This is a genomic window from Erysipelotrichaceae bacterium 66202529 (assembly GCA_017161075.1).
GTDB lineage: Bacteria > Bacillota_I > Bacilli_A > Erysipelotrichales > Erysipelotrichaceae > Clostridium_AQ.
This window is the reverse complement of sequence record CP046174.1, coordinates 4,325,360-4,440,702: the sequence shown is the minus strand read 5'-3', so window position 1 is coordinate 4,440,702 and position 115,343 is coordinate 4,325,360. Positions and strand designations below refer to the sequence as shown.

Sequence of the window (115,343 nt, the reverse complement as noted above, 5' to 3'; positions counted from 1 at the left end):
ATCTTTTTGTTATATGTTGGAAAATGGAAGGTGAAGGCAAGCCAGTAGTGAAAATGATAAATCCAAACTCTACTGAAATTGAAGAACTCATGCAGTTCCGATTAGTTGGGTTTAATTGTCGTAGATATGATAATCATATTCTTTATGCCAGATTGATGGGTTATACGAATGAACAGCTTTATAATTTATCCCAAAAGATCATATCAGGTAGCCGAAATGCTTTCTTTGGTGAAGCGTATAATGTCTCTTACACTGATATTTATGACTTTGCTTCAGCCGGAAATAAGAAGAGTCTTAAAAAACTGGAGATTGAAATGGGAATCCACCATCAAGAGTTGGGATTACCTTGGAACCAACCGGTTGCTGAAAATTTGTGGGAGAAAGTTGCCGATTATTGTACAAACGACGTGATAGCTACGGAAGCTGCATTTAACTATTTATCAGCAGATTGGACAGCTAGGCAGATTCTAGCAGACTTGGCTGGGTTGACAGTAAATGATACTACAAATACCTTAACTACTAAGATTATTTTCGGTAATAATAGAAATCCGCAAAACCAGTTCAATTATCGTGATATGGGTGAGACTAATCTCTCAGATTATGTAGAGTTTGGTTATGATGATTATACAAGATTTAACAAGGATGGCTTTCCCATATTTCCTGGATACAAATATGAATTCGGAAAATCAATATACCGAGGTGAAGAGATAGGAGAAGGTGGCTACGTATATGCCGAACCTGGAATGTATGGCTTGGTTGCTTTATTGGACATAGTTTCAATGCATCCACATAGTGCGATTGCCGAATTATTATTCGGAGAAGAGTTTACTAGAAAATTTAAAGAAATCGTAGATGGTCGTGTAGCTATTAAACATGAGGATTGGGATTCAGTAAATAATATATTAGATGGAAAATTAACACCATATATTCAAAAAGTAATAAATGGGGAAATGACATCAAAGGAATTGGCCAATGCTTTAAAGACAGCCATAAATTCGGTATATGGTTTAACTTCTGCTAAATTCGATAATCCGTTTAGAGATCCACGGAATAAAGATAATATTGTTGCTAAGCGTGGAGCTTTATTTATGGTGAATTTAAAACATGAGGTTCAGAATCGCGGTTTTACAGTAGCACATATTAAAACCGATTCTATAAAGATACCTGATGCAACACCGGAAATCATTCAATTCGTTATGGATTATGGGAAAATGTACGGATATGAATTTGAGCATGAAGCTACGTATGAAAAAATGTGCTTGGTGAACGATGCAGTATATATCGCGAAAGACGCAAGCGATGGGCATTGGACTGCTACTGGAACACAATTTCAGATTCCGTATGTTTTTAAGAATTTGTTCACAAAAGAATCTATAACATTTGACGATATGTGTGAAATAAAGGCCGTGTCAAAAGGGACTTTATGTTTAGATATGAATGAAGGATTTCCAGATGTGTCCAAAGAAGAGAAAGAACTTCTTAAAATACAAAGGGGTCTTCGTGTACACATGCATTATCACGTATATGGGGAATGTAATATGTCTGCAGAACAATATGAAGCTGCTATAGCAGAGCTGAAGTCAATTATTGATACCGGTCATAAATATATATTTGTTGGTAAGGTTGGTCAATTTTGTCCTATTAAACCAGATTGTGGTGGGGGTATTTTGTATCGTGAGAATGAAGGAAAATATTATGCTGCCGCTGGCACAAAAGGATATCGATGGCTAGAATCAGAGATGGTCAAGGAGCTTAATAAAGAAGACGATATAGATAAAAATTATTACGACAATTTAGCAAACGAAGCAATTGAAACAATATCTAAATATGGTGATTTTGAATGGTTCGTATCGGATGATCCATACATCAGTCCTCCATATGACGACAGAGGACGGCCTATATATTTAGATTGCGGTACGATAGCCACTGATTTAAGCGGGTTGAAAACAGATCCGTTACCTAATTTTAAAAACTAAAAGGAGAATATAAAAATGGAATATAGAAATACAGATAGTATTGTTATTGAAAATACACGATTCATATATAGAACTAATTTATCTGGAGATCCACAACGAGATAATTTTGGATCCGATGCAAGAAAGTGTAATATTGTCATTCCAGATTATGATTCAGCAATGAGAATGATAGATGATGGCTTTAATGTTAAAGAAACTAAGCCGAGAGCAGGTGAGGAAGAAGATTTTATTCCGGAGTACTTTGTATCAGTAAGAGCTAACTATGATACAGGCCGTCCACCAATAATTCGACTTGTATCCGGAGATAACCGACCGGTAACGCTTGATGAGGAATCGGTCGCTCTTATTGATAAACTTGCTGATGATAAATGTATTGGTAACGTAAATGTGACACTTAATCCCTACATTAACAAAACCACAGGGCGTAAATCGTTATATATCAAAGTTATGTATGTGGAACAGGATTTTAGTTCTGACCCATTTGCTTCAAGGTATTATGACAATGTAGATTAAATAAAATTTATTAGGTGCCAGCTTAGTATATGCCTGGTTAAATGTCCAGTAAACAAAAGTCCGGAGTGCGCGCCGTAGGACTTTAAGAGGAAACAGCCAAAAGTTATTATAAATAGGAGGAATCGCTATGATATTTTGGAGAAGGAAAAAGAAACCAAAGTCTAAGACTAGAGTTTCAAAACCACCAGTTTCATATCAAAACAAGGTATCAACAGCGCCTATAGAAAAAATATCTAAAACAAAGCATAAAGAAATACAAGAAATAAAGCAAAAGCAGGAACATATCAAGAAGCCTGCAATAAACAAAGAACGGAATTTAAGCGATGATTCGAAAAAAGAGTTTATCAAGGTATTTAATAAGCTAACGACTAGACACAGGGCATGGGATGTGTGGCGAGATTTCATCATCATGTATGCTTGCGCCTTATCGAATGCTGTGGACAAAAGTCATTACGATGAGCGTGAAAAAAGATATTTGAAAATCATAAAGAAATACAATACACAGGAACAAAAATTATTCCCGGAATTAGCTGCACAAATTGTTGTCGCTTTAGAAAAAAATCCCGACCAGGACTTTCTAGGCGATATTTTTATGTCTCTTGACTTGGGAAGTAAAACTAATGGTCAGTATTTTACTCCGTATCACATTAGCGAATTTATGTCAAAAATAGTAATCAATAATGATACTGTCGAATCTGCAATAAAAGAAAAAGGGTATGTAACAATAAACGATTGTTGCTGTGGTGGTGGAGCTATGTTGATTGCTGGAATAAATGAGTTGCGGAAACAAATGGCTGCTAACAACATGAACTATCAAAACCATGTTTTGGTCATAGCTCAGGACATTGACGAAACTGTCGCATTGATGTGCTACATACAACTCACCCTTCTTGGTGTTGCCGGATATGTAAAAGTTGGCGATAGTATATCCGAGCCAATTATTGAAAACGACGATATGAAAAACTATTGGTTCACTATGATGTATTTTACGGATATTTGGGTTACGCGTAGGTTAACACATAGTTTAGGTGAATTTACGAAGGAGGTTAAATCATGAAAGGAAAAGATATTCTTGAAAAAATCTATATAGAAAAAAACGTATGTGAGAAAAGTCTAGGAAAGAATCCTAAATCACTTACTATAACAATTGGTATATATTTATGGGATGAGATTAAATCTTGTTTGGGTTACTATGGCACTATAGTTTTAGTTGACGTTGGATCAAATACATTATATGGTATGAAGATAACGGACGTTCGATTAAATACATTATATGGTATGAAGATGACGATTGATTACGATAATCCATATAATTTAAGTATTGGTTATTGTTTTTAAGGAGGAAAGAAATTATGCCTGAACGAATGACTTTTCCAGAAAAATGGGAAGATTTCATTGAGCAATATCAATTTAAAGATAATGATGAAGCTTATACGAATGGATCTATGTTGATTCCCGTGTTTCGTGTTAAACAAATGATGGAGCATTATTATGATGTACAGGTCAGAAGCAAGCAAATGCTCATAGATAAATGTGAAGATTTTATTGATGAATATTACAAATATAAGTACGGGGGTAATGACTAATGAGTAAAGAGTATGACGATTATTTGAATACGCATAAAGCAAACGTTAAAAAAGGATTTGAATGGATCAAGAATAATCTTCCAGAGATTATCACTGACGATGGTATAACTCATCAAACTTGCTTTTCTCATGATTTTTCCAAAACAGAACCAGATGAATACGAGGCTTATGACAAGTACTTTTATGGTGGTAATCGCTCATATCAAGTTGTTCGTGATTTTAAATTAGCTTGGCTTAAACATATTCATAGAAATCCACATCACTGGCAATATTGGATTTTGAATAATGATGATCCGGACGAAGGAGAACTTGTTCTTGATATACCATACAATTATATTATTGAAATGATTTGCGATTGGTGGTCTTTTAGCTGGGCTGTTGGCAATTTAACAGAAATTTTTAATTGGTATGATGAACGGAAAGAGTACATAAAACTTAGTGATGAAACGCGTACTACTGTCGAAAATATACTTTGTAAAATTGAAAGCAAACTTAAAGAGGTAATGACTAATGAATGAAAATAAATTGAGATTATGTAGAGTAAAAGGAGAGATTGGATATTTTCATACATGGGAGCATTATATGGATGTGATTGGCCAGAGTCCAATGGTTGGCGGACATCCCGGTGGACAAATCAGTTATGCGCATGCGATTGTAGAATTTCCGGAAGGTGTAGTTAAGAGAGTAGACATAAAAGATATACTGTTTATAGATGAAATAAATAGTAAGTTACAAGCAATACGATCATACGATAAGTTAGAGCCTATTCCCAATAGAAGGATGAAGATAGATGAGGACTAAATGGGAGTAGGTTTATATGATTATCAAATTAAGGCTATAAATCAAATGCGTAATGGTTGTATATTATGTGGAGGCGTTGGTACTGGTAAATCACGAACTGCGTTGGGGTATTATTTTAAGGAAAATGGCGGTGGTATTGGAGAAGATTATATTCCAATGAGTAATCCTAAAGACTTGTACATAATCACAACAGCCCATAAGAGAGATACCTTAGAATGGGAAGGTGATTTAGCCCCTTTTCTTCTATCTACTGATAAGGCTAAGAATTATTATGATAATAGCATCATAATAGATAGCTGGAACAACATTAAAAAGTACTCAAATGTAAAGAGTGCTTTTTTCATATTTGATGAACAACGATTAGTAGGTAACGGAGCATGGGTGAAGTCATTTTATAAAATCGCAAAAGTAAATAAATGGATTTTGCTCAGCGCAACACCCGGAGATACGTGGTCAGACTACATTCCCGTATTTGTCGCTAATGGGTTTTATAAAAACAAGACAGAGTTTTCAAGAGAACATATAATTTATAGTCCATATGTAAAATATCAGCAAATTCAAAGATATTTGAATACCGGAAGATTGATCAGATTACGAAACAAAATTTTGGTTGATATGGAGTTCAACAGAAAAACGATTTCGCATCATGAAGATATCTATACGAGTTTTGATATTCAAAAATATAAAGACGCAATAAGGAATAGGTGGAATCCGTTCAAAGACGAGCCAATTCAACAGGCAACTGGGTTATGTTATGTGCTAAGACAAATAGTAAATACTGATGAATCGCGTCAAGTAGCTTTACTCGAACTTATAGAAAAGCATCCAAAAGCTATCATATTTTATAATTTTGATTATGAGCGAGATATTTTATTGAGTCTTTATTATGGAGACAACTGCGAAATAACAGAATGGACAGGTCATGCTCACCAACCAGTTCCGAAAGGAGATAAATGGATATACCTTGTTCAGTATACTGCCGGTAATGAAGGGTGGAATTGCATTACAACTGATACCATCATATTCTATAGTCAGAATTATTCATATAAGGTTTTAAAACAAGCTTGCGGGAGAATAGATCGGTTGAACACACCTTACAAGGACTTGTATTATTATCATATAAAAAGCAGATCAGGTATTGATTTAGCAATAAGTAAGTCCTTGGCAAACAAGAAAAAATTTAATGAAGGGAAGTTTATTAAATGGTGATGAGATTTAAAAAGTGGTGCCAAAAAATTAGAAGGAAATATTTAAAAAATAAATGTTATTACGAAATGGAAAATATGGGAATAGCAGTATTTGGTATGTGTTCTGGTAAAAATGAAACATCATGTCGTGATTGTCCATGCTATGTGGAAATTTGATATTACCTACGCGTAATTAACAGTTTCTATAATGAAAGGAGATGTATTCATGGAAATATTTAAAACATTGATACGAAATGATTGTAAGTTAGGGAGATCAGAACACACAGAAGGATTTATATCGGGATTACAGTTTGCTATATGTAACAGGTATAATGGAAACATTTATACGACACATTTAGTTGACGGAAAAGGTATAGTGCTGACTGTAAAGTGTTTAAAAGAGCAGTATGATCAATTCGTTGATGTCGTCAAACAAAGATATCCAGAAGTATGCATTTTTAATTACAAAGAAGGACGCTCAAGATAATTGGGCTCTTTCTTTTTAATTTGTAAAAAATAAGGAGGACTTAACATATGGAAAAGAAATTTGAATTAACGGATATTGTGATCGAGATATGTGGACTGAAATTATTCAGAATTAAAGCACTTAAACCATTAGAAAACGTAGAAGTTGGGGAGTTAGGTGGGTATATTGAAAAAGAAGAAAATCTATCTCAAGTCGATAATGCCTGGGTATATGATGATGCCTTGGTATACAATAATGCATGCATATGCGGTGATGCTTGGATAAGTGATAATGCCCGTGTATGCGATAATGCCCGTGTATGCGATAAAGCTCATGTATGTGGTGATGCCAATGTATGTGGCGATGCATGTATAAGTGATAACGCATGTGTACGTGGTGGTGCAAAAGTATGCGATAATGCATGGGTATACAATAATGCATGTGTAAGTGACACCGCCTGGGTAAGTGGCGATGCCTTGGTACGTGGCAATTCATGTATAAGTGATAACGCATGTGTATGTGGTGATGCCTGTATACGTGATAATGCATGCATATGTGGTGATGCCTGTATACATGGCAATGTATGTGTAAGTGATAATGCATACGTTAGAACAACGAGCGATATTTTAACAGTATCTAACATAGGACCTCACTACGATGTTATAACGTTTTTTAGGACACATGGAAGATTGATAAATGTTAGATGTGGATGTTTTATAGGCGATATCAACAAGTTTGAGAAGGTTATCGAAGACTTGCATAAAGATACGATTTATGAGAAGCAATATAAAATGGCTATAGGGTTGGCAAAAATAAGTATTACTCGAGAAATAAACATTTAATAAGGAGGACAAATATTATGTCAATGAAAGAATGGGCTGAAAGAGAAGTTGAGATTGCATGTGGAAGAGAACGAGGAAATGCTTCAGAAAATGAATGGAATTATGGATGTGGCTGTTATGAGAGCGCATTGAAAGCATTTAATAGCTTACTAGATGATGGGCATTCTGGTATGAGTATCGGATTTACCAAAAATATTTTAAATCGTCTTATTAATGGCAAGCCACTTAGTCCTATTGAAGATACAGAGGATATGTGGGATTTATGTCAAGATGATGTCGGAGGTGGACATGTTTCCTATCAAAATAAACGGATGAGTTCATTATTCAAATTAGTGTTGGACGATGGTGGTATTGAATATTATGATGCTGATTATTGTTATTGCGTAGATATTAATGATCCTACTATAACATACAGTACTAAATTAGTTAATGACATTATCAAAGGTGTTTTCCCTATTTCGTTTCCTTATTATCCCACAACAGATTCAATCAAGGTTTATTGTGAAAATTTCCTGACCGATAAACAGTGTGGCGGAAGGGATACTGTTGGAATTTTTAATGCAATCAAGCCTGATGGCGAAAAGGTTGTAATTAATAAGTTTTTTAAATTAGATAGTGACGATAACGGATGGGTTGAAATTGATATTAAAGAATACAAAACTAGATACCTTAGAAAGGTTCAGTAAGGAAAATGATTATGAAAAAAATATATACAGGGTTGTTTATAGCATTGAGTTTATGCTTTATAAGTGGATGTAGCAGTGATTCAGAGGTAGTTACCGAAAATGTTAAGAAGGATGCCGAACAATTCAAAGTGTTGAGAAGAATTGTATTTATGAACAACATCACAGGGGAGTACTTATTTCAGGCAGAAGGAAATTGCTCTGTTGAAACAAACAATACTGCTAACCGACTAGAATTAACTTGTAAAACTGGTGAGGATAAATATAAGGTGCATTATTTTGGATTATCGGATAATACAAGTTATATCGTTGAGCAAACAGAATGGCGTGACGCCAACAAGTATAAATATAAAATTATTTTCAAACCAGACAGTATAGTACCGTTTGAGTTCGATAAAGAATAAATAAAACAAAATGAAAGGATGGTAAAAATAATGGCTTATGAGATTATTATTGGGCATGATTGCGATTATTGTTTTGTATGCCGAGAAATAGACGATATTATAAAAAGATTGAATAAACGCAACATAACGACAGTTCGTATTTGTCAATATGAATTCAAAACAAGGCATTGCTCTGTAAAATTTTCACCAAAAATAAACATTCGACGTTGGGCGGAGGTTATAGCTGACTACAGTTTTAATCCGCCTTTTTGTAACAATGATAAACCATCTTCTTGGAGAACTACCAAAATAGAAGAGGCATATAACAGCACCAATTTAATTGCTCTTATCGATGTGATTGAAGAAGCAGAACGAGTGAAAAAGTCAATATGTCATTATCCGCCAATAATTACAAAAGTTATATTCAATGAACCGGCCACAATCGTATTTTGGAGTGATGGTGTTAAGACGGTTGTGAAGGCTCAGGAGGACGATAATTTTGACAAGGAGAAAGGGCTTGCTATGGCAATAGCTAAGAAGTATCTAGGTACAAACTACAGCTGCTCTAATTACTATGACGTATTTAAACAATGGATTCCACAAGAAGACAGTGTTTCCTTTGGCGTCAGTTCTGACGAATTGGGTGAAGCATTGGCGAAAATATCCAGAATGAAATGGGCCACATCAAAAAGGAAGGTAAAACATAATGACAGGAAATGAATATCAGAAATTAGCTATGAGGACCTGTAACTTTGATATTAATAGTGAACGGTCAATTCAAAAAGATAGTGAGAGATTTGATGCTATTCATCATGGTGTATTTGGATTGTGTTCCGAAGCGGGAGAGGTTGCTAGTATTTATCAGAAATCATATCAGGGTCATCCCGTTGAGATAGAACATCTAAAAAAAGAACTTGGTGATTGTATGTGGATGATTGCTGAGATTTGTTCTGCTTATGGCATAGAACTTGATGAAGTTATGGAAACCAATATCGAAAAACTTAAGAAGCGTTATCCTAATGGCTTTGAGCCGAATAGATCACTAAATAGGGATAAAGGAGATATTTGATATGAGCAACACAAATACTGATATACGTAATAAAAAATATACAATAAAAGAGGCCAGTGAAATTTTAAATATTTCCACGTCATCTGTAAACGAACTAAAGCGAAGAATGTTTATCAAATTACCAAATTCTAAAAAGAAATATATACTCAAACATCACGATATATCAAATATGTTCCTTATTGTTTGGAAGATAAAAAGTTTATATGGAGTAGTCACATTATCAACAATAAATAAGTTTTTCAGTATTAATAATGGGAAAATCCATAAACCAACTCAAGAAGAACTCGAAGACCTTTTTAGATATGAAAACATAAAACGGAGAGACTAAAATGAGGTATACTTTTAACAATCTTTTGAAAGAGCTTCATGAGCATAATATCAAATTGCATATGGAAAATGATACATTTAGCCCTGATACAATTGTTGTAACTTTACAATGCGGTCAATGCGGTTTGAGATTTTATTATAATTTAAAGTTATTTGATGAAACAGAAGAATCTATATTATTAGATTTCCTTTTTGTTAAAGTTGAGGAACTGAAAAAGAAAATAGGCGGTGATTAAAAATGGATGAAACACTTATATCTGACGATTTTAGAGAGGTACAGTTTGATCGATACTGCAAGTATTGTAAGTATGTGAAGTTAAAGGAAACATGCGACCCATGCAATGAGTGTTTGGATAATCCGGTTAACGAAAACACCGACAAACCTTTTAACTTTAAAGGACAAGTCAAGTATATGGGATCAGCAGATATGGAGGATAAAAAATGAAAAGTTTAATGTTAACTATTATAGTTATTGTTGGTTATTCTTTAATATCATGGGTTATAACTTGTGGTATTTTATGGCTGATTTGCCTGTGTTTTGGTTTAGAGTTTAGTTTATTGATCGCGACTGGTATTTGGCTGGTCTTAGTATTGCTTGGGGCTATACTGTGAGGAGAAAGAGAAATGATTAAATTAGAAACAGATTGTGAGAAATGTATTCATAAGAAAGTTTGTGGTAATAAGGGAAATCCAGAAGAAGCCATGGTCAGGTTATCTAATGACATTTATGGTACAGATCAAAAGGATGATTCTTCTTGGAAGCAGATGATGAAGTGTAAGAACGTGGATATAGTTTTTTCTTGTCCAGATTTTGATAGGGGACCTGTCTACTTAAATAATGGTTATCGGAGGTAAAGATTATGAAAGATAAAAACCTATTTACAAAATTAATCGATTTATTTAGAAAAGCAAGGATATTTAAATTTGCCGAATTAATTGGCTGTGACCGTGATGGCGATGTTATTACATACAAAGGAACTACTTACTATATTAATATTTTTTACAACAAGTTAGTTCGGGTCACAGGAGAAAGATCATGATTGCTAGGAAATGCGATATTTGCGGTGTACTGTATGAAATTTACGACACTAAAAAGTCTGAGGAAAACTGGAATACTCTTATTCTGTTCATTAGAGGTGAAGAGGATATGCCTCATTATAAGCAAAGAGATAAAGACGTTTGCCCAGATTGTCGGAAAGCCATTAATGATGTTATTGAGGCTAGAAAGGGAAAAAAGTAATGATTAATATTCCGGATAGTCATATTGATCAGTATTATGAAATGTTTGGTACTGATACGTTCAAACAAATTGATATTCTTCAGGAGGAATGTGCTGAATTGATTAAAGCTTTGTCTAAATACAAACGTTCTTTTGGATATAGTTTGGAATATCTTGATTTGGTTAAAGTCAATGAATCATTTAATAATATAGTTGAAGAGATTACACATGTAGCTATATCGTCAGAAATTGTAGCAAAAGTTCTAAACATTACAGAAGAAGATATTAATCAAGAAATTGATAAAAGGGCAGCAGTGTTTAATATTAGAAAGTAAGGAGGTAAAAGTGATGATTGAATTAGATGTTGCAGAATATTGCCATACTTGTGATGCTTTTGAACCTGTAGCAAATGTGAAGAATTTGTATTCTGAAAATTGCAGAGTAACGACCGTCACAAACGTAACATGTAAAAACTCTGAACGGTGTAGAAGTATTGCCAAGTATTTGGTAACGCAAGTAAAGTAATGAGCGATATGGGATAAGGAGACATGAAAAATGGAAAAACTTTTTTTATTTATAGGAATCATAACATGTATATTGGCTATATTAGTGTCTTGTATGATTGTTGTTCAAATCATTATAGATAAAATTAATCAATATCAATACTATAAGAGAATAAAAAACCGATTCAATAATACGCCAACAGCAGCTTGTTATTGCGTGGATTGTGCTAAATGGGATTCTAAAACAGGTATATGCAACGATCCTTGCAATTCTAGAATAATGGCAGATTGTTGGTTTTGTTGTTTTGCCGAGCCACTACCTAAAGAAAAAAATCAAAATACGAGAGTAAAATAAAAATGAGAATAGAAAAAATCACAGATGAAGCAATAATATTCAACAACGGTAACAGAATTACGTACGATCACGAACAGGATTGCTGCGAATCCAACTGGGCTGATTTTAGTAGCTTGGAAGACACACTTGCGATGGAAACTGAATTTAATGAAAATCTAGTGTTTGAGATGGTGGAAGGTTCAGGTGAAGATGAAAAAGGATCCGGATTCAGATTTGGAAATCCTGGCAATATGTTTTTAATTCCTTGCTATTCCGAACAAAACGGATATTACACTACCGATATTCAGATTTATTACGCCAAAGAAGTATTGAGTTTAATATGTGAAGAACGAATATATTAAAAAATCGGATAACTTAAGATTAGTAAAATCATGAAAGGAGAAAAACATGATTAAATTTGATGACCGATCAGAATGTCCTTATCATGACGAAGTCTTTGGATGCTTGGACTGTTATATCGAAAAATGTCCTTACTATGAAGAATTGGAGGAGAAGGACATGATAAATATGAATGATGATATTATCCACAGAGACATATTTGATCCAACACTTAATGAACGAATTAAAGAAGTGGAAAAAGCTCTTGGCTTCAGGTTATTCTTCTGGCAGAAAACTTTTATCAAAACGGGTCAGTTTAGATGCTTCGGAAAAACGACTGCAGAGATTCTTAAAGAGCTTATGGATTTGGATGCGGAACCTTTAGACCTTATAAAAAAACCGTCGAACAGAATGGCAAGTATTTATAGAGATAATCTAAGAGATATTTGGGATAAACTTCACTTAGCCGGTGTTCCTATGAGGACTGTTTTTTGGAATAAGCGTGACAAAGGCAAATACTATAACGACATTGTAATGAAAAAAGAAAAGGAGAAAGCTAATGATCAAATTTGAAAACGTTGAAGTAGTTGGTTGGGAGGCTGCTATTCGTGGAATGCGGAACCCTATGAATTCTTGGGAGAAGAGTGATAGTTTGTTTGGAGAAAGTGATGTTGATGGTTGTTCAATATGCCCATACAACATGAAATGCACTAACGACGACACGAAAGCGGAATGCTTGAACATCGGTTCGAATGATCTCGATCTCATGATGGGACTTCGTAACGCTGGTACAGATCATCGTAAATTCATGAGGATGATTACTGTATATGTAGACATAACAGCTCCGCTCTATTGGTGGAAGGAATTCGATACGTATAAGGTAGGTACGGTAGCCAACTCCTGTTCTACCATGCATAAGATTCAGGCGAAGGAGTTTACTTGGGACGATTTTAGCTGTGAGGATCTATTTGATGAAGAAATTGGACCGGATACGATCCAGTATAATCCAAGTGATTTATGGTTTAGGGGTTCTATGCTCAATGTTATAAATCATTTGAATGCCGCTAGAGAAAGGTATATGGAGACAAAAGACAAAAAATACTGGTGGCAGATGATTCAGCTTCTTCCGACTAGCTATAACCAGAAGCGGACTGTGATGCTGAACTATGAAGTCTTGGCAAATATTTATAACTCTCGTAAGAATCATAAATTGGATGAGTGGAAAGAGCATACAGAAAGTACTTGTAATGTTAAAGATGATGCGCGTGAATGCAAAAATTCAAAAGAATGGCTGCTTTGCGAAGATTGTTCGGTCGGAAAAGGTTTCTGTGATTGGATCAAGACACTGCCTTATTCGGAGTTGATTACTGGTCCTGATCTCAGCTCTACTCCAATTTGTAACGAAATTATAGAAGAAGCGAAAAAGAGAGTTAAAGCGGAGGAGAATTGATATTCATGAATAATAAAGAGGTTCGTATAATTGTAGCTGGTGGTAGAGATTTCAATGATTACGATTTACTGTCCTCAGTTCTTACAGAATATATGGCTTCTTGTGAAGCAGTCATTGTTTCAGGTACTGCTAAAGGGGCTGATAGATTAGGAGAACGCTTCGCATCAGATAGTGGATTTGAAATTCGTCGTTTTCCTGCTGATTGGGATAAACATGGAAAGTCGGCAGGCATAATTCGTAATCGTGAGATGGCTGATTATGCAGGAGAAGCTATCGGGGTACTTTTCGCTTTTTGGGATGGAAAATCAAGAGGCACAAAACATATGATTTCTACTGCTAAGAAACGCGGATTAGAGGTTCATATTATTAAATATTAAGGAGGTAAGTAATGATGTTTGAAGGTTATAACGGAATAGTCGGATATGAGCTGGTTGATGACTCACATCCGATTTTTAATATTTGGAAAGTAACGACTGTTATAGGCGAACAGTATTGTGAATCTTTTTATAAAAACGAAGACCCAAATAAAATGCTTAGGAATAAAAAACGAATTAAGGTGGGAATTGATTTGGCACAAGGAAGTGACGTCACGGTAATATGTTCAAAAGAATATTAATTCATATAACGTGTTGGACATATAGGCGAAAGTTTAATATGAACTCTTGGTTACACAAACTAGGAGTTCTTTTTGGTTGAAAGATTTGTATCTAATGAAAGGATTATAATATATGGTAAATAAAATTATGAAATTAGTATTATCAGCTTTGGTTATGATGGTCACGGTATTTGGTGCAGCTACAGAAGGTATACACGCTGTTTCTGTTGGTTCTGAGAGTGCTGATATAGAAATAGTAAAGTTGCCCAATGCGGATGAATTAGAAGCGCTGAACCAATCAAAAAGCGTGGAGAAGGCTATAGCTGAGCTTCCAGTAGTAAAGACCGTTAAGGAGGTACAGGAAGAAGAGCAAAAAGAAGAGATAAAGGAATTAAGTATAGAAGAACTAATACAAAATTCCTGTGAGAAGTATGGAGTCCCTTATGATTTGACATTAGCTATTGCACGTTTAGAAACTGGTTGGTTTCGATCGTACGCGTATATTTATAGAAATAATCCAGGCGGTTTAAGTGTAAATGAAGTACCGATTACTTTTGATAGTATTGAAGAAGGAGTAGATGCGTTTGTCGGGAACCTTTCTAAGAACTATTTTGCTATTGGTTTAGATACTCCTGAACTAATTGGTCAGAAATATTGTCCGGTTAATCCAGAATGGGCGATGATGGTAAGGGAACTGATGATGTATGAGTGAAATAACAGAGATAGATCTGCTTTCTGAGAATTGTGAATTAAAAAGAAATATTATTGAACTAAAGGAAGAAAACGAAAAGTTGAAAAGGCAGATTTTTGGACTGGAAACAACTATTAGTAATTATAAACAAAAAGATTATGCCCGATACAAAGATATGGGATGGAGTAAGTGAAGGAGAAAAATTTCTAATTTGATTTGGAAATAAGTGGGTATTAACGAAATTTCTGCCCACTTTTCTTTTTGAAAACTGACCAAAAGTGGGTTTGAAAGTGACCACAGCCCATTTTAGTTATTTTGTTTTTGTCCTTCTGCCCACTTTTTCTGGCCATTTGCCCACTTTTAAAAGTGAAAGTGGCCACAACTTGACATGCTAAAAACCCTTTATTTAAAGGGTTTTTTGAGCTTGGTGATACCGTTCTGCCCACTTACCCACTTTTTTTTATTATTTAATGTGATAAAAAATTTAAGGTATATATATAAGTTATGCCAAAAAAAGTGGCCAAGTGGCCACGAGTATATTTTATGCCAATTTTACAAAGCACTTTTTATTTTGGGTACGCGAAAATTACATGCACTGTTATGAGAGGAAGAACAAAAACTGCGCGTTATTGTTCTTTTTGTTTTTGTTTTGGAAGGAGAATTAATCAAGCAATGAATGAACCACGAAAAAATAAACTTGAGCGTGACTTTCAACCTGATTTAATAAAGCAGCTTAAACAGTTGTTTGAGAATTGCATCGTTATGAAATTAGACTCAAGTTATATTCAAGGTATACCAGATCTACTCGTCTTGTTTAAAGATAAATGGGCTATTCTTGAGTGCAAAAGAGGACCTCAAAGTCACCGCCAACCTAACCAGGAATATTATGTGGATCTTCTCAACAGGATGTCATTTTCAAGTTTTATTTATCCGGAAAACAAAGAACATGTTTTGAACGAACTAAAGAAATTTTTTGGGAGGTAAATTGCTGTTATGGATTTTAATCAACATAAAGAACTAGAAGGATTACACGCTTTTCTAGGAGCTAGTAAATATCACTGGATCAATTATAGTGAAGAGAAATTGATTAATACTTATAGAAATCACCTTGCAACATTAAAGGGAACAAGCTTTCATGAGTATGCCGCTCTTGCTATAAAATTAGGACAGCGTCAATCCAAGTCAAAGAAAACATTAAATATGTATATCAATGACGCCATAGGATTTAAAATGATACCGGAACAAGTTTTATATTACTCGCCATATTCTTTTGGTACCGCCGACGCTATAAGTTTTAGAAAAAACTTTTTGCGAATTCATGATTTGAAAACTGGAATAACCCCAGCCCATATGGAGCAGTTGTTAATATACGCTGCTCTTTTTTGTTTGGAGTATGATATCGATCCAGCAAAGATTGAAACAGAATTAAGAATCTACCAGTCAGACGATATTGTAATCCATAATCCAAGTGCCGATGAAATCCTTACGCTAATGGATCGAATTGTGAGATTTGATAAGTTGATAAACGATATACGGAAAGTAGAGGCGTAATTATGACATATCATGATAAACCCTCATTACGTGAATTGGATGATAGTGATGAATTGATGCATTATGGAATGCCTAGAAGATCTGGTCGTTATCCTTGGGGGAGCGGTAAAGAGCCTTATCAGCACAGTGGTGATTTTCTAGCAAGAGTGGAATCTTTGAAAAAAAGCGGTATGACTGAAAAGGAAATAGCTGAAACTATGGGAATTGTTACCAATCATAACGGTAAAGATATTCCATCTACAACAATGCTTAGAACACAGGTTAGCTTGGCTAAAGATGAGCGAAGAGCTTTAGATGTAGCAACAGCGAAAAGTCTGAGAGAAGATGGACTATCCCTAAATCAAATAAAAGAAAAGATGGGATTTAAAAATGATTCATCAGTACGTTCGTTACTTAACGAGAATTCGGAAGCTCGTATGAATCAGGCTAAAAAAACTGCCAATGAACTAAAAAAATTAGTTGACGAAAAAGGGATGATCGATGTAGGGAAGGGCGTAGAAAAAGAGCTTGGCATATCTTCTGAAAAACTAAAGCAAGCGCTATATATTCTAGAATTAGAGGGATACCCAAGTTATGGAGGTCGAGTCGATCAGGTAACAAATCCTGGGAAAAAGACTACATTAAAAGTTCTTTGTCCACCAGGAACTGAACATAAAGCTATTTATGATTATAGTAAAATAAATTCATTAAAAGAGTATGTATCAAGAGATGGTGGCAGTACTATCGAAAAGAAGTTTCATTATCCAGAAAGCATGGATTCAAAGCGATTAAAGATTCGTTATAATGAAGAAGGCGGAATAGAAAAAGACGGATTGATTGAAATTCGGAGAAATGTTCCTGATTTATCTCTAGGTGAATCTCGTTATTCACAGGTCAGAATTCTTGTTGATGGAACTCATTATATAAAAGGAATGGCCGTTTATTCGGATAAAATGCCGGATGGTGTTGATATAGTTTTTAATACCAACAAAAAGAAAGGAACGCCAGTTCACGATGTTCTTAAAAAAATCAAAAATGATCCAGATAATCCTTTTGGTTCTTCCATAAAAGATTCGGAACAAGGTGGACAGTATTGGTATACTGATAAAAATGGTAAGAAGAAGTTAGGATTGATCAATAAGCGAGCTGATGAGGGTGATTGGGGTGAATGGAAAGATAAACTTCCTTCACAGTTCTTGTCAAAACAAACTTGGAAATTAGCAAAACAGCAGTTAGGTTTGGCGGTTCAAGACAAAGTGGATGAATATAATAGCATTTGTTCACTTACTAATCCTACTGTTAAGAAAAAATTGTTAGAGTCATTTTCTGATGATTGTGATTCATCAGCAGTACATCTTTACGCTGCAGCATTACCTAGACAGAAATATCACGTATTAATTCCTATTCCTGAATTAAAGGATAATGAAATTTATGCTCCGAATTATAAAAATGGAGAAGAAATAGCAGCTATTCGATTTCCTCATGGTGGTACTTTTGAAATTCCTTTACTTAAAGTAAATAATAAGCACAAGATTGCTAAAGAACTTTTAGGCAATGCGATAGATGCAGTCGGAATAAATAGCAGAGTTGCTGAAAGATTATCCGGAGCTGATTTTGATGGGGATACTGTAATGACAATTCCGAATAATGGAAATGTTAAAATAAAATCACAACCGCTGTTGACCGGTCTTATAGGCTTCGATCCGAAATTCAAATATGGAACTACTGAAAAGATTGAAAAAGTGTATGATAAAAAAACAGGAAAATACAAAGAAGAAACCTCTTACTATAATGATCATGGTAAAAAAATAAAAATTATGAACAATACCCAAAACGAAATGGGGCGAATATCTAATTTAATAACTGATATGACATTGAAAGGGGCTAAGAGCGAAGAACTAGCTGCAGCTGTTAGACATAGTATGGTTGTCATCGATGCTGAAAAACATAAACTTGATTACAAGAAAAGCTACATTGACAATAATATAGAAGCTTTAAAACGTAAATACCAAGGAGTCATTGATGAAAATGGTAGGTACTCTGCTGGAGCGTCAACCCTTATTTCTCGAGCAAAATCTGAAACCTCTGTACCGAAAAGACAAGGTACTCCTAAAGTTAATATTAAGGGAAAAGATTGGTATGACCCAAGTAAACCAGAAGGTGCTTTATTATATAAGACGGCTGATGATTTATATTACCCTGACCGTAGTGTCGATAAGAAGACTGGCCTTGTGACTCTGCGTACGGCCCATGGTAATGTTACCTATAGGGTAGATGATGAGACGGCACGAAAAAAGTATGAGCCAGTTAAACGTGTTGATGAAAAGACTGGAAAAGTAACCTACACAAATGCTAAAGGTGATATAGAGTATAAGACCAAGATGCGTACGGATAAGAGTACTAAAATGGCTGAAACCCATGATGCCAAATCATTAATATCAGACGCTGATACAGCAATGGAACGTTTATATGCAGATTACGCTAATAAAATGAAGTCATTGGGCAACCAGGCGCGTAAAGAAATGGTTACAACTGGTAAAATTGCGTATTCTAAGTCTGCTAAATTAACTTATCAAAAAGAAGTCGATTCTTTAATGTCTAAATTAAATCAATCATTGAAGAACGCACCTAAAGAAAGACGCGCTCAGACCATTGTTAATTCTGTAATGGATGCAAAAAAGAAAGCGAATCCTGATATGACTAAGGAAGAAATAAAAAAACTAGGTCAACGTGAATTGACTAAAGCTAGAGAATTAGTTGGTGCTAAACGAGAACCAATTAATGTTACTGATAAAGAGTGGGAAGCGATTCAAGCTGGCGCAATAAGTGAAAACAAACTTACCCAAATTTTAAATCATGCAGATATTGATGTTATCAGAGAAAAGGCTACACCTAGAACCACAATGACACTAAGTGCTTATAAAGTAAATCGTATCGCTAGTATGAATGCAAGAGGCTGCACTATAAAGCAGATAGCCGATACACTAGGTATCTCCACATCGACCGTAAACAAATACCTAAAAGGAAAGGAGTAAATAAACATGTCAAGAAAATGTATGCTGACAACAATTGATAATCCTTTTGATCCGATAGAACAATTTACTTCTTGGTTTATGTTTGATAACGAAAAGGGTTATAACTCTTGCTCATATCTTTCACGTATTGCAAGAACTTCAGATGAACTTTCAGATGAAGAAAACAATGAAGAAATTGAAAGGGCAATTGACGAAATCATTAAATACGATTTGAATAATGTCTATAAAAAAATAGTGGTATCGTAATATAGGTCTAACGAGTGATGACATAGGGGAGGGTCTGAAAATATAGCACCCCCTCCTTCATCGCCCGCCTCCTAAAAAATCCCCCGGCGGTATATTTGACAAAATGTTTTTATCCCGCATTTAAAGAGGTTTATGAGATTTATATAGTGATAGCTATCTTAGTCCAATCTCGGTTCTCCTTTCATGTCTTTATAATACACTCAAAAGTCTTGTGAACCTCTTTAAATGTAGGAAAAACATATATAAAACCTAATGGAATCTGGTAGAAAGGAAGTGAAAACATGGCTAAAACTAAATGTGCTGATCCCAAAGTCAAAAAAACAGGCCGCCCGGCATTAACACCAGAAGGCAGAGAAGGTCAAATGGTTGCTTTAGCCGTTAAACTTGCTGAAGAGCAGTTAAGAAATGGAACAGCATCTTCTCAGGTAATAACTCACTTTCTGAAATTAGGTACAGAAAAAGAGAAATTGGAACGTGAAAAGCTCGTGCAAGAAAATGAACTTCTTAAAGCAAAAACAGAATCAGTTAAATCAGCAAAGCGTGTCGAGGAACTATATGAAGACGCACTCAAGGCTATGAAATCATATCGAGGAGATACTTAATGATAAGAAATTATACTGATTTATGTAAATTAAAAACAATGCACGAACGATTCGAATATTTACAGATAGGTGGCAAAGTTGGTGAAGAAACATTTGGTTTTGATCGATGGTTGAATCAAAGGTTTTACAAATTACCAGAATGGTTATCTGTGCGTGATGATGTGATTGTACGTGATCTAGGTTGCGATATGGGTTTATATGGATATGATATTATTGGAAAGATATATGTACATCATATGAATCCATTTAAGAAAGAGGACATATTAAATGACATTCGGAAATTACTTGATCCAGAATTTCTCATATGTACTTCAAAATTAACACACGATGCTATACACTATGGAAATGCTGATTTATTACCTAAAGACCCGGTTATAAGAAAGCCATTTGATACATGTCCTTGGAAATAAATTTGAAGAAAGGATGGTTTTATGTCAGAAACAATAGACGTGAATGAAAGCATATTAACATCAATAAAGAAATTGTTGGGGCCAACAGAAGAATATGATGCCTTTGATCCCGATATAATAATGCATATCAATTCACTTTTTTTAACGTTACAGCAAATAGGTATCGGCCCTAATGAGGGCTTTTTTATTTCGGATAAGACTTCAGTATGGTCCGATTTCGTATCAGATAAGGTTTTGGTTAATGCCGTTAAAATCTATATGTACTTAAAAGTAAAATTGTTGTTTGACCCGCCATTAAGCTCGTCAGCGGTTGATTCAATTAACAGACAAATTAGTGAGTATGAATGGAGGATAAATGAGTATGCAGATAATCTGTCTGCTGGTATAGATATTTAGGAAGGAGTGAAAAAGTGAATAAAAATTATTTAAAGCATTATGGCGTATTAGGTATGCGGTGGGGGGTTCGTCGTCCACATACACTAGCCAGTAAAAGTAAAAAAAATAAAAGATTGAGTTCTCATGAACCAATTCACGATGATTACAGCAAAGCCCATAATAAAAAAAATGTGAAATATATGAGCGATGCCGAGTTAAGAAGTCGAGTTAATCGTCTCCAAATGGAACAGCAATATTCAAGTCTATCCAAGAGAGATAAAAAAATCGGGAGTAAAATTGTTACTGAAATTTTGGTGAAATCTGGTAAACAGGCCGTGTCCAATTATACTTCTAAGTATATGGCTAAAGGTGTAGATGTGTTAGGTGATATAGTAAAAGACAGTGTAAAAAAGAGATAGGTAAGTATGACATTATTGAATAATGCTGTGCCGCGATATTATAGTGAGTTTAGGGACGCAGTAATACGTGGTGAAATACCGGTGTGTAAAAATATATCTATGGAGATGAATCGTATTGATGGGTTCATCGCGAATCCTGGTATCTATTACGATGATCAGGCTGTCGAAGGTTGGATCAGGTTCTGCGAAAATGAATTAACACTTACCGATGGTTCTGATTTGAACTTATTAGACAGTTTTAAATTATGGGGAGAGCAAGTGTTTGGATGGTATTACTTCGAGGAACGTAGTGTCTATGAGCCAAATGAAGATGGTCACGGAGGACATTATGTAACGAAGTCTATCAAGAAACGTATGATAAACAAGCAGTATCTTATCGTAGCTCGAGGCGCCGCAAAATCTATGTACGGTTCAACCATGCAAGGGTACTTCTTAAACGTAGATACATCTACAACCTATCAAATAGTAACAAGTCCTACTATGAAACAAGCTGAGGAGATTATGTCACCTCTTCGCACAGCTATAGCCAGAGCTAGGGGGCCTCTATTTAAGTTTCTTACAGAAGGTTCTCTGCAAAATACGACTGGTTCGAGGTCTAATCGAAGGAAACTTGACTCCACAAAGAAAGGTATTCAGAATTTCTTAACAAATTCATTAATAGAAGTACGTCCAATGCGCATTGATAAGTTACAAGGTATGCGCGTGAAACTGGCAGTTGTCGACGAATGGTTATCTGGAGACATCAGGGAAGATCCTATCGGAGCAATAGAGCAAGGGGCGGCTAAAGAACAAAGTTCAACGGCTGATAATGATTATCTGATTCTAGCAATTAGTTCTGAAGGAACTGTTCGTAACGGTAGTGGTGATGATATCAAAATGGAGTTATCAAAAATACTAAAGGGCGAATACTATAACCCACATGTTTCTATTTGGTGGTATCAGCTAGATTCTATAAATGAAGTCAATGACCCATCAAAGTGGTTAAAAGCCAATCCGAATCTAGGTAAGACAGTAACATATGAAACATATCAATTAGATGTTGAGAAAGCTGAAAAATCGCCAGCTTCAAGAAACGATATTTTGGCGAAACGATTTGGTATACCTATGGAAGGGTATACCTATTTTTTTACATACGAAGAAACAAAAGTACATAGAAAACGCAGCTTTTGGGAATTGCCATGCTCGCTCGGTGCGGACTTATCTCAAGGGAACGATTTTTGTGCATTTACATTCTTGTTTCCGTTATCAAATGGCACATTTGGGGTGAAGACACGAAATTATATCACATCTTTAACTTTAACTAAATTGTCCCCATCAATGCGGATCAAATACGACCAATTCATAAATGAGGGAAGTCTTATCGTTCTTGAAGGAACAATTCTCGACCTTACGGATGTGTATGAGGATTTAAACAACCACATCGAAAAACGTGGTTATACTGTGAATTGCTTTGGATATGATCCATATAACGCAAAAGAATTCATCGAACGTTGGAGTATTGAAAACAGTCCGTTTGGACTTGTTAAAGTCATACAGGGAGCTAAGACCGAAACAGTCCCATTAGGAGAATTGAAGATTCTGGCTGAAGAGAGAATGTTGATTTTTGATGAAGAAATCATGTCGTATGCAATGGGGAACTGTATCACTATAGAAGATACAAATGGAAACAGAAAATTATTAAAAAAGAAGTACGAAGCTAAGATCGATTGTGTTGCTGCTCTTATGGATTCATTTGTAGCGTATAAATTGAATAAAGAAGCATTTGAGTAAGCATAAGGAGGAAAAATCATAATGGAAATAGCATTTTCATCTAGGTTGAAACACGCATGGAACGGTTTCATGAATAAAGATCCAACATCTACAAATTATCAAGTGGAGTATCACGGAACAGGTTATTCTTATCGTCCTGATAGGCGGACTTTTACCAGAGGTAACGAAAAATCCATAGTAACATCCGTGTATAACAAAATCGCTCTAGATGTAGCGGCTATTGATTTCAGACATACCAAGCTTGATGGGAATGGTCGTTATATATCTGATATGGATTCTAAATTGAATCAATGTTTAACACTAGAAGCCAATACAGACCAATCATCACGGGCTTTTATACAAGATGTCGTTATCTCAATGCTTGACGAAGGAGAGGTAGCAATTGTTCCAGTTGAAACAATGCAAGACCTTACAGCTACAGGTTCGTACGATATTTTATCATTGAGGACAGCGAAGATACTTGATTGGTATCCACAGCATGTCAAAGTGGAAGTATACAACGAATGGACTGGGAAAAGGGTTCATAAGGTGTTTCCGAAAAATATGGTTGCTATTATTGAGAATCCACTATACGCGGTAGTGAATGAAAGAAATTCCACGGTTCAGCGATTGATAAGAAAATTAAATATGCTGGACGCGATCGACGAACAAAGTAGTTCTGGAAAATTGGACTTGATAATTCAATTACCTTATACATTAAAAGGAGAAGCTCGAAAAAAGCAAGCTGAAGAACGTATAAAAAAAATCGAAATGCAGTTATCCGGTTCGAAATACGGGATAGCTTATGTCGATGCTACAGAACATATAACTCAATTAAATCGTCCTGTAGAGAACAATCTTATGAAGCAGATTGAATATTTAACCTCGTTAGCATACAGTCAGTTAGGTGTAACGCAAAGCATACTTGATGGAACTGCTGACGAAAAAACAATGTTGAATTACTATAACCGAATAACGGAACCTATAGCATCCGCAATCGCAGATGCGTTCAAAAGGACCTTTTTAACTTTGACTGCCAGAACTAAAGGGCAGTCAATTTCTATTTTTAGGGATCCGTTTAAACTTGTTCCGGTATCAGAGATATCTGAAATTGCCGATAAGTTCACACGTAATGAAATTATGACTTCCAATGAAATCAGACAGGTGATCGGTATGAAACCGTCCAACGATCCGAAAGCTGATGAACTTAGAAATAAGAATCTTAGTGCGCCTAACGAACCGTCTGAGTCGGAAGAAGTAATCAGCATAAAAGAAAAGAAGGAGGAAAATCAAAATGAAGAATTATGACTTTGGCGGATGGGCCACTAAGAACGATCTCTTATGTTCAGATGGAAGAATCATCAAACGCGATGCTTTCAAACATTATGACGGAAAGAAAGTTCCATTAGTTTGGAATCATCAACATAACGACGCATCAAATATTGTTGGTCACGCTTTATTAGAAAACCGTAAAGAGGGTGTCTATACTTATGGATCGTTCAATGATACTGAAGACGGTGAAAGAGCAAAGAAGCAGGTAAAGCACGGGGATATTGATGCATTGTCTATTTATGCTAATCACTTGAAACAAAACAGAAATGAAGTCATTCATGGTGAGATTCGTGAGGTTAGTCTTGTTATTGCTGGCGCTAATCCTGGTGCGTCTATAGATACGATTCTTATGCATGGTGATGGTACTACAGATGAACTAAACGTGGATGAAGGAATCCTTTATACGGGCGAATTTATTGATCTTGGACTTCAGCACACTGATACTGATAAATCAGTTGAGGAAAAAACCGATAAAGAAGAAGCGGAAAAAGAAGAAACGATTGAGGACATTCTGAACACGATGAATGAAAAACAGCAGAAGGTTTTATTTGCATTGGTTGGGCAGTTGGTTTCCGATGATGAAGATGCCGACGACGAAGAACCAGAAGAACTAGAACATTCTGACACAGAAAACAATGGAGGAAATATTGAAATGAAACACAACGTATTTGATGTCGGAACAAAACCGACTACTGATGGCGTATTATGCCATGCCGATCAGACAGCCATTATCGAACTCGCTAAATCTAGCAATGTTGGAAGATTAAGTGACGCCATTAGGTTGTATTCTGAAGAACACGACCACTTGGCACACGGAATTGATGATATTGAGACTTTGTTTCCGGAGTATAAAGATGTCCGTCCTGGTGCACCCGAGCTAATCAATAATGATCTTGGCTGGGTAACGACGGTAATGGATAAAGTACATAAAAGTCCGATTACTCGTATTCGAACTCGTCATGCGGATGCTCGTGGCGCTGAACTCAGAGCGAAAGGTTATAAAAAAGGTGCTCAGAAAACACTTTCTGGAAACATCAAGCTTCTGAAACGAACCACAGACCCACAGACAGTTTATCGTAAAGATGAAATTCACCGTGACGATATTATTGATATTACTGATTTCGATGTCGTCGAATACCAGTACGGAGTTATGAAGAACGATCTTCACGAGGAATTAGCAACTGCCATCATGATCGGCGATGGACGCGAAGACGGGGATAACGACAAGATCAGTGAAGATCATATTCGTTCAATCTGGAATGACGACGAGCTTTATACGATTCATAAAGATGTCGATATCGATGCTGCTAGAAAAGAACTGCAGGGTACGAATACCGCAGCGAACTTTGGCGATAACTATGTTTATGCAGAAGCTATCATCGCATCAGCACTATATTCCCGTGAGAAATATAAAGGAAGTGGTACTCCGGATTTCTACTGCACTCCTCATCTTTTAAACGTTATGCTACTTGCTCGTGACATGAATGGACGTCGTATCTATGATTCAAAAACTGATTTAGCAGCAGCACTAAACGTTGGTGATATCCATACAGTGGAGCAGTTCGAAGGTAAGATTCGTACCGATAAGGATGACAAGCAGCATAAATTATTAGGTATCTTTGTTAACCTGGACGACTATTATGTTGGTGCTACAAAAGGCGGAGAGATTACAAGATTCGAGCAGTTCGATATTGATTTCAATAAGGAAAAATACCTTATCGAAACAAGAGTGTCTGGAGCTCTGACTAAAGTCTATTCCGCAATCGCATTGGAAGAACCTGTTACTTCAGCTCCAACCGCTTAACAGAGGGAGAAATTCAAAATGGCAAAATGGTTCGGAATGATTGGATATGCGGAAACAGTTGAAACAGCTCCTGATGTGTGGGACGAAATAATAAAAGAACATGCTTATTACGGTGATGTGATTAAAAACACACGTAGACTTCAATCAGGTGGTTATCTCAATGACGATATCAATATAGCAAATGAGATCAGTATCCTTTCCGACCCATTTGCCTACAATAATTTCCATAATATGAGATATGTCACATACCTTGGAACTAAATGGAAAGTTACAAATATTGAGGTGCAGTATCCGAGACTGATATTGAGTCTGGGAGGTGTATATAATGATTAACGACCGTTTAGGTCTTAGTGCATTACTTAGAGAGATTCTTGGAAGTGATAATGTATATTATCAACCTCCCGAATCAAAGAAATTGAATTATCCGGCTATCGTTTATTCCAGAGAAAGAATAGATAATCGATTAGCTAGCAATAAGGTCTATAAACAGGATCGTGCTTATAGATTAACAATCATAGATAAGAATCCAGATAGTGAAATAGTTGACAAAATATCAAGCTTGCCGATGTGTACATTCGACAGGCATTTTACTTCGGATAACCTTAACCATGATGTATTTACGATCTACTATTAAAGGAGGAAAAATAAATGACTAGAGTCGTATGGAATGAAGTCGGTAAACATTTTTATGAAACCGGTGTTGACAGAGGTATGGTATATCCTCAAGATGCCGGGGCATACCCAAAAGGTGTTGTGTGGAATGGATTGACATCCGTATCTGAAAAGCCAACTGGTGCTGAGGCAACACCTGTATATGCGGGTAATATTAAGTACCTAAATCTATTATCTAAGGAAGAATTTGCAGCTACTGTAGAAGCACTTACTTATCCAGATGAGTTTGCAGAATGTGATGGATCAGCAGAGATGGCCCCAGGAGTTAAACTTGGGCAGCAGCCACGGAAACCATTCGGTATGAGCTATCGTACCTTTATCGGTAATGATACAGAGAAAACGAATCATGGGTATTATCTGCATATCATTTATGGGGCATATGCTGCTCCTTCAGAGAAAAGTTATTCGACAATTAACGAGACACCAGATACAACCACGTTTTCATGGGAATTGACAACAACACCAGTAAGCGTTACTGGTTATGAACCTACAGCAAGTGTTACAATTGATTCAAGAACTATTTCCGCTGCTAATTTAGAGAAGCTTGAGGACGTGTTATACGGTACAACTGATAAAGAACCGAGACTTCCTTTGCCGGATGAAATCGCAAGTCTTATTGGCGAAAATTTTTCGTAAACATCTCTTTATCACCTGTCGAGGGAGATGTCGATCTTCTTGGTAAAAAAACGGAAGACTTACAGACAGGAATCATCATTAGCGATGATAAGATTACTGGTATTTTAAAAAATGTTACTGATTATACTGGATTCAGTAGCGATGTTGATGAACAATCAGGACATTATCTAGCTGTTAAAACTGGTACCGTTGAAAATTACGGTTATGTCAATTTTGTAGTTGAGCTAATTGGTGGAACAAAAGGTCCGGTTAGACTTGATGCAGATAATACCATCGTATTACTGATTAAAGATACAGATACACAAAGTATTAAAGTAACAGCAACAAATGGAACAGATGAAGTCTCTAAAAACTATATCATAACAGATCTTGTTTTAGAGGAATAAAGACTGTTTAAACAGAGGATTCGATTATTACATCGGGTCTTCTTTTTTTATATCAAAGAGGAGAACATATATGTTAAAGAAAACAATTACTTATAATGATTACAATGGTGTCGAACGAACAGAAGATTTATATTTTAATCTAAGTGAGGCTGAACTTATGGAAATGGAAATGTCTACGACAGGAGGATTGGCCGATATGTTGAATAAGATCGTTGCCGCAAAAGATCTACCAGCTCTAGTCACTTTTTTTAAAAGCTTAGTCTTAAAAGCTTATGGCGAAAAAAGTGCTGATGGAAAACGTTTCATTAAGACTGATAAGGACGGAACTTCTTTATCTTCAGCTTTTGCTGAAACAGAAGCCTACTCTATCATATTTATGGAATTGGCGACGGACGATGTGGCTGCTGCTAACTTTGTGAATGGCATCATACCAGCAAATCTAGATAAACGGATTAGCCAGAAAACTACTGGTAATAAAGCCGCTGATTTACCAAACTCTTAATTTCCGAATGGTGGTATCGAATTATGCTTGAGATAACGATTCCAGCAATAGAGCAATGGGATGAGTTGAAAGAAGAATTTATATCTTCAAAAGAGCAGAAACTTTTACTTGAGCATTCTTTGATCTCTATTTCAAAATGGGAATCGAATTGGAAAAAACCATATCTGTCAAAAGAGCCAAAAACAAAAGCTGAAACATTGGATTACATAAAATGTATGACTGTTTCTAAAAACGTTAAACCTGAGGTATACAGCTTTTTAACAAATGAGAATATAGAACAGATATTAGCATATATAGGTGATTCAATGACTGCGACACGTCTTCCTGAAAATAAAAGTGGAAAAGGCTCCGGTGAACAAATAACTTCAGAGCTGGTCTATTATTGGATGACCCAATGGAATATTCCTCCGGAATACCAGAAGTGGCATTTTAGCCGTCTCATAACACTTATTCAGATATGTAATATCAAAAATCAACCAGCTAAAAAGATGTCTAAGTCAGAAATAATGCAGCGTAATGCTTCAATAAACGCTGCTCGCAGAAAAAAATTTAATACAAGAGGATAAAAGGAGGTCTTTATATGGTTATCAATATTTCTCCAGAAACTTTAGAAACAGTTCAAATTGAAGTAGTTGAATTCGATGAAGAAAAAGCAAAATTAACAATAGATAATCCTGAAAACGACTGGTCAAGCAAATCAACAAACGAAGTTGGGGAGGTTGTATTATGAGTTTGAAAATAACAAGAGTAACAACTCCAACTAATTTATATGATGTAAAGTGTCCTTACTCGATGACACCAAGGTTTATCGTTGTTCATAATACAGCAAACAAAGCTAGTGCGATGAATGAAATATCGTATATGTTAAGTAATATGAATGAGGTTTCATATCACTTTGCTGTTGACTATGAGCGTGCTGTTCAAGGATTGCCATTAAATAGAAATGGCTGGCACGCTGGTGATGGCGGAACTGGAGATGGAAACCGATACGGAATTGGAATTGAAATTTGCCATTCCACAAATCCAGATATCGATTTATTCTTAAAATCTGAGAAAAATGGTGCAGTGTTAGTAGCAATGTTGTTGAAACAATATGGATGGGGCATCGATAAGGTAAAAAAACATCAGGATTTTAGCGGGAAATATTGTCCACATAAAACGTTAGATTTAGGATGGCAAAGATTCATTAATCTAGTCAAACAGGAATTAAACGAGTCAGATATTCCTCAAGTAGATTCTGTAAAGTCAAGTACGAATAAAAAAGAAAAATATTCTGTTGGGACTCCAGTTTGCACAAACACATTAGCTACATCTTCGCAAGGTGGAAAAATATACAAAGGTGATTGGTCTGGAGTAATTACGAAAGTTATTAAAGGTGCTAAATATCCGTATTTACTTAACGAAAATACTGGTTGGACAAACGATACCGGAATTGATGACGATCCACACACCCCAAATATGAAGTCGTCTAAGGCGCCATCAAAGACTACATTTAAAGTAGGTGACTGGGTTGGTGTAAAATCTGGAGCAAGGGATTACAATGGAAAATCAGCTGCCGGTGTAGTAAAAGGGAAAGTCTATTATACAATCGATGAGCTCAAAGGCGATCGTGCTGTTTTGGACATTCCTGGAATCTGCACAGCATTCAATACGAAAGACTTGTTCAAATAACGAACAGGTCTTTTTTTTCTTATGGTCGAATTTAAGCAAAAGGGTAACTTCTCAAAAATTACTGGTTATCTAGAAAGATTAAAAGAAATTGCGAGAATAGGTATTTTAGATAAGTATGGAAAAGCTGGTGTTGAGGCATTATCTTCTTCGACTCCCCAAGATACGAGGAACACTGCCGAATCATGGTACTATAAAATCGAAAATCGTAAAGGTTTCGCTAAGATTTCTTTTTATAACTCAAATATTCAAAATGGATGTCCTATAGCAATCATATTGCAGTATGGGCATGGAACTCGCAATGGAGGTTGGGTAGAGGGGCGAGACTATATCAATCCGGCTATTCAACCTATTTTTGATGCTATCGTTAATGACGTATGGAAGGAGGTGACACAGTTATGAGTAAAACAGTTGATGAACGTGTCGTATCAATGCAATTCGATAATTCAAAATTTGAGAAAAATGTTAAAACAAGTATTACTACTCTTGAAAAACTTAAAAACGCATTGAAATTAGAGGATGCTGCTAACGGTTTTAAAAGTATCGACACCGCTGCAAAAAATGTTTCACTTGATGGAATAGCAGCAGGTGTTGAATCGTTACAACGAAGATTTTCAACGCTTGGGATAGTTGGAATGACGGCTATAACTAATGTCACCAATTCCATGATGCGTTTAGCAAAGAAATCAACAAGTTTCTTAACTGACGGTATAATTAATGGTGGTAAAACAAGAGCTATGAATCTTGAAAACGCACACTTTCAACTTCAAGGACTTCTTAAAGATGAAGAAAAAGTTTCTGCAGTTATGAAGAACGTCAATGATTCTGTTGATGGAACTGCTTATAGCTTGGATTCTGCGGCTAAAGTTGCATCGCAGTTTGCTGCTTCAGGTATGAGAGCAGGAGACAAAATGTTTACATCTCTTCGTGCTGTAGCAGGTGTTGCTGCCATGACTAATAGTTCTTATGATGAAATTGGTCGGATTTTCACACAAGTAGCAGGAAATGGTCGATTGATGGGTGATGAACTTTTACAACTATCGTCAAGGGGTATGAATGCCGCGGCGACATTAGCAAGTTACATGACAAAAGTAGGTAATGGTGCTAAAGTAACCGAAGCAGATGTTCGGGATATGGTTTCAAAAGGTAAAGTATCTTTTGAGCTATTTTCGTCAGCAATGGATGATGCTTTTGGTGAACATGCTAAAAAAGCGAACGAAACATTTAGTGGAGCTATGTCAAATGTTAAGGCTTCATTAGCAAGAATTGGCGCTGAATTTGTCAGCCCATTGGTTGTTCAAAATGGGCCTTTAGTAGAATTCTTTAATGTACTTCGAGAACGTATAAATGATATTAAGTCTAATATAGGCCCGTTGTCTAATATGTTTGTAAATGCGATTTCTTCTATGGCCGTTTCCGCAACAAAGTTTTTAAAAAACTTAAATCTAACCGAGCCATTTAAAGTCTTTTATAATGTTATAGATATCATAAAGAATGTGTTCTCTGGAATATGGAGTATTATAAAACCAATAGGACAAGCATTTTCGGAGATATTTTCATCTAATATGATAAAGAACCTACTCGGTATTACCGAAGTTATAAAAGACTTTACCTCAAAATTGAAATTAAGTGGTTCTGCTTCTGAAAATTTAAAAAACACATGGAAAGGGTTATTTTCTGTTCTAGATATTATTGGACAAACTATTGCAGCAGTGTTTAGCAGTATTGCAAGATTGATAGGAGTAAGTGGTTTTGAATCGCTTAATGAAGTATTATTAAATATAACCGGAACTTTGGGAAAAGGAATAACTGACTTCAGAAATTATCTTAATGAAATTGATGTGTTTGGTATAACAATAGGTAAGGCGACGGATTTTATTGAAAATATTATCCGTAAATTAAAAGAATTTGCTGGAGCAATGAAAAACACGTTAATCAATTCTACAGGATTCAAAAATATTACAAGTGCCATTCAAGGTATATCGGATGCGTTTTTCAAACTTGATTTTGAAAAGGGGTTTTCTATATTAAATCAAGGTATATTTACATCTATTCTACTAGGTATTAGAAATTTTGTAGCAGGTTTTAAATCTATCGAGGCGCCATTTAAAGAGTTTAATGGAGTACTAGAAAATGTAAAAGGTATTCTTGACGACGTAAGAGGGTGTTTGAAAGCATATCAAGATCAATTAAAAGCAGGAACACTTCTAAAAATAGCCGGGGCCGTTGGCATATTAGCCGGTTCAATACTCGTTATATCTTCCGTTGACTCAGAATCTTTGGGTCGCTCATTAACAGCAATGACAGTCCTTTTCGGTGAATTAATTGGGTCATTATCTGTATTGAGCAAGATATCAACGAGTATGACTGGGGTTACAAAATCATGTGCTGCTATGATAAGTATTAGTATTTCCATATCTATATTAGCAGGAGCATTAAAAAAGATATCGTCAATTGATCTTGATGGTATCGGAAAAGGACTTATTGGTGTCGGTGCGTTAATGGCAGAGATATCAGTTTTTCTTAAAGTAACAAAATTCAATGGAAAAATGATGAGCATATCCGCAGGGATAGTGATATTATCCTCAGCTATATTGATACTTTCAGAGGCGGTAAAGAAATTCGCAGGTGTAAGTTGGGAGGGGATATTTAAGGGATTAACCGGAATTGGTATACTTCTAGCAGAACTCACCTTATTTACAAAATATACTGGTGACTCTAAAAATATCATTTCTACTGGTGTTGCGATATTACTATTTGGGGAAGCCATGAGATTGTTTACCATGAGCATTAAATCCTTAGGGGACATGCAGTGGGATGGAATCAGTAAAGGATTGTCAACTTTTGGTTTAGTGTTATTAGGATTAACGATTGCATTAAATCGAATGCCAAAAAACATGATTACCATCGGCTTAGGATTAACCACTGTTGGTGTAGCTATGGACATAATGGCAAAATCTATATTGTTGTTTGGAAAAATGAGCTGGGAAGAAATAGGTAACGGCCTTGCAGTAATGGGTGGTGCATTAGCTGAACTGGCTGTTGGGCTTAAATTTATGACTGGAACTTTAACTGGCTCAGCCTCATTACTTATAGCGGTAGGAGCATTATCCATTTTAACCACAGTAATGAAAACTCTTGGTAACTTAAGTTGGGATAGTGTTTTTAAAGGAATGGCAACCTTAGCTGGAGCATTTGTTCTTATTGGAACGGCAGGGGCTTTGTTAACACCATTGATTCCATCTATATTAGGATTGTCTGGAGCTTTTACACTTATAGGATTATCCATGGCTGGAATAGGAACTGGCCTGACTCTAATTGGCGTTGGATTATCTTCGATATCAGCCGGCTTTATGTCTCTTGCCACTGTAGGTTCTATTGGGGCGACATCTGTGGTGTCAGCAATTAAAGTTATCCTTTTAGGCGTAGCTGATTTGATTCCTACAGTTGCTGCAAAACTTGCTGAAGGAGTTACTTTATTTATAGTGACTCTAAGTAAATCAGCTTCTAGCATTGCCGATAGCATACTCGTTATGATAAGCGAGGTGTTAATTTCTTTATCAAAATACACTCCAAAAATAGTGGATTCCATAATGACTTTCCTTATCGGTATACTCGATAGTGTAGCAGAAAATCTACCAAAACTGATAGTAGCAGCTGTAAAAGTTATAGGAGCATTCTTTCAGGGAATAATCGATTCGTTAGGAGGTCTAGATTTTACAGGTCTGGCAAAAGGACTAGCTGGAATTGGTTTATTAAGTGCATTGATGTTGGCTTTATCGGCAATTGCAAGTCTCATACCGGGTGCTATGGTTGGCGTTTTAGGCATGGGTGTTGTGATTGCAGAGCTTGCGTTAGTCTTAGCATCAGTCGGTGCTTTCGCACAGATTCCCGGTTTGAGTTGGTTGATTAACGAAGGCGGTAATTTTCTACAGACTATCGGTACGGCAATCGGCAAGTTTTTTGGTGGCATCGCAAGCGGATTTACGAATGCATTATCAAGTTCGTTTCCTAAACTTGGTTCGGAATTATCAGCTTTCATTATTAACGCAAAACCTTTCATAGAAGGAGTTAAGCAGATTGATGCTTCTATGCTGAATGGCGTTCAAGCGCTTACCAAGTCAATTATGGCACTCACAGCAGCGAATGTATTAGACGGTATGGTCTCATGGTTGACGGGAGGTAGTTCGTTAACTAGGTTCGGAGAAGAATTAGTACCTTTTGGACAAAGTATGAGAAAATATGCAGATACTGTTGCCGGTATGGATCCGGGAGTTATAGCGGCTTCCGCAACTGCTGCAAATTCATTAGTGGAATTAGCTAAAAATATCCCGAACAGTGGAGGGCTTATCAGCCTATTCACAGGAGATAATAACCTTAATGATTTTGGAAATCAGTTACCTGAATTTGGTAAAAGCATGAAGGATTATGCTGACTCTATTTCCGGTATTGATTCTGATGCCGTTGTTGCCTCATCAAGTGCTGCTAAATCATTAGTAGAATTAGCTGAAAACCTTCCAAAAAGTGGAGGGTTGGTAGCGTTATTTACTGGGGAAAGAGATTTTTCATCATTTGGAAAACAATTAATTACGTTCGGACAAGCAATGAACGACTACTCCAAAAATATATCCGGTATAGATGCGTCGGCTGTAACCTCTTCTGCTTCAGCTGGAAAATCTCTTGCCGAACTTGCTAATAATCTTCCAGGAAGTATGGGGCTACTTAACGTTGTTACTGGTAATAAAAATCTAGCTTTGTTTGGAGCTCAGTTACCTGCTTTCGGTAAGGGTATGAACGAGTACTCGGAAGCAATATCAGGAATAGATGCGAAAGCCGTTGAATCATCGGCAATTGCTGCTAAATCACTTTCAGAATTAGCAAAGAATCTTCCTAGTACGGGTGGTTTGTTGAGTCTATTTACCGGAGAGAAAAATTTACTAACGTTTGGCAAACAACTTAAGCCGTTCGGCGAAAATATGAAGGACTATTCGAAATCAATCTCCGGAATAGATGCAAAAGCTGTTGAAGCATCTGCTACCGCAGCATCGGCTTTGTCTGAATTGGCTTCAAACCTTCCTAAGAGCGGGGGGATTTTTAAATATTTCACTGGGAAATCCGATTTGACAACATTCAGTAAGCAACTTAAACCATTCGGAAATGCTATGAAGGAGTATTCTAAATCTATTTCTGGAATAGACGATAAAGCAGTAACAGCATCTGCTACCGCGGCGAAATCACTTTCAGAATTGGCAAAGAATTTACCTAAGACTGGAGGGCTGGCTGAATTATTCACTGGTAGTAACGATTTATCTAAATTCAGTAAACAGTTAAAGCCTTTCGGCGAAGGTATGAAAGAGTATGCAAACGCTGTTTCTGGAATAGATGATAAAGCAGTAACCGCATCTGCGAACGCTGCAAAATCGCTGTCTGAATTAGCAGCTAATCTGCCTAAAAAAGGTGGGGTGGTGAATTGGTTTACCGGAGAATCTGATATATCACAATTTGGTTCTCAACTTAAATCCTTTGGTAGTAGTATGAAAGAATACTCCAATGCTGTAACTGGGATAGATGATAAAGCGATCATCGCATCATCAACAGCAGCAAAATCATTGGCCGAGTTAGTTGAAAATCTGCCAGCTAGTGGTGAAATTTCAAAATGGTTTAATGGAGAAAATAATCTTACCGTATTTGGTAATCAATTACCGGAGTTCGGAAGGAAGATAAAAGAGTATGCTGACGCTATAGGGTCGATTGATGGGTCTTCGGTAGAAGCTTCTACTAATGCTGCCAAAACTCTAGCTGAACTTGCTAATAACCTACCTCCTGATCAAGGAAGTATTGCAGCTTGGTTTAATGGAAATAACAATCTTGAGAATTTTGGTAATCAGTTAAAAGGATTTGGCAGTAGTATGAAAACTTATGCCGAAGCAGTAAAGGGTATAGAGCCAGCATCAGTAGAGGCTTCTGCTAATGCCGCAAAAGTTCTTGGCGAATTAGCTAATAATTTACCGCCTAGTTCGAATAGTATTGTAGGATGGATAAACGGTAACAGTAATTTGAATTCGTTTGGAAGTCAATTACCTGATTTTGGTAAATATATTGGAGAATATGCTGAAGCCGTAAAGCAGGTCAAACCAGAAGCAGTAACGGCCTCTGCTAACGCAGCAATGACTTTATCCGAACTTGCGAATAATTTACCACCAAGCACTGATTCAATATTTTCGATATTTAACGGTAAACAAAATCTAACAGAATTTGGAATTCATCTGTCCGATTTCGGAAAGAGCATGGGTAGTTATGCGGAATCCGTAAAAGATATTAAACCAGAAGCAGTTACCGCATCAGCGAATGCTGCAAAAGTATTAGGCGAGTTAACTACAAATTTACCGCCAAGCACTGATTCAATATTTTCGATATTTAACGGTAAACAAAATCTAACAGAATTTGGAAACCAGCTACCGGATTTCGGAAAGAGCATTAATAAATACTCTTTAGCCGTTGAAGGTATAAACGCGCAAGCTATAACTGACTCAGCTAAAGGTGCACAAGAGTTGGTTAAAGTTATTCAGAGTTTCTCTGGAATTAGCGGTTCGTTAGGAACGTTCACGAATGCTACTGGATTAGCCATAATGGTAACACAATTATCACCAGTTGGGGCAGCAATGAAATCATATTCGGAAGCAGTCAATGGTATTAAAGCAGACTCTATTACCGAATCTACAAAAGGTGCTCAAGCATTAGTTACTTTAATAAATAACACTGCCAGTATTAATGTCAGTGGTGTTGAACCGTTTAAAAATGCAATAAAGTCTTTAAGCACCATTCAAATCAATGACTTTGTAAAGGCTTTTGATGACATATCAATAAAGTTCACAAACGTTGGAAATAATATGGTCGAAGCAATAGTTAGTGGTATTAATAGTAAAAAAGCATCATTAACAAGTACTGCTGAAGATTTAGTTGTATCGTTCGTAAAAAGTGTAGACAATAAAATACCAAATTTTAAAAGTACTGGAACAAAATGTATTACAGAATTTGTATCTGGTATAAAAAGTAAAGCAAAAGAAATTAATTCTGCTTTTGTCAATGGGGTGAAAACAGTTATTACATCGATCAAAGGTTACTATACCGATTTCTACAATGCCGGCTCCTATCTCGTAAGTGGATTCGCAAGTGGTATTAGTGCCAATACGTATAAAGCAGCAGCTGTTGCTGGAGCAATGGCATCGGCAGCAGCAAGCGCCGCGAGAAAGGAGTTGGATGAACACTCCCCATCGAAAGTCGGATACAAAATTGGAGATTACTTCGGTATTGCGTTTGTTAATGCAATTAGTGATTACTCAAGAAAAGCATATTCCGCTAGCTCAGATATGGCTAATTCCGCAAGAACGGGACTTGGAAACGCTATAAATAAAATGGCTAATATGATTAATTCTGACATTGAAACACAGCCAACTATAAGACCGGTTGTTGATTTGTCTAACGTTTCATCTAGTGTCAGTTCTATTAATAATATGTTCAATTCATCAAGAGGGTTAAGCGCTACAGTGTCAAAAGCCCAGTCTATAAACATGATGATGAATGCAAATCAAAATGGAGCAAGTAATGATGATGTTGTTTCAGCTATCAAAGGTCTTGAGAAAACAATAAATAAATTACCTACTGGATCATCTATTATCGTCGATGGAGTTACTTATGATGATGGAAGTAATGTTGCTAGTGCTGTAAAATCTCTTGTGCGTGCAGCTAAAATTGAAAGACGAAAATAAAGTATATACTATTTTAATAAAGGGTATGATATAATTTCTTTATGAAAAAGTTGGAGGGAATATCATGAAAAGATTACTTGTTTTATTTGTATGTGCTGTTATGTGCATTGGTGTATCCGGATGCGGGGGCGATGATTCTGGCAAGAAAGAGGAAACAAAAAAAGTGGAGCAAGCTGAACTCGAATGGCCTGATAACGGGATAAGCAAAGTTCTCCCTAAGCCGAAAGCTAAACGAGGAGAAATTGGTGTTAATTTTGATGACGGTTTTTCAGAACATATAAAAATGTCAACGAAAGACGATTTCGATAAGTATGTGAAAGAATGTAAAGATAAAGGTTTTACTATTGAAGCAGAAGAAAAATTAGATGATTATGTGGCATTTAATAAAGAAGGATATAAATTACATTTATATTATTATGATTCTAATAAAAGTTATGATATTGATTTAAACGCTCCAATAAAAATCGGAACATTGAATTGGCCTAAGTCCGGAACGGCCACCTTATTGCCTACTCCAAAATCCGATAAAGGAACCATCAAAGATGATTCATCAAATTTCTTTATTGCGTATATTGGCGATACGAACTACGACGATTTTAAAACTTATAGCGAGGAATGTAGAAATGTTGGCTTTAACGTAGATTATAATAATTCTGAAAAATTTTACCGAGCTAAAAACAAAAAAGGCGATTCTATTGATGTTTCCTACGAAGGATTCAAAATCATGAGAGTAGCATTTCGCGGAACTGAAGAGAAAAAAACTGAAAAAACTGAAACGAAAGAAAAACCGGCAGATGATTCTAAAAAGACTTCAAGTAAAACTGACAGTAGTAAATTTAGAAAAGCCATGGACAGTTATGAAGATTTGATTGATGATTATGTTGTTTTTATGAAGAAATATTCTGAATCGGGAAATTCATTAGAAATGCTAGACGAATATACAGAATATATGGATAAGTATACAGACACCATGGAAAAAATCAACGATATTGATAGCAGCAAATTGTCAAAGGAAGATGCTTTATATTATGCCAAAGTAACTGCAAGAATTACAAAAAAAATATCTGAAATTCAATAGAATCAATAAAAGAAGTCCATCATAATCGACGGGCTTCTTTTTGTAGTTATTTAATCAAAGAAAGTTGACATAATTATGCTAATTATAATTAAGAAAGCGAAGAAGCCGAATAATTGCAAAATTCTCTGATTGAAGTGTTTTTGTTCCAAAATCTTATTTTTTCGTTTTTCCTCTTGTCTAATTTGATATCTTGTTTTTTTATCAGGGCGTTTGGATCTATATTCAAGATTTTTTTCTACCAACCTTTCTATATCTGCATCCAGACTTGCTTCCTTATTTTTTAAACTGAATTTAAACTTCATATCAAATTACCACCCTTCCGCTATAAGCACATTCTACGTTAAAATGCAATAAAATTCAATAAGATTTAGTAAAAGTTACATAATGCCAATAAGACAGAAAGGAGAAAATCAAAATGGCAAAAGTATCAAGCTTAACAATCAAGAAGCAGAGTGGTACCAGCAACACTCATTTTGCTACTTGGGTGTTTAATGAAAATACAAAAAACACTACCGTTAGTTCGGGAGCCATAAAAAAAGGTGATCTCGTTTCTATCAAATCAGGAGCTACGTATTATAATGGAGTCGCAATACCATCTTGGGTAATGAGTCAAAAATGGTATGTTCTAGAAGTTTACGGCAACCGTGCTGTAATAAACAGGAACCAAAGCGGAACGAACAGTATCATGAGCCCAATTCACGTTGGTAATCTAATTGGAGGTAGCGGTGGTTCGTCTTCGACCACCATTATCAATACGCTGGATCACTATGAAGTTAAATGGACTTATGATACAGGCGATGGAGTATGGTTTGATGGTGGCTCGTCTGATGTTAAAGTTAAGAACGCTACTTATAACGCTCCAGAAGGTTCCATCAAAATAAAAGCCACTGTAAAACCAGTATCTAAGAAGCATAAAGTTAACGGTAAAGATACTTCTTACTGGAGTGGTACATCCGTTTCTGCTACATATTCCGTTTCTGTCGATCCTCCAGAAACACCATCTACGCCATCAGTCAGCATTGAAAAGTATAAACTTACGGCAACGCTTGACAATATACCTGATGCAAGAACCGATCAGATACAATTTGAAGTTTACAAGGGTACAAAACGTATTAGCTCCGGTACAGTAACTGTGGTAACCAGACGCGCCGTCTATGCTTTAACTGTTTCGGCGGGGGGAGAATACAGAGTGCGGTGCCGTTCAATAAATTTATACGGAAATTCCAAAAATTATGGCGGATGGTCGGATTATTCAAGTATTGTGAAAACGATACCCACTACCCCGTCTAGTATCACAACATGTAAAGCCACTTCGTCAACGTCAATATATTTGGCATGGACGTCGGTGTCTAATGCAACGAGTTATGATATTGAGTACACGACAAATAAAAGATATTTTGATGGCTCAGACCAAACAAGTACGATAACAGGTATCGAGTATGCTAAATATGAAAAAACTGGTTTAGAATCAGGAAAAGCGTATTTTTTCAGGGTAAGAGCTGTAAATGGACAAGGAACGTCTGGATGGTCAGGGATAAAATCTGTTACGATCGGAAAGAAACCTACGGCACCTACAACATGGTCTTCGACCACGACAGCGATAACTGGAGAACCTCTGAATTTATATTGGGTCCATAACTGCGAAGATAATTCGAGTATGACATATGCTGAAGTTGAATTAACAATTGATGGTCGAAAAGAAACGTATACGGTAAAAGGCACTACCGACGAAAGTGATAAAGACAAAACTAAGACATATCGTATAAATACGTCGTCGTATAAAGAAGGTACTAAAATACACTGGCGCGTTAGAACGGCGGGAGTTACAAAAGAATATGGAGCCTGGTCCATTCTAAGAACGGCTGATGTGTTTGCCCCTCCGACATTAGAACTTACACTAACAGATTCGGCTGGAACTCAAATTAGAACTATTGAGTCTTTCCCACTAATAATCTCAGCAAATGCGAATCCTAAAACTCAAGTCCCAATAGGATATCATTTAACAATAGTGTCTAATGCAACATATAGCACGACTGACTATATCGGCAATCCAAAAATAGTAACTATAGGCGAAGAAGTATATTCTTCCTATTTTGATACGGAAAGACCATTAAACGTATCCATATCAGCAAGTGATATAGATTTAGAAAATAATGTCTCATATAAAGTTATATGTATCGTGTCCATGAATTCTGGATTGACTGCTCAGGCCAAACTTGACTTTAAAGTATCCTGGACTGAAATAGGTTATGAACCAGATGCTGAGATATCATATGACGATAGTATATATGCAAGTTGCATCAGACCATATTGTATTGATGAAGAAGGTTTGCTGATAGAAGGTATATTACTATCTGTATACAGGCGTGAGTTTGACGGTTCGTTTACAGAATTAACTACAAATATAAACAACTTATCTAATACTGTTATCACGGACCCACATCCTTCACTTGACTATGCAAGATATCGTATCGTAGCAATTACGGAAGCTACAGGAGCAATCGCATATTACGATGCACCGGGATGTCCAATAAATGAGAAAGCGGCAATCATCCAATGGGATGAGGAATGGAGCAACTTCGATACGACAAGTGAAGCGATTATGGAGACTCCTCCATGGGCGGGGTCATTACTGAGATTACCATACAATATCGACGTTTCAGATAATAATGATCAAGATGTTTCTTTAATTAAATATATTGGACGAAAACATCCAGTTAGTTACTACGGTACTCAAATAGGATCGACCTCGACTTGGAATACTGATATACCTAGCACGGATGTAGATACCTTATATGCGGTCAGACGTCTATCCGTATGGATGGGCAATGCGTACGTCCGAGAACCATCAGGAAGTGGATATTGGGCTAGTGTTAAAGTGAATTATAACCAAAAGCATACTGGGTTAACCATACCAGTTACGCTCGACATAACGAGAGTAGAAGGTGGTGCTTGATATGCCTGATTGGTTAGAATCAATGGAACAAACTTTTGAGTATTACATAGTTGACCCTAGTTCATGGCGAGATATGAGAAAACTTGATAATGTGAAATCTTGTACTATAAATCGAGATTCCGATTCTGATACACTTGGTTCTGCCACTATAGATATTACGGAATCGGTTGGAGAAGCATATATAAGGGTTTATATGATAACCATTCAAAATGGAATTCGAGAAAAGTTTCCTTTAGGGACATATCTTGTACAGACCCCGTCATCAAGTTTCAACGGCAAAGTGCGTAACGTAAGTATGGATGCCTATACACCTTTATTAGAACTAAAAGAAAGCCCTCCACCTCTTGGTTATTCGTTACCGAAGGGAGAGAATATTATGAGCGCAGCCTATAGAATCATACGTGACAAGATGCGAGCTCCTGTAATAACCGCTATTTCTGGTGAAAAACTATACAGTGACTTTGTAGCAGACGTCAATGATACTTGGCTGACTTATATTAAAGACTTGATCGCGAACGCAAAACATGCTTTTGATCTTGATGAGATGGGCAGGGTGCTGTTCGCCCCAAAGCAGGATGTTGAATCATTGCAACCAGTATGGACATATAACGACGACAATAGTTCCATTCTACTTCCAGATATTGATATGGACCATGACATATACGGTATCCCAAACGTAGTTGAAGTCGTTTATTCTAAAGGAAGAGATAATTATTATTCAAGAGTCGTTAATGATGATCCAAATAGTCCCTTGTCTACTGTCAATCGAGGTCGTGAAATCATTCATAGAGAAACTGATCCAGATTTAATTGGCGACCCAACGAATAATCAAATACAGGAATATGCCGAAAGGCTCCTGAGAGAATTATCCTCTGTAGAATACACTTTATCATATTCGCATGGATACTGCCCAGTAAGAGTTGGCGATTGTGTTCGACTCAATTACAAAAGAGCTGGCATTACTGATATAAAAGCAAGAGTTATCAATCAATCAATACCATGCGAACAAGGATGCATAGTTAACGAAACGGCTGTATTTACGACAAAGTTATGGGGGGATTTGTTATGAAGTTATCTAATGACCTAATATCACAATTTGTGAAAACAACTACCATTGATGATAAAAGTAAAAAAGAAACAACCATATATGGCACTATCGTAAAGCAAGGATCATCTCTATATGTTCAACTAGATGGTTCTGATCTGTTAACACCAGCTTCTTCTACTACTGTTGTGAAAAACGGAGAGCGTGTAACGGTGATGATTAAAAACCATTCGGCAATAGTAACTGGTAATATATCTTCACCATCGGCTCAAGATGGAGACGTAAAAGAAATAGGTAATAAAATTTCTGAATTCGATATAATTATTGCCAGCAAAGTTAGTACTACAGAACTTGACGCGGAAAGAGCACGAATTAATGACTTAATAACCGATACCGTATTGATAAAAGATAAATTAACCGCAAACAGTGCTTTTATAGAGGAATTAGAAGCAGACTCTGTTATCATAAACGGTAAAGTTACTGCTGCAGAAGCAGATATCGAATATATAAAATCGAAAAAATTAGATACCGAGATAGCTGATATCAGATATGCGACAATAGTGGACCTTAATGCGATAAGTGGTAAAGTTGGCATTTTAGAAAGTAGTGTCGGAAGAATTAATGACCTATTTGCTGGAAACGTTATAGCTGGAAGCACTGATACGATTGTCCTTAATGCTCAAAACACTACTATAGAGAATTCATTAATAAAAAGTGCTATGATTGAAAGTCTTGCCTTTGAGAAAATCACCGGTATCGATATTAACACTTCGAAATTAACTGTGCATTCTAATGATGGGAAGTCTACTTGGACGGATAATACCATACAGATAAGTGATTCAACCAGAATTAGAGTACAGATTGGTAAAGATGCAACTAATGATTATAATTTGTATGTATGGGATACAAACGGTAAGCTGATGTTTGACGCAAAGGGCATAACAGATAATGGGATTCAGAGACCAATCATAGTAGATAGTATGGTGGCTGATAATGCAAACATTGCTGGTGAGAAGATAGATATCACTTCTCTTATTAAAGAAATTAATGACGGAACCGAAACGATTAAATCAAGTCATATACTAGTCGATGGCACTAATCAGACATTATCGGTTGTTTATAACACGATGATTGGAGATATTTCTAAATTAAGTACAAATTTATCTATTGAACAGGGAAAGATTTCTTCATTGATAACTGATGTTACTAGTGCGCACGGAGATGTGATAGAGCTGCAGAGCAGTTTCAGCAGTCTTACTCAAACTGTATCTGGAATAAATAGTATAATAGGTAGTCATACTTCTACATTAGAGGGAGTAATAAGTAAACAATCACAACTTGAGTCTTCAATTGATGTACTGTCTCTTAAACTAACATCGGTAGAATCTACATCCACAGAAACTATGAGTAAATTAAATATGTTGATAACAGATGTCGATGGATTCGAAGCAACGGTAAGTAATACATACGCTACGAAGGACACTGTAAATAGCATGAGCTCAACGATTACACAAAAGGTAGATAGTTTAGCAGTAGATATTAAGAATTCTTACAACAGAACTAATCTTATCGAAAATTCAGATTTTACGCACGACTCAAATGGTTGGACATCTTCGTTATCAGAAAATTGTACAGCCGGAAGAATAACCACTTGGGGTAGTAGTACCGGGCGTGCACTATGGCTTAATTCCACTGCTTTCGGTGCAACAGCAAGTAGTAGCTGGAATCGGCGTATTGATATCGGGCGTAAGGTAAAAGGCTTCTATATGTCAACAGAGTTTTGCATGAATGCTGATTACGTAGCTGGACCAACGAATCCGGCTGGGTCATATATCGTAAATATTTATTATTCTGATGGAACTACAGGTTCGGCATCTATAAGAGATGTATCTAATAAATGGGTCCGTATTGGTCGATTTGTAGAAGTAGAAGACAAGGTGGTTGAATATGTTAGAGTATATCTTTATGGTCGTGATTTCAAAGGTAGGATATCATTTAACCGCCCCTTTCTTTGTGAATCTAATTCAGCAATCGATTCATCTTATTGGGCTCCGGCGCAATCTGAAATAGCTGGAAATACCAGTGTTGTGATAAATTCTAATGGATTACGAGTAAATAATGGAGCGTTGTCCATCTATAACAACACAGGGAACAGAGTGCTGTATGGTGACACCAGTGGCAATTTAGTTTTGACGGGGGAAATAACCGCTAACTCTGGCAAGATAGGTGGATTTGATATCGGAACCGCAAGACTGTCTGCAGAGAACAATGGGAAATATACAGCAATGCAAAGTGCAGGTACGTGGGCGTTCTATGCCGGCAGTCAAACACAGGCTTGTGATGGCACTGCACCTTTTCGAGTAACTCATTCGGGTAAGTTATATGCAACAAATACAACATTGACGGGATCATTCACAAGCCTCGGTACTGAAAATACAAAAGTAGTGATCGGCAATGGGCGTATGGATCTGTTCATTAGCAGCAACCATTGCGGCGGTGTAGCCTCAGCTTACAGCAGTAGTACTAGTAGAGGTATATTACTTTCGGCGGATACCAGTGCAAAATTCCTGTCTTTAGGACAAACGGATATCAACGGCGATAATGGTGCCACATGGTATACACTTAATTTTGGTCTTAACCCATCCGGTTGGACGGAGCGACATATATTTTTAGGATCATCAAACTTTCCGGTGCAGCCTAGAAACGGAAAAGGTTATGTGGTAGTTTCTAATGTTACTGGCGGGGGATTCCGAAACATTAGGCAGATATATCACGGACATCCTGATTCCAGTACAGATTATTTGCAATACGAAGATGTCACAGGCTCGGATTATTATTGTAAAACATCGTGGGTGTCTGATGCTAAACTTAAAGCGAATATTATGGACACTGGTGTATGCGGAATTGATGCGATAAGGAGATTCAAACATGAATCCTTCGTCTTTAAAAAGTCGGGATTTAAAAGGTCAATAGGTTATATAGCACAGAATTTGCAAGAAATAGATCCGCAACTCGTCGAAAATCTAGGTGGGACATTGGCAATAAATCCAGAAGTTGTCATACCATATATTTCTAAGGCGGTGCAAGAATTGGATGTAACTGTGAAAAAAGACTTACTAAGGTATCAAACTATGCTAAATGATCAAGATAGAGAAATATCAGATTTAAAGATACAATTATCACAATCGAGATTAGAAATTGAAATATTACAATCTAAATTAAATTCCTATATAAATGGCGAATTGGAGGTAAAAACATGCCAAGCATAACGACTGAGAAGAATAAAAAAATCGTATTACAGAATCGTATTTCTGTAGATGGAAAAATAGTTAGAGTTCAGGATATTAAAATCGATAGCTCTGAACCAGAAAAAATAAGTATTTCTGCGTATCCAACAAATGAAGATGGTGTTACCAAAATAATCAAGGACAACCGGACAGAGATTAGAAGACTTGAAGCGGCATTCGAAGATGAAGCATATTTGGAGCAGGAAGCTTTAATTGGAGATAGCAAATGAAATTGAAGAATGGGATTATATTAAACGCATCCGAGGCACTAAATAAATTACATAAAGAAGATCTTCCGATTCGAACAATGTATGCATTGAAAAAAAACTGTGACGCACTAAATAAAGTATTAAATTTTATTATAGAAAGACGGAATGAACTGATTGAAAAATACGGTGATGAAAATCATGAAATTAAAAAAGATGATAAAGAAGCTAAAGCAAAATTCCTTAAAGACTTCAATGAAATTCTGGATATTGAAGAAGATATTGAAATTGATATGATTGACTTCGAAAATCTTGACGGTATACGTATATCCGTAATGGATTTTAATGCCATATCTTTCATGATAAATCTGGATGAAGAACAGAAGGAGGAGCAAACAAATGATTAATTGGAAAACAAGATTTCAAAACAAGTCTTTTTGGGTATCAATTATTCCGGCATCACTGCTGCTGGCACAAGTAGTAGCTGCGGTATTTGGATATAAGCTAGAGCTTGGAGATCTCGGCAATAAACTATTAGCTGTTGTAAATGCATTATTTGCCGTGCTGTCTATTTTGGGTATTGTCGTAGATCCAACAACTAATGGTGTATCAGATAGCGCCAGAGCACTTGAATATAGTAATCCTGCACCAAATGTAAAGGACAAGTAAATGATAGAGTTTGAAATAACTTCTTATCAAATCATGGGTATATGCTCTCTAATCGTAGCAGTTTGGGGCGTTATAAAAATTGTAAAAGAGATTAAAAAACCTAGTGATGATTTGAAATCTAAAGTGGACGAGCATTCGGAGTTTCTCGATAATGATAATAAACGTTTAAAAGAGATTGAATTGTCAAACAAAATGATTCTTCAATCTCTATTGGTAATCATCAACCATGAAATCACAGGAAATGGTGTAGAGAATATGACATCAATTCGGAATGATTTACAGGATTATTTGATAAACAGATAATCAAAATAAGCGTTATTAACAGTAATTAAATGTAGTAAAGTATAGGTTATTCGTGTGTTATTCCTACATTTACCTCGAAAAAGCACGATATTTAAAGGGTTTTTGGTTTTTTATCGAAAAGCAGTTGAATTTTTATTATACTGGGGGCAGTTGAAAGGAGTATGAGGATGAAAGAACAAATTGTATCAATGGAGAATGTTTCCATTCACTTTGGCAGTACAAAAGCGTTAAAGGATGTTTCTGTTCAAATATATAAGGGAGAAATTTTTGGATTTCTCGGGCCAAGCGGAGCAGGGAAAACAACTACCATTAAGCTTCTGACAAAGCAGCTGAAACAGGATCAGGGCAGCATTCGTATTTTTGGAAAAGAGATAACAGACTTAGGCGATGCGCTTTATGACCACATCGGTGTGTTATCGGATAATAGTGGGATGTATGAAAAAATGTCAGTATATGATAATCTGAAAATATTTGCTGATTTAAAAAAAATACCACATGAACAGATTGAGAATATATTAAAGAAAACCAGGCTGTGGGATGATAGAAGGAAAAAGGCACGAGATCTGTCACGCGGTATGAAACAAAGACTGCTTTTTTCAAGAACTATTTTGCATAAGCCGGATATTTTATTTCTGGATGAACCCACAAGTGCCTTGGATCCTGCAACGAGTGAAGCTGTGTATGATATTATTACGGAATTAAAGAAGGATGGTACGACGATTTTTCTTACGACGCATAATATGTATGAAGCGGATTTGCTATGTGACCGTGTTGCATTTTTACATGAGGGAAGCATCGTGGAATGTGATAATCCGGATACCTTAAAACTAAAGCATTCGGTAAATGAAGTGGTAATTCTCTCAGATACCGGTAAGGAGTATTATACAAAGAGGGATAAACAAAGTATATGGAAAACAATGCAGGAAATGGATGGTGATGTCGCAAGAATCGCATCGGTAGAGCCAGATTTGAAAACGATATTTCTTGATCTCACAGGGAGGAATTTATAATGAAACTGAGACTTCATACATTGCTTGTATTGATGAAAAAAGATATTCATATGATGTTCAGTAATAAAAATGTCATCATTTTGATTTTGCTGCCGGTGGGCTTTTGTGCCTTGTATCAATTCATGTTTGCGGATGTGATGCAAAAGGAAGGAATGGAGGGCTTTATCCTGCGTCTGTGTGAAATTGTTAATCTGTCCGCATTACCGCTGACCGGTCTGGCGATGATGGTTGCTGAGGAAAAGGAAAAGCACACACTTCGTGTACTGATGCTGAGTGATGTAAGTGCCCTGGAATATCTGATGTCAAAGGTGCTGGTGATTTTATGTATGATGGAGCTGGTTAATGTGTTTATATTTTTTGTAACGGCAGCACCAGTGCATGCTCTGCTTCCGTTCCTGCTCATAACAACCATAACCTCCATATCCGTATTGCTGTTTGGTTCAGTTATTGGAATTATAAGCAAGGATCAAATGTCCACAGGAACTTTATCAACACCGCTTATGGTATTGTTTCTAATTCCACCGATGTTTAACGATATGAATAATACTGTAGCGAGACTAGCAAAGTTTGTACCAACTACTTCGATGTCCGATATGATTGATGCAGCCGTTCAGGGACAAAGTATATTGTCAGGAGAATTTTTATCCGGCTTTGTGGTAATCATTGCATGGACGCTTTTGGGGGCAGCTGCATTCATATTTATGTATAAAAAGCACCGTATGGATAACTGATATGAAAAAATTATATCGCTGCAGCTGTGTAGGTTTGCTGATTTGTATCTGTATATTATGTATGCACTGGCTTGGAATCGCCATGCCGGATAACACAGTACGTATTACCGGTATCTGTCATTTAACAGCAGTGGCGGTGAATGTTTACACAGGAAGAAATTCGAAAAAATAAGCTGAAACTTATCATTTCAATAGAAGGTCGTATAGAGAAGGTGCTGTTTCTATATGATCTTTTTTTCTGTATTGTTATCCGGCATCAGAAGTTATTGGAGAACATTAGAGCTTTGGATGAGATTCCTGTAGCTATTGGATTTTTATTAAATACATATTGCTTGTGAATAAATAAACAAGATGGTATAATCAAGGTGTTGAAGTGAGCGGAAAGTATACTGACCGTAAACATCAAACATGTTCGCTGACGATCTGCTTCTAAAGGAACAGCCTGAGGAAAAAGACGGGAATGCAAATTATTTTACTGTATTCTTGTTTTTTCAATGGACAAGAATTTTTTTATATCAGGAGGATATTATGGAAACAAGAGTTGCTGTTATTGGTATTATTGTTGAAAACACAGAATCGGCTGAGAAGATCAATTCCATACTGCATGAATATGCACAGTACATTATCGGACGTATGGGGGTTCCGTATCAGAAAAGAAAAATTTCTGTAATCAGTATTATTATGGATGCTCCGCAGCCTGTAATTTCTGCATTATCAGGGAAGCTAGGCAAGCTGGAGGGTGTGAGTACAAAAGCATTATATTCCAATGTGATGGAGAATGCAGATGGATGATTTTCGTGTATTGATTGAAAAGCTGTACCGCACCGGATGGCTTCAGGATGCGGAATTTTTAAAGCTGCTAAGCAATCATGAGGATGAAAAGCTGCGTAAGCTGCTTGCAGAATTTGCCAGAAGAACAGCACAGCGCTATTACGGAAACAAGGTGTATACCAGAGGATTGATAGAGTTTAGTAACTACTGCAAAAATGACTGCTACTATTGCGGTATCCGGCGCAGTAATGCTCAGGCACAGCGTTACCGTTTGGAAAAGGAAGATATTCTGTCCTGCTGCGAGGAAGGCTATAGACTTGGCTTTCGTACTTTTGTGTTACAGTCCGGGGAGGATGGGTTTTATACAGACGATATCCTGACAGATATCATTGTAACCATAAAATCCAAATATCCGGATTGTGCTTTGACACTTTCTCTGGGGGAAAAGGATAAAGAAAGCTATCAGCGGTTTTATGATGCAGGAGCTGACCGTTATCTGCTGCGGCATGAAACAAGCAATGAAAAGCATTACCGCTGTCTGCATCCGCAGGAGCTTACGATTGCACACCGTAAGCAATGTCTGTGGAATTTAAAATCCATCGGCTTTCAAACAGGCTGCGGAATTATGGTAGGTTCACCGTCACAGAAGCTACAGCATATCATAGAGGATTTGCATTTTATGAAGGAGCTGCAGCCGGAAATGGTAGGAATCGGCCCCTTTCTTCCCCATCATGATACGCCGTTTCGTAATGAGAAGCCGGGAAGCTACACACTGACGCTGACACTTCTCTCCATTATCCGACTGATTCTTCCTGATGTACTTCTTCCTGCAACGACTGCACTGGGAACCATACATCCGAAAGGAAGAGAGCAGGGGATTCTGGCTGGAGCCAATGTGGTTATGCCAAATCTGAGTCCGGTAGCTGTGAGAAAGAAATATATGCTGTATGACAATAAAATCTGCACCGGGGATGAAGCAGCCGAATGCAGAGTGTGTTTATCCAATCGTATGCGGAGTATCGGGTATGAGCTTGTGACAGATCGTGGCGACAGTATAAGAAAGATAGAGGAAAAACGGATATGTACAATAAACATTCATTAAAGGCTACGGAATTTATTGACGACGAGGAAATCAAAGAAACTTTACGCTATGCACAGGAGAATAAGCATAATGAGGAGCTGATCAGCGCTCTGATTGAGCGTGCAAAAGACTGCAAGGGTCTGACACACAGGGAAGCAGCGGTTTTACTGGAATGCGATTTGCCAAAGGAAAATGAAAAAATGTTTGCACTGGCGAAACAGATCAAGCAGAAGCTGTACGGGAACCGTATCGTTATGTTTGCACCGCTGTATCTGTCTAATTATTGTGTGAATGGCTGTGTATACTGTCCCTACCATTATAAGAATAAACATATACGAAGGAAAAAACTAAGTCAGGAGGAAATTCGTCAGGAGGTCATTGCTCTGCAGGATATGGGACATAAACGGCTTGCTTTGGAAACCGGAGAGGATCCTGTTCATTCTCCGATTGAGTATGTTTTGGAAAGTATCCGGACTATTTATGATATCAAGCATAAAAACGGCGCAATCCGCCGAGTGAATGTGAACATAGCAGCTACGAGTGTTGAGAATTACCGAAAGCTGAAGGAGGCTGGTATCGGTACATATATCCTTTTTCAGGAAACCTATAACAAGGAGTCCTATGAACAACTGCATCCCAACGGGCCAAAAGCGAATTATGCCTATCATACAGAGGCCATGGATCGTGCAATGGAGGGTGGAATTGATGATGTAGGCTGCGGCGTGCTGTTTGGTTTAAATATGTATCGCTATGATTTTGTAGGCTTGCTGATGCATGCTGAGCATCTGGAAGCGGTTCATGGTGTGGGGCCGCATACCATCAGTGTACCAAGAATCTGTCCGGCTGATGATATTGATCCTGATGAATTTTCAAATGCAATCAGTGATGAAATCTTCACGAAGATCGTTGCCGTGCTGCGTATCGCTGTACCATATACCGGTATGATTATTTCCACCAGGGAATCTCAGAAAACACGGGAAAAGGTACTTGATTTGGGAATTTCACAGATTTCCGGGGCATCCTCAACCAGTGTCGGAGGCTATGCAGTACCGGAAAAAGAGGAGGATAACAGTGCGCAGTTTGACGTTAGTGATAACCGTACACTCGATGAGGTGGTAAACTGGCTGCTCAGGCTGGGCTATATTCCAAGCTTTTGTACAGCCTGCTATCGGGAAGGAAGAACTGGAGACCGTTTCATGAGCCTGGTAAAATCCGGACAGATTGCAAATTGTTGTCATCCAAATGCTTTGCTTACCCTTCGGGAATATCTGGATGATTATGCCAGTGAGGAGACAAAGGCACTTGGCAGCAGTACGATTGAACAGGAATTAGACAATATCCCAAATGAAAAGGCAAGAGAAACCTGTGCATCATATCTTCATTCCATTGATGAAGGAAAACGGGATTTCCGGTTCTGATTATGAGTTTGAATGAAACACCGAATGCAGTACGGCTGCATATAGGAATATTCGGAAAGCGAAACAGCGGGAAATCCACACTGTTAAATGCAATAACCGGGCAGAAAATATCAACGGTATCTCCGATTGCGGGAACGACTACCGATCCGGTTATAAAAGCAATGGAGTTACACGGTCTGGGCCCTGTTGTGTTTTATGATACAGCAGGCTTCGATGATGAAGGGGAGCTTGGAGCGCTGCGTGTTGAAAAAACAAAGGAGATTACACAGAAAACAGATATGGCGATTCTGGTGTTCCGTGATCCTGATATTTCCTGGGAAATGGAATGGTATGATGCTCTCAAAGAAAAAAAGATTCCTGTTTTATGTATCTGGAATAAAGATAACAGGGATATGGCACAGGTTGAAAAAAGCTTACAGCGGATAAAACGTAAAATTGGAAATGATGTACTTGTTCTGGATGCCGCAAGGGATCAAATAACAGAAACAATACGGCAGGCCTTAATACGTTTATTACCTTGTGAGCTGACACAGGAGACGATAACAGGACATCTGGTATCACCACATGATTTGGTGCTTCTTGTTATGCCACAGGATATACAGGCTCCAAAGGGCAGGCTGATTCTGCCGCAGGTACAGACAATCCGCGATTTGCTGGATCATAAATGTATTGTACAGAGCTGTACAAGTGATACACTGGATGCTGCATTATCCACACTGGCAAAGCCGCCAAAGCTGATTATCACAGATTCACAGGTGTTTTCCCTGGTATATGAAAAAAAGCCGGAGGAAAGCCTGCTGACATCCTTTTCTGTTCTTTTTGCGAAATATAAGGGAGACATTCAGTATTTTATTGAAAGTGCCAAAGCAATCGACACATTGCATTCCACTAGCAGGGTTCTCATTGCCGAAGCCTGTACCCATGCCCCTCTCACAGAGGATATCGGCAGGGTAAAAATACCCGCTATGCTGAAGAAAAGGTATGGGGATGGTTTACAGATAGAAATTGTCAGTGGTACAGATTTTCCAAAGGATGTAAAGAAGTATGATTTGATTATTCATTGCGGTGCCTGCATGTTTAATAAAAAATATGTTCTTTCCAGAGTGGAACAGGCGAAGCAGGAAGGTGTGCCGATGACAAATTATGGTATTGCGATTGCCTATATCAAGAAGATTCTGGATCATATCACATATTAAAAAAATATAAAAAGTATAAGCTAATTGAAAAATTTTAATGAAGAAAGATAGTCTTTTCATATCTAAATAGTTTGATAAACTATTTAATATAATGTATTGAATATGTACTTTACGAATTGAAAAAGCTATTATAAAATATGTAAAAAAATAGGGGATATAGAAGATGGGGATTCTACTGACATAAGGTCATAGTATCTCCATTTTTTTATTTCTATGATAAGTATGTAAAATTATGAAGTGATAAGTTTTTAAATATTTGCTAAAACGATATATGAGGGTATAATTAAGTCGTGAGTAAAGTCGTGAGTAAAGTCGTGAGTTAGTCTAAAGTAAATCAAGATCCTTTGCTAAAACGATAGCGTAAGAGAACCGAGGCGATAGTATGCAGACATATCATATTCAGAGAAAAGGAAAATCAAGATCCCTGCGTGTTGTCCTTCTTGTGCTTGTTGCTGTCAGCGGCTGTAAAACCAATACCGGAACCACTTCTACTGCTGAGAAAGAGAAGCCATTTCAAACGCTTGTTGAACAGGGAGACGCATTATTAAATAATAAGGAATATGAAGCGGCAAGAGAAACCTATAGGAAAGCTGCAGAGATACCACAGAAATATTCTGCAATATATTATAAGCTGCTGTATTCATATGCCGAACAGCTTTCAGACTTCATACCAAAAGAAAGCAAAGCAATTTATGAAGGTGAAGGTGCAGTAAATATGCCACAGATCCTCAATATGCATAAGTACATACGAACAGGCTTTGATGAATACGGGTCTGCTCATCCATCGTATAACAATGCTGTATATGCCTGGGAATATACAAAGGACAGCCTGAATAATAAGGCACTTTATGCACATTATCAATATATCAGCTGCAAGGATAATACGCTTACGAAAACGGATGCAGACGGCAAGAAAACTGTCATATATAAAGGGAATGGGTATGGAAATATATGGATCATACAGAATCGCCTGTTCCTGTATCGAAATAACAGCAAGGAGAAACAGGAAAAGGAATTATTTTCAATAAACATGCAGGGGAAGGATTTGCATGTATATGGGAATTACGAGGTGAATGCAGTAAATGGCAATCAGCTTATTTTATCAGACAGTCAAGGTACCAAGCTCTATGTTATGGATACCGTTACAGAGAACATACAGCAGTTGGAGACAGATGCCCTCTTTTTATACGCAGACGGTGATACCGTATATTTTACTGCACATCCTGAGGATACAAGAGAACATATCATGCTGTATTCTATAAAAACAGATGGAACAAACCGTCACCAGCTTGCGGATATTCAGAAAGAAACTTTGCAGCTGCTTGATAGCATATCTTCCCCCTTGTATATCAACTGTGTACAGACAATACAGGAAACCGTATATTTCTCTTATGGTATCTACGCCGGCAGTATTGCGGCATATCAGGGCGGACAGCTTGCCAGTGTAAAAACAGATGGATCGGATTTTAAGCTGCTGGATGGAGCACCTGTGAATTTTACTGTATATGAGAATGGAAATATCATGGATGGAGGTAAATTGAATCAGCCGTTTCTGGATGCTAATGGTAATGTATGGCTGTATACACATAATAAAAAGATAAAGCTCTTAACAAACGGGAAAGAATATACCCGCCAGTCTACAGATACCAACCTTACCGATATACAAAATGTGGATGTTCAAGGAGATTATGTATATTACACTGTAAATCAAAGCATTGTTGATAAATCCGTATCTATTGGCTATAGAACAGGATACCGCTTGCAGTCTTCTACGTATTTCAGAAAAAATATGGAAACAGGGAAGATTGATCAGTTATATGAAATCTCTATTTAAAGAGCATGGATATGAAAAAAGGAGGGCTCGGATTTCATGGATAATAAAAAACTAAAACGTCCGGAATTTATATTACAAAAGGACTTCTTTGTGAAGGAAGCTGAAGCTGAACAGGAAAAGAATCAGGAAACAGAAACGCAAAACGAAATACCACAAGACCAGCCTCTTCCTAAAGAACGAATAAAAACACCTGCTGAATAGCTGCTATCTATTTCATGTTTCGGGGCAAACGGATCATTCATATGATATGGATTTGTAAGAAATCTACGTACAATAACCGTCTTGTCTACAAAAAACAACGCATAAAGCAGTACAGGAAAAGCAGGAAGAAGCCTGCTGCTTATACTGCTGTCTACTTCAAACTGGTAATAGAAAACATAACAATCATGATTTTTGCTGTGTTTTCTGCTATCAGCTTTTTATTTATCAGTGAATAACCATCCCTATCCAGTAAAAACAGGCTTTTTGGGATGTAATTCTGCGCTTTTTTGGTATAATATAGAAAGCGAAACTGAGGTGATTGCATGAAATTGATCGTAGGACTGGGAAATCCAGGAAAAGAATATGAAATGACACGTCATAATTCCGGCTTTTGTGTATTGGATGCCATAGCGGAAGAATGTCGTGTTGATATAGCACAAAAGAAATTTAAGGCATTGATTGCAAATACGAGAATTGGAAGTGAATCGGTACTTTTGATGAAGCCGCAGACCTTTATGAATCTATCCGGTGAGGCGGTACGTGCAGCCATGGACTTTTATAAGCTGTCTGCGGAAAATCTGCTTGTCATTTATGATGATCTGGATCTTCCTGTTGGAAAAATCCGTTTGCGTGCACAGGGAAGTGCCGGAGGACAGAATGGTATGAAAAACATCATTCGTCATATCGGTACGCAGGAATTTGACAGAATCCGTGTCGGTATCGGTAAGGATGCCCGTATTCCTGTCATTGACTGGGTACTGGGGAAGATACGTAAAGAAGAGCTGGATGATTATAAATCAGCAGTGGAGCTGGCAAGAGATGCGGCAATCTACAGCTGCTCTCATTCCTTTATGGATACGATGAGTCAGTTCAACAGGAAATAGGGGAATGAATATGGATATTCTTCTGAAGGAGCTGCAGCAGAATGATGCTGTTTTAAGTATTCAGAGAAAAGAAAGTGTATTAGGAAATTTATCCTATATGGAGGAAGCTCTTTTACTCGCGGCAGATTACCGCAAGAAACCGCACAAGCTTCTGATTATCAAAAATAATGCCTATACAGCACAGAAACTTTATGAGCGCCTGCAGGCTCTCCTTGGGGACGAAGTGCTGCTTTTCTCATTGGAGGAGTCACTGCGTGTGGAAGCGATTGCCGCATCTCCGGAGGCCAAGGCGGTACAGATGGAAAGTATGGCCCGTCTGCAGCAGCAGGATTCCTATATTGCCGTACTTAATACCGCGGCAGCGATACGTTTTCTGCCATCCCCTGAAATATTTAGAAATCACTGCATCACACTGAAGCAGGATCAGGAAATAGAATATGAGGACTTAAAGCAGTTACTCTTTGAGGCTGGCTATACGCATGTCAGTCGTGTTGATCAGCCTTTATGCTATGCAGCGCGTGGTGGCATTATTGACGTGTATTCGATGAATTACGACCATCCGCTGCGTATCGAATTTTTTGACAATATCATAGACAGTATCCGCTTCTTTGATATTTCCACACAGCGGACGATAGAAATTGTGAAGGATGCTATGATTATCCCTGCAAGCGACCTTCTGTTTACTGATGCACAGGTAGCGGAAATTGTGGAGCATGCCAATAAAGAATTGAAAAAACAACTGCCGCAGCATGATGCTTCTTTGCAAAAGGTTTTACAGGAGCATGTGAATGAGGATTTGGATCTGATCAGTAACCATATGATGGAAAGCAGATTTTATAAATACTACGCTTTCCTGAAAAACAGAAGCACGATATTTGATTATGCACAGGATGCTCAGGTTATTTTGTCCAGCGTTGAGGAAGTACAGGACAGCATAAAAAATATGCATGAGGAAATGGTTGCTTATTTGCAGGAGCTGTTTCAGGAGGGAATCAGTCTGCACAGCTTTGATGTATTTGCAGATGTAAGCACTGCTATAAAACAGCATGCACGCATGGATTTTCATCAGTTTGTAGATTATAAAAAGCCGATTACCTCACAGATTATGACCATGTCGCTTGGAGATATCAATCTGGAGCGAACGATGCAGGAGGTATTGCATCAGGCCAGAGAGAAAAAGGTTTTGCTCTGCCTTGATCAAAAGGAACAGGAACAGGTGAAAAAGCTGCTGGAGGAAGCTAACGTATTCTGGCGCACGGTAACAAACAAGGATACATTGGAAAAAGGTATCCAGTTTCTGAAGATGCGCCTTCCGGAAGGCTTCACCTGTCTGAAGGAACAAATCTGCGTATATACCAGCAAGGAATTATTCCACAGTGTCAAAAAAGCGACCCGCTATAGTAATAAATTTAAAGAGGCGGAGGTGCTGCATGATTATCAGGAATTAAGTGTCGGAGATTACGTTGTACATAACCAGCATGGTATTGGTAAATATTTGGGAATTGTAAATAAAAAAATAGATGGTGTACATAAGGATTTTTTGCATATCGCCTATAAGGGAGATGATGTTCTGCTTGTCCCTTTGGAGCAGTTTAAGCTCATTCGTAAATTTGTTTCCAAGGAAGGCGCAAGTCCGAAGCTGAATAAGCTGGGCAGCGGGGAATGGGAGAAAACAAAGAAAAAGGTCAGTGCAAAAATTGCAGAGCTGGCAGATCGTCTGGTAAAGCTGTATGCATCACGCGATGAAAATATCGGTCATGCCTTCGCAAAGGATACACCGTTACAAAAGCAGTTTGAAGAAGATTTCGAATATGAGCTGACCCCGGATCAGGCAAGAGCAGTTCAGGAAATCAAGCAGGATATGGAATCTGCAAAGCCGATGGACCGTTTACTTTGCGGGGATGTCGGATTTGGCAAGACAGAGGTTGCGGCACGTGCTGCATTTAAGGCAGTAGCGGATGGCAGACAAGTGGCATTTTTATGTCCAACAACAATTCTTTCCCTTCAGCATTACAAAACCTTTCGGAAACGGTTCCGTAATTTTCCGGTAAATATAGCTGTGGTAAACCGGTTTATCAAGCCGGCAGACCAGAAGCATATCATTCATGATCTGAAGGAAGGCAATGTAGATATTTTGATTGGGACACACCGTCTGTTGTCAAAGGATATCGTATTCAAAGACCTTGGCTTGCTTGTCATTGATGAGGAACAGCGCTTTGGTGTGGAGCATAAGGAAAAAATAAAGGAATTGAAAAACAGTGTGGATGTGTTATCTCTAAGTGCGACCCCGATACCGCGTACCCTGCAGATGTCCCTAATCGGTATCCGTTCCCTGTCACAGTTGGAAACACCGCCGATGAACCGTATGCCGGTACAGACATACGTCATTGAGAAGAATTTTCAGATGGTAAAGGAAATCATACAGCGGGAGCTTGCACGAAACGGACAGGTGTTTTATCTGTATAACAATGTAAAGGAAATTTATAATGTCGCCCGCAAGCTGCGTGATGCGATGCCGGAGGTCGAAATCGGTGTTGCGCACGGACAGATGGCACGTGAGGATATCGAGGATGTTATGCTGCAATTTACCGATAATAAATACCAGGTGCTTGTCTGTACAACCATCATTGAAACAGGTATCGATATTCCCAATGCCAATACGATTCTGATTGAGGATGCGGATCACTTTGGTTTGAGCCAGCTGTATCAGATTAAGGGCAGAGTGGGTAGAAGTGACCGTCTTGCTTATGCCTATTTAATGTATTCCCCGCAAAAGCAGTTGAGTGAGATTGCCATGAAGCGGTTAAAATCGATAAAGGAATTTACACAGTTAGGCAGCGGCTATAAAATAGCAATGCGGGATTTGACGATACGAGGCGCCGGAGATATGCTGGGGCCACAGCAGGCTGGCTTTATTGATACGGTCGGTATTGATATGTATATTGAAATGCTGAATAGTGCTATCATGGAGAAAAAGGGAATCAAGCAGGAAGTGAAGCCGGAAATGACAAAGGCAAATGTCAAGGTGGATGCATATATTCCCAGTACCTTTGCGACAGAGGATTATGAAAAAATCACCCTGTATCAGCGGATGGAGGATATACATACAAAGCAGGAGCTGCTTGCTATGATGGATGAAATCAAGGATAATTATGGTAAGCTGCCGAAAGCGGTGCAGCTGCTATTTGAAAAGAAGCGCCTGGATATATGCATCAATGAAGTACATGTAGATGCTTTCCGTGAGCTGCCAAAAGCGGTCGAGCTGACATTTACCAGTGCGTGGTCAAACAGCATAGATGGCGTGGCATTGTTTGAAATGATGACGACGATATCAAAAAATATTACCATACGCTTTGTAAATGGTAAGATTACCATGAAGCTGCCAAAAATTAAGGACTGGCTGTATATTGTGATTGAAGTGCTGGAACGAACAGAGCCAATGGGAAAGGAAGCGTAAGTCTTTGGAATTTATCATAATACAATCAAAGAAATACACGATACTTCTTAACATCCAGCTTTCATGAAACAACAGAAATATATGATTATAATTTCATTGTATTTCCTGAATATCATTTGATTTACTGCTCCACAGTTATCAATGATTCATGTATTTACAACTTTCCAAGGTTCTGCTTGTCTAGCAATAAGGAAAGATGTAAAATAAGAACGATAGTAATTCATATAAAAGAGAGGATACAAATATGTTAAACAAACAATTTTTTACTTCCGAGTCAGTAACGGAAGGACATCCTGATAAAATCTGTGACCAGATCAGTGATGCAGTACTTGACGCCATTCTGGCACAGGATCCGGATGCGCGCGTTGCCTGTGAAACCTGCTGTACAACCGGTATGGTTATGATCATGGGCGAAATTTCCACCTCTTGTTATGTAGATATTCCAAGCATTGCAAGAAATGTTGTACTGGATATCGGATATGACAGAGCAAAATACGGATTTGACGGAACTACCTGTTCTGTTTTAACATCCATTGATGAGCAGTCAAAGGATATAGCACTTGGTGTTGATCACTCTCTGGAAACAAAAGAGGGTGGAGAAGAAAATAACGGCGCAGGTGATCAGGGAATGATGTTCGGATATGCCTGTGATGAAACACCGGAATATATGCCGCTTCCGATTTCACTTGCACATCGTTTGGCACGCCGCCTTACAGAAGTACGAAAGAATGGTACACTGGATTATCTGCGTCCGGATGGTAAGACACAGGTAACCGTTGAATATGAAAACGATCGTCCAACCCGTGTGGATACGATTGTAATTTCCACACAGCACTCTGATACTGTAGCACTGGAAACGATTCGTGAGGATTTGAAGAAGCATGTTATTGATGAAATTGTGGATGCTGCACTTATGGATGATGAAACTAAAATCTATATCAATCCAACAGGACGCTTTGTCATTGGCGGGCCGCAGGGAGACAGCGGCTTGACTGGAAGAAAAATTATTGTGGATACCTATGGCGGTATGGCACGTCACGGCGGTGGTGCCTTCTCCGGTAAGGATCCAACAAAGGTGGATCGCAGTGCTGCCTATGCTGCACGTTATGTTGCCAAAAATATTGTAGCAGCCGGACTGGCACGAAAGTGTGAAATTCAGCTTGCCTACGCGATTGGTGTGGCACAGCCCGTCAGCATACTTGCGGATACCTTCGGTACCGGAATACTATGCGATGAGGAGATTGCGGATATCGTAAGAAAAGAATTTGATCTTCGCCCTACTGCAATTATCAATACCCTGGAGCTGCGCAAGCCAATTTATCGAAGCCTTGCAGCTTACGGGCATTTCGGTCGTGAGGATTTGCAGGTAAAATGGGAGAGTACTGAGCCTTCCAAACGCTTAAAAGCATATGTAAAGTAAGATAAAAAGATGGGGCTGTAACGCATAAAAGATATAGCTCCATTTCTTACTTATCTAATAAAAAAACGGTTATGGGATTGCATGAATAATTCCCATAACCGTTTTTTTCAGGTGATGTAAACCCCTATTTAATTTCCTGATCCAGATTTTTGAATACATCGGTATCAAAAAATTCAACAAGAGTAATATCCAGTCCGTCACAGATTTTCTTAATCGTTGAAACGGTAGGATTCTTACTTCTTCCTGATGTGATGTTGCTCAGCGTAGACTGCGTCATTCCACACATGATACTGAGCTTGTTCAGAGAAATTTTTCTCTCGTCGCACAGATCATGAATCCGCTCACAACATACTTGTCCCATTGTCATGTCAGATCACTCCTATTTCTATTGACACATACATTCTAAATGTTTTTATGTATAAAAGGTTAATTTAATATAGTTATATTTGTTATAACAATTAGTTTTGTGAAAAATTACCTTCATTTTCGATAATTTTTAAGCAAAATATGTTTGAAAACGATTACTTTTCTTATGATGACAATACAGACTTTCTATAGACAATAAGGTATAAAGCGAATATCTATGTCCATACTACTTGAAGAAAAGGAGTGTCTATAAATGAAAGCGACAGGAATTGTAAGACGTCTTGACGACCTTGGACGACTGGTCATACCAAAAGAAATTAGAAAGCAGTACCGCATGAAGGAAGGAGATTCCATCGAATTTTTTATCGATAATGACAGAATCGTGATTCAGAAATTTGATGTTATGTCCAAGCATATGGAAGAAATCATGATCATGTGTGATACGCTGCGTGCCATATATCAGAATACAGTCTTTTTCCTGAAGGATGAATGTCTGGTGAAAACAGAGCATAAGGTGCATGAACACTTTCTTATGATAGCACAGACACATCGTATGAAGGAGTTTGAAAATGAACGTATTTATGAGGATAGTGCACAGCGCTATAAGGGTTTGATTTATCCAGTGACCGCCTATGGTGACTGGTATGGCTCCTTTATTATCGTATTTGATAAAAAAGAGCTTGAAAAATCAGAGCTATATGCTGTAGAAGCATTTGTACAACTTTTATCTCGCCAACAGCAGCAATAAATGGTAAACTTATCTGTAGAGGTGAGAATTATGCGTCTTGATAAATATCTGAAAACGGCGCGCATACTGAAACGCAGAACAGTTTCAAAGGAGCTTGCGGATCAGGAGCGTGTTTATGTAAACGGAAAAATCGCAAAGCCTTCAACAGATGTTAAGATTGGTGATACGATCAAGGTTATTTTCGGGTATCGGGAATTAACAGTTAGGGTAACGATGATTCAAAAGCAGGCCAATAAAAATGATGCCTCCCTGATGTTTGAGGTCATAGAAGAAAAGCTGATAAAAAAAGAAGAAGTAAAAGATATTCTGGCAGAGCAGTAATGCCGGGATATTTTTTTTGTATTCCTCATACGTTCTATTCGTCCTGTTTCATACATAGATTGTAATGAAATTGAAATAAGGAGGAATCTTGTATGGAAGATAACATTAGCAATCCGCTTCGTTTTGAAACGAATCCATATCATAACGTAGTTATCAAGGATCGAAAGGTGATGGAGCTGACCGGTGTCAAGCAGATAGACAGCTTCGATTCCAGTGAATTTCTGTTAGAGACAGCACAGGGATGGATGGTAATTCAGGGAAAGGATCTGACGCTTGGCAAGCTGGATACGGAACGCGGTGATGTGGTGATTCGCGGCGTCATTGAAGCATTATCCTATGTATCCAATAAAAAGGGAAACGGAAAGGAATCAGTGATTTCAAAAATCTTTAAATAATGCTGCTGCCTACTCAGATACAGGCGATACTCTATCATTTTTTAATGGGATGGGTATATGCTTTCGGCTTCAGTTTCTTAATCAGCTTTGTGAAATATCTCCGTTTTCCGATTTTCAAAGGTATCGTTGAGATCCTGTATCATATTCTGTTTACATCCCTTATGTTTTTTGGACTGTACAAGATCAATGGTGGTATCACCAATATTTATCTCATCTGCTTTTTTCTTCTCGGCGCTTTTATTTATTTCACATGGTATCTCAGCGTATTTATGCAGCTTTTTACAGCAATCCGCAGGCTGCTGCATCCGTTTAAAGTGAAACTTCTCGTTGCCAAATCGAAAATAGTTGCTATAATTAGATTACCAGGCAAAATCAGGAAGAGGAGGAAAGCGAATGCAAAACGAAAAAAAAGCAGCCGTAAAAAAAAGAAAAAGAAAAAAGCATCCGATGAAACTCCTGATTAGTCTTCTCGCTATAGGGGTTTCATGTTATCTTATATATGCAGCAAGTAAGGATGTAATCGTTATGCTGGATCTGAAACAGGAAATCTCCGCAAACAATGAAGCAATCAATAAGCTATCAACACAAAAAAAGGATCTTGCATCACAAAAGAAAAAGCTGGAGGATCCTGAATATGTGAAGCGTTATGCAAGGGATAAATTTTTGGTAAGTAAAAAAGGTGAACAGGTGTTCCGGCTTCCGGGTGGAAACAGTAATGATTCTGATGATAAATAACTCTGTAGTGATGTCTTATATACACTGCAGAGTTTTTATATACTGTGGATATTCCAAAATAAATATATTACAGAACTATTTGCAAAACATTATCATAATTTAGAATATTATATCTGAAAACGGTACCTTTCTATATGAAAAAGTCCTTGTCAAAATGCTTTTCTCTGCTTATAATATGATTACAGCATATAAGGAGGAGCAGCATGGCAAACGAGAAACGAACGGTCAAAAAGAAAAAAAACAAGATTAAAACCTTTTTAAGTCTGGCTGCTATTTTCATTGCATGCTTTCTGATTTATGCTGCAAGCTCTGATCTTATGATGACAATGAAGCTGAAGGATGAAATCACTTCTTCAGAGGAAATGATAAGCTCTTTGGAAAATCAGAAAAATGACCTGTCCAAGGAAAAAGAAAACCTGGAAAATCCGGAATATGTAAAACGGTTTGCCAGAGGAAAATATATGGTCAGCAAGCCAGGCGAGCAGGTGTTTAAGCTACCGGCTAAAAATGATAAAGATGATGACTGATTCCCTATAGTGAGCTATAGGGATTTTTGATATGGAGGACTTGGCAATGAAAAAATGGGAAGCGGTTATTTTTGATATGGATGGAACGCTGTTTGATACAGAGACAATTTCGATGAAGGCGTGGAAAAGAGTTGGTGAGAAGCTTCACCTTCCCACTAGTGACACATTTATCCTTTCACTGATTGGCAGAACGAGAAAGGATCAGCAGGTTATATTCGATACATACATGCCAAAGAGCTGGCCGCAGGAGGAAGCATGCCGTCTTCATACGCTTTATAAAAAGGAAGAAAAGCAGCAAAACGGTGTACCTCTTATGGGAGATGTCAAGGGTTTACTGGAAATGGTTAAGGATAAGGGATACCGTATTGCTATGGCGACTAGTGCTTCTGCAGAGGATGTAGAATTCAATTTACATCATGCAGGAATTGCACCTTACTTCGAAATTATCGTCAATGAGGAAATGATAAGTCAGGGAAAACCAGCGCCGGATGTATATCTAAAGACGGCAGAAATGCTGGGTGTTCAGCCGCAGAAATGTCTTGTGGTAGAGGATAGTCTGAATGGTGTGCGTTCTGCATATCGCGCAAATACAAACGTTGTGATGATACCGGACAAGGTTCCGCCTACAAAGGAAATTGAATCCATGTGCAATTATATATTACATAGTCTTGATGAATTGAAAAATATGATCTAAGGACATCAAATAAAAAGGTATAAGAAAAAGGTTAATGTAAGGGAAGATGCAGTTACATCTATAGGGGTGTGGCTGCTTTTTATTTATATAGTTATTAGTTAAATATAGTTTCACTGTTCTTCTCTTAGAAGGGGAAGTTAAAGAAAACATGAAATTTGCTGCAATGATATACTGAAATCGAAAGGAGGCATGGCAATGGAAGAATTGGAAATCTCTCTTATGCAGATTATATCCTATAGCGGGGAGGCCAGATCACTGTGTTTTGAAGCATTAGAAAATTATCGTGAGGGGAAAAAAAATACAGGATTAAACCTTTATAAAGATGCTGAAGAAAATCTTTATACTGCGAAACGTGCTCATAGTAAAATTTTGCAGCAATTTGCCAGTGGTGATTTTGATCAAGTCAGTCTATTGATGGTTCATGCAGAGGATCAAATGATGGCTAGTGAAATCATTTATCAAATGACAAGGGAATTATTCAAATGTTTAAGTGAAATGAAAGGATGATGCATAATGTTAAAAATTATTCTCGTATGTAATGCAGGGATGTCCACAGCAATGATGGCAAAAAAAATGAATGAGCAGTCAGAGGGGTATTGTTATGTTGAAGCATATGGTGATGGAGATTTCATGAATTATTTACAAGGCTGTGATCTGATTCTGGTAGGCCCTCAGATCCGCCATGAAATTCCGCGAATTAAAAAATTTGTGGAATCTTCAGTACCTGTTGTAAGCATGAATCCATCTTATTATGGGTTGATGAATGCAAAGGGTGTTATCGAGGATGTTAAAAAAATAATGAAAGAGAGAAATTAAAAAATGGAAAGTATGAAGGACAAAATTGAGGCTAAAGTGCTTGATATTTCTGCGAAGCTGAGTACGCAGACACACTTGCTTGCACTTCGAAACACATTTATGACCATACTGCCTATTATGGTTTTTGGCGGTTTATCAGCGGTTATATCAGCAGCTCCTGTAACAGAAAAAACAACCAATGGCTTTCTTCTTGCATGGGCAGGCTTTGTGTCAGATTACGGGTATGTATTTTCCTGGATTTCTGTTTTAAGTCTGGGCTTTATAACATTATATGTTGCGCTGGGTATTACACATTATCTGTGTAAAAACTACAATATTGAGGAACTGATTCCAAACTTTATCACCGTTTTTGGTCTGTTTATGCTGGCAGTGAGAATAGAAAAATTACAATATGGGTTATCGCTTGCAGATTTGAATTTTCTGGATGGGAAGGGTCTTCTGGTAGGTATCTTTGTGTCTATTGTCACAGTGGAGATTTACCGCTTTCTGAAGTCTAAAAATTTCGGAAAAATTAAAATGCCGGACAGTGTTCCAGCATCTTTATCAGAGACCTTTGCATCCTTATCGATTGCAGTACTGATCATGTTTTTATATTTGATTATGTTTATTATATTCCATAATATGGATACAACCTTTGCAATGTGGCTTAGCTCTGTAATTGCTCCGCAAATTAAAGCAACAGACAGCTTATGGTTTATTCTGCTCATGACCTTTATCATAAATGCAGCATGGTTTTTCGGAATTCATAATGCAACGTTCTGGGGACTGATGGGGCCAATTATGATGATGAATATTTCTGCAAATGCAGGACAGCTTTCCGCAGGAATGGTACCTACTGCAATACTGACGGAAGCATTTTGGATTTATTTTGTTTGTATCGGTGGGGTAGGCTCCTGTCTTTCGCTTGCAATTCTCCTCTGTTTCTCGAAAGCAAAATTGTTAAAAATCGTAGGAAAGGTTGGGATCATCCCTGCATTCTTCGGAATATCCGAACCGATTACATTCGGACTTCCTATGATGTTAAATCCTATATTCTTTGTACCCTGTTCCCTTGTTTCTGTTGTAAATGCAATCATAGCATTCCTTTGTTTAAATACAGGACTGATAGGAAAAACCTATGCGATGCTTTCCTTTAATATGCCTAGTATTTTTGGAGCATATTTCTCAACAGGAGATTTTAAAGCAGTTATTCTTGTTGCTATACTGATTGTCATTGATATGATTCTATATTTCCCATTCATGAAGATTTATGAAAAGCAGCAGTTGAGAATAGAACAGCAGGATGAAGCACAGGCCGGATGATGTATAAAATGCAAGCAAATACGAAAAAGCTTACAGCTGCGGCGATGGGTGAAATAGAAAATGATTTAGTAATCACTGGCTGCAGAATCTTTAACGTATTTACGAAAGAATTTTTGCATGGTACTGTCTATATAACGGATTCGTTTATCACACATGTAGATTATGATACAAAAAGCCAATTACTACCATCAAAAGAGCATATGCATTTACAGGGTATCTTGTGTCCGGGCTTTATAGATGCCCATACGCATATAGAAAGCTCCCTGTTGGTTCCGGAAAACTATGCTTCTATGGTATTGCCGCATGGAACGACAACGGTTTTGGAGGATGCTCATGAAATCGCAAATGTTATGGGGGTTGAAGGAATCCAATATATGCTAAATGCATCAGAGCATCTGCCCATGCGACAGCTGATGCTGCTTCCATCCTGTGTCCCAAGTCTTCCAGGATTTGAATCCGCCGGAGCTGAATTATATGCTGACGATTATAAGGAATTATTTCATCATCCCCGTGTTGTTGGGTTAGGGGAGGTAATGGATTATGAAGGTGTTCTTTCCGGTGATAAACGTATACATGATCTACTGGAGGCTGCCAAAAAGCAGGACTGCTTTTTACAGGGTCACTCTCCCATGCTGCAGGGGAAAAAGCTTTCCGCCTATCTGTGTGCAGGCCCAAAATCCTGTCATGAAGTAAAAACAGGGGAAGAAGCTCTTGAAAAGTACAGAAAGGGTATGTGGATTGATATCAGAGAGGCGAATACGCAGGGGCGTATGAAGGAAATACTGGAGGCCTTTCAGGATATCCGTGACTATAGCCGTATCTGCTTTTGTAGCGATGACCGCCGCTGTAATGTGACAGAGGATTTGGGACATATGGATTATATGATAAAAAAGGCAGTAGCCCTTGGTATGCCGGTTGAGGATGCATTGCTTGCTGCAAGCTATCATGTTGCTCAGGAAGCGAATCTGCCACAGCTTGGAGCCATTGCCCCTGGATATGCTGCTGATATAGTGCTGTTAAATGATACAACCAATTTACAGGTACAAGCTGTATTCTATGAGGGAAAGCCTGTATGTAAAGGACAGAAATTATTAAAGCCAATAAAAATTTCTGCATATACTAAGCAAATGGAAAAGAAAAATACCGTTCGTATGACACCGTTTCATATGTCTGATTTCATGATAAAAGCAAAAGGTCCATTTTCTAAATTAAATATCATAAGTTTTGAATCAGAATATACATCGACATCATATTTAAAAACACGAGTTTGTATGGTTCACAAAGGGAACGTTCAGCTTAATAGAAAGCATAAGCAACTGTATCTTGCTGTATTCAACCGTTATAATCAAAAGCAAAGAGCAGTTTGTATAGTAGAAAAATTTGGCATCGATCATGGTGCCGTAGCCAGCAGTATATCGCATGACAGTCACAATATATGCGTTGTATACGATACTCTGGAGAATGGCTTACTGGCTGTTACCCAGATACAAGAAATGAACGGCGGATTCTGTGCTGTTGAACATGGACATGTTATTGCAGCAATGCCGCTTCCAGTAGCCGGATTGATGACCTCAGCAGCTGCAGAGGAAGCAGCAGAGCAGGTAAATACCATGGCAGCTGCTTTCCGAAGGCTGGGAAATACCTTTCTTGAAAATCCGGTTTCCAGAATTACGATTATGAATCTGCTGGTTTGTCCATATTGCAAGCTGTCAGATCATGGACTTGTTATGACAGAGGATAAAAAGCTAATACCTGTAGTGAAAGAGGAGGGAATTATGTTAAATGATTGCTATGAAAATGTTGTATTAAAAAAAGTACCGTTTCCTGAAGAGGAATCTTGTACTCCGGTTTTATTATCGGATGCTACCATACAGGAAAGATTGGACAAAGTTATATGCAAAATGAAGGAGAGGAAACTGGATTGTATTGCAGTGTATGCAGATGTAGAGCATGGAGCAAATTTTGAATATTTAACCGGATTTATTCCGCGTTTTGAAGAAGCACTGCTTATTCTTCATAAAAATAAAGATGCATATCTGCTTCTTGGAAATGAGGTGCTTTCTTTAGCCAGGCATGCAAGAATTGCTGCAAAGGGATTGCATATGTCTTACTTTTCTTTACCGGATCAGCCGCTGAATGAAGAACAGGATCTCCTACATGTTTTGAAAAAAGCGGGAATTCAGGAGGGGATGCAGCTTGGTATTGTCGGGTGGAAGGGCTTTTACCGCCTGAAAAAGGAGCTGTTTGATATTCCTTTCTATATGATTGAAGCGATGAGAGCTTGTAAAGCTGTGTTAAGGAATGCTACGGATCTGTTTATATCTCCTGCCTATGGGGTGAGAACAATAAATAATGCAAATGAAATTGCACATTATGAATATGGTCAGATACTGGCAGCAAAAGGCTTGCAAAGAGCCATTCTGGCTTTAAAGCCTGGAAAAACAGAGGTCGAGCTGGGAGGATTGCTTGAAGCAGAGGGACAGGTACATAATGTTGTAACCATATGCTCCAGTGGGAAGCGTTTTGAAAAAGCGAATTTATATCCAATGCATAAACCTGTACAGAAAGGGGAACGTATTTCTTTAACTGTCGGCTATAAGGGTGGTTTAGCAAGCAGGGCTGCTTTTGTGGCAAATAGCAGAGAAGACTTGCCATCAAATATAAGAGATTATGAAGAAAAGATCGCGAAGCCCTATTATGCAGCTATCTGCACCTGGCTTGAACATATTCATATAGGTATGGAAGGAAAAGAGGTACATGATCTGGTAGATACAATACTGCCAAAAGATAAATTTCATTGGAAACTAAATCCGGGTCATTTAAGTGCCGATGAGGAATGGCTGAGCAGCCCTATATATGAAGGGTCGAAGGAACAATTAAGGAGCGGTATGATTTTACAGATTGATATCATTCCCTCAGTGGAAGGATATCCTGGCTGCTGTTGTGAAAACGGAATTGTTCTTGCGGATGATAATTTGAAAAAGGAAATTCAAAAGGCTTATCCGGATACCTGGAATCGTATGCAGGAAAGAAGAAAATATCTGGAAAAGACACTGGGTATATATTTGCATAGTGATGTATTACCGTTAACAAACATGGTAGCGTATTATACACCATATCTGATGAATCACGAATACGCATATACCTGGAATCAGTAAGTTAGAAAGGATGAGATATCGTGGAGATCAATGTGTCAAAGAGGCAAAAGAAAATTATTGATATACTATTGAAGGAATCCGAATTTTGCACAGCAGCTACTCTTGCAGGTATCATAGAGGTCAGCGAGAAAACGATACATGGAGAAATAGCAGAAATCAATAGAAAAACAGGCTCTGCCACGATATCCTCTATGAAAGGGAAGGGCTATGTAATTATTGATAAGAATACCTGTCTTAATCAGAACTATTGTATTACAGATGAGGGAAAAAGAGATATAAAGATATTAAAAGAAATTCTTTTCAATGAACATGTTGATTATTACGAGCTGGCAGATAAATTTTATATCAGCCCTTCAACACTGAATAAGGAAATAAGCGGTATAAATAAACAAATACAGAAGGAATTCCAAAATCTTAAAATTACAAGAAAGCAGAACTGTCTGTTTCTGAATTGTGATGAAATTGAAAAAAGGAAGGTTCTGACATATTTTCTATTGGAAGAAAGTGAGCATCAGCGTTTTGATGTAGCAGTACTTGATCAATGCTTTGATACCATAGATGTAAATTTGTTATCCGCCATACTCATGGACTTTATTCATGCAAGAAATTTAACGATATCTGACTTTAAAATGTTTTCTATCCTGTTGCATATGCTTATGTATCTCAGTAATTCATCCTACATCAGTAACATCTCACAAAGCATATTGGACTGTGATGAAGAAGTAAGAGCATTGTTGGAGACTATATCAAATCGGATGAATACAACCTTTACAAGAGAAGGAATTCAGCAGATAGAGAAGCTTTTTCAGCAAGGAAATGCAGAGCATCAGGATTATGCACATATTATGATGTTTTTAACAGAGGTATTGAAAGAAATCTATGATATTTACAGTATAAATTTTAATGAAAATCAAGACTTAAAAGAAAATCTTACGTTACATCTTCTTAATCTGAAAGAACGATGCCAGTCTGGTATGCTTATAAAGAACCCACTGTTATCCCAGTTGAAACAGAATTTTGTTCTTGTGTATGATATTGCAGCATATATTGGAATTCGTTTTCAGGAGCAAACAAGCTACGATCTTGATGAAAATGAAATCAGCTTCATTGCATTACACATAATGAATGGTATCAAAAGCATAAAGACTTCGATTGTAAGGATTGCATTGATCAATCCTTATGGAAATTCTGTTACGCATATGATTACACAGTATATGAATGCGATACCGGATATTGAAATGATCGGCTGCTTTTCCATGTTTGATTTTAAAACAATTTATGCTGAAAAGCCGGATATCATTTTAACGATGGTTTCATTAAATGAACAGATGGGTATTCCTGTATATAAGCTGGATAACTATCTTCAACAGAAAGAATATGAGAAAATCGAGCAGATTGTAAAGAGCGTGCGGGTTAAGAAATCCTATGAGAATATTATGATACATAATTACTTTACGGAAGATTTGTTCTGTATTCCAGCTTCACTACATTCAAAGGATGAAGCAATCACATATCTGTGTAATCTGTTAGAAAAAAACGGATATGTGGATGCAGCATTTAAGAAACATATATATGAGAGAGAAGCGATTGCTCCAACCTGTTTCGGAGCAAGATATGCAATTCCTCATACAACAAAAAAGATTGCAAAGAAGAATGGTATTGCTGTTGCTTTACTAAAGGAACCAATCATATGGGATGGCTTTGAAGTAGACGTCGTTTTGATGTTTGCTCTGCATAAGAGCTTTGATCAGGTACCAAAGCTGTATGATCTCATCCTCAGTGTGTTTGATGATGAAGCAAGGTTCCAGGATTTGCTGGAATGTGACAGCTACCAATCATTTATTAAAAAAATACATATTACATAAGAAGGAGACTTATAATGAAAGTAAATAAACAATTTCCTAAGGGCTTTTTATGGGGAGGTGCTACCAGTGCCTATCAGTTTGAGGGTGCGTGGAATGAAGATGGAAAGGGAATCAGTATTGTAGATATACTGCCGCATGGGACAAGAGAAGCTGTACCGGAAAAGCATGAAGTGCTTCCTAATGTGTTTTATCCGTCACATCACGGCATTGATTTCTATCATACATATAAAGAGGATATTAAGCTGTTTAAGGAGCTGGGAATGAATTGCTTCCGAATGTCAATTGCATGGACAAGGATTTATCCGACAGGGGAGGAAGAACAGCCAAATGAAAAAGGACTACAGCATTATGATGATGTGATTGATGAATTATTAAAGAATGGAATTGAGCCTTTAATTACGATTTCTCATGATGAAATGCCTTTACATCTTGTGGATGCATATGGTGGCTGGAGAAATCGAAAATTGATCGATTTCTATTTGAAATTTGCTATTACTTTGTTTGATCGTTATAAAGAAAAGGTTAAATATTGGATAACCTTTAACGAACTAAATTTTGCCAGTGTCCTTCCATGGCATGCGGCAGGTCTTACCTTTGAGGACGGCGATAATCGGGAACAGATTATGTTTCAGGCTGGACATCATCAAATGGTTGCCAGTGCATTGGCGGTGAAGGCTGCACATGATAGGAATCCGGATATGAAGATTGGGTGTATGATTAACGGGGTGCCAAGCTATGCATATACGTGTAAACCGGAGGATGTTATGGAAAGTATCGAAGCGAATCATGAAATTTTCTTATATACAGATGTTTCGATAAGAGGAGCCTATCCATCTTATGCGGCTCGTTTCTTTTCAGAGAAGGGTGTTGAGATTAACATGGAGCCGGAAGATGCAAAAATACTTGCTGAGGGCTGTGTAGATTTCTGTTCACTCAGTTATTATTATTCAAGAGTAACTCCGCTGAATCCGGATCACCTAACCAATCTGACAGAGGATGAGAGAATGCTGGGGCTGTTGCGAAATCCACATCTCATATCCAGTGACTGGGGTTGGGTAATTGATCCTGTCGGACTTCGTATTATTCTGAATCAGCTGTATGAACGCTATCAAATCCCACTTATGATTGTAGAAAACGGTATCGGTGCGCATGATGAGCTCATTGATGGCAAGGTACATGATTCTTATCGCATTGATTACTTTAAAAAGCATCTTATTCAACTGAAGGAGGCAATTCAGGACGGTGTGGAGCTTATGGGATATACCTCCTGGGGATGTATTGATATTACTGCTGCAAGTACAGGACAGATGAGTAAACGATATGGGTTTATATATGTGGATATCAATGATGATGGCAGTGGTTCAGGGAAGCGATTTAAAAAGGACTCTTTTTACTGGTATAAACGTGTATTGGAATCAAATGGAGAGGAAGGTCTGGAAACAGAAAGTGATTGATATATTCAAAGCTTAGGGCAGCACTGGCAAGCCTGTGAAAAGCGTAGTATTAAAAGAGAGCATTTTATGCAGATTTGAAATCACGGAAATTCAAACGATTCCCGCATAATGCATGGGATATTTCCCTGGATGCATTGGATAAAGGGATTATTCAGACAGAGGCGATTATATCGCATAGGTTCCCGTTATCAAAAACAAGAGAAGCAGTGGATTTAATGGCAGAGAAGAAGGAGTTCTTTTATAAGATTCTGATTGTGCCGGAACTGAATGACTAATACCCTGCATGGCTCTGTATAATCCTTGCCTTACATTCATCCTAATCCATAAATACAGAGCTGTGCAGTTATATAGCAGCTATTAGACATGAAAACCCAAAGTTATTCATATAAAAATAAGCCGTTTGATTGCAGTAATCAGGCGGCCTTTTTTATATATGTTTAAAGTATTTGAATACTCCTTTATAAAATATGAGGGATGATTTTAAACAATAATCCGGTATCTTGCTTATCGTAGTATAATAGCAGTGCTTCCTAACTCTTTTCTAAGCAGATTTAAAATTCTTCTGTTATTACATTTTGCAAAGAGATTTGATTACAGAATTTTATATACTGATCATTTTGCTTAAGTATATCATTTAACATGCTGTACGTATCCTGCTGTTCTCTGCATATGATTTCCAGCAAAATCGGAAGATTGATTCCGGCTATCAGATAAAAGCCGGGGCGTTGTAAATATTGCATAAAGCAATTATTTACACTTCCACCATATAAATCCGTACATACAATCAATTCCTCACCCTCATGACGTTTCATTAAATTGGATATATCATTCACAATATTACCTTTTTTCGTATATGCGCAATAAGTTTCAATGTGATTTTGTTTTCCTGCGATAATTTGGAGTGTATCAAGCAATCCCTCTGCAAAATGACCATGACTTGCCAGAATAATAGTTTTCATTCTGTATCCCCTTTCCCTTCCATATTGGAATAAATATAGCGGTATATATAGGCTATTTCGATTTCAGGTATCTGCACATTATAGTGGTTCGCAAGTTCCCGGAAGCATTCCTGAAATATATCAATAAAGACCTGATGATGTCTCTGAAAAGTATCTAAATCGTCATATATCTCTGTTTTCTGTTTTGTTACTAAGCGTTCAATCAGACAACTTATGTGAATGTAAAGGCCAACGATGATTTTATAATCAAAAGTTACTTCCAGCGCTTTCTGCAAATCTGCTACCCCTTCCTCAACAAAATCGAGCAGCTTTACAGGATTCAGAATTGTTAAAAAATTCATGATATTTTCCAACGAGAAATTCTTTAACAGATTTTTGTTAAAAATCTCAATCTCCTTCTCATTTAAGTAGGCTCCTAATAAATGATTCAGAATCTGTACATTTTCAAAGGTTACGATGTCCTCTAGTGATATAAACGGTATATCCCGTATGTTGAGATCAATGGAGCCAAGAATAAATATAACATCGTAAATTTCAAATATATGGGTTTGTTCACGATTCCGTTCCAATTCCGCAAAATCAATGTTTAGGATATGTATATTGAGCTTATGTGGAAGACTGTTGATAAAAAGCTGCATCACTCTTTGTGTTGAAGCTGTGCCTGTCTCCGATGTAAATAAAATTGCTTCTTCTTTTTTCCTATGACCATAAAACTGACAGGTGATTGCAGTTTTATTATTCATATATTGCAGAATATCCTTAAGATTTTCACCAGCCTGAATTTTTTCGCCTGTTTCAAGGGCTATTTTGGTAGAAATATTATCAATAACACCGATATTGCTATTGAATAACTCGGCTAACTGTTCTCCGATTTGCTCCAGGGAACCCATATCAACCAGGAGAATAATATTTTTCCCTGTGTAAGTGCTGTTCAAAAAATTTTTTAGGCGAAACAGGATTTGTTCAAATGAGGTATTGACCGGCATATCAAAGGCTTCAAAAATGTGGCTTCCCAGCATTCTATTACAAGCATCTGCTACAGAGCTTGCTGTCGAATATCCATGAGATATAATAATACCGGTAATTGAACGATAGTGATTTCCACGATTGAAAAAATTTATGTTTAAGATAATGAAAAACAGATTCATATCATCGATAGCTATATCTAATGTTTTCATAATCATATGACGCAATTCTCTGGCTATCTGATATTCCTTTTCATAATATTGTTCACACAAATCTAATAGCCTTTGAATTTTCTGATTACGCATTTCCCACGTATCGAGTATGGTTGTAACGGTTGTCAGTGTCGTGATAATACGAGCCAGAATGAAGGAAAAGCTGGCAGATAAAAGCAAATCATATTTATGGATGAATTCATCTATTATGGAAACAAGAACCTGCTCCATTGAGCTTATACGGCTATTGGCATATCTTTTTTCAAATACCAGATAATCATAATATGTATTCATCTCATGAATACAGGCCTCAAAAAAGTCATCGATTGCTAAGCTATGGTCAAGATATTGATCATATATTTGCAATACATTCTGAAAATATTTTTGGATACGGTAAATAGTATCATCCTGTTGGAATTTCGATATATCTATCATATGCGGTTCTTCCATCAGTGCATCCTCATAGCGTGTTGCTATCAAAACAAAATCAGGGAGATGATATTGATAAACATTCATTACATCACCTTCTGCCTCCATGGATGCATTGACACATAACGCCTTGATAGTATTTTGCAGCTGTTCAATATTATCAGGAAAATGAAAATTCATAAGTGTTTGCAAAACATGGTCGTTTACCATGATTTTTTTCTTAATCTTACGGCTTTCCATTCGAAAGAAATGATAGATCAATTCCCTTTTATCATCACTGAAGCGTTCATCTAAGGCAGGAATCTGACAAACGATGGGAATATAATGAAACAGCTCACTTTCAAAAATCGTTGAGCCTTTTTCACTTGTGGAAAAAATTAAATGTGTTTTTGATGCACGCTCTTTATCACTGCCGAAAGGAATAAAAGTGCCCTGCTGAATATATTTACAAAGCATTTTCTGGCAAGACAAGCTAAGCAGCTCAGCATGATGTATAAATAGTAGACCGTTTTTTAGTCTGTCAAGCAAGCCTTCATTTAGATGGGAAGATTTCTCCTTTTCGTTTTCTGACTTTGAACTGCTATAATAGCCAAAGATTCTTTTTAAATCATATGACTGGTTTGTCTTATTTATATTAGCTGTGCAGTCATAAATGAAAAAACCTGATTGACCATTAAAAACACCTGTCTCTTTTCCGTAATCGTAAAGAAGTGAGCCCAGATAACGCTTTCCACAACCCTTTTCTCCGCGTAATAGAATAGGTATCCCGTTTTCTGCATACTGAATGGCAGATTTACATTGCTGTATACAGTGAGATAGCGATGTTTTCGCTCCAATCATTCTTGAAAAATGATTTCTATCCGTCCGTGCTTCTTTCAGCATTTGATGAAATTCATCTATATCTTCAAATTGATATTGTGTTATGGAAATATCAAAATATGCTTCTATGGTTTCTTTATGAAGAAAGAAAACAGGTCTTGATATAATTTTAATCAGCTTTTCCTCATTTGTTAGATCATTCAGATACTGGGAAGCCAGTGATCTGGAGATAGATAGATCTTCACAGACACTTGCGGCACTGCATGAAAGCTTTTCCTGTATACAGAATTGTTCAGTCTGCATTGTGACATACAATATAATTTTTTCTTTTGTCTTCAATGTGTCTGACATAGGAGCTCCTCCTTTTATTTTGCATGTTCATTATAACGGTAATAGCCAATTGATAGGATACTGGCGGAAAACATGCTTGTTTTTCAACAGTATGGTTTGCTTCTTCAACACAGATACCGGTAAATGTATGGATTTGTCGAGTTTTTATTTAATTGCACAGAATTACACATAATAAAAGTTTTATTTTTTTTATAAACTGTTAAAACCTTTTAAATTTCATGTCCCAGTATATGAAAAGCTCAACAGTATCATAAAATATTTTTTCAATCCTTATGTTTTGAAGATAAATATTCTGTGTAGTGTGGAAACATTGGTGTCATTTCCCTGCATTTTATTTTCTGTTGGTACAATGCAGATAGATCCAAGGAATCATGATAAGGGAGGTGATAGATATGATTGAAATGCTGCGTTTGGATTTTCGGCTGATTCACGGACAAACAGGTGTTTATTGGACTGCTAAGCTTGGTTGTGACTGTATATTGATTGTCAGTGATACCCTGCTTCAGGATCCGATCCGGCTGGCTACAGTAAAGCTGAGTAAACCGGCAGGAGTGAAATTGGTTATTAAGAATGTTGAGGATGCCATACATGCCATAAATAGTGGAATTACGGACAAATATCATATGTTTATTCTCACAGAAAAATTAACCTATGCCAGAAGACTGATGAAAGGATGCAATATTCGTAAATTGAATCTGGGAGGAATCATGCCCACAGAAACATCAAATTATAAACTGAACGATGCCGTTTATTGTACACCGGATGAAATCGAATCGCTGAGGGAAATGATGAAAGAGGGATATTATATATACCTGCAGCAGGTGCCTTCAGAGAATGAAGTTCCCTTATCAAATGTATTAAAGTGAAAGGAGAAAATTTTATGTTATTACAGGCAATATTGGTGGGACTTATCGCCGCTTGGGGGCAGGTAGATGCAGCAGTAGGCAGCTTGTATACGGATCGTCCGATTTTTACAGGGCTTTTAGTAGGCCTTGCTTTGGGGGATATTCAAACGGGAGTTATAGTTGGGGCAACATTGGAATTGTTTTTTATGGGGGCGATATCCATGGGAAGCTATATTCCTCCTGATTCTTTAGTTGGAGGGGTACTTGCGACAGCCTTTGCGATAAGTGGAGATCTGGGAATCAAGGCAGCTTTGGCTCTTGCAATGCCGATTGCATTGATTTCACTTGGAATTAAACAGGTCATTTATATGATTGTTACTGCAATGTGTTCCTATGCGGATACCTTTGCAAAAGCCGGTAATGAAAAAGGAGTTATAGCAATTCATTTTGGCGCAACAGCCTTGAAAGCGATAAATTCCTTTGTGTGGGTTTTTCTAGCATTTTATTTCGGGGCTGATGCAGTTACGGGTGCAATATCTGCTTTACCTCAATTTATTCTTGACGGAATGTCAATAGCGGGAGGTATTCTGCCTGCTTTGGGATTTGCTATGCTGCTGAATATGGTTTTCAGTCGAAAAACATTACCATATTATTTCCTGGGCTTTGTTTTATCAGCATATATCGGTATGCCTATTATAGGTATCCTGATTATAGGTGCTATTATCATTGCCGCAACGATTGATTGGAATATGAAAGATAAGGAGGAATTGGCAGATGAAACGTTCTGATACAAAGCAGTATTTGCTGAATGATAAAGATTTACGGACACTTGTCTGGCGTTCATTACCTCTGGAGGCATCCTGGCATTATGAAAGACAGCAGCATCTTGGTTTTGCATTCATGATGATGTCTGCGCTTAGAAAAATATATAAGGATCAGCCTGATAAATACCGTGAAGCATTACAGCGGCATGTAAGAGAGTTTTATAACACCTCTCCGCAGGCAACACCATTTATTGCTGGTCTTGTCTGTTCCATGGAAGAGGAAAATGCAAAGAATGATTCCTTTGATACATCCGCAATCAGTGCAATAAAAGCAGCTTTAATAGGGCCTGCTGCCGGAATATTTGATGCGATATTCCTTAGTACGCTTCGTATTTTAGGAGTGGCAATCGGTACAGGGTTTTGCTTACAGGGAAATCCAGTCGGTGTTTTGATTTATTTCCTAATGTATAATGTTCCGGCGTTTATCTGCCGGTTTGGGGGAGTGAAGATAGGATATCATACAGGAGCAAATTTTATAGCCAGACTGGAGAGCAGTGGGCTGATGGAGAAATTCCGTTATGCGGCAAGCTTAATAGCAATGATGGCTTTTGGAAGTATGACAAAGGACTATGTATATATAAACTTTGCTCTTTCTTTTGGACCGGAAAAGTCGGCGACTACTCTTCAAAGTATATTGGATGGTGTTATGCCAGGTCTTGCAGGGCTTGCTGTTGTATGGCTTTACTGGTATTTTATCACGAAGAAGAAAATAGGCATCATGCTTCTGCTCTTATTAACGATTGTTTTGTGTATTGGACTGGCATACTTTAAAATTCTGTCCGCTTAAATACGAATAGCTACTGATTTATTAAATGCTTTTGTGAGTAATATGCAGGCGCTAGCTGAAAGATGGAGGTTACTATGAAATTACAAATTGCAATGGATTTTGATGATATGGAAAAAGCACTTTCTGTTCTGCGTGAAACAGCCGATAAAGTTGATATTATCGAATGTGGAACTGATATGCTTATACGCTTTGGGATAGAAGCGGTCAGCAGGCTTAAAAACTTATATCCGGATAAATTGGTTTTATGCGATCAAAAGATCATGGATGGGGGATATTATTTCGGGTGTATGGCCGCCAATTTTGGGGCTGATATATTTACGGTTCTTGGCGCTGCAGGAAATGATACCATTCAGGGAGCTATTCAGGCAGCGAAGGAAAGACATATTAAGGTTCTGGTTGATATGTGTAATGTTGATAACTATCTTGAGCGTGCGAAGGATGTAATCGCATGGGGTGCGGATTATGTTTGTGTTCACACACCGACAGATGAGCAACAGAAAGTCAGTTATCATAAGAGAATAGGTGAAATTTCTGCACAGATAGGAAAAGAGCATTGTGCAGTTGCTGGAGGTATCAATCCTGATAAATGTGTATATTTAAAGCAGATTCAACCGGAAATTGTAATTGTTGGAAGCTATATAACAGGCTCTGATGATCCTAAAAAATCTATTGAGCAAATTCGGGAGGTATTGTATGACGAGGCTTTATAATGAAATCACAGACAATCTGGCATTGATTCTGAATGCAATTTCAGAAGAAGAAATAAACAAACTGATAGAGGCTATATGCAGTGCGAATAGAATTTATTGCGCAGGCTGTGGCAGGAGCGGCTTAATGATGAAAGCATTTGCTATGCGCCTTATGCACCTTGGACTGACATCATATGTGGTACAGGAAACTGTTACACCCTCTATACGGGAAGGCGATCTGCTAATAATCGGTTCCGGATCAGGAATGACATCCTCCATGGTACGAATTGCTGAACGGGCTAAAAAAGAATATCATGCAAATGTTGCAGTTTTAACAGCAAATACAGAATCCAGGCTATCTGATGCAGCGGATATAACACTTTGTATTCCCGTTGATAAAGTGGAAAAGAGTGTACAGCCTGGAGGAAACTTGTTTGAACAAAGCCTTCTGATATGTACGGATGGCATTATTATCCGGATAATGAATAACTTAAACATTAAAGAGGCTGTGATGGATTATAATCACACAAATCTGGAGTGAGCCTATGCTGTGGAATTTTAATGAAAATACATTGATGTCACAGTTCAATGATGAAGATGGTACACTCTTATTACAGAATAATATCAAGCCCCGGTATCATGGGGTAAGATATATGAAGACCATGCGTAGCTTATTTGAAAATACAGCGCATATAGGTGATGATCAGCCTTTGTATTACACATATGGCGGTATCTGTAGGGATGAAGATCAGGTACTGTTCCAGAAGTACGGTATTACATATGAATATTCCATATTATTGCCAGCCTTACTGCACGGGGAATGTATGAAAACACATGGACATATCCATGCTGAAAATCCCGATAATCATACAAGGAGAGTGGAGGCCTTTGAGATTCTTCATGGACAGGGATGCTTTCAATTATTCAGGAACCATAAAGATTATTGGGAAGTAATTCTGATACATATGAAAAAGGGAGACCGTGTTCTAGTACCAAATGATTATTATCATTTATCTATCAACACAGGAAACGTTCCCTTCATATTTGCTGATTTAATCAAAGAGGATGTAGAATGCAGCTATGAAGATATCGCACAGCGTAAGGGAGCGCCTTTATATCTGTTTTCTGACGGTAAGCTGCTGTATAGAAAACGAAATGATAATTGGAATAAAGAATCTTTGCATATATATGAAGTATATGCAGATGATGTACCGTGGAGCTCAGCCTTGGAAACAGATATTTATATGCAGTTCAAAAAAGATGCAGGTGCCATGCAGCTGCTTCTGGGAAAGGAATGAAGGAAATGAAGGATTTCAGTTGCTATTCTCCCGTGGAATTGGTGATGGAAAAACATGCTCAGAGAAGAGTAGGGGAATATATAAAAAAATATGGAGGTCATAAGGTACTGATTCATCATGATGATGCCATACATATTACGGGTATATATGAAGAAGTGCTCCAGTCTATCAGAGCTGCCGGATTGGATTTTATCGAAGCAGGAGGTGTTGTTCCAAATCCTAAATTATCATTGGTAAATGATATAATTGAAATATGTAGAAATGAACAGATAGATTTTATACTGGCAGTTGGAGGCGGAAGCGTAATAGATTCTTCAAAAGCAATCGCCATGGGCTGCGTAAATAATCAGAAGGTTGAAGATATCATATTTCATGACAAACCGGTAAAGGGAGCATTGCCTATAGGTACCATTGTGACATTAGCAGGCACTGCTTCAGAGATATCAGGATGTTGTGTGATAACAAGGGATTCAGATCTTAAAAAAAGGGATTTTTCAGATTCATGTCTTTACCCGAAATTTTCTTTATTAAATCCTCTCTTAACGAAAACGCTCTCTCCATATCAGACCGCATGCGGTATTGCTGATACACTTTCTCATTACCTTGAACAGTATTTTACAGTTGATCAGTGTTCCGATATGACTGATTGTCTACTGGAAGCCGGTATGAAAAATATAATGAGGTATGGAAGAAAAACAATACAGGAGCCTGATAATTATAATAACCGGTCGGAAGTCATGTGGAGTGCAACCATGGCGCAGCATCCGATCATGGAGACAGGAAGACAGGCGGACTGGTCGAGCCATTTTATATCCTATGATCTTACTGTATTCTATCACCTGCCGCATGGTGCCGCTTTGGCAGTTGTGTTGCCTGCGTGGATGAAGTATGTTCTACCTCAGGCAGAAGCCCGGTTCGCAAGACTTGGAAAAGCAATCTTCCTTATTTCTGACAATACACCTTCCAGACAGGCTGCAGATATGTGTATTGAGAATTTAGAGGCCTTCTTTCATGATATAGGTTTAAAAACGAAGCTGTCTGAACTCAATATCGAAAATGACAAATTTCATGAAATGGCAGTGAGATCTGTTGATCAGCCGGCATTTGTTACTGCGAAACCTGGAGTCCTGGGGGAATTTGTACCTCTTAATGCTGAGGATGTAGAGAAAATATATCATTTGGCATATGATTCTTCAAAATAATCATAAGATGAGAGCTCATATACTATTTGAATAAATAGGCTCTGAGCTCTTCTTTTCTTTTTTATTAAGACTTTGAATTATCGTTCACTAAATTTATCCTATATTCCTATAGATGAAATATAGTCGTTTTCTATAAAATAACGTATATAACAAGTGAAATCAAGAATTTATGTCTCTTTTGTTTATAATTATATTGTCAAGATGCGAGGAGAACATATAAATTTCGTATAACAGCCCATAAGCTTCATAATGAGAATTTTTACAAAGGCAAGAATTTTGACTGAGAAATCCTTTGTAGCTGTAGTATAATATGAAAAAGAAAGCAAAGAGGACATACTGATGGATGAATTTATCAATCTTACGGAAGAAAATCTTGAAGAAGAGCATTTATGCTGCATCATACGAAGCAGAAAGCCCCATGCAGGAATTACTGCAAAGAAGGACTGGCTTTCCAAGCGTTTAAAGGAAGGTCATGTTTTTAGAAAGCTGCAGGTTAAGGGAACGGTATTTATTGAATATGCACCCTTGGAAACAGCCTGGGTTCCTGTAACCGGGCATAATTATTATTACATTTACTGTTTATGGGTATCTGGTGAATGGAAGGGGAAGGGCTATGGAAAAAAGCTGATGGAATACTGCATTGCTGATGCCAAAGCAAAGGGAAAGTCCGGCATCTGTCTGCTTGGAGCGAAAAAACAGAAGGCATGGCTTACAGACCAGACCTTCGCAAAGCAATTCGGCTTTCAGAAGGTGGATGAAACTGACAGCGGCTATGAGCTGCTGGCGCTTTCCTTTGATGGCACACTGCCGGGCTTTGCCGCATCTGTAAAGGAGCAGCACATAGAAAATCAGGAGCTGACAATTTACTATGATATGCAATGTCCCTATGTTTTAAAAAATATAGATATCATAAAACAGTATTGTGAAGAAAAGGCTGTTCCTGTAACCTTTCATTGCGTAGATACGCTGGAAAAGGCAAAAGAGCTGCCCTGCGTCTTTAATAACTGGGCCGTATGCTATAAGGGTAAATTTGAAACCGTCAATTTGCTGCTGGATGTGAACAGCCTGCAACGGATATTGAAAAAATAACCGCATACAAAACAAATGTGAAATGCTATAACAAAATGAATATGCTGCATACGCATAAGCACAGTATCCGTGATAGGTAGCTGTGCTTTTATGTTTTAAGCCCTTTGCTGATAAACTGATTCATAATATGATAGTGGCATATAAAATGCTGGTATTAAAAAACATCTGTTATTTCATACAGTGACAAGCAGCTGAGAAAATTTACCAGATTATTAAAGATGGTGGGAAAAATATGATAAATCCTGCTTATGTATACTTTTAAAATGGAAAAAGCATATCATTTTCTTATTCTGAATCTTTAAATTCATATGATATTATACAGTTTTTCAGTTTCTGTTTTAAAACAGCTTTTAGAAATTACAAGTCTAAATGGAAGTGTTTACATATAGTAATTACATCAGATTTCTGCTATGATTAGAATAGAAAAAAAGAAGGTGCGTATGTGGAGAAAAAAATCAAAAGACTGCCATCACCGTTTTCATATTATATAACCGGTGTGTTTGTTTTAATCTATGCCATTCTATTCCCTTTCTATCGCTGGCTGGATTATGGTATCTGCTTGTTATGTGCAGCCGCTGTATATTTGCTTTGCAGAAAAATTCTGCCAGCAGAGGAGATTGAAGAAGCTCAGATCAGTGACCTGCACAGTATGGATGAATATTGTAATATGATATTGCAGGATATGGAGACTTATATGAAACAGCTGAATGATTTCCTGCCGCAGCTTGAAAAAGCAGAGTTGCAGAAAAATATTCAGCATATTCTGGAGGTATCGGATGATATTCGCAATGTCCTTGTGAAGGATCCGCAAAAAAGCAGAAGAATGCGGAAGTTTGTTAATATTTCCTATCCCTCACTGCTGGAGATTTTAAAAGCATATGACGAACTGGAAAATGAACATAAGAATATCTCTGCCTTTCAAAGCAGTATGGATAAGGTGGAACAGCAGGTTATGCAGTTTGTGAAGCTGTTTGAGGATCAGTATGCGGGTTTATTTGAAGATAAAATCAGGGAATTGGATACAGAGCTGGCAGTTATCGAACAAATGGTTATAAAACCTGAAGGAGGTCATAAAGATGAGTGAGCATATACCGGAGCTGATACTGGAGATGCCTGAGAAAGAGAAAAAAACGGAGCTTGTCCAGGCATATAGTGATGAGTTATCAAAGCTGAGTGAACAGGAGCAGGAGACAGTAAAGCAGTTTTCCCAGCAAATCGATCTGACACAGACTTCTGTCATTTTGCGCTATGGGGCAAAGGCACAGGAAAAGGTTGCGGCATTTAGTGAGGGTACACTGGAAAAGGTGCGTACCAAGGATCTTGGAGATGCCGGAAGAGCAATTACAGACCTTGTGGTGGAGCTGAAGGGCTTTGATATTGACCATGAAGAAAAGGGTCTGATGAAGTTTTTTAAGAAACAGGGAAATAAGCTGACGGCCATAAAAGCTGCCTACGATAGGGCTGAGGTGAATGTAGATAAAATCTGCAATGTTCTGGAGCAGCATCAGATGCAGCTGTTGAAGGACATTCACACGATGGATGATCTATATAAGCTGAATGAAGATTACTATAAGGAATTGACCATGTATATTCTTGCAGGAAAAATCAAGCTGGAAGAAGCGAAAAATGAAATCTATCCGCATATGAAAGCTGAGGCCGAAGCCAGCGGTGACCCACAGGAGGCACAGAAGGTCAGTGATTATGCATCCTTCATCGCCCGCTTTGAAAAGCGCCTGCATGATTTAGAGCTTACCAGAATGGTATCCTTGCAGAGTGCACCGCAAATCCGTATGATTCAGAATAACGATCTTCTCATGAGCGAGAAGATTGAGAGTACATTAAATAATACGATTCCGTTATGGAAAAGTCAGATGGTGCTTGCCATGGGGGCAGAGCATACCAGACAGGCGATGCAAGCTCAGCGGAGTGTAACGGATATGACGAATGAGCTGCTTACAAAAAATGCGGAGGCTCTAAAAATGAGTACCATTGAGACAGCAAAGGAATCCGAACGCGGCATCGTCGATCTGGAAACCCTGCAGAAAACCAATAAGTCGCTTATTGAAACGCTGGATGAGGTTACACGTATTCAGGATGAGGGCAGAGAAAAACGGGCAGCGGCAGAGATTGAGCTGGCCAAGCTGGAGCATGATCTGAAAGACAGATTACTGAACGCGAAGGGTTCCTGATGAAGGTATTAAAGAATAGAAATACTGCTGTATGTGTGATGATAATCTGTGTCCTGGCGGCAATTCTGATAGGAGGCTGGCGAGGTACCTCTGTGGAATACCACAAACTGCAAAAGGCTTTTTCAGAAGGGGAGGATGCCCCAAAGCAATATCTGGATACGATGCTTGTCCGGTTTGATTATCTTATAAAAACTGCAGATCAGTATAGTATTCAGACAAAAAATGAAAAATCTCTTTACAGCCAGTTAAAGAATACTATAACAGCAGAAGCGGTTTTGCAGCTAAATGACATGGAAGATAAGCTGTATACAAGCCTGAAGCAGCAGACGCTGAAGAAAGAGGATGCCTCATATTTAGAAAGAGATCATACGATGTTTTTATCCGCGGCAGCTTCACTCACCCATTTAGACTATAATCAAAAAGCGAAGGAATATAATTCAGAAAAGAAGAAATTTCCTGCATCGCTTTTCTGCTCAATATTCGGGTTTAAAGAAGCGCTGGTATTTGCATAAAGAGCAGGATGAAACAAGCTAAAAATATGAAATTATCGTAGCTTACCTCTATAGGTAGTATCCATATGGAGGTATAAAGCAGGAAGGAGAACATATGAAAAAAATGAAACGTGCCGCAATGCTGCTGGGCTGTCTTTGCATGCTGTGCTTTACTGCATTGCACATAGCGGCAGCTGATGTACCTGATCCAACTGAGGATTTTTATGTAAACGATTATGCCAGTATGTTAGATACGGCAGCGAAGGATCATATTATTTCGATAAATAATAAGCTTTACAGAGATTATGACGTTCAGCTTGTTGTAGTTACCGTTGAGGATTTGAATGGTGAAGAACTGGAAACCTATGCGCATGATGTATTCAATGCATGGGGGATTGGTTCTGATAAAACAAACCGGGGAATACTGCTGGTGCTTGCAAAGCGTGAGGACGATTACTGGATTACACAGGGAAAAGGGTTGGAAAAGCTCCTGCCTTCCGATATGCTTGGTGATTTGCTGAATGAAAATCTGGAAGCGGATTTCGCTAAGAAGGATTACAGTGCCGGGGTAACCAAAACGGTTGATGCACTTGAAAAGAAGATAACCAGCGTAGTACCTAAGGTAAAAAGTAATAAGGAAGAAGAAAAGGGCAGTACAACAACTGCCGCTACAACGGCTACGGAAGAAAATGATGTGAGTATATTTGATGCTGTTATCGTAATTTTGGTTATTGGCGGCGGTATCTTTGGTTATAAGAGTTATCGCAAAAAGCATCCAAAACAGCCAAGACAGCCGAAAGAGTCTAGAATCGTAAGAGAACCGAGAGAACGTACAAGACGGTATGATGATTATTATTTTACGGATGAGCGTTATTATAATGATCCAAGATATTATAATGATCCTTTATTCTATAATGATCCAAGATATTACCATCACCGTCACCTCTATCATCACCACCATCATGACGATCACCATCACCATGATGAGCACTATCATGACCGGGATGACCGCTATCACGAAAGCCGTTATCAGGAACGCCGTACAACCTCAACATCACGGCCTTCCAGCTCCAACCCATCTCCTGCGCCAAACCGCGGACAGGGTGGCTCCACTAATGGCGGAGGTGCCGGCAGACGGAAAAAATAAAGCTGTATCTCACTGCAGTATGAATATGATTCACAACGGATACCATGATCGGATACAGGTATCCGTTTTCTGTATATATCAGTTTTGCTTATAAAGGCATATGTTCAGCTATTGCAGTTATATATAGGCTATCTCAGAAGATGGATTGCAGGTGGTTTTTTATGAAATTGTGCTGGTATTTAAAATTTAATGAGGTTATTGAACAGGAAAGAGCAGACGGTTGGTCTGCTCTTTGCGGTTTGTTTAAAGGGTGAGTGGAAAGCTCCTGCTTTTTACGTATATGATTTTGAATATTCCTGTTTGTAATACATATTGTAATAAACTACTGTGATAGTGTAATGAGAATAAGGACGGTAATCTGGTATTTACTGACCGATATATTCAATGATAGTCCTTGTAATAATCAATAGGGGTATCCGCGAATACACTGTCATACCGCTGACCTTCATAATCTGTTCGGAGTGGCCGTATATCGTGATATCGGAAAACTTCTCCAGCTCACAGGGGGATTTACAGCAGCAGGTGATTACCTTTGCCCCCTTCATTCTGGCGGCTCTTGCACTTCTTGCAAGCTCCGGTGTGGAGTTGCGGATGGATAATATAAAAGCAATGTCGTCTTTTGTGACAATGCGCTCCGTATTCTCCATCCATTTTACATCCTTAACGATAATGGCGTTATATCCCAGCAACTGCAGATACATCTGAAATTCCTCGGCAATCAATGCGGTAAAGCCTCTGGAGAATATGAAAATACGCTTTGCCTTCCGTATGTATTCAATAGTCTGCAGCATCGCTACCGGACTGATATTATCAATGGTTTTCGTGCTTTCGCGATAGGATTTTGCGAGTATATTGTTCACGCCATAGCTGGACTCATGATGCTCCTTCATCTGCTCCTGCTGTGAGATGGCATAGCGCAGCTGGGAGATTCCCTGATAGCCGCATTTTTGAATAGCGCGGGAAACAGTGGACTGCGATGTGAAGGTTTTCTCTGCAATATTGGTAATACTCATATAGGGAATCTTTTCTTCATTCTGATTTAAAAACTGTATGACACCCTTTTCCGCTTCAGACAGCTTTTCATATATACCTTTATCAATTTGTATAAACATATACTTACCTCCTCGTGTTTTTTCTCTTTCATTGTACCATGAATGGACATTCATGAATTTTACTATTTTTCAAAATTTCAGAATGTGTTTTCAGCGTGAAAGCGCTGTATTTTTTATATAATCAAGTATAATGTGCTTGTAAATCAAAACGTACGTATATTTTGATATTATGATATTCGGACATTTCAGAAAGTTAACGCTGAGATGCGGCTGATTTCCACAAAAAGGAGGAATGCAAGTTCTACTTTTTACGAAACGGGTTATTAAAGGAGGAAATTATGTATACAACATTAAAAGAGGTGCTGCAGGAGGCAGATGCGTTGAATATGGCGGTAGGTGCGTTTAATACGCATAACCTTGAGATGCTGCCAGCCATTATCAAAGCAGCCGTAAAGCAAAAAACACCGGTCATTATCCAGACAAGCTGTGGAACCGCAAATTATGTGGGTCACAGAAATCTGGTTGCTGTCTGCCGCTCCATGGCAGAGGAATACGGAGTGAATGTCGTTCTCCATCTGGATCATGCTAAAGACTATGATGAGATACGCAAGGCAATCGATGCCGGGTACAGCTCCGTTATGTTTGACGGCTCTTCACTTACGCTGAAGGAAAACATACTCGGTACAAAGCGGGTAGTCGATTATGCCAGAGCACATAATGTCAGCGTTGAGGCAGAGCTTGGAACAGTGGGAGGAACTGAGGACGGTATCGCCGTGAGCCAGGAGGATGTCCGTTATACAGATCCTGCAGATGCTGTTGAATTTGTAAAGCAGACAGGAATTGATGCATTGGCGGTGGCCATCGGGACGAACCACGGCCAGTACAAATCGAAAACAAATATCAATTTTGAACGCCTGAAGGAGCTGCAGGAGGTGGTTGATATACCTCTTGTTATTCATGGTGGAACTGGAGTCAAGGAGGAGGATGTGAAGCGCGTCATTGATTTGGGAATCCGTAAATTCAATGTCGGAACCGAGCTGCTGGTAGGCTGGAATCGCAAATCAAAGGAATGCTATGACGAGCATCGTGAAAACATATCCAATCGTGATAATGTAGTACCGTGTCTGGATACGATAACAGAAATCGTTGAGCGCAAGATTCATTTGTTTAAAAATATTGAGGATGGAAGATAGCTTATGAAAGCAGGATATTATATCGGGGATTATGGCTACGAGGTACGCGATATTCCCGATCGTAAGCCGGAAGCGGATGAAGTGAAAATACGTGTCGCATGGTGTGGATTATGCGGAACGGATATTCATAAGTTTCAGGGGAAAAACGGCGCAAGTGTTGTTGTACCGCCGATTATATTAGGACATGAGTGCTCTGGTATCGTGACAGAGGTAGGGCCGGATTGCAAATATTTTCAACCGGGTGACCGCGTTGCCTGTGATCCGGGCTGGGGATGCGGTAAATGCATCTGGTGCCAGCAGGGACTGCCAAACTTTTGCCTGGAGCGCCATGGAGTAGCCAAGGGATTTGCACAGTATGTATATCCGCCGGAAAAGAATGTGTACCATATCGCAGATACACTGGATCTGGAAGCGGCAGCCTTTACAGAACCGCTATCCTGTGCAATCCACGGAATGGATTTGATTCAGATACAAAGCGGAAAGACAGTTGCTATGTATGGTATGGGAGCAATCGGTTCCCTGATGCTGCAGCTGATTCGATTAACAGGCGCTGCAAAGATTATCGTGATCGAACGGGAGGCTGAAAAACGAAAGCTTGCTCTTCAGCTGGGCGCCACAATGGCCCTCAGTGATCAGGAAATTGAGGATGTTGCAAAACAGGAAAACATTGATTATGTTATCGAATGTATCGGCTTGAAGTCCACGATGGAACAGGCGATCCGCATTGCGGGTAAGCATGCGAAGGTGCTGCTGTTTGGTCTGGGTGATCCAAAGCAGCCAATCAGCTTTAATCAGTTTGAGGCCTATACAAAGGAGCTCAGTATTTATACGTCATATTTGAATCCGCTGTGCAGTGAGCGTGCCGTGCATCTGCTGGAAAGCGGACAGATCAATACAAATAAAATAATAAGTGCAAGGCTTACGTTAGAGGAAATGGGAGAGGAATTAAAGACCCTGCGTTATGCGAAAAAAGGGAAGGTCTTGGTTTCCGTAAGCGGTGAGCACTAACAGGAGGAAATAGTTATGGTGTTATCAGCAATTTTAGTTGCATTATTAGCCACAATGGGGCAGTGGTGGTTCTTCGGCCCTGTCACAAAATGTCTTGTTTATCCATTGACCACAGGTACTCTGGTTGGTCTGTTCATGGGGGATCCGATGACAGGTATGCTGGCGGGGGCCAACATTCAGTTGATTTATCTGGGATGGATTTCCGCTGGAGGAACCATGCCAAGCAATACCATCGTAGCCGGTATCTTCGGTACAGCGATGACAATTTTATCCGGTGCTGATCCAACGATGGCAGTTACCTTTGCTATTCCGTTCAGTATGTTTGGTTTATTATTAAATCAGGTTTATATGACCGTTAATGCCGCATGGATTCATCAGGCTGACAAGCTGCTGGATAAAGGAAATCTGCGCGGTGTACGTTTTATGAACTTCGTGCCTTCCTTCTGTATGGCACTTGTCCTGTATGGTATTCCTGCCTTCCTTCTTGTAGTATCCGGCAGCGGCTGGGCTACGGATCTGATCAATGCCGTACCGGAAAGCGTCATCAGTGCATTGCAGGTTGTCGGCGGTATTATGCCAGCCTTAGGTATCGCAATGCTGTTAAACTACCTTGGTAAGAAAAAGCTGATTCCATGGTTCTTTGGCGGCTTCTTCCTGACGGTATATTCCGGGCTGGGACTGACTGCAATATCAATCTTCTCCGCGATCATTGCACTTGTTATGTATCTCAACAGCAACACTGCACAGAAGCAGACAGAAACAAAGAAGGTAAAACGCCTTTCCCTGAACAAAAAGGCAGAAACAATCGAGGTTTCCAAGCCTGTAGAGGATACATCTGCTCATTCTGTGGAATTACCGGAATATACAAAGAAGCTTTCCAAGAAAACACTGGTTAAGACATGGTTATGGACAACAAGTACCGAAGCCTGCTACAACTATGAGCGTTTACAGGCACTGGGTGCTGCGAATCTGATGCTGACACCGATTCGTGAATTGTATGATACAAATGAGGAACGGGTAAAAGAGCTAAGAAAATATATGGTGTTCTATAATTCTGAAGTATTCACCGTAGGGCCAATCATCAATGGTATTGCCTGCTCCATGGAGGAAGCACATGCAAATGGTGAAAATATTACAGAAAAGGATATCAATGCTGTACGTACTGGACTGATGGGGCCTGTTGCCGGAATCGGTGATACGGTCATGCAGGGAATTTTATTCCCAATTCTGTTTGGTATCGGCTGCTCCATGGCGCTGGATGGAAGCTATTTGGGACCAATTCTGTCCTTTGCAATCTTTGAAATTCTGATCTTCGGCTGTGGTTATTTCATGTTCATGACCGGCTATAAGCAGGGTAAAACATCTTTATTGAAAATTTTAAAGAATGGTACGATTGACCGCATTATCAATTCCTTCAGTATCGTAGGTCTGATGGTTGTCGGCTCTATGGCTGCCACCAGAGTAACTGTAAATACACCGCTTGCTATTAAGGTTGGTGAGGGTACAACTGCTATTCAAAGCGTATTGGATTCTCTTGCTCCCGGCTTGATTCCACTGGGAATCACATTGCTTGTATGGTGGATGCTGAAAAAGAAAATCAATACAGTATGGATCATTATCGCAATATTCCTGGTAGGTATCGCAGGCTACTATACCGGTATCCTGGGATATGTAGGATAGAAAGTAAAAGAGGACAGCTATGGTAAATATCATTTTGATCAGTCACGGCGCCTTCTGTGAAGGCTTGCTTGCCAGCCTGCAAATGATTGCAGGTGGAGATTACGGAGTGAGGGCAGTTCCCCTCATTCCGGGAGAAGCTCCAGAAGCCTATCGTGAAAAGCTTGCTGCAGTTTTAAAAGAAAGCAGCGATAACAGCGGCTCAGGAACCATCATTCTGTCTGATATTGCAGGTGGTACACCTTTCCAAAGTGCCGCGTATCTTTCAAAGGACTTTAAACTCGGGCTTGTTTCCGGTATGAATATGCCGATGCTGCTTACGCTGGCATTGGAGCGCAGTGAGGAGACAACGCTGGAGGAGCTTGCAGAGAAAGCAGGCATATCGAGTACTGTTGGCGTAAAGGCAACGGTATTCAAGAAAGGAGAGAAAAAACAACGTGCAAAACTTAGTATTAACAAGAATTGATGACCGCCTGATTCACGGACAGGTGATGACTGCCTGGATCAAAAATAAAAAAGCGGATCAGGTTGTCATCGTGGATGATGGTACAGCGAATGATGAGTATATGATTGAGGTGCTGGAGATGGCAATACCGGAAGAAATCGCAATCGGTATTTTCACTAAGGAAGAAGGCGTGCAGTTTTTTGAACAGGGTCTGGATGCGCCAACCATTTTGCTGGTAAAGGGGCCGGAAGCCTTGAATTATCTGGTGGATCATGGAATCGCTATTGATGAAGTCGATGTCGGAGGCATGGGTGCCAGGTCTGATCGAAGTGTATTGTATAAGAATATCTCAACAAGTCCAAAAGAAAATGAGGCGTTCTCTGCACTGCTAAAGAAGAATGTTAATGTCTTCATTCAGGTAATGCCGCAGGATAAACCGGTGAGTGTGCAGGAATATTTGAAATAAAAGAGAGTGATGGTGGATAGATATGAATACGGAACGTATGGATGGAAAAGTAATTGTCATTACGGGAGCAGGCAGTGGTATGGGAGCTGCCATGGCGAAGGACTTTGCGGCAAGAGGTGCCGGCATTGCTATTCTTGATCTGGATGAAGCAAGAGGTATGGCAGTCGCAGAGAGCATTCAAAGCGCAAACGGAAAAGCCGTTTATAAAAAAACAGATGTTACAGACAAGCGGGCAGTACAAAAAGCTGCGGATGAGGTAGAACAGGAGCTTGGAAATATCACCTCCTGGATCAACTCCGCAGGCGTGAGCAAAATGGTACCGTTTTTAAAAAGCAGTGAGGAGCTGTGGAATCTGACCATCAATGTCAATCTGAAAGCAACCTTCTTATGCTGTCAGGTCGCAATAGAAAAAATGCTGAAGCACAAAGGAGGAACCATTCTGAATATGTCTTCTCTTTCCGGTAAAAAGGCAAGCGCATGGCAGACGATTTACTGTGCCAGCAAATTTGGTGTACAGGGGCTGACGCAATCCATTGCAAAGGAATTCGCAGACCAAAATATTCGTGTAAATTCCATTTGCCCTGGTATCGTATATACAGAAATGTGGGAAAAGCTGAAATATGAATATGCACAGAAAAAGAATATCGATCCGGAAGAGGTCATGCCGTATTTCAAGAAGAATATTCCTATGCACCGTCTGGTGGATTTACAGGATGTTATCAATGCAGCGGTATTCCTGTTAACGGATAATTCCGGATATCTGACAGGACAATCCATCAATCTTACCGGTGGAGAATGGATGGATTAAGAGGGAAGTAAGGAGGCTTTGATTATGGGTGCATTGGATTTCAGCGGCAGACAGCAGCTGTATTATCAGCTGTATAACATTCTGTTTCAGGATATTATCAGCGGAAGGTATCAGGTGGGCTCTCTTATACCGGCAGAGAGTGAACTGATGAAAACTTATCAGGTATCACGGGCGACAGCCAGAAAGGCGATGGAAATGCTTGCCAATGATGGATTGGTTCATAAAAAGCGCGGTTATGGAACCTTTGTCATTTCCGCACAGCCAAATACATCACCGCAGCGTGTCGTCCGTTATACCAGAAAGAACAGAGTGGATCATGTCATCGCAGTGAAGCGGATGATCAATCAAAAGGTTATGAAGGTGCCTGCTGATATCGCGGAGTGTCTACAGCTGTCTGATGATTGTGAGGTTATTCGGATAAAGCGTGTCCGTTATGCAGGAGAGGAGCCGTTTTATCTGGAAATCAATTATTTCGAGCAGTCCTTTGTGCCGGAAGTCATGGAACATGATTTTTCAAAAGAGTCTCTGCGTGTATTTCTTTCCAATGCTTATCAGATACAATGGTCTTTTGCCAAACAGAAAATATATTCCATTTTGGCAGATGAAGAAATGGCTACGTTGCTTCACATAGCTGTCGGCAGTCCTCTGCTTTATATCCGACGTGTATCCTTTGATAAGGATAACCATCCAAGGGAGTGCGTCTGTACGTATTATCGTGCAGATACCTACCATCTGGAGATAGAGCTTGCCATATAACAGGAGGTTTGATTATGTTACAGACACTGATTTTACTTGCCGGCTATCCCGGTACCGGTAAAAGCTATCTGGCAAAGCTGTTAATGAAGCGCTTTAGCGGCTTTGAAATGTTATCCCCGGATGAAATCAAGGAAGAATTTTGGGATGCCTACGGATTTCGCAATGAGCAGGAAAAGGAAGAACTGATTCAAAAGAGCTGGATGGAATATTATCAGCGAATGGAATGGAAGCTAGCACAGGGAATCAGTCTGCTCAGTGATTATCCCTTCAGCCATAAGCAGCATGACCAGCTACAGGCCGTATGTGAACGGCATCATGTGCAGATTATAACGATTCGTATGATTGCTGATCTGGATGTGCTGTTTGAACGTCAGAAAAAAAGGGATTTGGATGCTTCCCGGCATCTCGGGCATATTTTAAAGGCATATCATAAGGGGATTCAGCTAAAACATCATGAGGATGCGGATAATCTGCTGGATTATGATGAATTCATACAGCGCTGTACCTGCAGGGGATATGGAACCTTTGCCTTGGGAACTACCATGCAGCTGGATGTGACAGATTTTTCCATAGTCCCATACGATGAGCTTATGAATAAAATCGAAGAATTATTGCAATAACAAATCCTTGCATTACTGCACAATATAAAGATAATAAGGAACACTGATAAAAAGAATTTAGAAATGATTTCTTTAAAATCAGTGTTTTTCTTTTAAGCTATTGAATAATTTATATGGGGATATACATAGCTATAAAATTCTATCGCTTTTTTCGGGCTCTTTTCTCGATACCCGTACATGAAAATCGTGAAATGCAAAGCAGTCAAGTTCATTCTATTTTATCAATCCTGCTGTATCTTATCTTCTTCCCTAAACTTTGCCTAGGAAAGAACTCTTATCAAATATCCTTATTTCATAAGAGATAAAGGCATAACAATTACACCTTTGCTATATCCTATTTATGTTTGCACTGTAATTTGTAATAATTAAATGGAATTGTTTGTTTTTCAAAATAATATGTTTGACAATCAAATTATCTCATGGTAATATTTTCTCTGCGTGTCATGAGACACAAGGAGGAAGTATGAGTACGAAGGCAAAAAAGATTGTAAAATTTACTGGAATATCTGTTGTTACAGTTTTGCTTATTCTGGTGCTTGGCCTATATGCCATGTTCCACAATGAAGTATCGACAATAAATTCTATCAATAAACTAAACGACTATCCATTATATCAGATGGAATACAAGGGGGATTACGGCTTTGACAGTTTCCTGGAAACAGGCGCAAGCAATGATAAGGAGCTGGTCGATTTTGTAGTGAAAAGACTATTGAAGGGACTGCCGATTGAAATCAAGATTCCAAGTCTTGGCTGCTCTACCTTCAGTGCAGAAAATGAAAACGGGGATCGTATTTTCGGAAGAAATTTTGATTTGACCTATTCTCCTGGAATGATGGTAAAAACTACACCGGATAACGGATATGCTTCCATATCTATGGTGAATCTGGCATTTCTGGGATATGGTAAGGATAAACTGCCGGATAGCTTTACAAAAAGCATTACAGCCCTGGCTGCACCATATGCACCCTTGGACGGTATCAATGAAAAGGGACTGACAGTCGGTGTGCTTCTGATTCCAACAGAGGAAACCAACCAGCAGACAGACAAGGTGGATATTACTACGACAACAGCAATCCGCATGATGCTGGATAAATGTGCTACTGTGGAAGAAGCGGTTACCATGCTGAAACAGTATGATATGCATTCCAGCGCAAATAGCTGTTATCATTTCCATATTGCAGACGCTAGTGGAAATTCCGTTGTAGTTGAGTATATTAACAATGAAATGAAGCTTGTAGAACCAAAGGACAGCTATCAGGCCGCAACGAACTTTCTGTTAACACCTGGTGATTATGACTTTGGGAAGGGACAGGACCGTTATGAGACATTGATGACAACGTTAAAGAAAAACAAGGGAGTTATATCCAATAAGGAAGCAATGAATTTATTGAAGGCTGTTTCACAGAAGGAGCATAAGACAGAAAGTGGAAGACTGAGCTCTACGCAATGGTCAGTTGTATATGACACAAAAGAGCTGAGTGCGACAATTTCTATGGGAATGGATTATTCCAAAACATATAAAATCAGTTTGAATGATAAATAATGGAATGGCAGAAATCAGAAGTATGGTTTCTGCTTTCATTTTACGGTATAGGAAAGCTTTTTGAAAAAACATTAGGATTATGAGTGAGAAGTTTAAAAAATTGGAAGTAGGCTGCAAACGTTTGGTGTTTGGATATCATATATGCAGTTGATTTCCAAACTGTTGGTTATTTCTCTGCAACTGTTAGACACCATATATAAAGTAAAGGAAATGATCCTGTTGGTGATAATGAGAAGGATATGATCAGGCAATATTTATTTTACAGAATACGAATGGAAATATTTGAAAGGTGAGTCTGTACAATTATATTTTTATAAGACATTGTTATCCTATATCTGCCTATCATGGAGTATGGCACTAGGATAGCATTAATGATATCAAATAAATAGATTTAAGCTGGCAGTTAAAACGATAATATTCACCCATGAAAATATACGAAAAAGATAAAGCACATTCCCATGGAAAGATTACACAGAAACGAAATAAGGAGCTCCCATACATTGTTAACTCAATAACAGTACAGGAAAGCTCCTTTTATTCATATATTAACTGATTAGAAAATACCTTATATGGAAATTCCATTTATCCAGCCTGTAATCATCTTTTTTAACATAATAGCGCATTAAAATGTATAAAAACGAATATGAAAATGAAATACCTTATTCATCCAGATAAGACAACAGCTGCCGGACAAACTCTGTCTGCGGCTGTCTTTTTACAACATCCGGTGTATCAAACTGCTCGATGCTTCCATCCTTCATAATCATGACGCGTGTCCCAAGACGAAGGGCTTCACGGATGTCATGCGTGATAAAGAAAATCGTGATATGCAATGCGTGATAGATTCTGAGAATTTCATCCTGCAGGGAATGACGGGTAATTTCATCCACCGCACCAAACGGCTCATCCATTAACAGAATTTTAGGATGTGAAGCAAGTGCACGGGCAATACCAACACGCTGCTTCTGTCCTCCGCTTAATTCATCCGGATATCGGTTAAGCAGTTGTTCCTCCAGCTGCATGATATCCATCATTTCCTTCACACGTTCCTGAATCAGAGAGGAGTCCTGCTTTGTAAGGGATAGTACATAGCCGATATTTTCTGCGATTGTCATATGAGGAAACAGGCCGATGCTTTGAATGACATAACCGATCTTGCGGCGCAGTTCATTCTGATCCACCTTGCGGATATCCTTATCCTGAACATAAATTTCACCTTTATCCGGTATCAGAAGTCCATTGATCAGCTTTAATACAGTAGTCTTACCGCTTCCGCTTCCACCGATGACGCTGATAAATTCTCCATCCTGAATCTCCATGCTGAAATCACGAAGGACGGTATGCTCACCATAGGAGTGAGAAACATGCTCCATTCTTATGCTGCTCATTGCGTCACCTCCAGAAGATGCTTCTTCACAAGGAAATCCCGTGCTATATCTGCTTCATTTCTACCCTTTGTTTCTACCTCGTTATTCATCTCCGCCATTTCCTTTTCACTGATTTGACCGTTCAACAGCTCCAAAACACTGCGCAGCTGCGGATATGCGGACAGGGTTTCCTCGCGTACGATTGTTCCTGCATAGTATTTTTCAAAATAATTGTTTTCATCCTGTAATACGACAATATTTGGATCACTGATTCTTCCATCCGTCGTGAATACCAGAATCGTATCAACTTCTCCTTTTAACAAGGCATCATATTTCAGACCGATATCGAGATCAATGCTTTTCTTGAAATGAAAATCATTTGCCTTAACCATAGCATCATAACCGTCATCACGCTCGTAATAATCATACTCTGCACCAAAGGATAAACGGCTGGATACACTTGCCAGATCAGCATAGGTTTTCAAATGATAACGCTGTGCTGTTTCCTTAGTAACCGCAATTCCATAGGTATTGTTAAAGCCATACAGTCCTGTCCACTCTAGGTTATAGTTTTCCTTATATTCTTTTACCAGCTCTTTATATAAGATATCATGCTGGGGAATTTCCTTTTTCTTTAATACAAAGCTCCAGGAGGTGCCGGTATATTCCGGATACATATCAAAATCACCCTTTACGATAGCCGGATGAATGTTACTGGTACCGCCGCCTACCCCTTTGGTTATTTCAACCTGAAGGTCTGTACGATCCTCGATTAACTGCTTCAGCATCTCACCAATGATGAATTCCTCTGTCATCGGCTTTGTGGCAATATGTATGGTATCCTGTTTGGAGGGTATAGCAAGCATGCTTGTACAGCCTGCTATCAGAACGCACAAAAGCAGGATGGCAACGCTGCGCTTTTGCTTCCTGGAGGCCTTTCGTTTTGTGAAAAAGCTTTCCAGTATATTCATTAGTATATCAAATACAAAGGCTAGCACTGCAACAGCAAGACTTCCTGCCAGCGTCATTGTCAGATTGTTTGTCGTGATACCGCGATAAATCGCAACACCAAGTCCGCCTGCTCCGATAAAGGAAGCAATACCGGCCAGAGCAATCGTCATGACAACCATATTTTTAAAACCGGATAAAATAACCGGCATGGCAAGAGGCAGCTTGATTTTCCATAAAATCTGAGAGCGTGTGCTCCCCATGCCGCGTGCTGCTTCCAAAACATCCTCCGCAACACCCGTAATACCGGTATAGGTACTTCGGATAATCGGAAGAAGTGCATAGATGCTCAGGGCAATAATGGCACTTGTGTTACCGATACCTGTCACAGGAATTAAAAAGCCAAGCATGGAAATGGAAGGAATCGTATAGAGAAAACTAATAATTCCCAGTGTCAGTGAGGATGCTTTGCGTTTCTCTGAAATGAGGATACCGATGCTGACGCCGACAATTGTGGCAAATACAATGGCAATAGCAGAAATCTGCAGATGCTCATAAATCAGCGGAAGTAAAAAATCCCAACGCTGCACTATAAAATCAAAAAGCTCCTGTATCATACGATTTCCTCCCCGAATGCATATACATCCTTTTATGTTTGTTACATTGTAACTTTATTGTGCTAATCCTGCAAGGAATTCGTCTACAAACTTTGAAGCAACCGCGCCGTCACTTACTGCAGTGACAATTTGCCGCAGCGGTTTTTCCCTTACATCTCCAATGGCAAATACACCGGGTATATTTGTACGCGTCGTTTCATCGGCAACGATATAGCCTGCCTTGTTCAGCATTAGCTGCTCCTGAAAGATTGCGGTATCCGGTATCCGTCCGATTGCCACAAACAAGCCCTGTGCATTGATTGTCTGCGTTTCCTTTGTCTTTAAATTTTCAATGACAGCACCTGTTACTTTTTTATCTGCCAGAATTTCCTTTACACGGCTGTTCCATACAAAGTGAATCGTACTGTTTTCCAACTGTCTTGCATATACCTTGCTTGCCCGTAATTCATCCCGGCGGTGTATCAGAGTAACGCTTTTACATATTTTTTCAAGATACAGAGCATCCGCAATGGCGCTGTTTCCACCACCGACAATGATAACATCCTTATCCTTATACATCATGCCGTCACAGGTTGCACAATATGCTACTCCACGTCCGCGCAGAGAGGATTCATTTGGCAGTCCAAGCTCTCTTGGATAAGCACCTGTTGCTATAATTACCGTATCTGCCAGTATATCGCCTTCATCCGTATGTAATACCTTTGGCTGACTGGTTAATTCGGCGCGTTCAACTACAGCATATCCGGTTTTCGCACCAAAGCGCTCTGCCTGCTGCTGCATCTTTTCTCCCAGATCAAAGCCATCGATGCCTTCCTCAAAGCCCGGGTAATTCTCAACAATACCTGTGGTAGCCATCTGTCCTCCTGCGGACAGCTTCTCCAAAACGAGGACAGATAAGGCGCTTCTCGCACAATATAAGGCAGCACTATAGCCTGCCGGTCCACCGCCGATGATGACAGTATCATACCTTTGCTTGTTCATATCGTTTTCCCTGCCTATTCCATGCCTGCGGCTTTTTGATCCTTCAGCCAGCCTACAACCTGTGATTTTGCCTGTGGAGCAATCAAAAGCTCGGACGGCTTTCCGTCATGAAATACAATCAGACTTGGAATTGTTTCCACGTCATAGCGGTCAGATAATTCCTCATAATCGTCAATATTAACCTGAGCCAGTGTCAGCTCTGGATGTTCATTTGCAATCTGCTTCAATACAGGAGCCAGACGTTTACAATATCCGCACCAAGGTGCCCAGAATTCAACTACGGTTCCTTCTTTTTTAATCAGTTCCTCAAAATTCTCTGTGTTTGCTGTAATTAGTGCCATTGTTATTCCTCCTTATTGTTATTATTTTTATGCAATACAAGTAGCTGTCTGCTTATATCCTCTATGGTGATATGAGAAAGGTGCCGCAGACATTCTTCATTCAACGATGCTTCCAGCGTATCCACTACAGATCCCATACCGGTCGCTATCATACAGTAGGTATTCAGTGTTCCGCTTCGCCAGCCGGATTTTAGAAATGGCTGCTGCAGAGCCTGTGCTAAATCAGAAAGCCGTATAGCGGATGCCGGAGCGCTCAGCTCATAGCCGCCGCTGTTTCCTTCTCTTGTTATCAGCAGTCCTGCTTTCTTCAGCTTTGCCATGACCTTTCGTATCCTCGCCGGGTTTGTACAAATGCTTTTTGCCAGTTCTTCGCTGGATACCTTCGTCCTGCGATGATCCAGATAGGCAAGCGCATGCAGAGCAATGATAAATTCACTGTTCATGATATCACTCACTTACCGTATCATACGGCCAGTCATTGATACCGCCGAAATCGTATACGTGCTTATATCCCATCTGTACCAGCTTGTCGCTTGCCTGCTTGCTGCGAATACCTGTACGGCAGTGAACCAGTAAAACAGCATCCTTATCCGGCAGCTTATCCTTTGCTTCCTCATCAATCGTTTCATTTGGTACGAGAATAGAATTCGGAATATGCTTTTCCTTATATTCCTGCTCTGTTCTTACATCTACAATCGTCACCTTTTCCTTATCCATCATGCTTTTTGCCTCTTTTGCATCGATTTTGTGATAGGCGCTGCTGTTTTCCTGTACACCTTCCTCATGCTCATTCATTGCTGTTTCATTCGCACATCCCGGCAGAATGAACATCATACAGGCAATAGCCATAAACCAGGCGATTTTTTTCATACGGATACCTCCTTGTACTATAATTATAATAGTTACAGTTAAAGAAGTCAATTGTTGTGCCTTTCTGTAGGTTGGGATATTCATACAAAGAAAAGAAAAAGGAAGCAAGCAGCTTCTCTTTGCATTTGCTTCCTGAAAACATAAAGACTACTTGTACAGAAATTTCGTATACGATCAGCATTTGAAGGAACCATACAGCATCTTCACAAGATATACTTATCAGTTATTCATTTTATAAATGTACACATTTTTCGATAATTTCACATACTTTTTTATGTTCTGTTAATATTTAATTTATATTTTATCTTTATAATAAGGAATGGATATCTTACCTGCTTCTGCGAAAAATAAATTCACGGTGATAAGCCAGAAATTTTTTGCGGTTTTCGCTCAGGTAGCAATCTGCAAGTCTGTAGTTCTTATGGAGACTATAGGCACTGTCCAGATCCTTTTTATTTAGAAGCTCTTCACTGAATATGATGAAACCCTTGTCATCAAAGGTGAAATACCCCTGATCAAAAAGATAATCATGATTCCTGCACAGCAGCAATCCGTTATCATGATCGATTGCCTCATAAATGTGGGCACAGTCACGAAACGGCTTTATGTGTGATGCAATGAGCATATGCGGAATATTGATACCGCAGATCGGACAGCAGTGATCAAATTCATGAAACAGTGTATCCTTATAAAAAACCTGCAGTGCTTTGGTTTCGTCACGGTCATGAGGTATCCCTTTTCTCGGAATGATGCCGCGTATGATATCCTTATAACGATAGTCAATCATACTGTAGCTTGTATTTTTGTAATCAATACGCATATCTTCATGAGCAACGATACTGGAGGTATACAGAGCAGTTAAGGTGATTGAAACCAAAGGTGTTCTTTCATCACTGTATTCCTGCAGGATATCCGAGATCCCTTTCAACAGCCGCGGATGGAAGCGCAGCTTCTCCTCCACGACCTCAAACAGAGTTGTCTGCAGCATGAGCTGAAGGCTTTCTCTGTCAATATATTCCAGGACATATTGCTTGTCACGAAACGGATTTGTCCGCAACTGCTCATGATAGTATCTGAAAATCTGAGGATCTTTGATAAAGCTTTCAAAAATAGACAGGGCTTCCACACCGGAATTCTGATTGCTTTTGGCATAGATCGTTGCCGCAGGGTTCAGGTCGATCCCCCGCGGTGTAATTTTCAACATTTTCTTTTCATTCAGAAAGCTAATCAAATCTCTGATTTCACTGAGCTTCATGGCATAATACTCGCCTGCAATTTCTTCGTATACCCGTAGAGGGGCATCGTGTAAGCTTACACCCTGCAGCTCGATGGCGTCCAGAATGCTCAGAATTTTCTTAAACAGCATTTTTCTCATGTCTTCACCACTTCCTATCTCTATTATACACATATTTTTTGAAAAAATTTTCTAACTGGTCAAATTGTGATAGTATTCGACAAATCAAAACATTTACAATGTAAGCAATAAAAGGAGAGTGTTAAAGAATGAAAGGCCCAGGAATTAAAGATTACTTGGAAGTTATTGAAAACATGAAGCTGACTGCACAAAAGGAAGGCAAGGCATTTATAGAAGTAAATTCCAAGGAGCTGCATGCACAAGTGAGTCCGAATCATGCGACCATGCCGACCTGCTGTCAGGCAATTTATAAGCTGATGCTGGAAGGTGATGAAATTTTAAGAAGACCGAAGGGAAATACGGGATTTGGTTCACATCTTACCGTGCGTTTCTATGTGGAACAGCTGGAGGAAAGAGAACGCATGTTCCCAAATAAGAAACGAGGCAGACCGGCAAAGAGTGAAGAGGAAAAGCTGGCAGCCAGAAAAGCAAAAATGAAGAGAAATACAGAGGATTTATGCAATCTTATCAAATCCTGGCTGGGAGAGCATGGCTGGGAATATATTGAGAATAAGGATTTCATTGAAGCACACAACGAGAGCCAGCGCTGGGTGATCAATGTACAGGGTATCAAGCGTGGAAGAAAACAGACATTGCCTGTAAAGCTGAGTGAGGTTTTAAAGCATATCGAGGATACGGATACACATTACAGTATTGCATTTAACGACTCTGTTTCCTATCGCAGACAGTGGAACGAAATTCCGAAAGCAGTAAAAAACAGCCTGAATATGAGTGTGATTCTGGCAGATAAGAAAGGTAATATTACAGAGCTGTAAACAAGAGTGTTCAACAGTGAGTCTTCTGTTTACAGGGTTCGACACGGCTATCAGATTAACAGCAGGAGTAATGCTATGGTTTAAGCTACCATACGTTCTCCTGTTTTTATATAAGCTGGCGATTATTTATATTACACAGGCTGGCTTATGAAAATGGTGTTTAGCTGTAATACCAATAAAAACGGATGACGCTCTGCAATTTCGATGATAGAATAGAATCAGATAGAGCTTTTGAATGAAGACAGTTTCAGCATGACACAATGCAGGAACGGATTATGCATAAGGCAGAGGTGCCTGCATGAGGAGGATGGTTGTATGAAGGGCTTTGAAAGAGAGGATCAGCTGTTTTCCTTATGTGGTCTGAATTGCGGGTTGTGCAGCATGCAGCTTTCTGGGTATTGCCCCGGATGTGGAGGAGGGCCAGGAAATCAGTCCTGTTCGATTGCAAGGTGTGCTATGGAACAGGAAGCAGTGGTGACCTATTGCTATGAATGTACAAAGTTTCCATGTAAACGCTATGCCGAAGCTGATTTATATGATTCTTTTATCACACACCGGCACCGTATGCAGGATTTTGCTCGTATGAAGGAATGCGGAGCAGAGGTCTATCATGCACAGCAGAAAGAGAAAATAGAAATTTTACAAAAGCTGTTGTCTGAATATAATGACGGAAGAAGGAAAACCTTGTATTTACTGGCGGTAAATCTGTTGGAGATTGAGGATTTAAGGCATGTTATAAAGATTTTATCTGAGGAAAGCTTTGAAGGAATGAAAGAAAAAGCTGTGCGGGCTGCAGCCTTATTACAGGAAACAGCTATGCAGCGGGGCATTGAATTAAAGCTACGTAAAAAACCTAAGCAGAAGGCAGCTGGATAGGGTTAACAACGATAGCCGCACAGATAAATATGAAGCTTTTTCGCTGTGACTGTCTCGTAGGTATGTTGACTGTATAAGCAGATGCCGGAGTCTGATCGCTTTTTATAGATACATAAGCATAAGGATACTGAAGCATGCTTTGCGGTTATGTTTTATCGTATATCAGTATGCTTCTATTTTCTTATCCATGGCATCATAGCAATCGCTGAGTGATTTGTTTTTTTCATTTTAAAGCGATTTGTTTTTCTAATTGTCGGCTTTTATCAGACTATGAGTGTTCTTTTCAGAGAAAACGTTCGTCACACAAACAGCACTTTTCAATAGGATAGTAAAGAGGAGTCTGATAAGCATGTGGAATGCCTTTTTACTTGTCATTGCTCTGAGTCTGGACAGCTTTCTGGCCTCTCTTGCTTATGGCGGGGAACATATCCGCATACCGTGGAAATCCGCTATACTCATATCATCCATCGGTGTGCTGTTTCTGTCATTGTCATTGTACACTGCTGCGTTTATTCAGCAGTTTATACCACCGTATATCTGCCGTATGATTTCCTTTGTAATTTTCTTTATGATTGGAATCAGCTCTCTCTTCCAGGGAACGATCAAATCTTTTCTTGGGACATATAAGCGCAAAAAGCTCAGTTTTGAATACAGCGGCATATCGTTTGTTCTGGATATATATCTGGATGAGACAAAGGCGGATGCGGATCACAGTAAGCTGCTGTCACTGAAGGAGGCACTGTATCTGGCTATTGCATTATCTATCGATTCTCTTGCGAGTGGATTTGCATTGGGAATCAGCATTATACAGCCGTTGCCTGTTTTGATTATCAGCTTTTGTATCGGGATACTGGCAATCCTTTGTGGGTCATTTCTGGGGAGCAGAATGCTGTCACTGAAGGAGTGCAGGCTTTCCTGGCTAAGTGGTGTACTGTTTCTGATTCTGGCATTTTCCAGGATTTTATAGTCTGTTTCCAAATGAAAAAGTTCCTGTTTCATCAAAACCAACAAGGTAAGGTATGGTCAATAAGTTAAAGGTGATAACTATAAAAACTTAGCTATCACTTTTTATTTATCATTTAATATGCAATATAAAATATCTGTGATGCTTTTTGTGTATAAATGAACATGGTGAGGAATATATATGTATTATTGAAATACAGACAACATCGGCTGAGGATGATTCTTTTATTTCTTTGGCTGTTTTAGAAAGATATTCCTTTACAATATTGGAAAACGTTATATAAGATAATCTATTGCTGATTTCGTCTCTAAATACCATTTTAGCTTTTTATGCTTCTCTTTTACAGGAAAACTCTCATTTCTTATATAGAATGCGATTACCTTTTTCATCTGAATATGATCCATAATACATCCGCTTTCCTGTTTTATTATTTATTTGCGGCACAATATTGCGTGCCATAAACGAACATAAAATCAAGGAATATATTTATGCCAAAACAATGCCATACTATATAATATAAAAAAGCCTTTATTTAAAGGCTAATTTACAAATGGTCGGAATGACAGGATTTGAACCTGCGACCTCTTGCTCCCGAAGCAAGCGCACTACCAAGCTGTGCTACATCCCGATATCCTTTACTATTCTATTCCGTTTTCCAAAAATATGCAACAAAAAAAAGCGCATTTCTGAAAAAAAGCGCTATCTTTTGAAATTTTTAATTTTCTGAAACGTGTCCTCACTAATCACATGCTCAATGTGACAGGCTTCCTCTTCCGCGGTTTCCGGCGCAACACCAAGTACATCCTCAAGGAAGGATCGTATTGTTGTATGACGCTGATAAACCTTAACTGCAAGCTCTCTGCCCTCAGGAGTAAAATGAATATCTCCATAGGTTTCCTGCTGTACAAGTCCTTTTTCCTTTAAAACATTCATAGCCTTGTTTACACTCGGCTTGGATACGTCCATTTTCTTTGCTACATCCACACAGCGAATCTTCCCGTTTTCATTATCCAGGATCAGCAGTGTTTCCAGATAATCCTCCAATGATTCACCTAATATCACCTTTATCACCTCAATGCCTTTTATTCAATATAACACATAATTCTTATTCTGAACATAAATTTTTATAATTATCTTCCTTAAAACCTACAGCTACTCCTTTTTCACAAATCAACAGCGGACGCTTGATCAGCATCCCATTCCTGCTTAATAAATGGAGCTGTTCCTCCTCACTCATATCCTTTAAACGATCCTTCAGCTTCAGCTCCTTGTAAAGATTTCCGGATGTATTAAAAAATTTCTTTAACTCCAGTCCGCTTTGCTTTACCCATGTGCGAAGCTCCTCAACCGTTGGCGTTTCCTCTACGATATGACGCGTTTGCAAATCCATACCTGCCTCCTGCAGATACTTCTTTGCCTTTTTGCATGTGGAGCAGGGTGGATATTCTATAAATAACATACGCATAAATTTTATATCTCCTATCTTTTTTTATTATCATAGCGAAGTAAACCGGAAAATGCAAATACCTTGCCTGTTAAGGGATAAAAAAAGGATACAGCGGCCTGTATCCTTAACGAATCAGCTATTAAAGTAGAACCCGTCAAATGTATATTTATATACACGGTATATATATTTTTCACCTTCCATGGTAAATGATTGGATCAGTTTGTGGTCACTGTCATATTCCTGGAACTTAAATGCAAGTCCACTATCTACAACGGTGTTGCCTTCTATATTCTGAACACTGGAAACATATGCGGAATACGGAACATCGAATGCATCCACCAGCTTATACGTGCCGTTTGTTTCATCCACCAGATATTTATAATACTTACTGACTGCATCCTCGTCCTTGACCTCAGTTGGAATATTCAACTGCCCCCAGTCATACGATTTGTTTGTAGAGGAATATCCGAAGTTATTGTTAAACATATACAGATAATACTGTCCGTCTTCTAAAGAAGCATCTTCAACATATGTTATGGAATGCTGTCCGGTTTGTGATGTAAAGCTGTTTGCTTTATCCAGCAGCAGTGCTTCATAAGCACTGTCCTCCCAGAAGCTTTGTTCCCCCATCATATAATCAATTTCAGGTGTATCGTAAATATCTTTAATCTTTACGATTGTACTGGTTTCCCGGCTGCTCACGAGAATTTCATTATCTCCCATCCACTGGATGGTATTCAGATGTGTCCAGTCCAGCTCATCATTATCCTTATCATAGACATAGGCTTTATAGTCTGTAAATAAATTTCCCATGTCAACGACAAGAGATACATCCCCGGTTGTCACATTCAGACGAACAATCATATCCTCAACGGTTTCCTTTGTTGTATCCGTTGCCAGAATGAGCATATCACCGTTATCATCAAATACATAATCGTGATGCAGCTCATAGTTTCCAAGATCAAAGACATTGGTTATCTGACCAAGTGCATTCATCGCTGCCATTTTGTTTGTGCTGATACTGTAATACATACACTCATTCGCAAACAGCAGCCGATGGGAACGATAACCTTCGATTGGTACTTCTCCACGCAGGACACCGTTGTTGTCATAGTAATACATAAAGTCGTCATCATCGCTGTCATTACCAAGAATGACATATAATCCATCACTGACCTCTGCCTTACTGCTGCCTTCTTCCTTTTCCAGCTGTACTGCTTCCGTACCCCTTAAAGAACCGCAGGTATACGTATAGTCAATATCCCTGCTTGTACCATCCTCGTACTCCACATGAAGCGTTATCGTATTCTTTCGATTTGCGACAAGACCGATTAACTGATATTCATGTGTTGTTTCGTAATCGCTGTTTAAGGAGCGTGTGAAATCCGTAATATCATCATCCGCTACGTGAATCGTATAGCTGATCTTTGCGCCCTGTGCTGTCGTGAAATATGTATACATTGACAGGGTATTGGTACCAAATGGATTGTATACCATCAGGGCATCATCCTCACTGTAGGAATCCTCTGCAATTTGTTCATCCAGAGTTTTTCGTATTGCGCTTTGATTCTCAACATTATAAATGTCTTTTGCGGCTGCTTTGGCTATAACGGCACTACCGATGGTATTCACTGTTTCCGGCTTTGCCAACCACGCTGCCAGGCACAGAGAAACTGCGGCTATTACCAGGATAGCGGCACTTCTTTTCTTTTTGTCCATAATTTCCTCCTAAACCCACTGCCTGCGGGTAAAATCAAAATGATTTGTGCTTTGTTCATGAATCCTTTTTCAACAAGGCTATTATACCTATGCTTTGTGAACATTCTTTGAAGCACCTGTGAACACTTTTTAAAAAAATCCGTATAACAATGTGAATACAATATAAAAAAAGACAGTCCGTTAAGACTGCCCATAAGGTATGTATATATTCATGTTATCTGTGATACAGCTTTTTCGTCTGATATCTGTCCTCACACGTCAGATTTACATTCAGCTTGCGGAAGGTATTTGCATCCACCTGAGATAGGATCACGGTGCTATGTGCTTCACAGTCCTTCAGCTTATCCAGCTGCTGCAAAGCCAGATGTGAAACCGGATTGGTCGTTGCGCTGATGGACAATGCGATAAGAATTTCATCCGTATGCAGTCTCGGGTTATGATTACCCAGAGAATTTACCTTCAGCTTTTGAATTGGCTCTATAATATTTGGGGAAATCAGTGGAATTTCATCATTGATATTTCCCAGCTCCTTCAATGCATTTAACAGGGCTGCAGAGCTTGCTCCCAAAAGGGAGGTGGTCTTGCCTGTGACAATACGTCCATCCGGCAGCTCAATCGCTACAGCAGGAGCATCAGTTTCCTCGGATTTTTCCAGCGCCGGCTTTACTACACTTCTTTCATCCGGCTGAATATTTGCCTGAGACATGATAATTTCAATTTTACTGATGGTGTCCTCTGTCGTATGCCCTTTTTTATAATCAACTTTCGCCTTATAATATCGGCGAATGATTTCATCGCTGCTCGCACGTCTTGCGGCTTCATCATTCATAATACAGTAACCGGCCATATTCACACCCATATCGGTAGGTGATTTATAAGGACTTGTCCCCAGTATTTTTTCAAACATAGCATTTAATACAGGGAATATTTCCACATCACGATTGTAATTAACGGTTGTTTCGCCATATGCTTCCAGATGGAACGGGTCAATCATATTGATGTCATTCAGGTCTGCAGTGGCAGCTTCATATGCCAGATTGACCGGATGCTTCAGAGGCAGATTCCAGATTGGAAATGTCTCAAATTTTGCATAGCCTGCTTTGATTCCGCGCATATGCTCATGATACAGCTGGGAAAGACAGGTTGCCATTTTACCGGATCCAGGTCCTGGCGCTGTCACAACGATCAGCGGCTTTGTCGTTTCAATATATTCATTTTTACCATACCCGTCATCCGATACGATCAGCGGTATATTATTCGGATATCCCGCAATCGGGTAATGCAGATATACGTGTACACCCAGATGCTCCAGATGTGCCTTAAAGGTATCGGCGGAGGTCTGATTTGCATATTGCGTGATAACCACACTGCCAACATACAAACCGGTATCGCGGAACGCATCAATCAGACGCAGAACCTCAACATCGTAGGTAATTCCCATATCGCTTCGTATTTTATTTTTTTCTATATCATTTGCAGAAACCGCAATGACGATTTCCACTTCCTCTTTCAGCTCAAGGAGCATTTCTAGCTTACTGTCCGGCTGAAAACCTGGCAGAACTCTGGCCGCGTGGTGGTCATCAAACAGCTTTCCGCCAAACTCCAGATATAATTTATTGTCAAAATTGCTGATACGTTCCAAGATGTGCTTGGATTGCAGTTTTAAATACTTGTCATTATCAAATGCCACTTCTTTCATCGTTCCACTCCTTTTCAACCCACTATCCCGTATTATACCAAAAAAGATATGCATTTACTAATTAAATGGGAAAAAAACGGGAATATTTTAAGAAGTATAGAGGAAAGCTGAACAGGAAACAGCAAGTTCTTAAGATTTTTCTTTTCATATAGATATCTGTAACGAAATGCTTTATAATAATACCTGACTTTAGAAGCAAAATGAAAAAAATGGTGCTAAATCACTTGATCAAGCATCATTTTTATTTGTTGTGGTGATAAATAGAAGTTCCGTATCGGCAGATTGAAGTGTTCCGACAGTGTTGTGATGGTCGGTGAGGATGGAGTAATATTGATGTATCTGCTGTTCTCCTCTCTCAGAACTGTATAAGTTCGCATGAATTCATAGAGTCTGGAAGTGCAGACCTTATTCCCCAGCACTTTAAACTCAAGGATTCTGCTCAGCAGCACTGCCAGATAGCAGATCAGGAAATGCCCCTTGATCGTGCTTTCGCTGCGGCAGAAAACCGGACGGGCATCCAGCTCGGATTTCATGATTTTAAAGGACTCTTCTATCCGCCATAGATTATGATATACATTATAGATTTCCTCATCATCCATTGCCAGCTCAGATGTTACCAGCATATTATATCCGGCCAATTGACAGTCTTTTTTATATTTTTTCTCATTCAGTTGGACGATCACCTTTTCATCTGTGGCATTCCCATCCTTGTCTGATGATGAGAATGTCATATATCTCGATGATTCACCATACTCGCTTTTCTTTGCCTGACACGCTTTTAATTTCTTTGCTTTCTCATACATCTTTTTCAGTTCATATTGTTGCTTTTCACATAAGGAGGGATTAAATGTCAGAATGCGTTTTTCTTTTACCGTGAATCTTTTTTTCTTCTTATCCTCGTCCTGGAATTCATATTTGAATTCATCGATAATGCTCAGATATTTATATTTCAGCTCTTTGTTTTCATCATACACGCATGTGAACTGATTGTTTTCATTCAGCACCCACTGCTGTTCCCTGTCACTCAGCGACTTTACAGATTTCGAAAAAATATAGCCATCCCTGTTTTTTCTGGCTGCATAGATATTGGCAGCGCAGTTCAATCCTTTGTCAGCCACCTGAACGGTTTTTCCTGATATATTGTTCTGTTGCTTCAATGCCCCGATCATATTTCTTAATACTGGCTTCTCGGACTGATTGCCGGGATAAAGTTTCATTGCGATAGGAAGCTGATTGGTATCAAGAAGCAGGCCCAGACCAATGATAGGATCAGTACGGTTCTCTTTAGAGGGACCCTTTTTCTGAATGTCGCTTTCTCTATCAATTTCAAAGTAGAAATTGGTGCAGTCAAAATAAGTCTTCGAGGTAGATATGCCATAACGTTCAGAAACTCTGCTGGTGAAGATCTCAACGATCTTCTCATATTCGTCACCCATGATCCCAAGTGCAGTCAGCAGCTGGTCATAGCTGAAACCTGTCATGTCCCCATAAAGATAAGGGATCACCTCATGAAAGGTCTTGTATTTGGAGCATGGCTTCACACATCTTGCATAGATGAGGCACTCCATGATATCGCTGATGGAGAATCTGAAATCACGATTATACTGGAGCAGGTTGATATGTTCAGATACCCTGAGACCATCAAGAATATTTTTGATAGGGAAATAGCCGAGGTAACGGACAGGGGATTCCTCGATAAGCCTGATTTTTTCAAGTTCTTTCCTGCTTTTGAGCTCATCGTTGAGTTTTTTGACTTCCTGAGAGAAAAAGGAGATAGGATCAGCGATACCGGAATCAATGAGATCATGGACGTAACCTAGAGATCTGAAAGATTTGTGAGAGGTATTCTTTTTAGAGTGGTCATAGAAACTTTCATAGATCTGAAGATAGAGACCTTTCTTCAGATGAGATTTTTTAAGGAAATAAGCCATAGGAACCTCCAAAGTGTATAGCACTATGTAACACCATTATTATAACATAGAAAAACTTTTTTATCAAATTATTTCAAAGAAAAAAAGTCCGCTAAAACAGGGACTTTCATCAGCTAGTAGATTAAACTCATCACTTAATTTCATGGTGCTAACTTCTAAACACGGGTTTTCAACCCACTATCCCGTATTATACCAAAAAAGATATGCATTTACTAATTAAATGGGAAAAAAACGGGAATATTTTAAGAAGTATAGAGGAAAGCTGAACAGGAAACAGCAAGTTCTTAAGATTTTTCTTTTCATATAGATATCTGTAACGAAATGCTTTATAATACCTGACTTTAGAAGCAAAATGAAAAAAATGGTGCTAAATCACTTGATCAAGCATCATTTTTATTTGTTGTGGTGATAAATAGAAGTTCCGTATCGGCAGATTGAAGTGTTCCGACAGTGTTGTGATGGTCGGTGAGGATGGAGTAATATTGATGTATCTGCTGTTCTCCTCTCTCAGAACTGTATAAGTTCGCATGAATTCATAGAGTCTGGAAGTGCAGACCTTATTCCCCAGCACTTTAAACTCAAGGATTCTGCTCAGCAGCACTGCCAGATAGCAGATCAGGAAATGCCCCTTGATCGTGCTTTCGCTGCGGCAGAAAACCGGACGGGCATCCAGCTCGGATTTCATGATTTTAAAGGACTCTTCTATCCGCCATAGATTATGATATACATTATAGATTTCCTCATCATCCATTGCCAGCTCAGATGTTACCAGCATATTATATCCGGCCAATTGACAGTCTTTTTTATATTTTTTCTCATTCAGTTGGACGATCACCTTTTCATCTGTGGCATTCCCATCCTTGTCTGATGATGAGAATGTCATATATCTCGATGATTCACCATACTCGCTTTTCTTTGCCTGACACGCTTTTAATTTCTTTGCTTTCTCATACATCTTTTTCAGTTCATATTGTTGCTTTTCACATAAGGAGGGATTAAATGTCAGAATGCGTTTTTCTTTTACCGTGAATCTTTTTTTCTTCTTATCCTCGTCCTGGAATTCATATTTGAATTCATCGATAATGCTCAGATATTTATATTTCAGCTCTTTGTTTTCATCATACACGCATGTGAACTGATTGTTTTCATTCAGCACCCACTGCTGTTCCCTGTCACTCAGCGACTTTACAGATTTCGAAAAAATATAGCCATCCCTGTTTTTTCTGGCTGCATAGATATTGGCAGCGCAGTTCAATCCTTTGTCAGCCACCTGAACGGTTTTTCCTGATATATTGTTCTGTTGCTTCAATGCCCCGATCATATTTCTTAATACTGGCTTCTCGGACTGATTGCCGGGATAAAGTTTCATTGCGATAGGAAGCTGATTGGTATCAAGAAGCAGGCCCAGACCAATGATAGGATCAGTACGGTTCTCTTTAGAGGGACCCTTTTTCTGAATGTCGCTTTCTCTATCAATTTCAAAGTAGAAATTGGTGCAGTC

General features: G+C 38.5%; 122 protein-coding genes, 1 tRNA gene and 4 pseudogenes (2 of these 127 running past the window's edge). 108 read left to right on the top strand and 19 right to left on the bottom strand.

Going from position 1 to position 115,343, the window contains the following annotated elements; all coding sequences use genetic code 11:
• From GKZ87_21055 to GKZ87_20805, 51 genes and pseudogenes are all read left to right on the top strand, one after another.
• Positions 1-1,868: pseudogene (locus tag GKZ87_21055) on the top strand (hypothetical protein); it begins 2,140 nt to the left of the window's first position.
• A 123-nt stretch (positions 1,869-1,991) separates the two neighbouring features.
• Positions 1,992-2,489, top strand: coding sequence for a hypothetical protein (locus GKZ87_21050; GenBank protein ID QSI27813.1), 498 nt, complete (start codon positions 1,992-1,994; stop codon positions 2,487-2,489).
• Positions 2,490-2,616: 127 nt separating this feature from the next.
• On the top strand, positions 2,617-3,546 hold the full coding sequence (locus GKZ87_21045) for an N-6 DNA methylase (GenBank protein ID QSI27812.1): 930 nt from the start codon (positions 2,617-2,619) through the stop codon (positions 3,544-3,546).
• Positions 3,543-3,827: a hypothetical protein gene (locus GKZ87_21040; GenBank protein QSI27811.1), complete on the top strand. Its 285-nt coding sequence runs from the start codon at positions 3,543-3,545 to the stop codon at positions 3,825-3,827. The genes GKZ87_21045 and GKZ87_21040 overlap by 4 nt, the downstream gene beginning before the upstream one ends.
• 14 nt (positions 3,828-3,841) lie before the next feature.
• Positions 3,842-4,075, top strand: a complete 234-nt coding sequence (locus GKZ87_21035; GenBank protein ID QSI27810.1) for a hypothetical protein — start codon at positions 3,842-3,844, stop codon at positions 4,073-4,075.
• Positions 4,075-4,593, top strand: coding sequence for a hypothetical protein (locus tag GKZ87_21030; protein QSI27809.1), 519 nt, complete (start codon positions 4,075-4,077; stop codon positions 4,591-4,593). The genes GKZ87_21035 and GKZ87_21030 overlap by 1 nt, the downstream gene beginning before the upstream one ends.
• Complete coding sequence (locus GKZ87_21025; protein QSI27808.1) at positions 4,586-4,876, top strand: hypothetical protein; 291 nt, start codon at positions 4,586-4,588, stop codon at positions 4,874-4,876. The genes GKZ87_21030 and GKZ87_21025 overlap by 8 nt, the downstream gene beginning before the upstream one ends.
• The gene (locus GKZ87_21020; protein QSI27807.1) at positions 4,877-6,085 is read left to right on the top strand and encodes a hypothetical protein; all 1,209 of its coding nucleotides are present in this window, start codon (positions 4,877-4,879) and stop codon (positions 6,083-6,085) included.
• 204 nt (positions 6,086-6,289) lie between these two features.
• Positions 6,290-6,550 (top strand): hypothetical protein, encoded by a 261-nt coding sequence (locus tag GKZ87_21015; protein QSI27806.1) that lies wholly within the window; start codon positions 6,290-6,292, stop codon positions 6,548-6,550.
• Positions 6,551-6,597: 47 nt separating this feature from the next.
• Positions 6,598-7,371, top strand: coding sequence for a hypothetical protein (locus GKZ87_21010; protein ID QSI27805.1), 774 nt, complete (start codon positions 6,598-6,600; stop codon positions 7,369-7,371).
• Between the two features lie 14 nt (positions 7,372-7,385).
• Positions 7,386-8,057 carry a hypothetical protein gene (locus GKZ87_21005; GenBank protein QSI27804.1) on the top strand — a complete coding sequence of 224 codons (672 nt, stop codon included), beginning with the start codon at positions 7,386-7,388 and terminating at the stop codon, positions 8,055-8,057.
• A 5-nt stretch (positions 8,058-8,062) separates the two neighbouring features.
• Complete coding sequence (locus tag GKZ87_21000; GenBank protein QSI27803.1) at positions 8,063-8,458, top strand: hypothetical protein; 396 nt, start codon at positions 8,063-8,065, stop codon at positions 8,456-8,458.
• A 30-nt stretch (positions 8,459-8,488) separates the two neighbouring features.
• On the top strand, positions 8,489-9,157 hold the full coding sequence (locus GKZ87_20995) for a hypothetical protein (GenBank protein QSI27802.1): 669 nt from the start codon (positions 8,489-8,491) through the stop codon (positions 9,155-9,157).
• Complete coding sequence (locus GKZ87_20990; GenBank protein QSI27801.1) at positions 9,144-9,506, top strand: nucleotide pyrophosphohydrolase; 363 nt, start codon at positions 9,144-9,146, stop codon at positions 9,504-9,506. Before GKZ87_20995 ends, GKZ87_20990 begins: the two co-directional genes overlap by 14 nt.
• 1 nt (position 9,507) lies before the next feature.
• Complete coding sequence (locus GKZ87_20985) at positions 9,508-9,834, top strand: hypothetical protein (GenBank protein QSI27800.1); 327 nt, start codon at positions 9,508-9,510, stop codon at positions 9,832-9,834.
• A 61-nt stretch (positions 9,835-9,895) separates the two neighbouring features.
• Entirely contained in the window at positions 9,896-10,069 is a 174-nt protein-coding gene (locus GKZ87_20980; protein ID QSI27799.1) for a hypothetical protein, read from the top strand.
• 2 nt (positions 10,070-10,071) lie between these two features.
• Entirely contained in the window at positions 10,072-10,278 is a 207-nt protein-coding gene (locus tag GKZ87_20975) for a hypothetical protein (protein ID QSI27798.1), read from the top strand.
• Positions 10,279-10,457: 179 nt separating this feature from the next.
• Positions 10,458-10,688, top strand: a complete 231-nt coding sequence (locus tag GKZ87_20970) for a hypothetical protein (protein ID QSI27797.1) — start codon at positions 10,458-10,460, stop codon at positions 10,686-10,688.
• Between the two features lie 5 nt (positions 10,689-10,693).
• Entirely contained in the window at positions 10,694-10,873 is a 180-nt protein-coding gene (locus GKZ87_20965) for a hypothetical protein (protein QSI27796.1), read from the top strand.
• Positions 10,870-11,073 (top strand): hypothetical protein, encoded by a 204-nt coding sequence (locus tag GKZ87_20960; GenBank protein ID QSI27795.1) that lies wholly within the window; start codon positions 10,870-10,872, stop codon positions 11,071-11,073. The genes GKZ87_20965 and GKZ87_20960 overlap by 4 nt, the downstream gene beginning before the upstream one ends.
• The gene (locus GKZ87_20955; protein QSI27794.1) at positions 11,073-11,387 is read left to right on the top strand and encodes a hypothetical protein; all 315 of its coding nucleotides are present in this window, start codon (positions 11,073-11,075) and stop codon (positions 11,385-11,387) included. Before GKZ87_20960 ends, GKZ87_20955 begins: the two co-directional genes overlap by 1 nt.
• A 13-nt stretch (positions 11,388-11,400) precedes the next feature.
• The gene (locus GKZ87_20950) at positions 11,401-11,577 is read left to right on the top strand and encodes a hypothetical protein (GenBank protein QSI27793.1); all 177 of its coding nucleotides are present in this window, start codon (positions 11,401-11,403) and stop codon (positions 11,575-11,577) included.
• A gap of 30 nt (positions 11,578-11,607) precedes the next feature.
• Complete coding sequence (locus GKZ87_20945; protein ID QSI27792.1) at positions 11,608-11,910, top strand: hypothetical protein; 303 nt, start codon at positions 11,608-11,610, stop codon at positions 11,908-11,910.
• Positions 11,907-12,235, top strand: a pseudogene (locus tag GKZ87_20940) (hypothetical protein). Before GKZ87_20945 ends, GKZ87_20940 begins: the two are co-directional and overlap by 4 nt.
• 62 nt (positions 12,236-12,297) lie before the next feature.
• Positions 12,298-12,801, top strand: a complete 504-nt coding sequence (locus tag GKZ87_20935) for a hypothetical protein (protein ID QSI27791.1) — start codon at positions 12,298-12,300, stop codon at positions 12,799-12,801.
• A pseudogene (locus tag GKZ87_20930) lies at positions 12,788-13,462 on the top strand (hypothetical protein). Before GKZ87_20935 ends, GKZ87_20930 begins: the two are co-directional and overlap by 14 nt.
• Positions 13,463-13,683: 221 nt before the next feature.
• Positions 13,684-14,055, top strand: coding sequence for a DUF2493 domain-containing protein (locus GKZ87_20925; GenBank protein QSI27790.1), 372 nt, complete (start codon positions 13,684-13,686; stop codon positions 14,053-14,055).
• Between the two features lie 11 nt (positions 14,056-14,066).
• Positions 14,067-14,294 (top strand): hypothetical protein, encoded by a 228-nt coding sequence (locus tag GKZ87_20920; protein QSI27789.1) that lies wholly within the window; start codon positions 14,067-14,069, stop codon positions 14,292-14,294.
• A gap of 112 nt (positions 14,295-14,406) precedes the next feature.
• Positions 14,407-14,985 carry a hypothetical protein gene (locus GKZ87_20915; protein ID QSI27788.1) on the top strand — a complete coding sequence of 193 codons (579 nt, stop codon included), beginning with the start codon at positions 14,407-14,409 and terminating at the stop codon, positions 14,983-14,985.
• Complete coding sequence (locus GKZ87_20910) at positions 14,978-15,157, top strand: hypothetical protein (protein QSI27787.1); 180 nt, start codon at positions 14,978-14,980, stop codon at positions 15,155-15,157. The genes GKZ87_20915 and GKZ87_20910 overlap by 8 nt, the downstream gene beginning before the upstream one ends.
• 479 nt (positions 15,158-15,636) lie before the next feature.
• Positions 15,637-15,948 carry a hypothetical protein gene (locus GKZ87_20905; GenBank protein ID QSI28037.1) on the top strand — a complete coding sequence of 104 codons (312 nt, stop codon included), beginning with the start codon at positions 15,637-15,639 and terminating at the stop codon, positions 15,946-15,948.
• A 9-nt stretch (positions 15,949-15,957) separates the two neighbouring features.
• Entirely contained in the window at positions 15,958-16,515 is a 558-nt protein-coding gene (locus GKZ87_20900; protein ID QSI27786.1) for a DUF2800 domain-containing protein, read from the top strand.
• A gap of 2 nt (positions 16,516-16,517) precedes the next feature.
• Complete coding sequence (locus GKZ87_20895; protein ID QSI27785.1) at positions 16,518-19,529, top strand: helix-turn-helix domain-containing protein; 3,012 nt, start codon at positions 16,518-16,520, stop codon at positions 19,527-19,529.
• Positions 19,530-19,535: 6 nt separating this feature from the next.
• A complete protein-coding gene (locus GKZ87_20890; protein ID QSI27784.1) occupies positions 19,536-19,775 on the top strand; it encodes a hypothetical protein in 240 nt (79 codons plus the stop codon).
• A gap of 281 nt (positions 19,776-20,056) precedes the next feature.
• Positions 20,057-20,377 carry a hypothetical protein gene (locus tag GKZ87_20885; GenBank protein QSI27783.1) on the top strand — a complete coding sequence of 107 codons (321 nt, stop codon included), beginning with the start codon at positions 20,057-20,059 and terminating at the stop codon, positions 20,375-20,377.
• The gene (locus GKZ87_20880) at positions 20,377-20,787 is read left to right on the top strand and encodes a hypothetical protein (protein ID QSI27782.1); all 411 of its coding nucleotides are present in this window, start codon (positions 20,377-20,379) and stop codon (positions 20,785-20,787) included. Before GKZ87_20885 ends, GKZ87_20880 begins: the two co-directional genes overlap by 1 nt.
• 21 nt (positions 20,788-20,808) lie before the next feature.
• Positions 20,809-21,183 (top strand): hypothetical protein, encoded by a 375-nt coding sequence (locus GKZ87_20875; protein ID QSI27781.1) that lies wholly within the window; start codon positions 20,809-20,811, stop codon positions 21,181-21,183.
• 53 nt (positions 21,184-21,236) lie between these two features.
• Positions 21,237-21,581, top strand: coding sequence for a hypothetical protein (locus tag GKZ87_20870; protein ID QSI28036.1), 345 nt, complete (start codon positions 21,237-21,239; stop codon positions 21,579-21,581).
• 6 nt (positions 21,582-21,587) lie between these two features.
• Positions 21,588-23,351: a terminase gene (locus tag GKZ87_20865; protein QSI27780.1), complete on the top strand. Its 1,764-nt coding sequence runs from the start codon at positions 21,588-21,590 to the stop codon at positions 23,349-23,351.
• 21 nt (positions 23,352-23,372) lie between these two features.
• Positions 23,373-24,638, top strand: a complete 1,266-nt coding sequence (locus tag GKZ87_20860) for a phage portal protein (protein QSI27779.1) — start codon at positions 23,373-23,375, stop codon at positions 24,636-24,638.
• Positions 24,625-26,466 (top strand): caudovirus prohead protease, encoded by a 1,842-nt coding sequence (locus GKZ87_20855; protein ID QSI27778.1) that lies wholly within the window; start codon positions 24,625-24,627, stop codon positions 26,464-26,466. Before GKZ87_20860 ends, GKZ87_20855 begins: the two co-directional genes overlap by 14 nt.
• 18 nt (positions 26,467-26,484) lie before the next feature.
• Positions 26,485-26,799: a hypothetical protein gene (locus GKZ87_20850; GenBank protein QSI27777.1), complete on the top strand. Its 315-nt coding sequence runs from the start codon at positions 26,485-26,487 to the stop codon at positions 26,797-26,799.
• A complete protein-coding gene (locus tag GKZ87_20845) occupies positions 26,792-27,100 on the top strand; it encodes a hypothetical protein (protein ID QSI27776.1) in 309 nt (102 codons plus the stop codon). Before GKZ87_20850 ends, GKZ87_20845 begins: the two co-directional genes overlap by 8 nt.
• Positions 27,101-27,114: 14 nt before the next feature.
• Complete coding sequence (locus tag GKZ87_20840; GenBank protein ID QSI27775.1) at positions 27,115-27,774, top strand: hypothetical protein; 660 nt, start codon at positions 27,115-27,117, stop codon at positions 27,772-27,774.
• A gap of 456 nt (positions 27,775-28,230) precedes the next feature.
• Positions 28,231-28,662 carry a hypothetical protein gene (locus tag GKZ87_20835; protein ID QSI27774.1) on the top strand — a complete coding sequence of 144 codons (432 nt, stop codon included), beginning with the start codon at positions 28,231-28,233 and terminating at the stop codon, positions 28,660-28,662.
• 23 nt (positions 28,663-28,685) lie between these two features.
• Positions 28,686-29,228: a hypothetical protein gene (locus GKZ87_20830; protein ID QSI27773.1), complete on the top strand. Its 543-nt coding sequence runs from the start codon at positions 28,686-28,688 to the stop codon at positions 29,226-29,228.
• Positions 29,229-29,242: 14 nt separating this feature from the next.
• Positions 29,243-29,392 (top strand): hypothetical protein, encoded by a 150-nt coding sequence (locus GKZ87_20825; protein ID QSI27772.1) that lies wholly within the window; start codon positions 29,243-29,245, stop codon positions 29,390-29,392.
• Entirely contained in the window at positions 29,389-30,333 is a 945-nt protein-coding gene (locus tag GKZ87_20820) for an N-acetylmuramoyl-L-alanine amidase (protein QSI27771.1), read from the top strand. The genes GKZ87_20825 and GKZ87_20820 overlap by 4 nt, the downstream gene beginning before the upstream one ends.
• Before the next feature lie 21 nt (positions 30,334-30,354).
• Positions 30,355-30,732 carry an HK97 gp10 family phage protein gene (locus tag GKZ87_20815; GenBank protein ID QSI27770.1) on the top strand — a complete coding sequence of 126 codons (378 nt, stop codon included), beginning with the start codon at positions 30,355-30,357 and terminating at the stop codon, positions 30,730-30,732.
• Complete coding sequence (locus GKZ87_20810) at positions 30,729-38,099, top strand: hypothetical protein (protein ID QSI27769.1); 7,371 nt, start codon at positions 30,729-30,731, stop codon at positions 38,097-38,099. Before GKZ87_20815 ends, GKZ87_20810 begins: the two co-directional genes overlap by 4 nt.
• 64 nt (positions 38,100-38,163) lie before the next feature.
• Complete coding sequence (locus tag GKZ87_20805; protein ID QSI27768.1) at positions 38,164-39,177, top strand: hypothetical protein; 1,014 nt, start codon at positions 38,164-38,166, stop codon at positions 39,175-39,177.
• 50 nt (positions 39,178-39,227) lie between these two features.
• Here GKZ87_20805 and GKZ87_20800 read toward each other — a convergent pair whose 3' ends face one another.
• Positions 39,228-39,479, bottom strand: coding sequence for a hypothetical protein (locus tag GKZ87_20800; protein ID QSI27767.1), 252 nt, complete (start codon positions 39,477-39,479; stop codon positions 39,228-39,230).
• A gap of 113 nt (positions 39,480-39,592) precedes the next feature.
• Here GKZ87_20800 and GKZ87_20795 point away from each other — a divergent pair, with 113 nt between their 5' ends.
• The 19 genes from GKZ87_20795 (at position 39,593) to GKZ87_20705 (ending at position 61,646) form a co-directional block, all read left to right on the top strand.
• A complete protein-coding gene (locus GKZ87_20795) occupies positions 39,593-42,133 on the top strand; it encodes a hypothetical protein (protein QSI27766.1) in 2,541 nt (846 codons plus the stop codon).
• 1 nt (position 42,134) lies between these two features.
• Positions 42,135-43,202: a hypothetical protein gene (locus GKZ87_20790; protein ID QSI27765.1), complete on the top strand. Its 1,068-nt coding sequence runs from the start codon at positions 42,135-42,137 to the stop codon at positions 43,200-43,202.
• Positions 43,184-46,447 carry a hypothetical protein gene (locus GKZ87_20785; protein ID QSI27764.1) on the top strand — a complete coding sequence of 1,088 codons (3,264 nt, stop codon included), beginning with the start codon at positions 43,184-43,186 and terminating at the stop codon, positions 46,445-46,447. Before GKZ87_20790 ends, GKZ87_20785 begins: the two co-directional genes overlap by 19 nt.
• Positions 46,435-46,695, top strand: coding sequence for a hypothetical protein (locus GKZ87_20780; protein ID QSI27763.1), 261 nt, complete (start codon positions 46,435-46,437; stop codon positions 46,693-46,695). The genes GKZ87_20785 and GKZ87_20780 overlap by 13 nt, the downstream gene beginning before the upstream one ends.
• Positions 46,692-47,078 (top strand): hypothetical protein, encoded by a 387-nt coding sequence (locus GKZ87_20775; GenBank protein QSI27762.1) that lies wholly within the window; start codon positions 46,692-46,694, stop codon positions 47,076-47,078. The genes GKZ87_20780 and GKZ87_20775 overlap by 4 nt, the downstream gene beginning before the upstream one ends.
• Positions 47,071-47,340, top strand: a complete 270-nt coding sequence (locus GKZ87_20770; GenBank protein ID QSI27761.1) for a phage holin — start codon at positions 47,071-47,073, stop codon at positions 47,338-47,340. Before GKZ87_20775 ends, GKZ87_20770 begins: the two co-directional genes overlap by 8 nt.
• Positions 47,341-47,643, top strand: a complete 303-nt coding sequence (locus GKZ87_20765; protein QSI27760.1) for a hypothetical protein — start codon at positions 47,341-47,343, stop codon at positions 47,641-47,643.
• A gap of 167 nt (positions 47,644-47,810) precedes the next feature.
• Positions 47,811-48,653 (top strand): ATP-binding cassette domain-containing protein, encoded by an 843-nt coding sequence (locus GKZ87_20760; protein QSI27759.1) that lies wholly within the window; start codon positions 47,811-47,813, stop codon positions 48,651-48,653.
• Positions 48,653-49,384 (top strand): ABC transporter permease, encoded by a 732-nt coding sequence (locus GKZ87_20755; GenBank protein ID QSI27758.1) that lies wholly within the window; start codon positions 48,653-48,655, stop codon positions 49,382-49,384. The genes GKZ87_20760 and GKZ87_20755 overlap by 1 nt, the downstream gene beginning before the upstream one ends.
• A gap of 1 nt (position 49,385) precedes the next feature.
• Positions 49,386-49,556, top strand: a complete 171-nt coding sequence (locus GKZ87_20750) for a hypothetical protein (protein ID QSI27757.1) — start codon at positions 49,386-49,388, stop codon at positions 49,554-49,556.
• Positions 49,557-49,912: 356 nt separating this feature from the next.
• A complete protein-coding gene (locus GKZ87_20745; protein QSI27756.1) occupies positions 49,913-50,176 on the top strand; it encodes an iron-only hydrogenase system regulator in 264 nt (87 codons plus the stop codon).
• Positions 50,169-51,257 carry a [FeFe] hydrogenase H-cluster radical SAM maturase HydE gene (hydE, locus tag GKZ87_20740; protein ID QSI27755.1) on the top strand — a complete coding sequence of 363 codons (1,089 nt, stop codon included), beginning with the start codon at positions 50,169-50,171 and terminating at the stop codon, positions 51,255-51,257. The genes GKZ87_20745 and hydE overlap by 8 nt, the downstream gene beginning before the upstream one ends.
• The gene (hydG, locus tag GKZ87_20735) at positions 51,236-52,654 is read left to right on the top strand and encodes a [FeFe] hydrogenase H-cluster radical SAM maturase HydG (protein ID QSI27754.1); all 1,419 of its coding nucleotides are present in this window, start codon (positions 51,236-51,238) and stop codon (positions 52,652-52,654) included. The genes hydE and hydG overlap by 22 nt, the downstream gene beginning before the upstream one ends.
• Positions 52,655-52,656: 2 nt before the next feature.
• A complete protein-coding gene (hydF, locus tag GKZ87_20730; protein ID QSI27753.1) occupies positions 52,657-53,850 on the top strand; it encodes a [FeFe] hydrogenase H-cluster maturation GTPase HydF in 1,194 nt (397 codons plus the stop codon).
• Between the two features lie 715 nt (positions 53,851-54,565).
• Positions 54,566-55,684 carry a hypothetical protein gene (locus GKZ87_20725; GenBank protein QSI28035.1) on the top strand — a complete coding sequence of 373 codons (1,119 nt, stop codon included), beginning with the start codon at positions 54,566-54,568 and terminating at the stop codon, positions 55,682-55,684.
• 36 nt (positions 55,685-55,720) lie between these two features.
• Positions 55,721-55,885 carry a hypothetical protein gene (locus GKZ87_20720; protein QSI27752.1) on the top strand — a complete coding sequence of 55 codons (165 nt, stop codon included), beginning with the start codon at positions 55,721-55,723 and terminating at the stop codon, positions 55,883-55,885.
• A gap of 323 nt (positions 55,886-56,208) precedes the next feature.
• Positions 56,209-56,769, top strand: a complete 561-nt coding sequence (locus GKZ87_20715; GenBank protein QSI27751.1) for an aminoacyl-tRNA hydrolase — start codon at positions 56,209-56,211, stop codon at positions 56,767-56,769.
• Positions 56,770-56,779: 10 nt separating this feature from the next.
• Positions 56,780-60,226, top strand: a complete 3,447-nt coding sequence (gene mfd, locus GKZ87_20710; GenBank protein QSI28034.1) for a transcription-repair coupling factor — start codon at positions 56,780-56,782, stop codon at positions 60,224-60,226.
• A gap of 244 nt (positions 60,227-60,470) precedes the next feature.
• Entirely contained in the window at positions 60,471-61,646 is a 1,176-nt protein-coding gene (locus GKZ87_20705; protein ID QSI27750.1) for a methionine adenosyltransferase, read from the top strand.
• A gap of 124 nt (positions 61,647-61,770) precedes the next feature.
• Here the strand turns inward: GKZ87_20705 and GKZ87_20700 are convergent, their stop codons facing one another.
• Positions 61,771-62,013, bottom strand: a complete 243-nt coding sequence (locus GKZ87_20700; protein ID QSI27749.1) for a helix-turn-helix domain-containing protein — start codon at positions 62,011-62,013, stop codon at positions 61,771-61,773.
• Positions 62,014-62,265: 252 nt separating this feature from the next.
• Between GKZ87_20700 and GKZ87_20695 the strand changes: the two genes are divergently transcribed.
• The 14 genes and pseudogenes from GKZ87_20695 to GKZ87_20630 all read left to right on the top strand — a co-directional run bounded on the left by GKZ87_20695 (position 62,266) and on the right by GKZ87_20630 (position 74,302).
• A complete protein-coding gene (locus GKZ87_20695) occupies positions 62,266-62,760 on the top strand; it encodes an AbrB/MazE/SpoVT family DNA-binding domain-containing protein (GenBank protein QSI27748.1) in 495 nt (164 codons plus the stop codon).
• A 30-nt stretch (positions 62,761-62,790) separates the two neighbouring features.
• Positions 62,791-63,081, top strand: coding sequence for an RNA-binding S4 domain-containing protein (locus GKZ87_20690; protein ID QSI27747.1), 291 nt, complete (start codon positions 62,791-62,793; stop codon positions 63,079-63,081).
• A 92-nt stretch (positions 63,082-63,173) separates the two neighbouring features.
• Positions 63,174-63,476, top strand: coding sequence for a sporulation protein YabP (yabP, locus tag GKZ87_20685; GenBank protein ID QSI27746.1), 303 nt, complete (start codon positions 63,174-63,176; stop codon positions 63,474-63,476).
• On the top strand, positions 63,476-63,940 hold the full coding sequence (locus tag GKZ87_20680; protein ID QSI27745.1) for a spore cortex biosynthesis protein YabQ: 465 nt from the start codon (positions 63,476-63,478) through the stop codon (positions 63,938-63,940). Before yabP ends, GKZ87_20680 begins: the two co-directional genes overlap by 1 nt.
• Complete coding sequence (locus tag GKZ87_20675) at positions 63,924-64,211, top strand: septum formation initiator family protein (protein QSI27744.1); 288 nt, start codon at positions 63,924-63,926, stop codon at positions 64,209-64,211. Before GKZ87_20680 ends, GKZ87_20675 begins: the two co-directional genes overlap by 17 nt.
• Before the next feature lie 203 nt (positions 64,212-64,414).
• A complete protein-coding gene (locus tag GKZ87_20670) occupies positions 64,415-64,738 on the top strand; it encodes a septum formation initiator family protein (protein ID QSI27743.1) in 324 nt (107 codons plus the stop codon).
• 46 nt (positions 64,739-64,784) lie between these two features.
• On the top strand, positions 64,785-65,432 hold the full coding sequence (locus GKZ87_20665; protein QSI27742.1) for an HAD-IA family hydrolase: 648 nt from the start codon (positions 64,785-64,787) through the stop codon (positions 65,430-65,432).
• A gap of 195 nt (positions 65,433-65,627) precedes the next feature.
• The gene (locus GKZ87_20660; GenBank protein ID QSI27741.1) at positions 65,628-65,939 is read left to right on the top strand and encodes a PTS lactose/cellobiose transporter subunit IIA; all 312 of its coding nucleotides are present in this window, start codon (positions 65,628-65,630) and stop codon (positions 65,937-65,939) included.
• A gap of 6 nt (positions 65,940-65,945) precedes the next feature.
• Positions 65,946-66,248, top strand: coding sequence for a PTS sugar transporter subunit IIB (locus GKZ87_20655; protein ID QSI27740.1), 303 nt, complete (start codon positions 65,946-65,948; stop codon positions 66,246-66,248).
• Positions 66,249-66,251: 3 nt separating this feature from the next.
• Entirely contained in the window at positions 66,252-67,550 is a 1,299-nt protein-coding gene (locus GKZ87_20650) for a PTS sugar transporter subunit IIC (protein ID QSI27739.1), read from the top strand.
• Positions 67,547-70,708: an amidohydrolase family protein gene (locus GKZ87_20645; GenBank protein QSI27738.1), complete on the top strand. Its 3,162-nt coding sequence runs from the start codon at positions 67,547-67,549 to the stop codon at positions 70,706-70,708. Before GKZ87_20650 ends, GKZ87_20645 begins: the two co-directional genes overlap by 4 nt.
• A 20-nt stretch (positions 70,709-70,728) precedes the next feature.
• Positions 70,729-72,573: a PRD domain-containing protein gene (locus GKZ87_20640; GenBank protein ID QSI27737.1), complete on the top strand. Its 1,845-nt coding sequence runs from the start codon at positions 70,729-70,731 to the stop codon at positions 72,571-72,573.
• Positions 72,574-72,587: 14 nt separating this feature from the next.
• The gene (locus GKZ87_20635) at positions 72,588-74,027 is read left to right on the top strand and encodes a family 1 glycosylhydrolase (protein QSI27736.1); all 1,440 of its coding nucleotides are present in this window, start codon (positions 72,588-72,590) and stop codon (positions 74,025-74,027) included.
• Positions 74,028-74,052: 25 nt separating this feature from the next.
• Positions 74,053-74,302 (top strand): annotated as a pseudogene (locus tag GKZ87_20630) (galactitol-1-phosphate 5-dehydrogenase).
• Between the two features lie 276 nt (positions 74,303-74,578).
• On the opposite strand, the gene GKZ87_20625 reads toward GKZ87_20630, so the two are convergent.
• Complete coding sequence (locus GKZ87_20625) at positions 74,579-74,986, bottom strand: PTS mannose transporter subunit IIA (GenBank protein QSI27735.1); 408 nt, start codon at positions 74,984-74,986, stop codon at positions 74,579-74,581.
• Positions 74,983-77,763, bottom strand: coding sequence for a PRD domain-containing protein (locus GKZ87_20620; GenBank protein ID QSI27734.1), 2,781 nt, complete (start codon positions 77,761-77,763; stop codon positions 74,983-74,985). The genes GKZ87_20625 and GKZ87_20620 overlap by 4 nt, the downstream gene beginning before the upstream one ends.
• Positions 77,764-78,134: 371 nt before the next feature.
• Here GKZ87_20620 and GKZ87_20615 point away from each other — a divergent pair, with 371 nt between their 5' ends.
• The 12 genes from GKZ87_20615 to GKZ87_20560 all read left to right on the top strand — a co-directional run bounded on the left by GKZ87_20615 (position 78,135) and on the right by GKZ87_20560 (position 88,324).
• The gene (locus tag GKZ87_20615) at positions 78,135-78,629 is read left to right on the top strand and encodes a PTS mannose/fructose/sorbose transporter subunit IIB (protein QSI27733.1); all 495 of its coding nucleotides are present in this window, start codon (positions 78,135-78,137) and stop codon (positions 78,627-78,629) included.
• On the top strand, positions 78,626-79,396 hold the full coding sequence (locus GKZ87_20610; GenBank protein QSI27732.1) for a PTS sugar transporter: 771 nt from the start codon (positions 78,626-78,628) through the stop codon (positions 79,394-79,396). Before GKZ87_20615 ends, GKZ87_20610 begins: the two co-directional genes overlap by 4 nt.
• A complete protein-coding gene (locus GKZ87_20605; protein QSI27731.1) occupies positions 79,383-80,219 on the top strand; it encodes a PTS mannose transporter subunit IID in 837 nt (278 codons plus the stop codon). Before GKZ87_20610 ends, GKZ87_20605 begins: the two co-directional genes overlap by 14 nt.
• 62 nt (positions 80,220-80,281) lie before the next feature.
• Positions 80,282-80,929 (top strand): 3-hexulose-6-phosphate synthase, encoded by a 648-nt coding sequence (locus tag GKZ87_20600; GenBank protein QSI27730.1) that lies wholly within the window; start codon positions 80,282-80,284, stop codon positions 80,927-80,929.
• Positions 80,913-81,449 (top strand): 6-phospho-3-hexuloisomerase, encoded by a 537-nt coding sequence (gene hxlB, locus GKZ87_20595; protein ID QSI27729.1) that lies wholly within the window; start codon positions 80,913-80,915, stop codon positions 81,447-81,449. Before GKZ87_20600 ends, hxlB begins: the two co-directional genes overlap by 17 nt.
• Positions 81,450-81,453: 4 nt before the next feature.
• Complete coding sequence (locus GKZ87_20590) at positions 81,454-82,206, top strand: glucose-6-phosphate isomerase (GenBank protein ID QSI27728.1); 753 nt, start codon at positions 81,454-81,456, stop codon at positions 82,204-82,206.
• Positions 82,203-83,408 (top strand): iron-containing alcohol dehydrogenase, encoded by a 1,206-nt coding sequence (locus GKZ87_20585; GenBank protein QSI27727.1) that lies wholly within the window; start codon positions 82,203-82,205, stop codon positions 83,406-83,408. Before GKZ87_20590 ends, GKZ87_20585 begins: the two co-directional genes overlap by 4 nt.
• A gap of 339 nt (positions 83,409-83,747) precedes the next feature.
• Positions 83,748-84,497 (top strand): GNAT family N-acetyltransferase, encoded by a 750-nt coding sequence (locus GKZ87_20580; GenBank protein ID QSI27726.1) that lies wholly within the window; start codon positions 83,748-83,750, stop codon positions 84,495-84,497.
• 442 nt (positions 84,498-84,939) lie between these two features.
• Positions 84,940-85,581, top strand: a complete 642-nt coding sequence (locus tag GKZ87_20575) for a hypothetical protein (GenBank protein ID QSI27725.1) — start codon at positions 84,940-84,942, stop codon at positions 85,579-85,581.
• Positions 85,574-86,686, top strand: coding sequence for a toxic anion resistance protein (locus tag GKZ87_20570; protein ID QSI27724.1), 1,113 nt, complete (start codon positions 85,574-85,576; stop codon positions 86,684-86,686). The genes GKZ87_20575 and GKZ87_20570 overlap by 8 nt, the downstream gene beginning before the upstream one ends.
• Entirely contained in the window at positions 86,686-87,198 is a 513-nt protein-coding gene (locus GKZ87_20565) for a hypothetical protein (protein QSI27723.1), read from the top strand. The genes GKZ87_20570 and GKZ87_20565 overlap by 1 nt, the downstream gene beginning before the upstream one ends.
• Before the next feature lie 94 nt (positions 87,199-87,292).
• Positions 87,293-88,324, top strand: a complete 1,032-nt coding sequence (locus tag GKZ87_20560; protein ID QSI27722.1) for a hypothetical protein — start codon at positions 87,293-87,295, stop codon at positions 88,322-88,324.
• Positions 88,325-88,689: 365 nt separating this feature from the next.
• Here the strand turns inward: GKZ87_20560 and GKZ87_20555 are convergent, their stop codons facing one another.
• Entirely contained in the window at positions 88,690-89,436 is a 747-nt protein-coding gene (locus GKZ87_20555) for an SIS domain-containing protein (GenBank protein QSI27721.1), read from the bottom strand.
• A 278-nt stretch (positions 89,437-89,714) separates the two neighbouring features.
• Between GKZ87_20555 and GKZ87_20550 the strand changes: the two genes are divergently transcribed.
• The 9 genes from GKZ87_20550 to GKZ87_20510 all read left to right on the top strand — a co-directional run bounded on the left by GKZ87_20550 (position 89,715) and on the right by GKZ87_20510 (position 97,892).
• Positions 89,715-90,569: a ketose-bisphosphate aldolase gene (locus GKZ87_20550; protein QSI27720.1), complete on the top strand. Its 855-nt coding sequence runs from the start codon at positions 89,715-89,717 to the stop codon at positions 90,567-90,569.
• Between the two features lie 3 nt (positions 90,570-90,572).
• Positions 90,573-91,577 (top strand): alcohol dehydrogenase catalytic domain-containing protein, encoded by a 1,005-nt coding sequence (locus GKZ87_20545; GenBank protein QSI27719.1) that lies wholly within the window; start codon positions 90,573-90,575, stop codon positions 91,575-91,577.
• Positions 91,578-91,592: 15 nt separating this feature from the next.
• Entirely contained in the window at positions 91,593-93,257 is a 1,665-nt protein-coding gene (locus tag GKZ87_20540; GenBank protein ID QSI27718.1) for a PTS mannose transporter subunit IICD, read from the top strand.
• A gap of 19 nt (positions 93,258-93,276) precedes the next feature.
• Complete coding sequence (locus tag GKZ87_20535; GenBank protein ID QSI27717.1) at positions 93,277-93,720, top strand: PTS mannose transporter subunit IIAB; 444 nt, start codon at positions 93,277-93,279, stop codon at positions 93,718-93,720.
• A complete protein-coding gene (locus GKZ87_20530) occupies positions 93,692-94,165 on the top strand; it encodes a PTS mannose/fructose/sorbose transporter subunit IIB (GenBank protein ID QSI27716.1) in 474 nt (157 codons plus the stop codon). Before GKZ87_20535 ends, GKZ87_20530 begins: the two co-directional genes overlap by 29 nt.
• Positions 94,166-94,187: 22 nt before the next feature.
• Positions 94,188-94,973: an SDR family oxidoreductase gene (locus tag GKZ87_20525; protein QSI27715.1), complete on the top strand. Its 786-nt coding sequence runs from the start codon at positions 94,188-94,190 to the stop codon at positions 94,971-94,973.
• Positions 94,974-94,997: 24 nt separating this feature from the next.
• Positions 94,998-95,729, top strand: coding sequence for a UTRA domain-containing protein (locus GKZ87_20520; GenBank protein ID QSI27714.1), 732 nt, complete (start codon positions 94,998-95,000; stop codon positions 95,727-95,729).
• A gap of 14 nt (positions 95,730-95,743) precedes the next feature.
• Positions 95,744-96,349 (top strand): AAA family ATPase, encoded by a 606-nt coding sequence (locus GKZ87_20515; protein QSI27713.1) that lies wholly within the window; start codon positions 95,744-95,746, stop codon positions 96,347-96,349.
• 463 nt (positions 96,350-96,812) lie between these two features.
• Entirely contained in the window at positions 96,813-97,892 is a 1,080-nt protein-coding gene (locus GKZ87_20510; protein QSI27712.1) for a linear amide C-N hydrolase, read from the top strand.
• Positions 97,893-98,551: 659 nt separating this feature from the next.
• On the opposite strand, the gene GKZ87_20505 is transcribed toward GKZ87_20510, so the two are convergent.
• From GKZ87_20505 to GKZ87_20475, 7 genes are all read right to left on the bottom strand, one after another.
• Positions 98,552-99,280 carry an ATP-binding cassette domain-containing protein gene (locus GKZ87_20505; GenBank protein ID QSI27711.1) on the bottom strand — a complete coding sequence of 243 codons (729 nt, stop codon included), beginning with the start codon at positions 99,278-99,280 and terminating at the stop codon, positions 98,552-98,554.
• Complete coding sequence (locus GKZ87_20500; GenBank protein ID QSI27710.1) at positions 99,277-100,824, bottom strand: ABC transporter permease subunit; 1,548 nt, start codon at positions 100,822-100,824, stop codon at positions 99,277-99,279. Before GKZ87_20500 ends, GKZ87_20505 begins: the two co-directional genes overlap by 4 nt.
• 54 nt (positions 100,825-100,878) lie before the next feature.
• Positions 100,879-101,805 (bottom strand): thioredoxin-disulfide reductase, encoded by a 927-nt coding sequence (trxB, locus tag GKZ87_20495; GenBank protein QSI27709.1) that lies wholly within the window; start codon positions 101,803-101,805, stop codon positions 100,879-100,881.
• 14 nt (positions 101,806-101,819) lie between these two features.
• A complete protein-coding gene (locus GKZ87_20490; GenBank protein QSI27708.1) occupies positions 101,820-102,146 on the bottom strand; it encodes a thioredoxin fold domain-containing protein in 327 nt (108 codons plus the stop codon).
• A 2-nt stretch (positions 102,147-102,148) separates the two neighbouring features.
• Positions 102,149-102,589, bottom strand: coding sequence for a transcriptional regulator (locus tag GKZ87_20485; GenBank protein ID QSI28033.1), 441 nt, complete (start codon positions 102,587-102,589; stop codon positions 102,149-102,151).
• A gap of 4 nt (positions 102,590-102,593) precedes the next feature.
• On the bottom strand, positions 102,594-103,016 hold the full coding sequence (locus GKZ87_20480; GenBank protein ID QSI27707.1) for a rhodanese-like domain-containing protein: 423 nt from the start codon (positions 103,014-103,016) through the stop codon (positions 102,594-102,596).
• 328 nt (positions 103,017-103,344) lie between these two features.
• Positions 103,345-104,391 (bottom strand): HNH endonuclease, encoded by a 1,047-nt coding sequence (locus tag GKZ87_20475; GenBank protein QSI27706.1) that lies wholly within the window; start codon positions 104,389-104,391, stop codon positions 103,345-103,347.
• Between the two features lie 128 nt (positions 104,392-104,519).
• On the opposite strand from GKZ87_20475, the gene GKZ87_20470 reads away from it, so the two are divergent.
• The 3 genes from GKZ87_20470 (at position 104,520) to GKZ87_20460 (ending at position 107,049) form a co-directional block, all read left to right on the top strand.
• Positions 104,520-105,206: an AT hook domain-containing protein gene (locus GKZ87_20470; GenBank protein ID QSI27705.1), complete on the top strand. Its 687-nt coding sequence runs from the start codon at positions 104,520-104,522 to the stop codon at positions 105,204-105,206.
• 315 nt (positions 105,207-105,521) lie between these two features.
• Positions 105,522-106,082 carry a DUF3795 domain-containing protein gene (locus GKZ87_20465; protein QSI27704.1) on the top strand — a complete coding sequence of 187 codons (561 nt, stop codon included), beginning with the start codon at positions 105,522-105,524 and terminating at the stop codon, positions 106,080-106,082.
• Positions 106,083-106,431: 349 nt separating this feature from the next.
• Complete coding sequence (locus GKZ87_20460; protein QSI27703.1) at positions 106,432-107,049, top strand: sporulation protein; 618 nt, start codon at positions 106,432-106,434, stop codon at positions 107,047-107,049.
• Positions 107,050-107,597: 548 nt separating this feature from the next.
• Here GKZ87_20460 and GKZ87_20455 read toward each other — a convergent pair.
• The 7 genes from GKZ87_20455 to GKZ87_20425 all read right to left on the bottom strand — a co-directional run.
• Positions 107,598-107,674: transfer RNA gene (locus GKZ87_20455), tRNA-Pro, on the bottom strand.
• A gap of 71 nt (positions 107,675-107,745) precedes the next feature.
• Positions 107,746-108,108, bottom strand: a complete 363-nt coding sequence (locus tag GKZ87_20450; protein ID QSI27702.1) for a winged helix-turn-helix transcriptional regulator — start codon at positions 108,106-108,108, stop codon at positions 107,746-107,748.
• Positions 108,109-108,151: 43 nt separating this feature from the next.
• Positions 108,152-108,511: a Spx/MgsR family RNA polymerase-binding regulatory protein gene (locus tag GKZ87_20445; protein QSI27701.1), complete on the bottom strand. Its 360-nt coding sequence runs from the start codon at positions 108,509-108,511 to the stop codon at positions 108,152-108,154.
• Positions 108,512-108,625: 114 nt separating this feature from the next.
• Positions 108,626-110,212 carry a hypothetical protein gene (locus tag GKZ87_20440; protein QSI27700.1) on the bottom strand — a complete coding sequence of 529 codons (1,587 nt, stop codon included), beginning with the start codon at positions 110,210-110,212 and terminating at the stop codon, positions 108,626-108,628.
• Between the two features lie 214 nt (positions 110,213-110,426).
• On the bottom strand, positions 110,427-111,911 hold the full coding sequence (locus tag GKZ87_20435) for a DUF1846 family protein (protein ID QSI27699.1): 1,485 nt from the start codon (positions 111,909-111,911) through the stop codon (positions 110,427-110,429).
• Positions 111,912-112,126: 215 nt separating this feature from the next.
• Positions 112,127-113,869, bottom strand: coding sequence for an IS1634 family transposase (locus GKZ87_20430; GenBank protein ID QSI27698.1), 1,743 nt, complete (start codon positions 113,867-113,869; stop codon positions 112,127-112,129).
• Between the two features lie 340 nt (positions 113,870-114,209).
• Positions 114,210-115,343, bottom strand: partial view of an IS1634 family transposase gene (locus GKZ87_20425; protein QSI27697.1) — the 3' portion only. The gene runs 609 nt beyond the window's last position; only the last 1,134 of its 1,743 coding nucleotides appear in the window; the start codon falls outside the window, past its right edge — the gene reads right to left on this strand; its stop codon occupies positions 114,210-114,212.

Bases quoted from the DNA above. Each gene is read 5' to 3' on its own strand.
- GKZ87_21050 (QSI27813.1), top strand. From the start codon at position 1,992: ATGGAATATAGAAATACAGATAGTATTGTTATTGAAAATACACGATTC.
- GKZ87_21045 (QSI27812.1), top strand. From the start codon at position 2,617: ATGATATTTTGGAGAAGGAAAAAGAAACCAAAGTCTAAGACTAGAGTT.
- GKZ87_21040 (QSI27811.1), top strand. From the start codon at position 3,543: ATGAAAGGAAAAGATATTCTTGAAAAAATCTATATAGAAAAAAACGTA.
- GKZ87_21035 (QSI27810.1), top strand. From the start codon at position 3,842: ATGCCTGAACGAATGACTTTTCCAGAAAAATGGGAAGATTTCATTGAG.
- GKZ87_21030 (QSI27809.1), top strand. From the start codon at position 4,075: ATGAGTAAAGAGTATGACGATTATTTGAATACGCATAAAGCAAACGTT.
- GKZ87_21025 (QSI27808.1), top strand. From the start codon at position 4,586: ATGAATGAAAATAAATTGAGATTATGTAGAGTAAAAGGAGAGATTGGA.
- GKZ87_21020 (QSI27807.1), top strand. From the start codon at position 4,877: ATGGGAGTAGGTTTATATGATTATCAAATTAAGGCTATAAATCAAATG.
- GKZ87_21015 (QSI27806.1), top strand. From the start codon at position 6,290: ATGGAAATATTTAAAACATTGATACGAAATGATTGTAAGTTAGGGAGA.
- GKZ87_21010 (QSI27805.1), top strand. From the start codon at position 6,598: ATGGAAAAGAAATTTGAATTAACGGATATTGTGATCGAGATATGTGGA.
- GKZ87_21000 (QSI27803.1), top strand. From the start codon at position 8,063: ATGATTATGAAAAAAATATATACAGGGTTGTTTATAGCATTGAGTTTA.
- GKZ87_20995 (QSI27802.1), top strand. From the start codon at position 8,489: ATGGCTTATGAGATTATTATTGGGCATGATTGCGATTATTGTTTTGTA.
- GKZ87_20990 (QSI27801.1), top strand. From the start codon at position 9,144: ATGACAGGAAATGAATATCAGAAATTAGCTATGAGGACCTGTAACTTT.
- GKZ87_20985 (QSI27800.1), top strand. From the start codon at position 9,508: ATGAGCAACACAAATACTGATATACGTAATAAAAAATATACAATAAAA.
- GKZ87_20980 (QSI27799.1), top strand. From the start codon at position 9,896: ATGGAAAATGATACATTTAGCCCTGATACAATTGTTGTAACTTTACAA.
- GKZ87_20975 (QSI27798.1), top strand. From the start codon at position 10,072: ATGGATGAAACACTTATATCTGACGATTTTAGAGAGGTACAGTTTGAT.
- GKZ87_20970 (QSI27797.1), top strand. From the start codon at position 10,458: ATGATTAAATTAGAAACAGATTGTGAGAAATGTATTCATAAGAAAGTT.
- GKZ87_20965 (QSI27796.1), top strand. From the start codon at position 10,694: ATGAAAGATAAAAACCTATTTACAAAATTAATCGATTTATTTAGAAAA.
- GKZ87_20960 (QSI27795.1), top strand. From the start codon at position 10,870: ATGATTGCTAGGAAATGCGATATTTGCGGTGTACTGTATGAAATTTAC.
- GKZ87_20955 (QSI27794.1), top strand. From the start codon at position 11,073: ATGATTAATATTCCGGATAGTCATATTGATCAGTATTATGAAATGTTT.
- GKZ87_20950 (QSI27793.1), top strand. From the start codon at position 11,401: ATGATTGAATTAGATGTTGCAGAATATTGCCATACTTGTGATGCTTTT.
- GKZ87_20945 (QSI27792.1), top strand. From the start codon at position 11,608: ATGGAAAAACTTTTTTTATTTATAGGAATCATAACATGTATATTGGCT.
- GKZ87_20935 (QSI27791.1), top strand. From the start codon at position 12,298: ATGATTAAATTTGATGACCGATCAGAATGTCCTTATCATGACGAAGTC.
- GKZ87_20925 (QSI27790.1), top strand. From the start codon at position 13,684: ATGAATAATAAAGAGGTTCGTATAATTGTAGCTGGTGGTAGAGATTTC.
- GKZ87_20920 (QSI27789.1), top strand. From the start codon at position 14,067: ATGATGTTTGAAGGTTATAACGGAATAGTCGGATATGAGCTGGTTGAT.
- GKZ87_20915 (QSI27788.1), top strand. From the start codon at position 14,407: ATGGTAAATAAAATTATGAAATTAGTATTATCAGCTTTGGTTATGATG.
- GKZ87_20910 (QSI27787.1), top strand. From the start codon at position 14,978: ATGAGTGAAATAACAGAGATAGATCTGCTTTCTGAGAATTGTGAATTA.
- GKZ87_20905 (QSI28037.1), top strand. From the start codon at position 15,637: ATGAATGAACCACGAAAAAATAAACTTGAGCGTGACTTTCAACCTGAT.
- GKZ87_20900 (QSI27786.1), top strand. From the start codon at position 15,958: ATGGATTTTAATCAACATAAAGAACTAGAAGGATTACACGCTTTTCTA.
- GKZ87_20895 (QSI27785.1), top strand. From the start codon at position 16,518: ATGACATATCATGATAAACCCTCATTACGTGAATTGGATGATAGTGAT.
- GKZ87_20890 (QSI27784.1), top strand. From the start codon at position 19,536: ATGTCAAGAAAATGTATGCTGACAACAATTGATAATCCTTTTGATCCG.
- GKZ87_20885 (QSI27783.1), top strand. From the start codon at position 20,057: ATGGCTAAAACTAAATGTGCTGATCCCAAAGTCAAAAAAACAGGCCGC.
- GKZ87_20880 (QSI27782.1), top strand. From the start codon at position 20,377: ATGATAAGAAATTATACTGATTTATGTAAATTAAAAACAATGCACGAA.
- GKZ87_20875 (QSI27781.1), top strand. From the start codon at position 20,809: ATGTCAGAAACAATAGACGTGAATGAAAGCATATTAACATCAATAAAG.
- GKZ87_20870 (QSI28036.1), top strand. From the start codon at position 21,237: ATGCGGTGGGGGGTTCGTCGTCCACATACACTAGCCAGTAAAAGTAAA.
- GKZ87_20865 (QSI27780.1), top strand. From the start codon at position 21,588: ATGACATTATTGAATAATGCTGTGCCGCGATATTATAGTGAGTTTAGG.
- GKZ87_20860 (QSI27779.1), top strand. From the start codon at position 23,373: ATGGAAATAGCATTTTCATCTAGGTTGAAACACGCATGGAACGGTTTC.
- GKZ87_20855 (QSI27778.1), top strand. From the start codon at position 24,625: ATGAAGAATTATGACTTTGGCGGATGGGCCACTAAGAACGATCTCTTA.
- GKZ87_20850 (QSI27777.1), top strand. From the start codon at position 26,485: ATGGCAAAATGGTTCGGAATGATTGGATATGCGGAAACAGTTGAAACA.
- GKZ87_20845 (QSI27776.1), top strand. From the start codon at position 26,792: ATGATTAACGACCGTTTAGGTCTTAGTGCATTACTTAGAGAGATTCTT.
- GKZ87_20840 (QSI27775.1), top strand. From the start codon at position 27,115: ATGACTAGAGTCGTATGGAATGAAGTCGGTAAACATTTTTATGAAACC.
- GKZ87_20835 (QSI27774.1), top strand. From the start codon at position 28,231: ATGTTAAAGAAAACAATTACTTATAATGATTACAATGGTGTCGAACGA.
- GKZ87_20830 (QSI27773.1), top strand. From the start codon at position 28,686: ATGCTTGAGATAACGATTCCAGCAATAGAGCAATGGGATGAGTTGAAA.
- GKZ87_20825 (QSI27772.1), top strand. From the start codon at position 29,243: ATGGTTATCAATATTTCTCCAGAAACTTTAGAAACAGTTCAAATTGAA.
- GKZ87_20820 (QSI27771.1), top strand. From the start codon at position 29,389: ATGAGTTTGAAAATAACAAGAGTAACAACTCCAACTAATTTATATGAT.
- GKZ87_20815 (QSI27770.1), top strand. From the start codon at position 30,355: ATGGTCGAATTTAAGCAAAAGGGTAACTTCTCAAAAATTACTGGTTAT.
- GKZ87_20810 (QSI27769.1), top strand. From the start codon at position 30,729: ATGAGTAAAACAGTTGATGAACGTGTCGTATCAATGCAATTCGATAAT.
- GKZ87_20805 (QSI27768.1), top strand. From the start codon at position 38,164: ATGAAAAGATTACTTGTTTTATTTGTATGTGCTGTTATGTGCATTGGT.
- GKZ87_20800 (QSI27767.1), bottom strand. From the start codon at position 39,479: ATGAAGTTTAAATTCAGTTTAAAAAATAAGGAAGCAAGTCTGGATGCA.
- GKZ87_20795 (QSI27766.1), top strand. From the start codon at position 39,593: ATGGCAAAAGTATCAAGCTTAACAATCAAGAAGCAGAGTGGTACCAGC.
- GKZ87_20790 (QSI27765.1), top strand. From the start codon at position 42,135: ATGCCTGATTGGTTAGAATCAATGGAACAAACTTTTGAGTATTACATA.
- GKZ87_20785 (QSI27764.1), top strand. From the start codon at position 43,184: ATGGGGGGATTTGTTATGAAGTTATCTAATGACCTAATATCACAATTT.
- GKZ87_20780 (QSI27763.1), top strand. From the start codon at position 46,435: ATGCCAAGCATAACGACTGAGAAGAATAAAAAAATCGTATTACAGAAT.
- GKZ87_20775 (QSI27762.1), top strand. From the start codon at position 46,692: ATGAAATTGAAGAATGGGATTATATTAAACGCATCCGAGGCACTAAAT.
- GKZ87_20770 (QSI27761.1), top strand. From the start codon at position 47,071: ATGATTAATTGGAAAACAAGATTTCAAAACAAGTCTTTTTGGGTATCA.
- GKZ87_20765 (QSI27760.1), top strand. From the start codon at position 47,341: ATGATAGAGTTTGAAATAACTTCTTATCAAATCATGGGTATATGCTCT.
- GKZ87_20760 (QSI27759.1), top strand. From the start codon at position 47,811: ATGAAAGAACAAATTGTATCAATGGAGAATGTTTCCATTCACTTTGGC.
- GKZ87_20755 (QSI27758.1), top strand. From the start codon at position 48,653: ATGAAACTGAGACTTCATACATTGCTTGTATTGATGAAAAAAGATATT.
- GKZ87_20750 (QSI27757.1), top strand. From the start codon at position 49,386: ATGAAAAAATTATATCGCTGCAGCTGTGTAGGTTTGCTGATTTGTATC.
- GKZ87_20745 (QSI27756.1), top strand. From the start codon at position 49,913: ATGGAAACAAGAGTTGCTGTTATTGGTATTATTGTTGAAAACACAGAA.
- hydE (QSI27755.1), top strand. From the start codon at position 50,169: ATGGATGATTTTCGTGTATTGATTGAAAAGCTGTACCGCACCGGATGG.
- hydG (QSI27754.1), top strand. From the start codon at position 51,236: ATGTACAATAAACATTCATTAAAGGCTACGGAATTTATTGACGACGAG.
- hydF (QSI27753.1), top strand. From the start codon at position 52,657: ATGAGTTTGAATGAAACACCGAATGCAGTACGGCTGCATATAGGAATA.
- GKZ87_20725 (QSI28035.1), top strand. From the start codon at position 54,566: ATGCCACAGATCCTCAATATGCATAAGTACATACGAACAGGCTTTGAT.
- GKZ87_20720 (QSI27752.1), top strand. From the start codon at position 55,721: ATGGATAATAAAAAACTAAAACGTCCGGAATTTATATTACAAAAGGAC.
- GKZ87_20715 (QSI27751.1), top strand. From the start codon at position 56,209: ATGAAATTGATCGTAGGACTGGGAAATCCAGGAAAAGAATATGAAATG.
- mfd (QSI28034.1), top strand. From the start codon at position 56,780: ATGGATATTCTTCTGAAGGAGCTGCAGCAGAATGATGCTGTTTTAAGT.
- GKZ87_20705 (QSI27750.1), top strand. From the start codon at position 60,471: ATGTTAAACAAACAATTTTTTACTTCCGAGTCAGTAACGGAAGGACAT.
- GKZ87_20700 (QSI27749.1), bottom strand. From the start codon at position 62,013: ATGACAATGGGACAAGTATGTTGTGAGCGGATTCATGATCTGTGCGAC.
- GKZ87_20695 (QSI27748.1), top strand. From the start codon at position 62,266: ATGAAAGCGACAGGAATTGTAAGACGTCTTGACGACCTTGGACGACTG.
- GKZ87_20690 (QSI27747.1), top strand. From the start codon at position 62,791: ATGCGTCTTGATAAATATCTGAAAACGGCGCGCATACTGAAACGCAGA.
- yabP (QSI27746.1), top strand. From the start codon at position 63,174: ATGGAAGATAACATTAGCAATCCGCTTCGTTTTGAAACGAATCCATAT.
- GKZ87_20680 (QSI27745.1), top strand. From the start codon at position 63,476: ATGCTGCTGCCTACTCAGATACAGGCGATACTCTATCATTTTTTAATG.
- GKZ87_20675 (QSI27744.1), top strand. From the start codon at position 63,924: ATGAAACTCCTGATTAGTCTTCTCGCTATAGGGGTTTCATGTTATCTT.
- GKZ87_20670 (QSI27743.1), top strand. From the start codon at position 64,415: ATGGCAAACGAGAAACGAACGGTCAAAAAGAAAAAAAACAAGATTAAA.
- GKZ87_20665 (QSI27742.1), top strand. From the start codon at position 64,785: ATGAAAAAATGGGAAGCGGTTATTTTTGATATGGATGGAACGCTGTTT.
- GKZ87_20660 (QSI27741.1), top strand. From the start codon at position 65,628: ATGGAAGAATTGGAAATCTCTCTTATGCAGATTATATCCTATAGCGGG.
- GKZ87_20655 (QSI27740.1), top strand. From the start codon at position 65,946: ATGTTAAAAATTATTCTCGTATGTAATGCAGGGATGTCCACAGCAATG.
- GKZ87_20650 (QSI27739.1), top strand. From the start codon at position 66,252: ATGGAAAGTATGAAGGACAAAATTGAGGCTAAAGTGCTTGATATTTCT.
- GKZ87_20645 (QSI27738.1), top strand. From the start codon at position 67,547: ATGATGTATAAAATGCAAGCAAATACGAAAAAGCTTACAGCTGCGGCG.
- GKZ87_20635 (QSI27736.1), top strand. From the start codon at position 72,588: ATGAAAGTAAATAAACAATTTCCTAAGGGCTTTTTATGGGGAGGTGCT.
- GKZ87_20625 (QSI27735.1), bottom strand. From the start codon at position 74,986: ATGAAAACTATTATTCTGGCAAGTCATGGTCATTTTGCAGAGGGATTG.
- GKZ87_20620 (QSI27734.1), bottom strand. From the start codon at position 77,763: ATGTCAGACACATTGAAGACAAAAGAAAAAATTATATTGTATGTCACA.
- GKZ87_20615 (QSI27733.1), top strand. From the start codon at position 78,135: ATGATAAGGGAGGTGATAGATATGATTGAAATGCTGCGTTTGGATTTT.
- GKZ87_20605 (QSI27731.1), top strand. From the start codon at position 79,383: ATGAAACGTTCTGATACAAAGCAGTATTTGCTGAATGATAAAGATTTA.
- GKZ87_20600 (QSI27730.1), top strand. From the start codon at position 80,282: ATGGAGGTTACTATGAAATTACAAATTGCAATGGATTTTGATGATATG.
- hxlB (QSI27729.1), top strand. From the start codon at position 80,913: ATGACGAGGCTTTATAATGAAATCACAGACAATCTGGCATTGATTCTG.
- GKZ87_20590 (QSI27728.1), top strand. From the start codon at position 81,454: ATGCTGTGGAATTTTAATGAAAATACATTGATGTCACAGTTCAATGAT.
- GKZ87_20585 (QSI27727.1), top strand. From the start codon at position 82,203: ATGAAGGAAATGAAGGATTTCAGTTGCTATTCTCCCGTGGAATTGGTG.
- GKZ87_20580 (QSI27726.1), top strand. From the start codon at position 83,748: ATGGATGAATTTATCAATCTTACGGAAGAAAATCTTGAAGAAGAGCAT.
- GKZ87_20570 (QSI27724.1), top strand. From the start codon at position 85,574: ATGAGTGAGCATATACCGGAGCTGATACTGGAGATGCCTGAGAAAGAG.
- GKZ87_20565 (QSI27723.1), top strand. From the start codon at position 86,686: ATGAAGGTATTAAAGAATAGAAATACTGCTGTATGTGTGATGATAATC.
- GKZ87_20560 (QSI27722.1), top strand. From the start codon at position 87,293: ATGAAAAAAATGAAACGTGCCGCAATGCTGCTGGGCTGTCTTTGCATG.
- GKZ87_20555 (QSI27721.1), bottom strand. From the start codon at position 89,436: ATGTTTATACAAATTGATAAAGGTATATATGAAAAGCTGTCTGAAGCG.
- GKZ87_20550 (QSI27720.1), top strand. From the start codon at position 89,715: ATGTATACAACATTAAAAGAGGTGCTGCAGGAGGCAGATGCGTTGAAT.
- GKZ87_20545 (QSI27719.1), top strand. From the start codon at position 90,573: ATGAAAGCAGGATATTATATCGGGGATTATGGCTACGAGGTACGCGAT.
- GKZ87_20540 (QSI27718.1), top strand. From the start codon at position 91,593: ATGGTGTTATCAGCAATTTTAGTTGCATTATTAGCCACAATGGGGCAG.
- GKZ87_20535 (QSI27717.1), top strand. From the start codon at position 93,277: ATGGTAAATATCATTTTGATCAGTCACGGCGCCTTCTGTGAAGGCTTG.
- GKZ87_20525 (QSI27715.1), top strand. From the start codon at position 94,188: ATGAATACGGAACGTATGGATGGAAAAGTAATTGTCATTACGGGAGCA.
- GKZ87_20520 (QSI27714.1), top strand. From the start codon at position 94,998: ATGGGTGCATTGGATTTCAGCGGCAGACAGCAGCTGTATTATCAGCTG.
- GKZ87_20515 (QSI27713.1), top strand. From the start codon at position 95,744: ATGTTACAGACACTGATTTTACTTGCCGGCTATCCCGGTACCGGTAAA.
- GKZ87_20510 (QSI27712.1), top strand. From the start codon at position 96,813: ATGAGTACGAAGGCAAAAAAGATTGTAAAATTTACTGGAATATCTGTT.
- GKZ87_20505 (QSI27711.1), bottom strand. From the start codon at position 99,280: ATGAGCAGCATAAGAATGGAGCATGTTTCTCACTCCTATGGTGAGCAT.
- GKZ87_20500 (QSI27710.1), bottom strand. From the start codon at position 100,824: ATGATACAGGAGCTTTTTGATTTTATAGTGCAGCGTTGGGATTTTTTA.
- trxB (QSI27709.1), bottom strand. From the start codon at position 101,805: ATGAACAAGCAAAGGTATGATACTGTCATCATCGGCGGTGGACCGGCA.
- GKZ87_20490 (QSI27708.1), bottom strand. From the start codon at position 102,146: ATGGCACTAATTACAGCAAACACAGAGAATTTTGAGGAACTGATTAAA.
- GKZ87_20485 (QSI28033.1), bottom strand. From the start codon at position 102,589: ATGAACAGTGAATTTATCATTGCTCTGCATGCGCTTGCCTATCTGGAT.
- GKZ87_20480 (QSI27707.1), bottom strand. From the start codon at position 103,016: ATGAAAAAAATCGCCTGGTTTATGGCTATTGCCTGTATGATGTTCATT.
- GKZ87_20475 (QSI27706.1), bottom strand. From the start codon at position 104,391: ATGAGAAAAATGCTGTTTAAGAAAATTCTGAGCATTCTGGACGCCATC.
- GKZ87_20470 (QSI27705.1), top strand. From the start codon at position 104,520: ATGAAAGGCCCAGGAATTAAAGATTACTTGGAAGTTATTGAAAACATG.
- GKZ87_20465 (QSI27704.1), top strand. From the start codon at position 105,522: ATGAAGGGCTTTGAAAGAGAGGATCAGCTGTTTTCCTTATGTGGTCTG.
- GKZ87_20460 (QSI27703.1), top strand. From the start codon at position 106,432: ATGTGGAATGCCTTTTTACTTGTCATTGCTCTGAGTCTGGACAGCTTT.
- GKZ87_20445 (QSI27701.1), bottom strand. From the start codon at position 108,511: ATGCGTATGTTATTTATAGAATATCCACCCTGCTCCACATGCAAAAAG.
- GKZ87_20440 (QSI27700.1), bottom strand. From the start codon at position 110,212: ATGGACAAAAAGAAAAGAAGTGCCGCTATCCTGGTAATAGCCGCAGTT.
- GKZ87_20435 (QSI27699.1), bottom strand. From the start codon at position 111,911: ATGAAAGAAGTGGCATTTGATAATGACAAGTATTTAAAACTGCAATCC.